Origin of the sequence: Ornithinimicrobium murale (assembly GCF_003352835.1) — a bacterium.
GTDB classification, from domain to species: Bacteria; Actinomycetota; Actinomycetes; order Actinomycetales; family Dermatophilaceae; genus Ornithinicoccus; species Ornithinicoccus muralis.
Genome location: NZ_QLVD01000019.1, coordinates 164,004 through 277,966, shown reverse-complemented (window position 1 = coordinate 277,966; position 113,963 = coordinate 164,004). Strand labels below are relative to the sequence as shown.

109 protein-coding genes, 4 tRNA genes and 2 pseudogenes (2 of these 115 cut by a window edge) are annotated in these 113,963 nt (G+C 67.6%); 62 read left to right on the top strand and 53 right to left on the bottom strand.

Features of this window, described 5'->3' with window-relative positions; translation table 11 throughout:
* From DPQ65_RS07910 to DPQ65_RS07860, 12 genes are all read right to left on the bottom strand, one after another.
* Nucleotides 1-250 carry the 5' end (the start) of a hypothetical protein gene (locus DPQ65_RS07910; RefSeq protein ID WP_114906781.1) on the bottom strand. It extends 263 nt beyond the left edge of the window, so 250 of the gene's 513 nt are visible here — the first part of the coding sequence; its start codon is at nt 248-250; the stop codon falls past the left edge of the window.
* Nucleotides 247-900, bottom strand: a complete 654-nt coding sequence (locus DPQ65_RS07905) for a 3'-5' exonuclease family protein (RefSeq protein WP_114906780.1) — start codon at nt 898-900, stop codon at nt 247-249. The genes DPQ65_RS07910 and DPQ65_RS07905 overlap by 4 nt, the downstream gene beginning before the upstream one ends.
* Nucleotides 897-1,469 carry a hypothetical protein gene (locus tag DPQ65_RS07900; RefSeq protein WP_114906779.1) on the bottom strand — a complete coding sequence of 191 codons (573 nt, stop codon included), beginning with the start codon at nt 1,467-1,469 and terminating at the stop codon, nt 897-899. The genes DPQ65_RS07905 and DPQ65_RS07900 overlap by 4 nt, the downstream gene beginning before the upstream one ends.
* Nucleotides 1,466-1,837: a hypothetical protein gene (locus tag DPQ65_RS07895; RefSeq protein ID WP_114906778.1), complete on the bottom strand. Its 372-nt coding sequence runs from the start codon at nt 1,835-1,837 to the stop codon at nt 1,466-1,468. The genes DPQ65_RS07900 and DPQ65_RS07895 overlap by 4 nt, the downstream gene beginning before the upstream one ends.
* A 39-nt stretch (nt 1,838-1,876) precedes the next feature.
* Nucleotides 1,877-2,668: a hypothetical protein gene (locus tag DPQ65_RS07890; protein WP_114906777.1), complete on the bottom strand. Its 792-nt coding sequence runs from the start codon at nt 2,666-2,668 to the stop codon at nt 1,877-1,879.
* Nucleotides 2,665-2,859, bottom strand: coding sequence for a hypothetical protein (locus DPQ65_RS07885; protein WP_114906776.1), 195 nt, complete (start codon nt 2,857-2,859; stop codon nt 2,665-2,667). The genes DPQ65_RS07890 and DPQ65_RS07885 overlap by 4 nt, the downstream gene beginning before the upstream one ends.
* A gap of 21 nt (nt 2,860-2,880) precedes the next feature.
* The gene (locus tag DPQ65_RS07880; protein WP_114906775.1) at nt 2,881-3,081 is read right to left on the bottom strand and encodes a hypothetical protein; all 201 of its coding nucleotides are present in this window, start codon (nt 3,079-3,081) and stop codon (nt 2,881-2,883) included.
* Between the two features lie 121 nt (nt 3,082-3,202).
* The gene (locus tag DPQ65_RS07875; RefSeq protein ID WP_114906774.1) at nt 3,203-3,556 is read right to left on the bottom strand and encodes a hypothetical protein; all 354 of its coding nucleotides are present in this window, start codon (nt 3,554-3,556) and stop codon (nt 3,203-3,205) included.
* Entirely contained in the window at nt 3,516-3,773 is a 258-nt protein-coding gene (locus DPQ65_RS07870) for a hypothetical protein (RefSeq protein ID WP_114906773.1), read from the bottom strand. Before DPQ65_RS07870 ends, DPQ65_RS07875 begins: the two co-directional genes overlap by 41 nt.
* Nucleotides 3,773-4,369 carry a nuclease-related domain-containing protein gene (locus DPQ65_RS07865; protein WP_114906772.1) on the bottom strand — a complete coding sequence of 199 codons (597 nt, stop codon included), beginning with the start codon at nt 4,367-4,369 and terminating at the stop codon, nt 3,773-3,775. The genes DPQ65_RS07870 and DPQ65_RS07865 overlap by 1 nt, the downstream gene beginning before the upstream one ends.
* Nucleotides 4,369-4,494, bottom strand: a complete 126-nt coding sequence (locus tag DPQ65_RS16315; RefSeq protein ID WP_272947644.1) for a hypothetical protein — start codon at nt 4,492-4,494, stop codon at nt 4,369-4,371. The genes DPQ65_RS07865 and DPQ65_RS16315 overlap by 1 nt, the downstream gene beginning before the upstream one ends.
* A 21-nt stretch (nt 4,495-4,515) precedes the next feature.
* Entirely contained in the window at nt 4,516-4,869 is a 354-nt protein-coding gene (locus DPQ65_RS07860) for a hypothetical protein (protein WP_114906771.1), read from the bottom strand.
* 922 nt (nt 4,870-5,791) lie between these two features.
* Between DPQ65_RS07860 and DPQ65_RS07855 the strand changes: the two genes are divergently transcribed.
* The 12 genes from DPQ65_RS07855 (at nt 5,792) to DPQ65_RS07800 (ending at nt 21,838) form a co-directional block, all read left to right on the top strand.
* Nucleotides 5,792-6,760, top strand: coding sequence for a CpaE/TadZ family protein (locus DPQ65_RS07855; protein ID WP_114906770.1), 969 nt, complete (start codon nt 5,792-5,794; stop codon nt 6,758-6,760).
* Between the two features lie 13 nt (nt 6,761-6,773).
* The gene (locus tag DPQ65_RS07850; RefSeq protein WP_162802086.1) at nt 6,774-7,784 is read left to right on the top strand and encodes a hypothetical protein; all 1,011 of its coding nucleotides are present in this window, start codon (nt 6,774-6,776) and stop codon (nt 7,782-7,784) included.
* Complete coding sequence (locus tag DPQ65_RS07845) at nt 7,781-8,233, top strand: hypothetical protein (protein ID WP_114906768.1); 453 nt, start codon at nt 7,781-7,783, stop codon at nt 8,231-8,233. Before DPQ65_RS07850 ends, DPQ65_RS07845 begins: the two co-directional genes overlap by 4 nt.
* On the top strand, nt 8,233-9,054 hold the full coding sequence (locus DPQ65_RS07840; RefSeq protein WP_114906767.1) for a hypothetical protein: 822 nt from the start codon (nt 8,233-8,235) through the stop codon (nt 9,052-9,054). Before DPQ65_RS07845 ends, DPQ65_RS07840 begins: the two co-directional genes overlap by 1 nt.
* Before the next feature lie 35 nt (nt 9,055-9,089).
* The gene (locus DPQ65_RS07835; RefSeq protein WP_114906766.1) at nt 9,090-11,144 is read left to right on the top strand and encodes a PD-(D/E)XK nuclease family protein; all 2,055 of its coding nucleotides are present in this window, start codon (nt 9,090-9,092) and stop codon (nt 11,142-11,144) included.
* Complete coding sequence (locus DPQ65_RS07830) at nt 11,141-11,650, top strand: hypothetical protein (protein ID WP_114906765.1); 510 nt, start codon at nt 11,141-11,143, stop codon at nt 11,648-11,650. Before DPQ65_RS07835 ends, DPQ65_RS07830 begins: the two co-directional genes overlap by 4 nt.
* 70 nt (nt 11,651-11,720) lie before the next feature.
* Nucleotides 11,721-12,302: a hypothetical protein gene (locus DPQ65_RS07825; protein ID WP_114906764.1), complete on the top strand. Its 582-nt coding sequence runs from the start codon at nt 11,721-11,723 to the stop codon at nt 12,300-12,302.
* 58 nt (nt 12,303-12,360) lie between these two features.
* Entirely contained in the window at nt 12,361-13,530 is a 1,170-nt protein-coding gene (locus tag DPQ65_RS07820; protein ID WP_162802085.1) for a hypothetical protein, read from the top strand.
* Nucleotides 13,527-16,226 (top strand): ATP-binding protein, encoded by a 2,700-nt coding sequence (locus DPQ65_RS07815; protein WP_114906762.1) that lies wholly within the window; start codon nt 13,527-13,529, stop codon nt 16,224-16,226. The genes DPQ65_RS07820 and DPQ65_RS07815 overlap by 4 nt, the downstream gene beginning before the upstream one ends.
* Nucleotides 16,227-16,338: 112 nt before the next feature.
* Nucleotides 16,339-17,709 carry a hypothetical protein gene (locus tag DPQ65_RS07810; protein WP_114906761.1) on the top strand — a complete coding sequence of 457 codons (1,371 nt, stop codon included), beginning with the start codon at nt 16,339-16,341 and terminating at the stop codon, nt 17,707-17,709.
* A gap of 198 nt (nt 17,710-17,907) precedes the next feature.
* Nucleotides 17,908-21,327, top strand: a complete 3,420-nt coding sequence (locus DPQ65_RS07805; RefSeq protein ID WP_114906760.1) for an LAGLIDADG family homing endonuclease — start codon at nt 17,908-17,910, stop codon at nt 21,325-21,327.
* Between the two features lie 103 nt (nt 21,328-21,430).
* Nucleotides 21,431-21,838 carry a hypothetical protein gene (locus DPQ65_RS07800; protein ID WP_114906759.1) on the top strand — a complete coding sequence of 136 codons (408 nt, stop codon included), beginning with the start codon at nt 21,431-21,433 and terminating at the stop codon, nt 21,836-21,838.
* Here DPQ65_RS07800 and DPQ65_RS07795 read toward each other — a convergent pair.
* Both DPQ65_RS07795 and DPQ65_RS07790 read right to left on the bottom strand, forming a co-directional pair.
* Entirely contained in the window at nt 21,835-22,296 is a 462-nt protein-coding gene (locus DPQ65_RS07795) for a hypothetical protein (RefSeq protein ID WP_114906758.1), read from the bottom strand. The genes DPQ65_RS07800 and DPQ65_RS07795 overlap by 4 nt on opposite strands.
* Before the next feature lie 317 nt (nt 22,297-22,613).
* Nucleotides 22,614-23,363, bottom strand: coding sequence for a class I SAM-dependent methyltransferase (locus DPQ65_RS07790; RefSeq protein ID WP_238146745.1), 750 nt, complete (start codon nt 23,361-23,363; stop codon nt 22,614-22,616).
* A gap of 51 nt (nt 23,364-23,414) precedes the next feature.
* Here DPQ65_RS07790 and DPQ65_RS07785 point away from each other — a divergent pair, with 51 nt between their 5' ends.
* The 12 genes and pseudogenes from DPQ65_RS07785 (at nt 23,415) to DPQ65_RS07730 (ending at nt 36,235) form a co-directional block, all read left to right on the top strand.
* On the top strand, nt 23,415-24,119 hold the full coding sequence (locus tag DPQ65_RS07785; protein ID WP_202863047.1) for an alpha/beta fold hydrolase: 705 nt from the start codon (nt 23,415-23,417) through the stop codon (nt 24,117-24,119).
* 53 nt (nt 24,120-24,172) lie between these two features.
* The gene (locus DPQ65_RS07780) at nt 24,173-24,763 is read left to right on the top strand and encodes a GrpB family protein (protein ID WP_162802084.1); all 591 of its coding nucleotides are present in this window, start codon (nt 24,173-24,175) and stop codon (nt 24,761-24,763) included.
* A gap of 55 nt (nt 24,764-24,818) precedes the next feature.
* A complete protein-coding gene (locus DPQ65_RS16495; RefSeq protein WP_114906754.1) occupies nt 24,819-25,151 on the top strand; it encodes a transglycosylase family protein in 333 nt (110 codons plus the stop codon).
* A 569-nt stretch (nt 25,152-25,720) separates the two neighbouring features.
* Nucleotides 25,721-25,875: pseudogene (locus DPQ65_RS07770) on the top strand (IS30 family transposase); the annotation flags it as partial.
* Nucleotides 25,876-26,210: 335 nt separating this feature from the next.
* Entirely contained in the window at nt 26,211-27,305 is a 1,095-nt protein-coding gene (locus DPQ65_RS15855; RefSeq protein WP_202863046.1) for a J domain-containing protein, read from the top strand.
* A 2-nt stretch (nt 27,306-27,307) separates the two neighbouring features.
* A complete protein-coding gene (locus DPQ65_RS07760; protein ID WP_114906753.1) occupies nt 27,308-29,728 on the top strand; it encodes an ATP-dependent DNA helicase in 2,421 nt (806 codons plus the stop codon).
* A 70-nt stretch (nt 29,729-29,798) separates the two neighbouring features.
* On the top strand, nt 29,799-30,347 hold the full coding sequence (locus DPQ65_RS07755; RefSeq protein ID WP_114906752.1) for a hypothetical protein: 549 nt from the start codon (nt 29,799-29,801) through the stop codon (nt 30,345-30,347).
* A gap of 74 nt (nt 30,348-30,421) precedes the next feature.
* Complete coding sequence (locus DPQ65_RS07750) at nt 30,422-31,093, top strand: helix-turn-helix domain-containing protein (protein ID WP_162802083.1); 672 nt, start codon at nt 30,422-30,424, stop codon at nt 31,091-31,093.
* Nucleotides 31,090-33,810 carry an ATP-dependent DNA helicase RecG gene (locus DPQ65_RS07745; RefSeq protein WP_114906750.1) on the top strand — a complete coding sequence of 907 codons (2,721 nt, stop codon included), beginning with the start codon at nt 31,090-31,092 and terminating at the stop codon, nt 33,808-33,810. Before DPQ65_RS07750 ends, DPQ65_RS07745 begins: the two co-directional genes overlap by 4 nt.
* 20 nt (nt 33,811-33,830) lie before the next feature.
* The gene (locus DPQ65_RS07740; RefSeq protein ID WP_162802082.1) at nt 33,831-34,085 is read left to right on the top strand and encodes a hypothetical protein; all 255 of its coding nucleotides are present in this window, start codon (nt 33,831-33,833) and stop codon (nt 34,083-34,085) included.
* A 7-nt stretch (nt 34,086-34,092) separates the two neighbouring features.
* Entirely contained in the window at nt 34,093-35,343 is a 1,251-nt protein-coding gene (locus tag DPQ65_RS07735) for a hypothetical protein (RefSeq protein ID WP_114906748.1), read from the top strand.
* Between the two features lie 7 nt (nt 35,344-35,350).
* On the top strand, nt 35,351-36,235 hold the full coding sequence (locus DPQ65_RS07730) for a hypothetical protein (protein ID WP_114906747.1): 885 nt from the start codon (nt 35,351-35,353) through the stop codon (nt 36,233-36,235).
* Nucleotides 36,236-36,436: 201 nt separating this feature from the next.
* Here DPQ65_RS07730 and DPQ65_RS07725 read toward each other — a convergent pair whose 3' ends face one another.
* Together DPQ65_RS07725 and DPQ65_RS07720 are read right to left on the bottom strand one after the other, a co-directional pair.
* Entirely contained in the window at nt 36,437-38,602 is a 2,166-nt protein-coding gene (locus DPQ65_RS07725; RefSeq protein WP_114906746.1) for an AAA family ATPase, read from the bottom strand.
* A complete protein-coding gene (locus DPQ65_RS07720; RefSeq protein ID WP_114906745.1) occupies nt 38,599-39,813 on the bottom strand; it encodes a metallophosphoesterase family protein in 1,215 nt (404 codons plus the stop codon). The genes DPQ65_RS07725 and DPQ65_RS07720 overlap by 4 nt, the downstream gene beginning before the upstream one ends.
* A 77-nt stretch (nt 39,814-39,890) precedes the next feature.
* Between DPQ65_RS07720 and DPQ65_RS07715 the strand changes: the two genes are divergently transcribed.
* The 12 genes from DPQ65_RS07715 to DPQ65_RS15850 all read left to right on the top strand — a co-directional run bounded on the left by DPQ65_RS07715 (nt 39,891) and on the right by DPQ65_RS15850 (nt 53,643).
* Nucleotides 39,891-40,385, top strand: coding sequence for a hypothetical protein (locus DPQ65_RS07715; protein WP_114906744.1), 495 nt, complete (start codon nt 39,891-39,893; stop codon nt 40,383-40,385).
* Between the two features lie 75 nt (nt 40,386-40,460).
* Nucleotides 40,461-40,643: a hypothetical protein gene (locus tag DPQ65_RS07710; protein WP_114906743.1), complete on the top strand. Its 183-nt coding sequence runs from the start codon at nt 40,461-40,463 to the stop codon at nt 40,641-40,643.
* Between the two features lie 27 nt (nt 40,644-40,670).
* Complete coding sequence (locus DPQ65_RS07705) at nt 40,671-41,825, top strand: DNA methyltransferase (RefSeq protein ID WP_114906742.1); 1,155 nt, start codon at nt 40,671-40,673, stop codon at nt 41,823-41,825.
* A 65-nt stretch (nt 41,826-41,890) separates the two neighbouring features.
* Complete coding sequence (locus tag DPQ65_RS07700; RefSeq protein WP_114906741.1) at nt 41,891-42,946, top strand: hypothetical protein; 1,056 nt, start codon at nt 41,891-41,893, stop codon at nt 42,944-42,946.
* The gene (locus tag DPQ65_RS07695) at nt 42,943-43,392 is read left to right on the top strand and encodes a hypothetical protein (RefSeq protein WP_114906740.1); all 450 of its coding nucleotides are present in this window, start codon (nt 42,943-42,945) and stop codon (nt 43,390-43,392) included. Before DPQ65_RS07700 ends, DPQ65_RS07695 begins: the two co-directional genes overlap by 4 nt.
* Before the next feature lie 117 nt (nt 43,393-43,509).
* On the top strand, nt 43,510-43,821 hold the full coding sequence (locus DPQ65_RS07690) for a DUF6750 family protein (protein WP_114906739.1): 312 nt from the start codon (nt 43,510-43,512) through the stop codon (nt 43,819-43,821).
* Nucleotides 43,822-43,894: 73 nt separating this feature from the next.
* Nucleotides 43,895-44,335, top strand: coding sequence for a hypothetical protein (locus tag DPQ65_RS07685; RefSeq protein WP_114906738.1), 441 nt, complete (start codon nt 43,895-43,897; stop codon nt 44,333-44,335).
* A 16-nt stretch (nt 44,336-44,351) separates the two neighbouring features.
* Nucleotides 44,352-48,527 carry a hypothetical protein gene (locus DPQ65_RS07680; protein WP_114906737.1) on the top strand — a complete coding sequence of 1,392 codons (4,176 nt, stop codon included), beginning with the start codon at nt 44,352-44,354 and terminating at the stop codon, nt 48,525-48,527.
* Between the two features lie 38 nt (nt 48,528-48,565).
* Entirely contained in the window at nt 48,566-49,225 is a 660-nt protein-coding gene (locus tag DPQ65_RS07675; RefSeq protein WP_114906736.1) for a hypothetical protein, read from the top strand.
* A 9-nt stretch (nt 49,226-49,234) separates the two neighbouring features.
* The gene (locus DPQ65_RS07670; protein WP_114906735.1) at nt 49,235-52,156 is read left to right on the top strand and encodes a M23 family metallopeptidase; all 2,922 of its coding nucleotides are present in this window, start codon (nt 49,235-49,237) and stop codon (nt 52,154-52,156) included.
* On the top strand, nt 52,153-52,866 hold the full coding sequence (locus DPQ65_RS07665; protein ID WP_114906734.1) for a hypothetical protein: 714 nt from the start codon (nt 52,153-52,155) through the stop codon (nt 52,864-52,866). Before DPQ65_RS07670 ends, DPQ65_RS07665 begins: the two co-directional genes overlap by 4 nt.
* 72 nt (nt 52,867-52,938) lie before the next feature.
* A complete protein-coding gene (locus DPQ65_RS15850; RefSeq protein ID WP_114906733.1) occupies nt 52,939-53,643 on the top strand; it encodes an excalibur calcium-binding domain-containing protein in 705 nt (234 codons plus the stop codon).
* Here DPQ65_RS15850 and DPQ65_RS07655 read toward each other — a convergent pair whose 3' ends face one another.
* The 5 genes from DPQ65_RS07655 to DPQ65_RS07635 form a co-directional block, all read right to left on the bottom strand.
* A complete protein-coding gene (locus tag DPQ65_RS07655; protein WP_114906732.1) occupies nt 53,644-54,561 on the bottom strand; it encodes a hypothetical protein in 918 nt (305 codons plus the stop codon).
* 97 nt (nt 54,562-54,658) lie between these two features.
* Entirely contained in the window at nt 54,659-55,114 is a 456-nt protein-coding gene (locus tag DPQ65_RS07650; protein WP_114906731.1) for an HNH endonuclease, read from the bottom strand.
* Nucleotides 55,115-55,183: 69 nt separating this feature from the next.
* Nucleotides 55,184-55,669: a single-stranded DNA-binding protein gene (ssb, locus tag DPQ65_RS07645; RefSeq protein WP_114906730.1), complete on the bottom strand. Its 486-nt coding sequence runs from the start codon at nt 55,667-55,669 to the stop codon at nt 55,184-55,186.
* A 185-nt stretch (nt 55,670-55,854) separates the two neighbouring features.
* A complete protein-coding gene (dnaE, locus tag DPQ65_RS07640) occupies nt 55,855-60,909 on the bottom strand; it encodes a DNA polymerase III subunit alpha (protein ID WP_114906729.1) in 5,055 nt (1,684 codons plus the stop codon).
* Nucleotides 60,910-60,968: 59 nt separating this feature from the next.
* A complete protein-coding gene (locus DPQ65_RS07635; RefSeq protein ID WP_114906728.1) occupies nt 60,969-62,018 on the bottom strand; it encodes a hypothetical protein in 1,050 nt (349 codons plus the stop codon).
* Nucleotides 62,019-62,120: 102 nt separating this feature from the next.
* Between DPQ65_RS07635 and DPQ65_RS07630 the strand changes: the two genes are divergently transcribed.
* Entirely contained in the window at nt 62,121-62,768 is a 648-nt protein-coding gene (locus tag DPQ65_RS07630) for a hypothetical protein (protein ID WP_114906727.1), read from the top strand.
* A gap of 77 nt (nt 62,769-62,845) precedes the next feature.
* Here the strand turns inward: DPQ65_RS07630 and DPQ65_RS07625 are convergent, their stop codons facing one another.
* On the bottom strand, nt 62,846-64,186 hold the full coding sequence (locus DPQ65_RS07625) for an AAA family ATPase (RefSeq protein ID WP_114906726.1): 1,341 nt from the start codon (nt 64,184-64,186) through the stop codon (nt 62,846-62,848).
* A gap of 34 nt (nt 64,187-64,220) precedes the next feature.
* Nucleotides 64,221-65,456 carry a hypothetical protein gene (locus tag DPQ65_RS07620; RefSeq protein ID WP_162802081.1) on the bottom strand — a complete coding sequence of 412 codons (1,236 nt, stop codon included), beginning with the start codon at nt 65,454-65,456 and terminating at the stop codon, nt 64,221-64,223.
* Nucleotides 65,457-65,518: 62 nt separating this feature from the next.
* On the opposite strand from DPQ65_RS07620, the gene DPQ65_RS07615 reads away from it, so the two are divergent.
* The 7 genes from DPQ65_RS07615 to DPQ65_RS07590 all read left to right on the top strand — a co-directional run bounded on the left by DPQ65_RS07615 (nt 65,519) and on the right by DPQ65_RS07590 (nt 71,236).
* Complete coding sequence (locus DPQ65_RS07615; protein WP_114906724.1) at nt 65,519-65,767, top strand: hypothetical protein; 249 nt, start codon at nt 65,519-65,521, stop codon at nt 65,765-65,767.
* Nucleotides 65,764-65,931, top strand: coding sequence for a hypothetical protein (locus DPQ65_RS15615; RefSeq protein ID WP_162802080.1), 168 nt, complete (start codon nt 65,764-65,766; stop codon nt 65,929-65,931). The genes DPQ65_RS07615 and DPQ65_RS15615 overlap by 4 nt, the downstream gene beginning before the upstream one ends.
* The gene (locus DPQ65_RS07610) at nt 65,915-66,520 is read left to right on the top strand and encodes a 5' nucleotidase, NT5C type (protein ID WP_114906723.1); all 606 of its coding nucleotides are present in this window, start codon (nt 65,915-65,917) and stop codon (nt 66,518-66,520) included. Before DPQ65_RS15615 ends, DPQ65_RS07610 begins: the two co-directional genes overlap by 17 nt.
* Nucleotides 66,517-67,380: a hypothetical protein gene (locus DPQ65_RS07605; RefSeq protein ID WP_114906722.1), complete on the top strand. Its 864-nt coding sequence runs from the start codon at nt 66,517-66,519 to the stop codon at nt 67,378-67,380. The genes DPQ65_RS07610 and DPQ65_RS07605 overlap by 4 nt, the downstream gene beginning before the upstream one ends.
* Nucleotides 67,377-68,915 carry a vWA domain-containing protein gene (locus DPQ65_RS07600; RefSeq protein ID WP_114906721.1) on the top strand — a complete coding sequence of 513 codons (1,539 nt, stop codon included), beginning with the start codon at nt 67,377-67,379 and terminating at the stop codon, nt 68,913-68,915. The genes DPQ65_RS07605 and DPQ65_RS07600 overlap by 4 nt, the downstream gene beginning before the upstream one ends.
* Nucleotides 68,916-69,013: 98 nt before the next feature.
* Nucleotides 69,014-70,201, top strand: a complete 1,188-nt coding sequence (locus DPQ65_RS07595) for a hypothetical protein (protein WP_162802079.1) — start codon at nt 69,014-69,016, stop codon at nt 70,199-70,201.
* Between the two features lie 39 nt (nt 70,202-70,240).
* On the top strand, nt 70,241-71,236 hold the full coding sequence (locus DPQ65_RS07590; RefSeq protein ID WP_114906719.1) for a KTSC domain-containing protein: 996 nt from the start codon (nt 70,241-70,243) through the stop codon (nt 71,234-71,236).
* Here DPQ65_RS07590 and DPQ65_RS07585 read toward each other — a convergent pair.
* Both DPQ65_RS07585 and DPQ65_RS07580 read right to left on the bottom strand, forming a co-directional pair.
* A complete protein-coding gene (locus DPQ65_RS07585; protein ID WP_114906718.1) occupies nt 71,211-71,711 on the bottom strand; it encodes a hypothetical protein in 501 nt (166 codons plus the stop codon). The two genes, DPQ65_RS07590 and DPQ65_RS07585, sit on opposite strands and share 26 nt — an antisense overlap.
* 35 nt (nt 71,712-71,746) lie before the next feature.
* Nucleotides 71,747-72,349, bottom strand: a complete 603-nt coding sequence (locus DPQ65_RS07580; RefSeq protein WP_114906717.1) for a hypothetical protein — start codon at nt 72,347-72,349, stop codon at nt 71,747-71,749.
* Between the two features lie 9 nt (nt 72,350-72,358).
* On the opposite strand from DPQ65_RS07580, the gene DPQ65_RS07575 reads away from it, so the two are divergent.
* Nucleotides 72,359-72,589: a hypothetical protein gene (locus DPQ65_RS07575; RefSeq protein WP_114906716.1), complete on the top strand. Its 231-nt coding sequence runs from the start codon at nt 72,359-72,361 to the stop codon at nt 72,587-72,589.
* On the opposite strand, the gene DPQ65_RS07570 is transcribed toward DPQ65_RS07575, so the two are convergent.
* Complete coding sequence (locus DPQ65_RS07570) at nt 72,586-73,563, bottom strand: tyrosine-type recombinase/integrase (RefSeq protein WP_114906715.1); 978 nt, start codon at nt 73,561-73,563, stop codon at nt 72,586-72,588. The genes DPQ65_RS07575 and DPQ65_RS07570 overlap by 4 nt on opposite strands.
* A 51-nt stretch (nt 73,564-73,614) precedes the next feature.
* Here DPQ65_RS07570 and DPQ65_RS07565 point away from each other — a divergent pair, with 51 nt between their 5' ends.
* The 7 genes from DPQ65_RS07565 to DPQ65_RS07540 all read left to right on the top strand — a co-directional run bounded on the left by DPQ65_RS07565 (nt 73,615) and on the right by DPQ65_RS07540 (nt 76,340).
* Nucleotides 73,615-74,244: an exonuclease domain-containing protein gene (locus DPQ65_RS07565; protein WP_114906714.1), complete on the top strand. Its 630-nt coding sequence runs from the start codon at nt 73,615-73,617 to the stop codon at nt 74,242-74,244.
* A 38-nt stretch (nt 74,245-74,282) separates the two neighbouring features.
* Nucleotides 74,283-75,152, top strand: a complete 870-nt coding sequence (locus DPQ65_RS07560; protein WP_114906713.1) for a restriction system modified-DNA reader domain-containing protein — start codon at nt 74,283-74,285, stop codon at nt 75,150-75,152.
* A 214-nt stretch (nt 75,153-75,366) separates the two neighbouring features.
* Entirely contained in the window at nt 75,367-75,495 is a 129-nt protein-coding gene (locus tag DPQ65_RS16305) for a hypothetical protein (protein ID WP_272947643.1), read from the top strand.
* 84 nt (nt 75,496-75,579) lie between these two features.
* Nucleotides 75,580-75,652 (top strand) — tRNA-Trp (locus DPQ65_RS07555).
* Nucleotides 75,653-75,902: 250 nt separating this feature from the next.
* Nucleotides 75,903-75,974: transfer RNA gene (locus DPQ65_RS07550), tRNA-Thr, on the top strand.
* A gap of 75 nt (nt 75,975-76,049) precedes the next feature.
* Nucleotides 76,050-76,123 (top strand) — tRNA-Pro (locus DPQ65_RS07545).
* Nucleotides 76,124-76,264: 141 nt separating this feature from the next.
* Nucleotides 76,265-76,340 (top strand) — tRNA-Ala (locus DPQ65_RS07540).
* A gap of 598 nt (nt 76,341-76,938) precedes the next feature.
* Here DPQ65_RS07540 and DPQ65_RS16490 read toward each other — a convergent pair.
* From DPQ65_RS16490 to DPQ65_RS07485, 11 genes and pseudogenes are all read right to left on the bottom strand, one after another.
* Nucleotides 76,939-77,991, bottom strand: a pseudogene (locus tag DPQ65_RS16490) (recombinase family protein); the annotation flags it as partial.
* Nucleotides 77,992-78,159: 168 nt separating this feature from the next.
* The gene (locus DPQ65_RS07530; RefSeq protein WP_114906712.1) at nt 78,160-78,417 is read right to left on the bottom strand and encodes a hypothetical protein; all 258 of its coding nucleotides are present in this window, start codon (nt 78,415-78,417) and stop codon (nt 78,160-78,162) included.
* Nucleotides 78,414-78,992, bottom strand: coding sequence for a hypothetical protein (locus DPQ65_RS07525; RefSeq protein WP_114907009.1), 579 nt, complete (start codon nt 78,990-78,992; stop codon nt 78,414-78,416). The genes DPQ65_RS07530 and DPQ65_RS07525 overlap by 4 nt, the downstream gene beginning before the upstream one ends.
* Before the next feature lie 19 nt (nt 78,993-79,011).
* On the bottom strand, nt 79,012-79,455 hold the full coding sequence (locus tag DPQ65_RS07520; protein WP_114906711.1) for a single-stranded DNA-binding protein: 444 nt from the start codon (nt 79,453-79,455) through the stop codon (nt 79,012-79,014).
* Between the two features lie 84 nt (nt 79,456-79,539).
* Nucleotides 79,540-81,324 (bottom strand): TraM recognition domain-containing protein, encoded by a 1,785-nt coding sequence (locus DPQ65_RS07515; protein ID WP_114906710.1) that lies wholly within the window; start codon nt 81,322-81,324, stop codon nt 79,540-79,542.
* The gene (locus DPQ65_RS07510; protein WP_114906709.1) at nt 81,321-81,884 is read right to left on the bottom strand and encodes a hypothetical protein; all 564 of its coding nucleotides are present in this window, start codon (nt 81,882-81,884) and stop codon (nt 81,321-81,323) included. The genes DPQ65_RS07515 and DPQ65_RS07510 overlap by 4 nt, the downstream gene beginning before the upstream one ends.
* Nucleotides 81,884-83,374, bottom strand: coding sequence for an ATP-binding protein (locus DPQ65_RS07505; RefSeq protein ID WP_114906708.1), 1,491 nt, complete (start codon nt 83,372-83,374; stop codon nt 81,884-81,886). Before DPQ65_RS07505 ends, DPQ65_RS07510 begins: the two co-directional genes overlap by 1 nt.
* Nucleotides 83,371-84,621, bottom strand: a complete 1,251-nt coding sequence (locus DPQ65_RS16485) for a hypothetical protein (protein ID WP_420330075.1) — start codon at nt 84,619-84,621, stop codon at nt 83,371-83,373. Before DPQ65_RS16485 ends, DPQ65_RS07505 begins: the two co-directional genes overlap by 4 nt.
* 76 nt (nt 84,622-84,697) lie before the next feature.
* Complete coding sequence (locus DPQ65_RS07495) at nt 84,698-86,170, bottom strand: SCO6880 family protein (protein ID WP_202863045.1); 1,473 nt, start codon at nt 86,168-86,170, stop codon at nt 84,698-84,700.
* A gap of 6 nt (nt 86,171-86,176) precedes the next feature.
* Nucleotides 86,177-87,637: a conjugal transfer protein TrbL gene (locus tag DPQ65_RS07490; RefSeq protein WP_114906707.1), complete on the bottom strand. Its 1,461-nt coding sequence runs from the start codon at nt 87,635-87,637 to the stop codon at nt 86,177-86,179.
* 43 nt (nt 87,638-87,680) lie between these two features.
* Nucleotides 87,681-87,953: a DUF6112 family protein gene (locus DPQ65_RS07485; protein ID WP_114907007.1), complete on the bottom strand. Its 273-nt coding sequence runs from the start codon at nt 87,951-87,953 to the stop codon at nt 87,681-87,683.
* 136 nt (nt 87,954-88,089) lie between these two features.
* On the opposite strand from DPQ65_RS07485, the gene DPQ65_RS07480 reads away from it, so the two are divergent.
* A complete protein-coding gene (locus DPQ65_RS07480) occupies nt 88,090-88,539 on the top strand; it encodes an NUDIX domain-containing protein (protein WP_114906706.1) in 450 nt (149 codons plus the stop codon).
* Here DPQ65_RS07480 and DPQ65_RS07475 read toward each other — a convergent pair.
* The 10 genes from DPQ65_RS07475 to DPQ65_RS07425 form a co-directional block, all read right to left on the bottom strand.
* Complete coding sequence (locus tag DPQ65_RS07475; RefSeq protein ID WP_114907006.1) at nt 88,513-88,779, bottom strand: DUF6112 family protein; 267 nt, start codon at nt 88,777-88,779, stop codon at nt 88,513-88,515. The two genes, DPQ65_RS07480 and DPQ65_RS07475, sit on opposite strands and share 27 nt — an antisense overlap.
* Before the next feature lie 5 nt (nt 88,780-88,784).
* Nucleotides 88,785-90,428 (bottom strand): M23 family metallopeptidase, encoded by a 1,644-nt coding sequence (locus DPQ65_RS07470; protein WP_420330074.1) that lies wholly within the window; start codon nt 90,426-90,428, stop codon nt 88,785-88,787.
* 22 nt (nt 90,429-90,450) lie between these two features.
* Entirely contained in the window at nt 90,451-91,146 is a 696-nt protein-coding gene (locus DPQ65_RS07465; RefSeq protein WP_114907004.1) for a hypothetical protein, read from the bottom strand.
* A 42-nt stretch (nt 91,147-91,188) separates the two neighbouring features.
* A complete protein-coding gene (locus DPQ65_RS07460; protein ID WP_114906705.1) occupies nt 91,189-92,202 on the bottom strand; it encodes a ParB N-terminal domain-containing protein in 1,014 nt (337 codons plus the stop codon).
* Nucleotides 92,199-93,122: a hypothetical protein gene (locus DPQ65_RS07455; RefSeq protein WP_114906704.1), complete on the bottom strand. Its 924-nt coding sequence runs from the start codon at nt 93,120-93,122 to the stop codon at nt 92,199-92,201. The genes DPQ65_RS07460 and DPQ65_RS07455 overlap by 4 nt, the downstream gene beginning before the upstream one ends.
* 89 nt (nt 93,123-93,211) lie before the next feature.
* Complete coding sequence (locus DPQ65_RS07450) at nt 93,212-93,679, bottom strand: hypothetical protein (protein WP_238146742.1); 468 nt, start codon at nt 93,677-93,679, stop codon at nt 93,212-93,214.
* Nucleotides 93,676-94,464 (bottom strand): DUF2637 domain-containing protein, encoded by a 789-nt coding sequence (locus DPQ65_RS07445; protein WP_114906703.1) that lies wholly within the window; start codon nt 94,462-94,464, stop codon nt 93,676-93,678. The genes DPQ65_RS07450 and DPQ65_RS07445 overlap by 4 nt, the downstream gene beginning before the upstream one ends.
* Nucleotides 94,461-95,372 carry a bifunctional DNA primase/polymerase gene (locus DPQ65_RS07440; protein ID WP_202863044.1) on the bottom strand — a complete coding sequence of 304 codons (912 nt, stop codon included), beginning with the start codon at nt 95,370-95,372 and terminating at the stop codon, nt 94,461-94,463. Before DPQ65_RS07440 ends, DPQ65_RS07445 begins: the two co-directional genes overlap by 4 nt.
* A complete protein-coding gene (locus tag DPQ65_RS07435) occupies nt 95,372-96,478 on the bottom strand; it encodes an ArdC-like ssDNA-binding domain-containing protein (RefSeq protein ID WP_114906701.1) in 1,107 nt (368 codons plus the stop codon). Before DPQ65_RS07435 ends, DPQ65_RS07440 begins: the two co-directional genes overlap by 1 nt.
* 441 nt (nt 96,479-96,919) lie before the next feature.
* A complete protein-coding gene (locus DPQ65_RS07425; RefSeq protein WP_420330079.1) occupies nt 96,920-97,774 on the bottom strand; it encodes a helix-turn-helix transcriptional regulator in 855 nt (284 codons plus the stop codon).
* 198 nt (nt 97,775-97,972) lie between these two features.
* On the opposite strand from DPQ65_RS07425, the gene DPQ65_RS07420 reads away from it, so the two are divergent.
* The 3 genes from DPQ65_RS07420 to DPQ65_RS16300 all read left to right on the top strand — a co-directional run bounded on the left by DPQ65_RS07420 (nt 97,973) and on the right by DPQ65_RS16300 (nt 100,774).
* Complete coding sequence (locus DPQ65_RS07420) at nt 97,973-99,502, top strand: MFS transporter (RefSeq protein WP_114906700.1); 1,530 nt, start codon at nt 97,973-97,975, stop codon at nt 99,500-99,502.
* 35 nt (nt 99,503-99,537) lie between these two features.
* Nucleotides 99,538-100,125, top strand: coding sequence for a TetR/AcrR family transcriptional regulator (locus tag DPQ65_RS07415; protein WP_114906699.1), 588 nt, complete (start codon nt 99,538-99,540; stop codon nt 100,123-100,125).
* A gap of 514 nt (nt 100,126-100,639) precedes the next feature.
* Nucleotides 100,640-100,774, top strand: a complete 135-nt coding sequence (locus DPQ65_RS16300) for a hypothetical protein (RefSeq protein ID WP_272947642.1) — start codon at nt 100,640-100,642, stop codon at nt 100,772-100,774.
* A 63-nt stretch (nt 100,775-100,837) separates the two neighbouring features.
* Here DPQ65_RS16300 and DPQ65_RS07405 read toward each other — a convergent pair whose 3' ends face one another.
* The gene (locus tag DPQ65_RS07405; RefSeq protein WP_114906697.1) at nt 100,838-101,380 is read right to left on the bottom strand and encodes a MarR family winged helix-turn-helix transcriptional regulator; all 543 of its coding nucleotides are present in this window, start codon (nt 101,378-101,380) and stop codon (nt 100,838-100,840) included.
* 45 nt (nt 101,381-101,425) lie between these two features.
* Here DPQ65_RS07405 and DPQ65_RS07400 point away from each other — a divergent pair, with 45 nt between their 5' ends.
* Both DPQ65_RS07400 and DPQ65_RS07395 read left to right on the top strand, forming a co-directional pair.
* Entirely contained in the window at nt 101,426-102,349 is a 924-nt protein-coding gene (locus DPQ65_RS07400) for an alpha/beta fold hydrolase (protein ID WP_114906696.1), read from the top strand.
* Nucleotides 102,346-102,900 carry a type 1 glutamine amidotransferase domain-containing protein gene (locus DPQ65_RS07395; RefSeq protein ID WP_114906695.1) on the top strand — a complete coding sequence of 185 codons (555 nt, stop codon included), beginning with the start codon at nt 102,346-102,348 and terminating at the stop codon, nt 102,898-102,900. Before DPQ65_RS07400 ends, DPQ65_RS07395 begins: the two co-directional genes overlap by 4 nt.
* Before the next feature lie 281 nt (nt 102,901-103,181).
* On the opposite strand, the gene DPQ65_RS07385 is transcribed toward DPQ65_RS07395, so the two are convergent.
* On the bottom strand, nt 103,182-103,574 hold the full coding sequence (locus tag DPQ65_RS07385; RefSeq protein WP_238146740.1) for a MerR family transcriptional regulator: 393 nt from the start codon (nt 103,572-103,574) through the stop codon (nt 103,182-103,184).
* 27 nt (nt 103,575-103,601) lie between these two features.
* Between DPQ65_RS07385 and DPQ65_RS07380 the strand changes: the two genes are divergently transcribed.
* On the top strand, nt 103,602-104,513 hold the full coding sequence (locus DPQ65_RS07380) for an NAD(P)-dependent oxidoreductase (RefSeq protein WP_114906693.1): 912 nt from the start codon (nt 103,602-103,604) through the stop codon (nt 104,511-104,513).
* Between the two features lie 22 nt (nt 104,514-104,535).
* Here DPQ65_RS07380 and DPQ65_RS07375 read toward each other — a convergent pair whose 3' ends face one another.
* The gene (locus tag DPQ65_RS07375) at nt 104,536-105,006 is read right to left on the bottom strand and encodes a DUF6506 family protein (RefSeq protein WP_114906692.1); all 471 of its coding nucleotides are present in this window, start codon (nt 105,004-105,006) and stop codon (nt 104,536-104,538) included.
* Nucleotides 105,007-105,111: 105 nt separating this feature from the next.
* Here DPQ65_RS07375 and DPQ65_RS16295 point away from each other — a divergent pair, with 105 nt between their 5' ends.
* The gene (locus DPQ65_RS16295; protein ID WP_272947642.1) at nt 105,112-105,246 is read left to right on the top strand and encodes a hypothetical protein; all 135 of its coding nucleotides are present in this window, start codon (nt 105,112-105,114) and stop codon (nt 105,244-105,246) included.
* 53 nt (nt 105,247-105,299) lie between these two features.
* Here the strand turns inward: DPQ65_RS16295 and proS are convergent, their stop codons facing one another.
* Nucleotides 105,300-106,715, bottom strand: a complete 1,416-nt coding sequence (gene proS / locus DPQ65_RS07370) for a proline--tRNA ligase (RefSeq protein WP_114906691.1) — start codon at nt 106,713-106,715, stop codon at nt 105,300-105,302.
* Between the two features lie 285 nt (nt 106,716-107,000).
* Nucleotides 107,001-108,011 (bottom strand): LacI family DNA-binding transcriptional regulator, encoded by a 1,011-nt coding sequence (locus tag DPQ65_RS07365; protein ID WP_114906690.1) that lies wholly within the window; start codon nt 108,009-108,011, stop codon nt 107,001-107,003.
* 52 nt (nt 108,012-108,063) lie between these two features.
* Between DPQ65_RS07365 and DPQ65_RS07360 the strand changes: the two genes are divergently transcribed.
* Both DPQ65_RS07360 and mobF read left to right on the top strand, forming a co-directional pair.
* Nucleotides 108,064-109,278, top strand: a complete 1,215-nt coding sequence (locus DPQ65_RS07360) for an MFS transporter (protein WP_162802078.1) — start codon at nt 108,064-108,066, stop codon at nt 109,276-109,278.
* Nucleotides 109,279-109,344: 66 nt separating this feature from the next.
* Entirely contained in the window at nt 109,345-112,881 is a 3,537-nt protein-coding gene (gene mobF / locus DPQ65_RS07355) for a MobF family relaxase (RefSeq protein ID WP_114906688.1), read from the top strand.
* A gap of 58 nt (nt 112,882-112,939) precedes the next feature.
* Here the strand turns inward: mobF and DPQ65_RS07350 are convergent, their stop codons facing one another.
* A protein-coding gene (locus tag DPQ65_RS07350) for a hypothetical protein (protein WP_114906687.1) crosses the window boundary here: on the bottom strand, nt 112,940-113,963 show its 3' portion. The gene runs 479 nt beyond the window's last position; only the last 1,024 of its 1,503 coding nucleotides appear in the window; its start codon lies off the right edge, out of view — the gene reads right to left on this strand; its stop codon occupies nt 112,940-112,942.

The following is a 113,963-nucleotide window of genomic DNA, read 5'->3' as shown; positions in this document are numbered from 1 at the left end:
GTGCGAGGCTGGCCTCCTCCCCGAAGGCCTTGTCGTCCAGGTCGTGCATCAGCAAGGTCAGCCGCTGGAGCAGCCGCTCGAGCTTCTTGGGCCCTGGTGCTTCGGTCAGTGCAGCCCAGCCGAGCATGGCACCGGCGGTGTTGCCGCACCGGCAGTCCGGGTTGTGCCGTGCCGCGGACTCGGCGCACTCGGCCAGCCGGGCCCGCGCGTGCTCCCGGAGTTTGCCGACAGCGGCCTTGGTGGCTGTCACAGCCCAGCTGCCGTGATGAGCCGGTCGCCGTGGCGCAGGGCCAGGTCACGGGTAATGACCGCGTCAGAGGTCACGTAGGCGTCCAGCTCCTCCTTCGTCAACTCGTGCATCTGGGTCCGGTCCACCTCCACCGGGTCCATGCCCAGGTGCTTTGCCCACGGCTTGAGCGACCAGGAAACGCCGGCTGCCAGGCACTCGTCCCGCTCGACGTAGGCCATGTCAATGTGGCGCAGACCGTTCCACGTGGCGGCGTAACCACCGTCGTGGCCGGGCAGCGGGTCGTACTTCGGAGCGAAACTCGCGTCCGGCGTCAGTTCCATGCCGGCGTACCAGTGCTCCGGCAGGCCGACGATCCGGGCACGGTCGGCCAGGAACGGCAGGTCGAACACTGATCCGTTCCAGGTGACCAGCAGTGCGTCCGGGTTGGACTCGGCGAAGCGCTTCACGATGTAGGCGATGACAGCCAGTAGCCTGCGTTCGTCACCCTGCGGGTTCAGGTGGTGAACGCTGGCGTGCGTCTCGAACGCGAACGCCACCGCCGTGATCGGGGTGATCTCCGGGACCAGGCCGCGGGCGGTGAACCCGGCAGTCTTCTCGGCCTCGGTCAGCGGGGAGGTGTCAGTCTCTATGTCAAGGGCGAAGATGTTCATAGGGCGGTCTCCTCGGTTGGCTCGCTCAGTACTGACTCCCAGTGGCCTCTCTCCATCCCGAAGGACGGGACGCGCAAGGTCAGTGGACGGACTACGTCGACCGGGGTCTCGGGTGGGTAGTGGTGCTCGACTGGTGTGGCGTCCGGGTCGTTGGTCCGGGCGACGGTGATCACCGTGGCGTCGGCCGTGCACTCAACAGCCAGCGCCTCGACGTAGCCGCCGAAGCCACTGACCCCAGGCAGCGGGTTGTTGGTGCGCAGGAAGTCGCCGGGGCGGACGTGTTCGGCTGGGAATGTGCCCGAGCTCGTCATCCAGTCGTCGATGTTGCCGGGCTCGGCGACCTGACGGGCACGGTCGATGCTCCGCCTGCGCCCGTCTGCCGCCCGGTGCCAGCAGCGGTCCCAGGACGGGCAGTGGTCACACTCGTCGTAGTCGGGGTCGAAGCCCGGCTCGTCAGTGACCTGGCCGAGCTGGTCGTAGGTCATGAGGGCAACATCTGCGACCAGCCGTTCGTACTCGGCACGCTCGGCGGCGTCCAGCTCGGCCCTCATCCTGTTGAGCTCGCTCATCGGACAGGCACCTCTCTATCTGTGGTGTAGCGGGGGAAGGTGTCGACTGTCGGTGTGTCGATGAACGTGGCGAGCACGAACAGCAGAGCCACGGTGATGACGAGTGCGAGGACAACACCCCGCTCGGTCCGTTCGCTGAACCCGTGCGCCGGGGTCAGTACGTCCCTGGGCCGGCACAGCGTGTCCATCTGGTCATCGTCCAGGTGCTCGGAGCGTTCAGCGGCGGTGGCGACCTCGAAGATCTCGCTCAGGTCCGCGGTGTGTTCTGGGTGCTCACGAGTCAGGCGGTCCAGGGCCAGGCGGTCCTCGCCGCTCACCGCAGGCTCACCGACCAGGTCGCGGTGCACCGGACCGAAGTGTGTCGTCACGGTTGGCCTCCCGGGCCCGTAGTGCGACACCCAGGCGGCTCATGACTCGGCCTCGACTGACTCAGGCTTGGCGGGCTTCTGGGCCAGCCACTCCTCGAAGTCGGCACGGGACTCGGGCTTGAGGGCTTCACGGCCTTCTAGTTCGTCGCAGACCGCCTGGGCGGTCAGCCACGCCTGCGACCACGTCGCGAACTCGAGCCGGTCGACGTCGGTCAGCTCCCAGTGCGGTGAGAACGCCGCGGGCGGGTCGAAGTCGGGCATGACCCGCTTCCAGGTCTCGCGGCGGTTCTCCCACTCGGTGCCCGTGACGTCCTCTGGCTGGTCGCTCTGGTCCTGGTAGTGGAAGTCGGTGGCCCCGGTGGCGGCTAGGAATGCCTCGATGTACTCCTGCCGTACCGTGAACAGCTTGGCGTAGTGGTCGTGGGCACCTGCGGAGTTTGGCTGCGGGTCGACCATCCAGGACACAGAGAACTGCAGGTCGACCGCGTCGATGACCCGGGTGGTCGTGGCACCGCCGTTGATGGCCTGCACGATCGCTGTGGCCAGTCGCAGGTTGGACACCCGGTGGTCCTCGACGTCGTAGGGGCGCAAGGCCAGGTTGACGTCGTCCAATGTGACGCTGGAGAAGCCGTTGAGGATGTCCACGACTGTGGTGACCCGCTCGGTGCGCGTCGCCACAGTGTCGTCACGCAGCAAGGCCGCAGTCAGGCCCACGGCACTCAGGGCGAGCTTGCGGTAGGTGGCCCGGACAGCCTCGGCGACAGCCAGGTTCGCCACCAGGGCGTCAGAGCCAGCGGGGAGAGTGTACGCGTTGTAAATCTTGGTGCTCATGGACTGGTGGTGTGGCGGACCGGGGTCCGGTCGTTCTCGTTATCGCTGTTCGGTGCCGTGGCTCGCCAGCCGGCCAACAGGTAGGTGGCGAACAGAAGCGCACCGCCTATCCCTACAACCATGACGGCAATGGGGCCGACCCAGGTGGGCAGGGCGTCGATCAGTACGCTGAGCATCTCGGACTCGTTCATGTCCTGCGGGTGTGGCGTGACCTAGGCAGGGAGGTCCAGTCCGGGGAGGGTCTCCTGGGCGGTGACGCTGCGTGCCTTGCCGGCCAGGCAGGCAGGGCAGGTGCCGAGGTGGACCCCGGAGGCGACCGCGACTGGGCCACGGACCGCCCAATCGCTGGCGTCGCCGGTCGTGTTCGGGCACCCGGTGCAGGCGGTCGTGACGATGGCGGTGGCCGTGCTCATCGTGGGCCCTGTCGAGGACCGAACCGTCGCGTGACGCCGCGCTCGATAAGCGCATCGGCGACTAGGACGATCGCTGCCACGATCAGCGGCAGCCTGGTCAGGAACCACACCGCCTCGAACATCAAGTGCTCACTGGGACCGGGACCGGGTTGCGCGCGTAGTTCAGGGCCAGTGCGACACCCTTGCTGATGCCGAGCTCGGTGGTGTCCAGGCTCTCGGTAATGGAACGGCTGCCCGGGTCCAGGTTGGCGAACAGGGACTCGACGTCGGGGAGGTCAGCAAGGAAGCCGAACTCTCGCTGGACGGCCTTGGCGCACCGCTGAATGCCCTCGATCTTGGAGGCCAGGTGGGTGCGCTCGGAGCCGAGCGCACCGTCTCTCATCTCGGTCAGGAACTCGGTGGCGATGGTGAGACGCGCGATGAGGTCGCTGACGTCAACGGTGGTGGTGGTCTGGCTGGTCGTTGCTGTGGTCATGTCCCCCTGGTGTGGCGCCAGCGGCAAGCAGGTCTTCCCGGGTCAACCGCCGGTGGGCCAGGCAGCACGTCGGGTGGTTCCGGCCGTCGACGATCAGGGCGAGCAGGAGGTGGTTGGCACCGTGCACGTCGCCCCGTTCGGATGCTCGCCGGGCCAGCCAACCGGTGAGTGCCCGGACGCCGCGGTGGGCCAGGACGTCGATCTTCGGGGGCGACATCAGTTGACCAGCTGGGCCAGGGCGGAGGTGATCGCCGGGTCGGCTGGCTTGCGGGGCAGGTACCGGCGCGGGTTGGCGGCCAGCTTCAACCCGGGGATGACTCGCGCACCGGGTGAGGCCAGCGCCCAGGTCGACACCTTGCCCTCGCGTCGGCTGCACCAGACAACAAGGGCGCAACGGATGTCGATGCCGGTGACGCCGTGACGTGCCAGATGCTCGGTGTAGGTGTCGAGGGCCATTGGCAGGGTGCGCTTGGCGGCAGACGGGAACGGCTTGAGCCCCCGGTAGCTGCTCTGGCCCAGGGACCACACGAAGCCTGGTGCCCACGACTTGGCGTCCAGGAGCATGACGGAATTTCCGGAGACGACGACATGATCAACATTGGCGGTGTAGCCCGCCCGGGGCACGTCCAGGTCGTGCAGGACGGCGACACCGGGGTTGTTGCGGGCCCACTCATCGAGCACCGCCGCGGTGGACAGCTCGGCCTGCTTACCGGCGCGCGCGTGGCCGGTTGACTTCGCCCAGGTGGCGTTGTCCAGCCCTCCTCCTGCTCGGCCGATGATGGTGACAGGGTGGGTGGTCTTGGGACCGGCCATCAGAAGATCTCCCCGAGGAAGCTGACCAGGAGGCCGATGGCGATGACCACGATGACGATGGCCGCGACCACTCCGCCGGGTCCGGCCATCCAGTCGCTGAGGTGGTCGCTGTCGTTGTTGTTCATACCGGTGAACATGCCCAGATCTCAGCGGCCAGTGGTCGGGTCGAGGCCGACGTCACTGAGCATCTGAGTGACCTCGGATACGACCCGGACGCGGTCGGCCTGCCGTGCCACGGACAGGACGTGGTCACGGGCAGCGACCATCCCGGCCTCGTACCCGCCGGCATAGGCGGGGTCGATGTCGCGCAGTCGTCGCTGGGCTGCCAGGGACATATCGCCGAGTGAGTCGGCCGCGGCGGTCAGGACCCGGAGCTGCCGCCGTGCCTCTTCGAGCTCGGCGTGCAGGACATCATTTCGGGTCCGCAGGTCCTCCTCGGCCAGCAGATCGTGGATGATTCGATGGGTGGGAAGCTGGTGGGAGTAGGGGGTCTGGGTCATGCCGCAGGGGTGTGGCGGGCACGGAGTCAGTGTCTAGGGTCAGTCCTAGACAGATCTCGAGGCGTCCTAATGACGGGTTCCCGACGCCCGTCGCGGCTTCCCGTCACGTCCACCATACTGATTGTTGCTACAACCTCCGACGGTACTGAACGCTACTGAACGCAAACGCATAGGTCCGGCGCAGGCGTTTTGCCCACGGCGCACCCCGGCTCGGATCGGCCGGATCGGGGCATCGACCCTCTGACCTGCGGGTTTGCAAAACGGCCTCGAAAAAAGTGACTGAATTGACTCGCGTTGACTCAGCGCTGAGTCACATGAACGTATGTTCGAACGTGCAGGTCAGAGGCCTAAAAACCCCCTACTACTACTACTAGTGACTGAATGACTCCAAAATATGTATACGTGTATAGGGCAGGGCATACATACTTCTCACCCTCGACATATATATACCTTCTCCCCCTGTAGGTAGTTACGTACACGAGTCAGTGAGTCAATTGGCCGTTATTCAGGGTGTTAGCACAGGTCAGAGGCTTGCGAGGCACTGCCTCAAGCTCGAGTCAACGCGAGTCAATTCAGTCACTTCTGACAAACCCGCAGGTCAGAGGCTTGTGCGACGACAGATCGGCCACGGCACCCAGATCGCTCCAGCTAGCAGAATGCTAACTGTTGCAAGCACTCTGAAGGCAGTGTCCGAGGACCTACCAGGGACCAGGGCGGGCGTGCCGTGACGCTTTCAGAAAGATCTTCGAGAGGTACGTCACGTTCGGCTCCGACCCCGCTCCAGGTAATTGAAGGGAGGGTACTGGCCAGTCGCATCCCGGGACTGGGTAGCCGCCGGAACCACCTGCGCGCACCTGGGACCAGATCAGGTGGCACAGGTCTAGTGCCAGTACTTTCCGCAACAGCCTGAGAGCGAGCACCGATGGACGAGACCAAGATGGACGACCTGTTCCTGGACAAGGACCCGACAACGTATGTGCCAGGAGCCTTGGCGCCCGTCGTCCTGGTTGCCGGGTCCAAGGGCGGCGCAGGGGCGACCACCGTGGCCATCACCATCGCCGAGCTCGCCCGGACTTCCGGTGGGGTTCCGCGGGTAACCCTGGTGGATGCCGACCCGACCAACAGCCACATCGCCACCTACCTGCGAGCCAAGACCTCCGGCCAGGGCGGCAGTGTCCCGACGATCCTGGACGGCGCCCTGCGCAAGGACTACCGCCGCGCGGTCGCCCAGCCGGGCATCGTCAACGCCGGGCACAGCGCCCGCGTCCCGGACATCTCGATGCACACCGTGCTGGCGCCGCCGACTGTGCAGTACGACCCGACCGCGGTCTCGGCCAGCTCCTACAGCCGCGCGCTCAAGCTGCTGCAGCCGCACTTCGACCTGGTCGTCGTGGACATCGGCACCCTGAACGCCCACACCCCCACTGCCCTGCAGGAGGCATTCGCCTACCCGGCGCTGCGGACCGGAGGCTGGCTGTTCCTGGTGTCCAACAGCTCCCGGCTCTCGGTGCAGAGCGCGATGGATACCGCCCGGCTGCTCGACAAGAACGACGTCGTGAACTCCCAGCGCATCTTCTCGATGATCAACGCCCGTCGCGGTGCGGTGGACGCCGCCTCGGTGAAGACGATCACCGAGCGCATGACCCAGTTCTCCACACCGCTGGGTGCCGTGGACTACGACGAGGAGGGCATCGGCAACCGCATGGAGTCCGGGCACATCCCCTCATCGCACCACCAGATGGTCGCGTCGCTGTCCGAGGCGCTGCACACCATCACCAACTACCAGTCCTTCGCAGACCTGGCCAGCGGCAAGCGCAAGCCGGGCGAGCGAGGAGCCACCGTGGTCGACAGCAGCAGGCGTCGGCGCCTGATCCCGAGCCTGGGCCGGTAAGGAGAACAACCCGATGAGCTGTCCGTCCCCGCAGCCCGTGACTGGAGTCCACTCTTCACCGGACTCCCAGAAGCACCCGTGGCTGGACTGGCTGTGCACGCAGCTGGCCCACAGTGCCGTCGGCCAGGCCGCCCGTGACCTACTGACCTCCGGCGACCTGCCGACGCGTGGATCCCTGGTGGTCCTTCCCGCCTGGTCCTGGGCCCAGTCGTGCATCGACGTAGGCCGCAAGTCGCGCAGCTATGCCGGCGACACCTTCCGCCTGCCCATCCGCCTGGCGTGGAGCTGTGGTCCGCTGCTGATCATTGGTGAGGGCCAGGAGGTGACCGTTGACTGGCACGGCACCGGCATGGGCCGCACCGACCAGGGACAGGTCACCTTCGGCGCCGCCGGGGTGCTGGCCCAGGACCTCAGGGGCTGGGATGACGAGCTGCCCGAGACGGCGATGGTCTCCCCCGAGTCGCAAACTGCTCTTCGCGTCGAGCTCACGCACCTGGCCCAGGAAGGCGAGCAGGCCCGCTGGGACCTCATCACCGAGCTCGAGCAGAAGTACATCGCCAAGGAGATCTACTCCTCGGCCGCGCGCATCGTCACCGAGATCACCGATGGGCAGTCCTCCGGCCTGGACGAGACGACCCTGGAGACCCTGACCACTCGCTTCGTCTACGGCGAGCCTGGACAGGAGACTCCCTCCCCGCTGTCCCGACTCATCGACCACGCCATGGTTCCCAGCAGTCAGTTCCACCGGGTCGACCCGGGTCGCTGGCTGACAGTGGCCCTCAAGCGCGACACCGAGCGTTTCATCCGGCAGTACCTGGGTGACGTCCCCAACGTCGGTCCCAAGATCCGTCGGATGGCCCGTGAGATGAGCCCGGAGTCCCTGGAGGCACTGGTGAGCGCCTACCGCGAGCAGCACCCGGCCGACCGCGTCGCGCAGGGCAGGGCGGTCCACGCACTGTCTACCACCGTGGAGATGCTCCTGGCCTGCCCGACCGTGGCCTACGAGCACGAGGAGGCTTCATGAGCAGCGTGGTGGACGAGGTGCGCCGGCGCACACCGGGTGAGCTGTCACGCTCCCGGCAGGAGGCCGGCCGGATGCGCGCCCAGTGGCTGATGGCACTCTCGGAGGGCAACGCCTCGCTGCACGAGCTGTTCACCGCGGCCACCAGGGACGGCGGCCAGCCACTGCGTGCCCTGAGGCTGCGCATGGCCATCGAGCACGTGCCGGGGATCACCCGTGCCCGCGCCGGTGCGGTCATCGCCGAGCTGCGCCACCTCGCCGGGGTGGCGCAGGACGTGCCGGACCGGGAGCTGAACGTCGCCTGGCTGTTGCTGGACCAGCGCACGCAGCCTGGCGCTCGGTTGACGGGTCTTTCCACGGCGCTGCTGCGTCAGACCGGGGGGCTCGAGCAGACCACTGTCGGTGGCTTCCCCTATCGTCACCTCGGGGGCATGGAGGAGGTGGTGATCTGATGAGCGAGGAGTCGGACACCCTGCAGGCAGTCTTCCAGGAGATTTTTGAGGAGACCAGCGACAGCGCGCGCGTGCGTCTCATCGAGCGCGTCCTGGTGGAGCACCACACGGTGTTCACCCACCTGGCACGCCAGATTGTCCACCGGTTCGGCATCAGCCCGGACTGGTACGACGAGGTTCAGCAGATCGTGCGCACCGAGGCGTGGCGCTACCTCAGCGAGCCTCTGAAGCCCGGCTTCGACGTCAAGGCCACCATGCCGTGCATCCGTGTCGCCGCCCGCGCCGAGGTGCAGCGGATGAGGCAGTCCTCGGCCTATACCGGCATCTCGGGTGCGGTCAGTGCCCGCCGGCGCGAGTCTGCCATCGCCAAACACCGCATGGACCTGATTCGCACCCTGGGTTGGGAGCCGGACGACCAGTTCATCATCGACTCCTACAACGAGAAGGTGACCGCCAGCAGGTCCGCGGAGCGTGCCCGGACCCAGGGAGCGCTGGTGACCAAGGCCGACCTGGAACTGCCGACCGTCGGTGAGCTCGAGGAGGGGACCGAGGGCACCGTGCCTTCCGGTGAGAACGAGGTGGAGGTCAAGGAGGTCCTGGCCGAGATCCTGCGCCGCTGCCAGGGCGACTCGGAGCACACCGGTCAGGTCGCTCAGGTCGTGCTCGGTGGCTCCCTCGGTGAGTCCGTCGGAGAGATGGAGTGGAGCGCCCGGCACGTCTCCAAGCATGTCGAGCTGTCCTCGGCGAAGGTGTCGCATCTGATGCACCGGGTGCGTGCCATCGCCGTCGAGGTCGTCGACGAGTGGGGCATCGCCCAGTAGGACCTGGCACCGAATCAGGTGGCACAGGTATATGTGTGACTGCAACTGTTGAGACCGACGCTGCCGCCGTCCCCGAGCTGCCCCCGAAGGGGTCGATGAGCTGGGACGGCGACACGTTGGTCGTGGACCCGAACGAGCCGATGTTCAAGGCTGTCACTCGCAAGGCCCTGTCTCCCTCGACGAGCAACGCCATGCAGGACTGCCCCTCGCGCTGGTTCGCCGAGAAGCTGACGCCACGCGAGGACGACCCGTTCGACCCGGCACCACTGGGCACGGCAGCCCACGCGGTCATGGAAGACCTGTACGACCGCCCCCATGACAAGCGGACCCCGACCGACGCCTACGAGCTGCTGCTGACCGTCGGGGAGCGACACCCGGACGTCGTCATCCCCACCGCGCCGCTGGAGCTGGCCAGGTGGCGGGACAAGGTCATGCTGGTCATGTCCGGCCTGTGGGACATCGAGGACCCTTCCACGGCGATGACTGGCCAGCGCGAGCAGAAGTTCGACCAGGTGAGCGTCCGCGGGGTCCCCCTGATGGGCTTCGTGGACCGTGTCGACCCGGTGGTCACCGACGACCAGCAGCTCGGCCTGCGGATCGTGGACTACAAGGGACTGGCCCTGGACACCCCTATCCCGACACCGGCCGGCTGGACCACCATGGGCGACCTGCACGTCGGTGACCAGGTGTACGGGGCGACCGGGCTGCCGGTGACCGTCACAGTGAAGTCCGACATCCACAACCGACCCTGCTACCGGATCGCGTTCTCTGACGGGACCTCGGTGGTGTGCGACAACGTGCACCTGTGGACCGTGGTTGACGAAACCGGGCAGGCCACCACGGTGGACGCCGACCGACTCTTCGACATAGTGACCGCCGGCAAGGACATCGCACTGCCGACGGTCACCCTTCCAGGTGGTGATGAGGTCAGCTTCACCGTCACCACCGTCGAGCAGGTCGAATCCGTGCCGACCCAGTGCATCCAGGTCGACGCGCAGGACTCGCTGTACCTGTGCGGCGAGGGCATGGTCCCGACCCACAACACCGGCAAGTGGTCGACCGCCGCGAAGCTCAAGATGTACGGCGACGACTATGCCGAGCAGATGCGGACCTACGCACTGGCGCTGCAGGAGCTGACGGGCGTCCTTCCGGTCCAGGCGTCGCTGTACTACACCGCTGTCGGTAAGTCCCGTGACATTCCGCTGGGTCCCCGGTTGCTGGAGAGGACCGCCGAACGGCTCGTCGACTCCTGGGACAAGCACAACGAGTACACGAGCACCGGGAGGTGGCCGACCAAGCCCTCCGGCCTGTGCAACTTCTGCCCGCTGGCCACCGTCTGCCCTGCGGCCGCAGCCAGGGACAAGCCGGTACAGCCGCGCAACGACTCCTACCTGTTCGGCGAGGCGGTGTTCGAGTCACTGGCTGACCTGCTCACTGAACCCGCCGAGCAGGAGGCGGACGACTACCCGCCGCCGGTCGAGCCACCGGACGAGATCGCCCTGGGTATACCTGGCCCGGACGACGAGCCGGGCGTGCACGAACCGCCCGCACGCCACACCAGCCAGGTGCACACCAACGAGCACGAGGAGAGCAGCGAGATGGCAGCAAACAAGGGGCCCTGGTCGGGCACCGAGGACAAGGCATGGGAGGAGACCGCCCAAGGTGATCTCCAGGCCGGTAGCTACGCGGCGACTGCGGCGTTCGGCCTGTCCGCCATGGCAATGGAGGAACTGCACGCGGCCGGTCAGCCGATCACCGGCGACACCGTCCCAGCGCTGGCTATGACCCTGTCGAGCCTGGTCCTTGAGGTCCAGACCGACCTGTCCGGGTCCGCGAACTTCCAGCGGTCCCTGAACACTCGTCTGCGCGGTGCCCTGCACGCCACGCTCCTGACGATGCCGATCCCGTTCGGCGCTGACGGTGAGACCTGGGACCAGTGGGCCCACGAGGTCAAGCGCCGCATGAAGTCCATCGCGATGGTGGCCCACAAGTTGTGGGACAACGGCGTCGTGGACCGCCCCTACGCGGTGTTGGTCGAGAAGACCACTCCGCGCCCTACCAACCAGACAAATAGTGAGGTGTCCGCGTGAGCGCACTGGACAGCAAGACCCGTACCGACCTGCTCCTGGCTGCGATGAACGCGGTCGGGGCGGTGGCCCAGCCGACGACCAACAGCAACGGTGCAGTGGTCGCCTCGGTGTCGGAGACCTGGCAGCACAAGGTCGAGCAGAAGGCTATGGAGATCCTGACGATGGGCTCCGAGGGCTCGCAGTTCGCCCGCGCCCTGGACGTCGTGGCCACCGCGCACGACAAGCAGATCGACACCAGCAAGGCGTTCTCGGCCGTCATCCAGAGCATCGAACTGCACGGCAACAGCAAGCGCGTCCTGGTCACCCTGCATGCCAAGGGCGCCGACGAGGACGAGACGGTCCGCACCGACCGCACGGACACCGGCCGCGGCGCCCTGATGGCCCGTGAGGTCAATGCGCTGGTCGGCCACCGCGTCATGGTCTACATCGAGATGGAGAGGATGAGCAACGGCAACAAGGTCCGCATCCTGCGCCATCTCACTGACCTGGGCCCGAACCAGGAGTAAGGCCCCGAGAGCCGAGAGGTCCGTCCGGAATCCGGACGGGCCTCTCGTGCGTCTTGGCATGTTCACCTGTATGAGCGAGTTCCCCACCCACAGCCAGCCCGAGAGCCACTACCGGGACAACGAGCAGGCACGTCCTGAGCCCAAACCCGAGCCCGAGCGCAAGACGGCCAAGGCTCCCGCCGCCAAGCCGCCTGCCGGGATGGACACCCGCAGCGCCCGCGCCTTCGCCCGTCGGGTGTTGAGCACCCGCGCGGTACTGGACACCGTCGAGTCGGGTGACGTGGCGATCCTCGAACGGGTCAGTGGTGAGCGCAAGGCCACCAAGGGGAATCTCGACGAGCTCGCCGTGGTGCTGGCAACCAGCACTGGTGGCTCGGGCAAGGACATCCTGACCGCCACCCGTGACCTGTTGAGCAAGGTGACCGACAGCCCGATGGAGGCGGTCGTCGAGGCCACCATGCTCGCCGCCGAGTCCCCCGAGGTCTTCCGCGAGGTCTTCTCCCTCACCCGTGAGCTCGGTGTCCACGACACGCCCCGGGCGCCCTCCGGTCACGAGGTGAAGGCGGCCAGTGCTCTCGTCCAGGCAGCCCAGAACAGCAACACCGCAGCGGCCATGACCCGGCTCGAGGCGCTGACCGACCTCCTGGGTTGACCTGGCCCGGAAGCAGCTGGCACAGGTACTACGACACACCTCGATTCCAAGGACAGATATGGCAAAGGGAATGAAGAAGGGCTCCGCCGCGACCAGCGAGAACTGGTTCGACGACGGGAACGCCACCGCACTGCCCGACAACTCAGTTCCCGAGCTGCAGGCGAAGGCCAACAAGAACAAACGGCTGAGCAAGGCCATCTGGGCTGCTGCTGTTGCTGGACCGGTCGCCGCAGCCCTGGCTTTCGGGGCCATCGTTGTCGCCGCGGACGCCAAGACGGCCGTCGAAGGTATCGAGGTCACCCCGACCGCTGCACCCATCCCCCAGCTGCAGGTCCAGGAAATCACCTCCCCGGGAAGGTTCGCTGCCACCCAGGCCCTTGAGTCCTGGCTGGCAACCGTCCCGAACCCGCTACCGGGTGGACGGCTCGTCTCCTGGGACGGAGCCACCGAGCAGGACCACCTCGACTCCGACGTCGCCGCGGGCGGGAACATCGCTGTCACCCTGGAGCAGTTCACCGTCGTGGACGGGGCCGGCACTGCCTACCGCGTCACCTACCAGGTGGGTTCTGACCCTGTTGGCGGTGGAGCGTCCGTCCTTGCCGGTCCTTCCCTCCAGGCCAGGCCGCAGCCCGTTGACGGAATCGAATCGGATGGTGATGCCTGGCCGGGCATCGAGTCGGCCGACGCACCGCCAGCCGTGGCTCAGGCCGTGCAGACGTGGGCTGACGCCTACATCTCCGGCTCCCCGGAGCGGCTGCACCTGGCTATCGGCGACACCAACACTGACCGGACCTACGTCCCGATCTCCGGTGCGAGCCACGTCGAGACTTCCGTGACAGCCGGTGCCGGAATCGAGGTCGATAAGGCCGCCCCGACCGATGGCGATGAGGCTGCCTCGGCCGAGATGATCGTCCGCGCCGAGATGCGGATCGGCTGGGAGGGCCGTGACTCCGACCCCTCCCCCGCAGCCATCCAGATGGATCTGTTGGTCCTGCGCGCTGACACCGGCGCCCCAGTAGTCGTCGCCTGGGGTGCGCCCGGCGCCGGACCCGATTTGACCCCGTACGAGAACGCAGTGCCGGTGCTGGACCGCGCGGCACCAACCACTGATGACGGCGAGACCGGGTACGACGACTCAGGCACCGCACCGGAGCCGGCTCCCACCGGGTCCCCTGACGACGCCGAGCAGACCGAGTCCCTCGAGAGCACTGAGGAGAGCAACCGATGAGCAAGAAGGACGCCCAGCCCTCCTGGTCGACGAAGCTGGCCAAGCGCTGGCCGAACGGCATGTGCCAGGGCGTCGACGGGTCCATGTGGCTCTACCGCAAGTTGCCGCTCGGCCCGGTCGACGACGCGGTGGACACCCGGCAGATGCTGGAGGTGGCCCGGCCTCTGAACAACGCCTTCTCCGAACTGGAGCGACTCACCCGTATCCGCTCCACCCGTCGACGCATGGTCAAGAGCCAGTACCGCGAGGTCCACGCCCTGCTCATCAACGTCCCGCAGCTGTACGTGCCCGACGAGAACCAGCCACTACGCGCGTTCCTGGCCCAGCAGCACCCGAAGCAGTGGGTGGACCGCCGGCTGCTGCTGTTCGGCGTCAAGATCAAGGACGACTTCGGCGGGCACGGCGGAATCAAGGGCCGCATCGAGTCGCTGGCCTACACCCTCAACGAGGGCGGCGGTGTCCCGATGGAGGACTACCTGGCCGACTACGACATGGTGGATCGCGGCATGAAGCGCTCCGGCCTGGAGTTGGCCACCGAGGAAGACTTCGCGCTGGCTGACGCCTGGTGGAACCTCGGCAAGGACTCTGCGACGCCGATCCTCCCCCACGACGACCACTTCCACGTGTGCGCCAACGCCTCAGCCATGTCGACCGCCCGCGGCCTGGAGGACGACGAGGTTCCGTGCGAGGACTGGCCGAAGATCCCCGGCCACCACAAGCTGGCGATGATGGCCTTCCGCAAGCTGGAGTTCACCGAGCGGACGGCCGACAACCCCGGCGCGCGCTGGGCCTCCCTCATCCGCCAGGAGGGTGCGGCCGCGGTCTCGGTTCGGGGACTGCTGGAGCCGTCCAAGGTCACCAAGGACGAACTGCGCCGCAACCGCAACCGCTTCCGCTCCGACATCCGTGAGCAGGCGGCCGCGGACAAGATGGAGCGCGCCGAGATGCTGGACACCTCCGAGGCCCTGCGCCGCCGGGAGGAGCAGTACTCCCAGGAGGATGCCTCCCCGTCCCTGATCGACACCTCGGTCATCGTCGCGATGAACGGTGCGGACTCCTCCGGGCGGTTCGACGCGACCGGTGTCACCTCCAACGTGGCGGCCTGGTCCAACATGCTCGAGGTCCAGGACCGGGCACTGGAGGAGACGATGCTCTGCTCCAAGGTGCGGGCCAACCCCCTGCTCAAGGACGTCCCGGTCTCGACGGTCTCCTACTCCGGCCTGCCCTCGCTCTCAGTGGTCGGCGACCGTGAAGGTGCCCTGCTGGGCTTCACCGAGCGGGACCACCGACCGGCCTACGTCAGTCACAAGGCCGCCTACGTTGCCGATTCTTACCCGATCTTGCTCGTCGCGGGGGCCGTCGGCAGCGGCAAGACCCAAGTCCTCCAGTATCTCGCCTGGCAGTGGGCGCAATTGGAGCCGTCCATCCCCCAGGTAGTGCTGGACCCAAAGACTGGCTCCGATCTCAGCGACATCGCTGAGTTGGTCGGTGGGGAGGTGTTCTCCCTCGATGACCTCGCTCAGGCTGACGGCGTGTTCGACCCGCTGCGCTTCGCGGGGAACTCCCAGTCCGGCATTGAGGTCGCGACCTCAATGCTGCTCCAGGTCGACCCGTGGCCGGACGACAGGAAGAAGTACGAATCGGCGCTCCAAGTTGCCCTCAAGTACGGCGTGGACAACGGCGCCACCTGTATCGGCCAGGCGCTGAATGTGGCGCAGGAGGCTGGCCTGACCACAGACGACTTGATCGACCCCATCATCAAGCTGCTCGAGTCCAGCGCCATGTTCCGGGCCTGTGTCGGCATGAGCCCGGATGGTGAGGGCTTGAGGGTGTCCAACGGCTTGACCTACATCAAGGTCGGCAACGCCCACCTGGACCTGCCGCCTCCTGGTCGCGACCCGGAGAACCTGAACCAGCGGCTGGCTGTTGCTCTCGTCCGGATGATGGTATTCGGCTCTGCGATGGCCATGACCGGACGTAACGGTGTCCTGCACTTTGATGAGGCGTGGGTGGCTATGGCCGGCGGTGCTACCGAGGTGGAGCGCCTGGGTCGGCTGGCTCGTTCCCAGACGGTCCTGCCGGTGCTGTACACCCAGCGTGTCTCGGACGCGGTGAACAACGGCCTGGCCGGCTACATCTCTCGCGGTCTCATCCTGCACATCGCCGACCCGGAGGAGGCCGAGGCGGCCTGTGCGCTGTTCAAGCTGGAGCCGGACCTGTTTGTACCGCGAATCACGATGGGCGACAAGAAGGGTGGTTCCACCGCTGACATCGACGGTGCCCCGGAGTGGTCCAGCCTCAAGCCGCTGAAGGAGAATGGAAAGGTCGTCCGTGGCTCAGTCGCAATCTACCGCGACCTGATCGGTCGTGCCGTTCCAGTGACGGTGACGCTGCCGTCGGACTTCCTGGAGCTTTCGTCAACCAACCCGGACGACATCAAGAGGAAGGCGGAGAAGAACCTCCGCGAGTCCTTCGACGCCAAGCAGCGTCAGCAGGAGGCCCAGCGTCGCTCCGATGAGCTGGGCAGCGCCGAGTACGAGCGGATGACCAGGCGCGCGCAGATCACCGACGAGACGGAGTTGTACGAGCCAGCGGAGACCGCCGCACAGTCTGAAGGTCAGACCGGTTCTGCGGCGGAGGTCACCGACACCACCAGCGAGACTGCGGGCGACTTCGACGACATCTTCGCTGGGTAGCACAAGCCCTGGAGTACCAAGCTTGGTACTCCAGGGCTTGTGCGCCACACCACCCGGTTGAGCGGGCACGACTGTGCCTGCTGCGGCATACACAACTGCGGGAGGCGGCCGGGTGGCGCACAAGCATGAGGACACCCCTGAGGAGCAGGAGCTCAACAACAGGGTGGACCGTGAGGCCATGGAGGTCGCACTGGAGTGGCGTGACGCCGGACTGCCCGAGGCCGTCGCGCGTCACCGTCTGCTGATACTGATCCTCCAGACGTCCATCCTCGACAGCTGCTCCCACCAGCAGGCCCTCAGGCCGACCAGTCCGTCGCGTGAGGACATGCGTGATTGGATGTTCGACCTGCTGCAGCGCAAGTGCCTCATCAACGAGAAGGGCTCCCAGTCCCTCGACCTGACCCGCATCGCCGACGGCAACTCCCTGTCCGGGTGGGCGCGGGTCATGCTGACCAGGGCCGGTGACTTTGGGCGCAAGCGACTGGTGAGGACCCGCGCGAATGACGTGCGCCGCGTTGCACGGGCGGCGGACGGCACCGAGATGGGACTCACCCACCCGGACAGCATCCAGAGCGAGGACGCCTCCGCCAAGCTCATCTGGGCACCGACGACCACCTCCACCGAAGACGACGCCATCGCCGCCCTGGAAGAGAAGTCGTCGGCGCTTGACCTCCCGGCCGCGATCGAGGTGCGGGAGAACGCCGTGACGGACTTCCCCGACCTGCTGGAGAGCGGGAACCGCAACGTCGCCCTGGCCGTCGCCTTCGACGCCAACCGCTCCCGCTACCGGGGGGCGACACGACTGCACACCCAGGTCGCACTCTTCACGCGGCTCATGGAGGTGACGCCACCACCCCGGATGCCGCTGTCCCGCCGTGAGGACCGCGCGCTGATCCGAGCGTGGTGCCTGGACAACCCTGGTGGCGGACGGCTGATGTTCCTGCTCTCAGAGCTCCTGGCAGGACGGGAACCGGGAGACGTCACCGAGGTCGAGCAGCTCCTGGTGTCCCTGTTCGAGGGGTACAGCATGAGCGAGGCGGCCGCCCTGATGTCCAGCCAGGGCTACGTGTTGGTCCACCTGGCGCAGTCGGCCGTGGAGCCCGTTCCTCCGCCGCAGCGCAAGATCGTCCGCAAGATGACGACACGGGTCACGGAGATGGTCGGCGCACCCCGTGCGTCCCGCCTGGTTCGTCAGTGGGCCGCCGCCCACGGTGAGCTCACGGTCAGCGAGTACGCCGGTCGTGGCGCCGAGCCGGTCATGAAGTCCGCGGAGCAGGCACAGGCCGATGAGGACCTGTTCAACGCCGAGGTCTCCAAGCTGTTCACTGACCGTGTCGCGGTCCTGGGCCAGTCGCTGACTGCGGTCCGGACCTACCTGGACCAGCTCCACGAACAGCTGATGCTCGACGAGCTGGGTGCCCAGGTCGATGAGTGGATCGCTTCCCCTGGGACCGAAACCGGCGACTTGCAGGAAGCCCGCTGAGCGTCGTGAGCTATCACGTTCAGTCCAGAAAGGGTAGTTCCGCTGTATTCCTGTGACGCCCGTTCAGTAAGCCGTTTACCCCAACGATTCGACCGGGGTGCCTGACCGGCAGACGAGAACCAGCCACGGACCCGTCTCACCGCTTCGTGCGGCCGCTCAGGGCACCTCGCGTCACGAGACAAGACAGAGGTTCACAGCATGACTCTAACGGCCAGCCCCGAGACGTTCGCACAGGAAGCGGCACCAGCACCAGCCCCGACCTTCACGATGACCGAAGCGGACATCTTCACGTCCTTCCTCAACGACGAGATCGGTTCCGAGTGGCTGCCCGAGCCCAACTGGGGCCCGGTCGGCGAAACGGTGTACGAACGCACGTACGCCCGCCCGATCTACAAGCGCGATCCGGTGACCGGCAAGCCCGTGACCGACGGGTTCGGGACCAAGGAACTCGAGGACTGGTGGACCTGGGAGCGACCCACTCACGACCGCGACAACGAGCACTTCGGTGAGATGTGCCGCCGTGTCGTGCAGGGCAACCTGTCCTACGCCCCGCGGAACACGCAGCGTCCCGGCGAGGAGCTGGAGATGTTCACCCTGATGTACCGCATGGGTGGGACCCCGGCTGGCCGGCACCTGTGGGTCACCGGGACCGGCTTGAGTTTCTCCAGGAACTGCTGGGCGGCGGGGTGGGCCCCGGACACCAGTGAGCACTTCCGCTTCGCCGCGATGCGACTGTTCGAGGGCGGCGGTGTCGGGTCCAACTATTCCAACGACCTGCTGGCCGTCACTGCGCCGCTGGACACCACGATCGGCTTCTTCTTCACCGCTGGCACCGACCACACCGACTTCGACCAGATCGCGGCGGCTGCTGGCGACGCCCTCGTGACTCGTCCTGACGGGACCGGCCAGGGCCTGGAGCAGGCCGTTGGCGAGTTCGTCTTCGACAATGTGGATGAGCACCTGGTGGTCGACGACTCCCGCGAGGGCTGGGTTGCCACCTGGTGCGCCCTGGTCGACCTGGCCACCAGCGGCCGCGGCCATGTCAGTGTGCTGATCGACGTCTCCGACATCCGCCCCTACGGTGCGCCGCTCAAGACGTTCGGCGGCCAGGCCTCCGGTCCGGCCCCTCTGGTTCAGGCCTGCGCCGGGATCGCGAACGTCCTGAACGCTCGTGTGCAGGCCGGCGAGAACGCGGCTGCCCCACAGCGGCTCACCTCCGACGACGCCATGGAGATCGACCACTTCCAGGCTGCTGCAGTCGTCGCCGGCGGAACCCGTCGCAGCGCCCGGATGAGCCTCAAGCACTGGGCCGACGAGGACATCTTCGAGTTCATCAACTGCAAGCAGGACCTCTCCGCGCACTGGACCACCAATATCTCCGTGGAGACGGACAGTGAGTTCAACCTGGCCGTCGAGGACCAGAGCCACCCGCTGCACACCCACGCCCGGGCGGTGCTGCGTGCGGTTGCCGAGGGGATGACCCGTGACGGCGAGCCGGGCATCGTGGACACCGAGCGTCACAGCATCGGTGAGCCGGTCCGGGTGCGGATCGTAAATCCCTGCGTGACGGGCGACGCCTGGGTCCAAACCGTTGACGGCCTTCGGCAGGTGCGTGACCTCGTTGGCAAGGGCAAGATTGACCTGCTTGTGGATGACAAGGTCTGGTCGACTTCTGATGAGGGCTTCTTCGCCACCGGACACCGCGAGGTGTTGTCCCTGAACGTAGACGGCACCGAGCTGAAGGTGACCCCGGAACACCTCATCTCCACGCCGGACGGCTGGCGCCCGGCCGGCGACCTGACGCCAGGGGACGTCGTCGATCTGACCGACTCGCTCGGCTCGCACTGGACTGGCGAGGGCACTGGGGACGAGGGCTACCTGCTCGGCCTCCTGGTCGGTGACGGCTACTTCGGGCCGGAGAACGCCAACGGCGTCCCAGGTTCGGCCATTCTTTGCGCCTGGCACACTGACGCAGGTTCAGAGTCCGTGAAGCAGAACGCCCTGGACTCGATCGAGCTGGCTGGACTGAACCACCGCACCGACTGGGTGGGGTGGCGCGATGTCCACGGCGGCAACAAGCAGGAGCTGCGCTCGACCGCGATCCGCGACCTTGCCGCTCGCTTCGGCATCGTCCGGGGCAACAAGACGATCACGCCAGAGGTGATGGCCGCTAGCTCAGACTTCCAGAAGGGGTTCCTGTCCGCTCTCTTCGACACTGACGGTCATGTGGAGGGCGACTCCCGGGGTGGTGGCACGTCTGTCCGACTGTCACAGTCCGACCCGGAGATGCTGGGCAAGGCACGCACCATGCTGCTCGGCCTGGGTGTCAAGTCAGTCGTGCGCGGTGGTCACCCCGAGCAGACTAAGACCATGCTTGGTGGTTCATACGTCTGTCGCGCGGCCTACCGCCTCATCATCTCCGGCGCACACGTGGAGCGGTTCGACAAGACCATTGGGTTCTCTGACGGAGTGAAGGCGCAGAAGCTCACCCAGCGGATCGACTCCATGACACGCGGGCACTACACCAAGCCGATGGTCGGCACCGTGCAGTCCATCACCGAGATGGCGGCCGAGGACGTGTTCGACGCCAAGGTCCCCGGACTGAACGCTTTCGTGGCGAACGGCACCATCATCCACAACTGTGGCGAGGCGAGCCTGACCTTCGACGTGGACGGCAACGGTTTCGGGTCGCTGGCCGGGGAGTCCTGCAACCTGGGCTCGGTCAACCTGGACGACTACGGCACTGACTTCGCGGGGGCCGAGCGTGCGATGGAACTGGTCTCCCGGTTCCTGCTGCGCGCCACGATGAAGCCCTACCCGGGTGAGGACGCCTCCCGCATCGAGGCCAGGAACCGTCGCATCGGCGCGGGCATCATGGGTCTGCACGGCTGGGTCCTGGCGCACGGGGTGAAGCTGTCCGACCTGCACCGCACGCCGCGACTGCTGGCCCGCCTGACCGACCTGCGCCTGGCCTCCCGCCGCGCGGCCGACGAGCTGGCTGACGCGATGGGGGTGCCGCGCCCGGTCAAGACGACCGCGATCGCCCCGACCGGCTCTATCTCCAAGATGTCCGGCACTGACCCTGCGACCAACCCGACGATGTTCAAGTACTTCATCCAGAACATCCGGTACGAGTCGAACAACGAGCAGCTGCCCGAGCTGGGTCGCCTGGGTTACGCCATCGAGCCGGACAAGTACGCCGCGAACACCGTGGTGGTCTCCTACCCGATGCGTGGCGCACTGGTGGACCGCTTCGGCGCCGACCTGGTGGAGGACTCGACGGACCTGGATTTCGCCGACTACCTGCGACTGAACGTGGCCGTCGAGGAGACGTTCTGTGGTGGCGAGGACGGCATGGCGGTCTCATCCACCTGCCAGCTCGCTGAGGGTGTCACGGCCGACTTCGTGGAGGCCGAGCTGCTGAACTTCCTGGGCAAGACCAAGGGTGTGACTGCTTTCCCATCCATGAGTGGACGTGAGCAGGCGCCGTTCATCCCGCTGACCGAGGATGAGTTTGACGCCGAGGTCGCCAAGCTGACCCCGGAAGCGCAGGCCCGTGTCGGCGGCGGGGACAGCAACGACGAGAACTGCTCCACGGGAGCCTGCCCGGTAAAGTGAGGCCGGTTCTCGTCCTGGGGTGATGCCCGCTTGAGGCGTCAAGGCCCGGTTGTCGTGTGGCTACGACAACCGGGCCTTTCCCATCCCGCCACACCGAAGGGATATGTCGGCCTACTACGTGACGCTGCCGGTGCTGCCCTGGTGGTACCTGCCGACGATGGTGGCTGTGCTCGCGGTCGGCGGCGGCATGGTTGCCGTGGTGGTGTCCACGCTCCTGGACAAGCACCGCCCCGAGCGCTACTGGAAGGTGGCTGGGGTCATCGTTGGTGGATCCACTGTCCTGGTCGGTGCGTTCGGGCTCTGGATGTACCTGGCCAGCAACCAGCCCAGTGACACAGTGAAGCAGTCGGTCATCGACGACGCCTGGCCGCACCTGGCACCGGCCACTGTCACCGGGGAGTCTGTCGCCACCGGTGGCGGACAGGACTGCGAGCTCGAGATGTGGAAGGGCCCCGGAGCCCACTATCTGATGGTCATCTGCGACGGTGGCCCGGTGAGCCGGCTCGGTTAGCGGGAGAAGTGTTCGCGTGCCCGGGTCAGGACCAGTGCGCTGAACCCTCCGGCGGCTCGTGACAGCCCAGTCTCGGTGCCGCTCAACGGCATACGCCCACCAGAGAGCACCAGCCTGGACGCAAGTTTCACCAAGGCGGCAGCCGGATTAGTTGACCGTCCGATCCGCCGCACCATCGCGGCCTCAGTCTCGTCACCTACCGGCTGGAGGGTCTGGACCAGGGTGACGATGTCGCGCGAGACTCCCAGCCGAAGCAGGTCGCGGCCGCTGATACGGGCGGCACTGGGCACGTACTGCAGCCACGCGGTGCACGGCAGTACGGGGTCCTCGAAGTCCTGCAGGAGACTCACGGTGATCGCCAGCCTGTCCAACACCGGTGTGCCATCACCATCCAACTGGCCCCGATGGACCACGGTGGCGATGGTCTTGGCGTGGGCGATCTCTCGGTCGATTGACACTGCACATCCTCTGTTTGCGGTGCGGACTACTGCTGACGCGCTGCTGGTGTGGCGCGGCGGGAACATGTGTCCGACTCGAGGCGTTGTTACCGATTTGTGACCTGGCCTGAGATCAGGTGGCACAGGTATTGGTGCGAGGTGCACGCAGCAGTGCGCCCACCAACCCCAATCCCCTGCAACAGGAGATCCCCATGTCCATGCGGACGAGCACTACCCGCGCCCTGGCAGTCACTAGACGCGCAGGCGCAGAGCAGGGGGATCAGGAGACACAGATTCGTCCGGTCGGCGAGGAGCGGCGGGCTGGTGAGGGTCGTGGGTCACCGGTCTCCAGTTGTGCTGCGGAGCAGGTGCAGCACGGTGACGTAGTGCTCGGTCACCGGGCCCGGTTGCGCCGCTGCGGCGGCCTGGATCGCATCGAGTTCTCCTGGGTCCTGCCAGTCGCTGAACGTTGCGAACAGCGCGCGCAAGTCGTGCGCGTCCAGGTCGATCTGCCACGGCCACTGCCAACTCCGGACCAGGCGGAAGTTTCCCATCGCTTCCAGTTCCTCCACGCTCGGTCGGGGGTCCAGCGGGTCGTGGGGTTGGTCGCTCGGGCTGCGACGGGCGACGATCTCGCGCACAGCCTGCCGGAACGGCGTCCACACCCGCGGGTCGCCGTAGACCGTGCGCCATACGGCCATCAGCCCACTTGGCACCAACGCCCGGTCGAGCCGGGGGAGCATCGTCGGAAGGTCGACCCAGTGCATCGACGTAGCTGCCACCACCGAGTCGAACGAGCGCGCCGGCAGGTCCACGTCCTCGATCCGGGAGACGACGACGCTCGACTCGGGGCACGTCCGCTGGAGCCGGGCGGCCAGGCCGGGGCCTGGCTCGACCGCGACCACCGCACTTCCGCGACGGACGAGCTCCTTGGTGGCCTCACCACTGCCGGCCCCGATCTCCAGGATCCGCCGACCCGCCCCGATCACGCCGTGCTGGGCAAGGGTGTCGTACAGAACGCTCGGGTAAGGCGGGCGTGCCGACCCGTACGACGCGGCCACCGACTCGAAATGGTTCCCATCCCTCACTCGCACCATCCTGCCCCCAGCGCACAGGCCGGTCGTGTCAGAATGCCCGTCGTGGACTCCGAGCACATCACAGCCGACGACGGCGTGTCCCTCCAGGTCCTGACGTGCGGTGCGGGGCCCGATGTCGTCGTCCTGTCGGGCGGCCCGGGAATGGTGCACTATCTCGCGGAGGAGTCGCTGGCACCTGAGGGCTTTCGCTGCTGGTTCCCTGTCCCACGAGGTGTTTCGCCCTCTGAAGGCGGTCCGCACGACATGGCTCGCGCGATCGAGGACCTGGAAGCGGTGCGCCAGGCCAACGGGATCGAGTCATGGATCGTGCTTGGCCACTCCTGGGGTTCAGATCTTGCCGTGCGCTACGCCCTCGACCACCCTCGTCGCGTCAGAGGCCTGGTCGGCATCGCCGGTCACGGGTTGCACCGCGACCGCGAGTGGTCCGCTGCCTACGAGGCGGGCAAGGCGGCAGCGCCCCGCATCGACGTCCCGTGGGTCCGCGAGGTGCACGCCGCGCTGTGGGGCTCCTTCAAGAAGTGGATCCACGAACCCACACTGTGGCGCGATCTCGCCGACAGCGCTGTCCCCATGCGCTTCATCGCAGCCGGCGGCGACATCCGGCCGAACTGGCCGCTGCAGCAGCTCGCAGTGCTGGTCCCCGGAGGGTCTTTCGAGGTGGTGGCCGACGTGTCCCACGACTTCTGGACCACCGATCCCGAGCTGTGGCAGACGACCTGCACCACCGCATGCGACCACCTGCTCTGACTGACCGGAGATCGGCGGCAGGCAGTGTCACCAGGCCGTGGGACGGTAAGGAGGTGGAGACCGACAGGCACTACCCCGCCGAGCGGGTGGTCTCGTATGACGCGCACTGGCCGAGCGCATATCGAGACTTCGCCGCCGGGCTGCTTCACGCCTTAGGCCTGGCATGGGAGGTCGAGCACGTTGGCTCGACCTCCGTGCCCGGACTCGTGGCCAAGCCAGTCATCGACCTGGCATTGCGCCTCCCAGCAGAGCAACCCCTGACACATGCTGCCAAGACCCTCGTGCGCGCGGGGTGGACAACACCGGTCAGCCTCGGCGACCACTGGGCCACATTCCACCTCCACGACCACGTGCGCACGGGGATCGGACACATCTTCACCGCTGACCAGTGGGACCAGGCCCACGTGCGGCTCTTCGCCCGTTGGCTCCGCGAGCATCCCGACGACCGCGACCGCTACGCACGGCTCAAGGTCGACCTCCTCGACCGCGGACTCTGGGGCGGCGACTACACGGCAGCCAAGACCCGATTCGTCCACGAGATCGTGAACCGCGCCCGCGCCGAGGACGGACTTCCACCCCTGACCCATCTCCGAGGGCGTGGCCGCTCGGAGTCGCGGTGCCCGGTGAGGATTCCGACAAGATAGTGACAACGCAAGTCGATCACCTTCTTGTCAACATGCAGGCCAGCGCCCTGCACGGATGACAGATCGTCGGGGAACCTACATCACTGCCCTGGGTGCCCTCGGTCTGTTCGCACTGGCTCCCGCGTCGTCGGCTGACTCGGTCTGGGACCGTGTCGCTGCCTGTGAGTCCGGTGGCAACTGGTCGATCAACACCGGCAACGGCTACTACGGCGGTCTGCAGTTCCACCCGCAGACCTGGACCGGCTTCGGCGGGCACCATCATCCGCAAGGAACTGCACCGCGCCGTCCGCGTCTGGCACGACGACCCACGCACGGTCACAACGGCCCAGCTCGACAACATCAGCACGGTCCGGACACGTCTCCAAGAGACCAGGCTCGCCGCATCTGAAGACAGGGCGACGAAATTCAGCCAGGTCGAATGTGTCGAGGGCGTCGATCTCCTGCCAGATTACGTTTACGCGGGCGAGCTACACCGGGGTTGGGTTGTTCTAGACGTCGGGATGGACCCCGAGCGGGTACTCGTGGCTCTAGAGCCCTGGGAGGAAGGCGGCTGGTACTGGTCAGTCGACTGATGACTCTGGGTAACCTATTCGGCGCCCTGGCGGTGGGCAGACATCGCCTCAAGACTGACGGTCACGATCCTAGCCAACAGGTCAACGATGTACCGGGGTCCTCGACCTTCCAGGACCAGTCGTTGGGGTCATTGCCGATGCTTTCGCTGGGGAGCAGCGGGCCGAACAACGTCTACACGCTGCGGTGGATCATGTTCTACACCGGAACGCATCTCCCTGGCCTTCGTCGACACGTTTGGTGACACCGGACTGAAGAAGCTGGGGTGGGGACTACACGCTCGCGGCACGCGTCAACGGAGTCGGCGGCACGTTCGGTGCGGACGGCGGGGCGGGGAAACGGATCGGGAGCCATCTCGGCACTGCGCCCCGGTCCGACCTCCACAGCATCGGGACAGGCCGGTCGGCGATCGGCACGCTCGTCGAGCGCAACAGCCGCTCCACGCTCCTGGTCCATCTGCCCGTTGAAGGGCGGGGCGAAACGGCTCCGTCGCTGTCGCGATGAACCCCGCGCTGGCGACCTCGATGACGAAACTGCCCGAGTAGCTCCGCAAGAAGGTTCATCCTCTTTGAGGGCGGGTCATAGGTTCAGCCGCCGCCGATGAGGAGCATTCTCAGGCGGTACTTCTCGCATTTGGTACCAACGGAAGAATCAACCCACCCAGAAGACCAAGGCGAGGTTTGATCACCAGGCTTCAAGCGGACATTAACGCAAAACACCTCACCTCCTGCGAAGACAACGGCCGCGCCTTCGAATCTTCGCGCCCCATGGTGCGCCGAGGAACGAAACGCCAGCCGCTGACGCGAAGATTCCCACCTGGTCGACCATCCGTGTCGGCCAGGTGGTTCTGCGTGCCCGGCCGCCACACCAACCTCGCATGAACACCACCACCGCAGACCCCTACGTCACTCTCGGCGTTTCGCGTGACGCCGAGCAGGACGCGATCACTGACGCTTACCGGTCCCTGATGCGCAAGCACCACCCCGACATGTCCGGTGGTGACGAGGCCAAGGCTGCCACCATCTCCGCCGCTTACGAGCTGCTGAGCGATGAGGGCCGCCGTGCCGGGTACGACCTTGACTCCCGCCGTGGCCCGGTCACGACGGACAGCACCACCCGCACCCGCACCGCCCCGGTGACCCACCCCGAGCCTGGGCCGATCAGCTTCCGGACCCTGAGGTGGCGCGAGTGGTTCCTGATGGTCCTCGCGCTGGCCGGTGTCGTCGTCTCGCTGTTGGTGAACGCGACCATCATCCCGGTCTCACTGGTCGCCTTCGGTGTCTTCTTCGTCGGCATCTACGCCGCGCGCGGCTGGGTGGGCCGGCGCTACATAACGGTCTTGCTCCCGGTGGTCGTCATGCTCGCCTCGGTGGACCCGGTGGGACGCTGGCTGGGTACGGGTACCTGGCCGCTGGTGGGTCTGGCCGTGCTGGCTGCCCTCGTCACGGTCGGCTCGGTGCTGGTGTCAGCCCGCCGGATGGCCAAGCTGGTCGGTGTCACCCAGGAGAAGCGGTGGATCTTCACCAGCGGCACGAGCGCCCACGACTTCCTGCTTTCTGCCGGCAACGCTACCGGCTGGATCGGCCTGACCGGCGACGGCCCGTTCGGGACCATGCTGATGAACGGCAAGAACATCATCCTGTTGGCCACCGCGGCGTCCACCTTCCCCGGTGAGACGCTGTCGGTGGAGCTGGGTCGCCTGATGCGCACCCGGCCGGGGTCGAACATGTCCCTTCCGGACCCCGCCGTGGACCTGCCGATCGGGATGCCGACGGTACCCGAGGGCTTCAAGGGCCGTGCGGCCGTGTTCGTTCCGGGTGTCCCCGCAGGCACCGGGCAACTCGGTGACCTTCCTGTCATCGGTGAGGCTGACCTGCTCGCGTGGATGGACGCCACCGACACCTCCGCCCTGGACCGGCGCGACGTTCTGCGCGTCGTCGACCTGGTCCGCAACCAGGTGGCACAGGTATAGGTGTGAAGCCGACGAACAAGCCTGACCCGCACGACATCCTCGACCAACTGCTGCCTGCCGCCGTGCGGGAAGCTACCGGCCGTCCCGATGTCGAGCCCCGACCTGGCCAGGTGGAGCTCTCCCACGAGGTGCTGGACCGGATGCTGGCTGTCGGTGAGCCGTCCCGGTCCGCCTCCGACGTCGCCACGCAGTCCCTGGCAGGAGCGCCAACCGGGTCTGGGAAGTCGCTGGCGTATTTGGCCCCGCTGTTCCTGGAGGCTGCAACGTCCGGGCGCCGCGGTGTCGTCTCGACCGAGTCGCTGAGTCTGCAAAGCCAGGTGGTCGACAAGGACGCACCTGCCGTTGCCCGGGCCGTCGAGAAGGTCCTGGGCAAGGACGCGCCGTCGTTCGCGATGCTTAAGGGGTGGAGCAACTACGGCTGCGCCTCTCGCGCGGCCGGCACGGCAGCCCAGCTACTGGGTCTGTCCGAGGAGGCACAGTCCCCCGGAACCATGAAGAACCTGGTCGCCGCCCTGGACGCTCAGATCGCCAAGGGTGATGAGGACCCGGTGGTGGTGGATGACCGCGAGTACGACTCGGCGACACTGCTTCCCCTGGCCCGGTGGGTACTGGACTCGGCCGAGGCGATGGATGCCACCGGCGACCGTGACAGCTACCCCGGCAACCGTGGGCCGACTGACTGGCAGCAGGTCTCGGTCACCCCCGATGACTGTGTGGGCGCCGACAAGTGCTCGTTCGCCGCGGTCTGTCTGCCGAAGAAGGCCCAGGATGAGGCGTCGGTTGCTGACGTGGTGGTCACCAACCACGCGATGCTGGCCGTTCAAGCGGCCAACAACGTGCCGGTCGTGCTGGGCAACAACAGGCTCGGCATCTTCGACCACCTGGTGATCGACGAGGCCCACGCCCTGCCGGCGATTGTTCGTGGCGCGGGTGCTCGCAGCATCTCGGCTTCGACCGTCATGCGGCTGGTGCGGGTCATCCACCGTCACTGCGCCACGAGTGAGTCCGCAGCACCCGGCGAGAAGGTCGACCGCGAGGCTGACCAGCTCGTGCAGTTGGGCGAGTCGCTGGCCCTGTCGGTCGACCAGGTGCTGGACCGCAAGATCGGTGAGCTGCGGCGCAAGTCCCGCCACGGTGCCGCCGTCATGGGTGTCGACCCCGATGATAAGGAGCCGCTGGGCCGCCTGGGTGACTCCCTGGCTGCGTGGGCCAAGCAGGTCGCCCGAGTGCTGCCTGCTGACAACCCGATTGCGCCCCTGCCGCCGACCCAGGCCATCGCGCTCAAGCGTGCCCGGGCCGACGTCACCCGCTTCGCCTCCGACCTGACCACGGTGCTGACCCACGAGGTCGGTCACGCCCGGTGGATCCAGGACGGAGACTCCAAGGGGCGCGGCCGGTGGATGGGCGCGAGCCTGCGGTCCTCCCCGGTCGACGTGGCCGGTGACATCTCCGCGAACCTGTTCACCGCTGACGTGGTGAAGGACAGGGACGACGACTCCAACCCCTGGAACCAGGTCCCCGAGCACCGGTGGGTCAGCGACGAGGACGCGGAGAACAAGCGTCCACCGCGCTACCGGCTCTCGGCCACCGCGGTCTCCGCAACGCTGCCCAAGTCGTTCGCCTTCGACACCGGCATGGCTGTGAAGGCCAAGCCGTACCCGAGCCCGTTCATGGACGCCTACGAGGGCTCTGCGCTGTACATCCCGATGGTGAAAGACCTGGACGACGCTGCTGGCTTCACCAGGACCTGGCCCGGCGCCCGCAAGCCGAGCTTCGACACCGGCGCCCACCCGGAGTGGGCGGTCGGGCAGATCGTGAAGTTGGTCTCTGCCAACGGTGGACGGGCGCTGCTCCTGGCTGCCACGGTCAGTGCCGGTCAGCGGTATGCCGAGACCCTGCGGGTGATGATGCCGGGCCTGACCGTGTTCTCCCAGTGGGACGGACGCCCGGTGCGCCATGTTCTGGCCGAGTGGCGCGCGGACGAGACGTCGGTGATGGTCGGCACCAAGTCGCTCATGACCGGCGTGGATGCTCCCGGCCAGACATGCTCCCTGGTGATCCTGGACAGGGTGCCGCGCGACGCGGGCAACCCGGTGGACGACGCGCGGGTCGAAGCGGTCATGGAGCGTGGCGGCATGGACCGCTGGGGCGCCGACCGGCACGTGTACGTCGCCGACGCTGCCCTGCGGATTGACCAGGCATCTGGCCGTCTCATCCGGGCGGGATCTGACCGCGGAATGTTCGCACTGCTGGACCCTCGGATGCTCAAGTTCGGGGTGGTCACCTACGCCGAGCCGTCCCGCAAGGCGCTGATGGAGCCACTGCAGGACTTCGGAACCAAGGTCGCCCGGCTCGACCAGGCACTCGACTGGCTGGGAGCTCACCGTAGGGCTAGCGACGGCAGTAGCCCGTTGGCCTCCTGAGCGCCACACCTACAGGCAGTACCGCGCTGCTGGCCTCGAGCCAGTTCCCCCAGCGACCAAGGAGTCCCCGATGGACGAGCAGGACCTGCTGTACCGCCAGGTTGCGGGCCACTGCATCAACTGCGGCCACCAGGACGGTGACGCCCTGTGGCTGCGCTTCTCCGGCGGCCACGGGCAGTTCATCGACCCGATGGGCGGGGCGTCTGGCCAGTGGGTCGCCCTGTGCGGTACCTGCCTGAGTGATGCACCCGGCTGGGTCCGTGCGCAATGGCCGTGGGTGCCTGCCGCTGCCGGTTGGATGCCGCTGGGTGAGTGTATCGACTGCCAACGAAACCTGCCGCTGGCGACAGTCACCACAGGGCCTGGCCTGCGACTCATCGAGTCCGACAACGTGCTGGAGGTCACCCGGGCACTGGGCATGTTGACGGTGCATCCGGAGCCTCACCGGCTGGAGCCCTCACAGGTCGCCCGGCTGTGCCACGACTGCGCCCACGACTTCTGCGAGCAGCACGATGCGTTCGACGCACTCCTGCTGCCCCACGAGTCGCACACGCACACCGCTGAGTTCTGGACCGCTAACCCGCATCATGTCGGGCAGGACGCGCCGGGGCAGCCTTGAACCAGGAGGAGCGAGACCAGTTGATCCTGGACATGAGGCTCCGGGGCGCCACCCTGAGTGCCATTGGTGTCAGGGTGGCGCTCTCCCCTGCCCGCGTGCGTCAGATCCTGGTCGCTGCCGGGGGACCGAGCCGCGACGAGCTGGCAGCGATCCGTCGAAAGCAGCAAGAAAGGGATGACGCCGCGTTGGCTGATGAGATCCGTCTCCTGGCGCACACTCACCCAGCGGCCTCCGTGGCAGGACTGGCGAACAAGGCGGGCGTTCCCCGTAGTCAGGTCATTGCCGTGCTCGGTCGACAGGAGGCGCTCCGCCGCAAGTCAGCCGTCCCGGCGATCGCCTCCACCGCGCTCTACACCCGGCCCATCCGTGAGGTCGCCACCCGTTTCGCGATGGACGAGCTTTCGGCCCGTACCTACGACCGGTTGCGCGCGGCCCGCCACCCGTCGAGCTCCCGGATTCGGCAGGTCGTCGGGACGTGGGTGGCCGCCTGTCAGGAGGCCGGTGTGGTCCCCGTCGGGCAGGGCAACGGGCCCGGCTCGGCGTGGAGCACCAGTGAGGTGGAGCGCTGGGTGGACGACTACCTGACCAGCGAGTCGCCGACGTTCAGCTACCGCGACTTCGACGTCTGGCTCCGGGCGCAGGATGGTGCCCCGTCGGCCCAGACCGTGCGCAACCGGACCGGCATGAACTGGACACAAATCCTGGCGGCCGGTAACCGCCGGACATCGAGGGAGGAACCTGCGTGAGCTGGCGACCGAGTGCCTACCTGACCACGGCGGCCGGCGACAGCCCACGCAAGGCACCTGCTGTCGCGCTGCGCTTCGCTCCCGGCCGGCCGCACCCATTCCGGGCCGGTGAGCGGATGGTGGAGTGGGTCAAAGACCTTGGCCAGGCGACCTGGGACCACGACGCCAAGCGCTGGTTGGTGACAGAGTTTGACGCAGACGACCCAGATAGCGACCTTACCCGCGCCGGCTTCGTCCACGTGTACGGCGATGATGGGCACCCGGTGCGACTAACTGGTCTGCGTTCGGTCCTGGTGGAGCCTGCCTGGGACACACCAGGAATGGTGGCGGTCTACCCGCGCCTGGTGCCCGAGCCCAGGGTGCGTTCCAGGCTCGGTGACGACGCGGTCTGGCAAGCCGGTCATCGCCGCTGGGTCGTGCCGGGCAGCAGGATCTCCCAGATCGGACAGCGAGCCCACTGGGGTGACCTTCCTGCTCAGATCGAGCCTCTTGACAACGTGGACGCGACCTTGGCGCCGGTCCCCGAGGATGCCCGCAGCGGGAACCTGGGCACCGACGGCACGTTCGAGGCGCTGCGCGGCATGGACATCGGCCTGCTGTCCTCCGTCGCTCCGCCCACCCTGGCATCTCTGCGCAAGGCCGGGGTCAACACCCTGGCTGACTTGCTGATGCGTAAGCCGCGCCGCTACATCGACCGGTCCAACCCGCTGCCAGTCACCTCGGCGGCCGACGGGGATGAGTTCGCCTTCCTGGGCACGGTGGTCTCCACGAAGGCGCCACCACCCTCGCGGCGCGGCAAGGGGCTGTCCCTGGTGGTCGTGGAGGACGCGGAGGGCACGAAGGTGACTCTGCGGTGGTTCAACGCGCCGCGGATCACCCGCCGCTTCCACGACGGCGCCAACGTCCTGGTGTTCGGCAAGCTCGAGGCGTCCGGGGCGAGGTACAGCATGACGAATCCGATGGCTGACGTGATCGCCAGCTCGGACGCGGCCGGTGGCGGAATCGGCCTGGTCGGGTCTACCGCGCTGATCCCCGTCTACCCCGCCTCCCCCAAGGCTGACCTGACCACGTGGCAGACCCGGGCCGCTGTGGCTGAGCTGCTGGACCGGATGGGGACGCTCTCGGACGTCGTTCCGGCGGACCTGGTGTCCCAGCACGACCTGACCGACCTGAACACCGCCTGGACCCACCTGCACGCCGCACCGTCCCCGGAGGCTGCCCGCGCGGCCCGGGAGCGACTTGCCTACAACGAGCTGCTGCGGCTGCACCTGGCCCTGCGCCTGGCCGGCAGTGACGGGACCACTCCGACCGGCTACCGACACGAGGTCACTGGCAACCTCACCAAGCAGATGCTGGGCGCGTTGCCGTTCCAGCCGACAGGTGCCCAGCGGCGTGCCCTGAACGCGTTCATCAACGACCTGCGCACAGACACTCCGATGCACCGGCTGTTGCAGGGAGAAGTCGGCGCGGGCAAGACGCTGTGCGCCGCTGCTGCTGCACTGATGGTCGTCGAGGCGGGGCAGCAGGCGGCCATCATGGCGCCCACCGAGGTGCTCGCCTCCCAGCACCACAAGGAGTTCATCGCGCGGTGCGAGGGGCTGACGAAGAGCAACGGCAAGCCGGTGCGCGTCGAGCTACTGACGACCAAGTCGGTCACTGGCAAGGCCCGAAAGACGCTGCTGGCTGACATCGCTGCCGGGGACGTGGACATCCTGGTCGGCACCCACGCACTGCTCTCGGCGGGGGTGGAGGTCCCGCACCTGTCTCTGGTGGTGGTCGATGAGCAGCACCGCTTCGGCGTCGAACAGCGTCACCGGCTGCGGACCCCACGGGCCAGTGACGGAACGACCCCGGGTCTACTGGTCATGACGGCCACCCCGGCACCCCGGACGGCGGCCATGATCTCGTTCGGTGACCTGGACGTCTCGATACTGGACGAGATCCCCGCCGGGCGCTCCCCGGTGGCCACCCAGATCAGCACGCAGGCAGACCTGGGCGAGACGAACGCACCTGCCTGGGCTGCGGTCCGTGAGGCACTGGGCCAGGAGCGGCAGGCGTTCGTCGTCTCACCCCTGGTCGGTGAGTCCGAGGCGAAGGCTGCTGCCGGTGCCGAGTCGATGGCCACTCAGCTGCGCGAGGGCGCCCTGCGGGGCCATACCGTCCAGGTGGTCCACGGCAAGCAGAAGGCAGATGAGCGTTCGGCCATCATGACCGCCTACGCCGCCGGGAAGGTCGACGTCCTGGTCGCCACCACGGTCATCGAGGTGGGCGTGAACGTCCCCAACGCCACCGTCATGGTCATCACCGGCGCCGAGCAGTTCGGGGTCACCCAGCTGCACCAGCTGCGGGGTCGGGTCGGTCGTGGCAAGCACCCTGGTCGCTGCTTCCTGGTGCCGTCCAAGGAGTGGGATGAGCTGGCCGAGACCTCACAGGCCCGGCTGCAGGCTGTGGAGTCCACCACCGACGGCTTCAAGCTGGCGGAGATGGACCTGGCGATCCGCGGACCTGGACGTGTCCTGTCCGGGGTGCAGGCTGGCCGGGCCTCGGACCTTGTCTTCGCGGACCTGCTGACCGACACCGAGCTCATCGCCAAGGCAGGGGCCGACGCCACCGAGCTACTGACGCAGGACCCGAAGCTGGCCCGGCGGCCGACGCTACGGGCCGACGTGGTTAGTGCGCTGGGTGAGGCCGCCGGCCAGTGGCTGCGTTCGAGCTGAGCACGCCACACCAGGGGGGCATGGCTACGAACCAAGAGACAGACGACATGACCGTCGGCATCACGATGCACCCCGACGACGCAGCGATCGTCCGGATGCTCGGTGCCCTCCCGTACATGCTGGTTGAGGTTGGCAGGGGTGAGGACGGTGGCTTCGAGCTGTCCATTGAGACCGGTGGCGGAGTGCCGCAGGAGGATGAGGCGCTCGACCACCTGCTGAACCTGATGCAGATCGCCCTGGAGCGCGGCGAGGAGACCGCACGGACCGCACAGTAAGCAGGGCATGAGCCAGCCATTCGATGAGTCCCAGCACCCGCGTGGCGACCAGGGGAAGTTCGCCACCAAGTCCGCGTCCGAGTCGAGCGTCGACCTGGGCGACCAGCAGAGTGGGCAACTCGCTGACATCCCGGACCCGCTGGATGGGCAGACCCTCGCGGACGGTCGTCCAGCCGAGGCGACGTTCGAGCAGTCCTACACCGAGTACTTCCGCCCGCTGAGCGAGTGGGAAGAGGAGCACGACCGGGAGTTCGCCGACGGTGACGAGCCGCAGCCGAAGGAAGTGATGGAGACGCTCGGGTTCACCGAGGCCGACCTGGGCCGGTTCCGCGGCGCCTACCTGGATGTCGATGATGACCTTGACCATGGCGAGGCCAGGCTGGTCGTGCATACCCGGAACGGTGCTGGCAACCGGGAGTGCTGGCAGGACGAGCCGTACGCCGATGGTTGTGACTGCACCGGCTGCACCATGGCCAACCGCATCCCAAAGCTGACTGGCTACCTGTACGACCGGGACGACGACGGAGACCCCACGTACGCCAGCATCTACTTCGAGCTGCCCGACGACCTGGCACAGCGCAAGCGACTGGCCGACATCGACAGCACCCGGACACTGATCGAGGACGGCAAGGCTCCGGTCTGGTCCGTACTGTCTGCTCGCGCCGACTGGTCGCCCGCCTACGTCTCAGCCCCCTACTCCCTGACCCGCGAACTGGTATCAGTCAGGGAGAAGGTCGCCAAGCTCGACCAGGTCATCGGAGACGCGCCTCGCCCGGCGAAGCGGCCCGAACCCCGGACCCGAACCGTCACCCGTGGCGCCAACGGCCGCAGGCTCCGCAAGCCGCGGGAGGTCCCGGTTCACATGGCCTTCCCCGACACCGAGTACCAGGTCGCCAGCAAGCTGCACGCCACGACCAAGGCCGAGATGAAGGCCGCGCAGGCAGAACTTGACGAACTGGACCAGGCAGACGTCTCCGGTCAGCCACCGGCAGTGCGTGCCCTGGTCGCCGGCGCCGCTGCCGATAAGACGGCTGAGCTCGAGAGTCTGCGGCAGTCCATGGACGACCGGGCATGGAAGCGGGACACGGCCCTGTGGCTGTTGCACGACCAGCGTGAGGAGGCCACCGCTCGACTGGCACAGATGCAGGCGGACGTGGACCGAGCAAGGGAGGAGAACCGACGAGCCCAGGAGCGGGACCACTGGACCCGTTCCTGGCCGGGCGACCCGAACGAGGCACCGGACCGCGCCGCACAGTAGGCCAGGTATGAGCACAGCAGTAGCGACATACGACGAGACCCAGCACCCGCGCGGTGACGGTGGACGTTTCACTATCAAGCCAGCCTCGGAATCGGACGCTGAGCTGGGCGCCGCGCTGGCCCCGGCGCCGATGAGCGACGAAGACCACCGCTTCCTGGTCGGTGAGTTCGGGCGGTTCGAGAACGGCTACGACGACCAGGACATCGACTCCGTCCTGTCCAGCATCGAGGGCGCCGAGATGGTGTGTGTCTGGGACAGCAACGAGGACGGTGACTTCACCGGCGACTCAGAAATCGTGGGCCGGGTCGGTGACGGTCCGTGGCGGCGCATCCGACCGGAGCTGTGGAACCACCTGAGCGGCGAAGACGGCACCCTGGGCGGCGGAACCTGCTCGGACTGCGGCGGTGAGTGTGTCGTGGCCGAGGACGGAACGAGCAACCACCTGAGCGTCAGTGGCGAGGTCGACCATGACGCGGACGCCGACCACGTGGCACTGGATGAGTCGCTGGTGGAGAACCCCCTCGACCCGGCTCCGTTGCTGAGCGAGGGCACGCCGCTGCTGTCCGACGAGCCGTATGAGGTGCAGGACCTGGACGACCGCTACCGCTCCGGGGCCAACATCGCCTTCGAGTCCGATGGTGACGACGAGGACGTCTGCTCGTGCGGTGCCAGCCTGGACGACGGCGAAGGCTACGACGGCATGTGCGGCAACTGCGCCGACCGGGCAGACAACGATCTGCAGTACAACGATGAGCCGCGCGACTACGACGAGGACCGGGCCTATGAGGCACTGGTGGACGCCGGGCACGACAGCGACCTGGCCGATGAGGTGACCCGGAAGGTGGCCACCTTCAAGGCCGCGTTCGAGACGGCTGAGGCCGGGGTTCGCTGATGGCCTTCGTCACCGTCTATCGAGCTGCGCCGCGGATGTCTGCGTGCAGACATCGCGGGCAGAAGCCGTTGAAGACCGGCCAGGTTCGCTGCGATCACTGTCGGGCGGGCGTGCGACTGCGCGAGGATGGTGTGATGCGTTCGCACTCCCCCAACGGTTACCAGTGCTTCGGCTCCCGGACGGAGCAGCGCATGAGAACGGCTAGGCCGTGTGAGCGGTCACCAGGGACGTGCCAGTCGAGGCGTCCACCTTCACCTGGTACGGGAAGGACGCCTTGACGTCGTCGACGTGGGAGACGGTCAGCACGCCGAACTGTCCTGTCAGAGAGGCGAGTACGCCGCTGACGGCCTGACGTGTCGGCTCATCCAGGGCACCCCACCCTTCGTCGAGCACGATGGTTCGCACGGGTGTCCCGGTCCGCCGGGCGATGCACCGTGCCAGCCCCAGACGGATCGACAGCGCCACCCGGAACTTCTCCGACCCGGACAGTGTGGCGAAGTCGGCCTCGCCACCTGAGGTGACCGCGTAGACCATGACGGCCTCGCTGGTGCCGCCCTTGGCGTTGGTCTTCTGGGTGGAGACGCGAACCCGTAGACCGTCGGTGCCGGTGGCGTCCATGATGGCGTTCGCCTCGGTGTTCAGCTCGGTGACGACCCCGGCCAGGACCATGGCCGGGATGCCGGAGGGCCGGAACGCCTCCACCAGGGTGGCCGCGGTGTCCAGGTGTCCGGCGGCGCGTGCGTGCTCTTCTACGGCCTTCTCCACGGCGGCCGCGACACTTTCACGCTCCGTGAGCAGCCGGGTGGCGGTGGCGACGGACGCCTCAAGATCACGGGCCCGCTGCTGGGCACCGGAGAGCGCCTGTTGTGCCGTGTCATCATCAAGGTCGCCTTCGACTGCCGCCCGTAACGTGCCGGCCCGGGTCTCGTCCAGGACCGGCGCGGTCAGGCCTTCGAGCTGCGCCTGCGCATCGGCTAGGTGGGCGGCCGCGTCGTCACGGGCCTGTGTCAGTGCCGGCACCCGCCGGGCGACGGTCTGTGCCACGGCGAGGTCGCGATCTGCCTGTGTCAGCGGTTCACGCAGCGCGGTGCACCTGGCCCGGGCCTTGTCCCTGTTCTGCTCGGCCACACCGATATCCGCGGCGGCCCAGGCCGCCCGGTCGGTGTGGGCGGCCAGGGCGTCGGTGGCCACGTCAAGCGCGCGCCGGGTCTCAGCCTCCAGGCGCGCAGCGTGCTCGGCGGTCAGCTCACTGGAACAGACGATGCACCGGCCACCCTCGGCGCCAGCAGCTAGGGCCTGGAGTCGCTTGGTCATCTCATCCTTGGTCGCCTCCGCAGCCTGGGCCTGAGCAGCCGCCTCCGCCTTGGTCTCTAACGCGAGAGTGATCGTCTCGGTGTGCTCGGTCTCGAGGGCGGTCAGCTGAGAAATCTCGGTCCGGGCCTCCTCGATCGCTGACTGCTGGCCGGACAGGGACTCACGGGTCTTCACCGCGTCGGCCAGCTCAAGCTCGGCCCGTTCGGCGCCGTGACGTGCAGCGGACAGTGCGGCCTCGGCACGGGTCTGCTCGGTCAGGTGTGCGGCCATCGCGCGGTCATGGTCACCCAGTAGCCGGGTCAGCTCCGCGCGTGCAGTACTCAGTCCGGTCTCACCGCTGGCACTGAGGGCGTCGGTCAGTGACCGCACCTCATCCCAGGCGCGAGCGGCCTCGGTGCGCAACGTCTCGGGTTCACCAAGCTCGGCCAGCGCGGTGTTGATGCCGGCAGCCCGTTCCTGTGCCTGCTCCAGAGCCCAGGTGGCCCGGTCCATCGCGGACGCAGCTTCCTTGCGGCGGACGTCTGCTTCGGCAGCCAGGTCCGAGTAGACACCGAGCCCGAAAGCCTTGGCAAGGGCGGTGCGCCGCTCGGTCGGCTTCATCTCGCAGAATGAGGACGCCTGCCCCTGTCCGACCAGCCAGGTCAGTGCCGACGTCTCGGCGTCCATCCCGATCTTCGCCACGATGTCAGCGTCGGTGACTGACGAGTGCTTCTCGGCCAGGTTCCGCCAGCCACTGGGCTCGCTCTGGTCAGCCACGGATAGCAACACCTCATGACGTCCTCGGCGGGTCCGGGTCCGGGCGATGCGGTAGGTCCCGTCGGCCAGGTTGAGGACCGCGGTGACTCGTGCGAGCTGGCTTCCGCGGTGGATGACGTCAGTGACTGCCGCGCCGCGGGTCACACCGAGGACACACCAGGTGAGCGCATCAACCACGCTGGTCTTGCCAGAGTGGTTCTCCCCGACGATCGCGACCAGGTCACGTCCGGTCAGGTCGATGGTCTGGGCGTCCCGGAACGACTGGAAGCCCTCGATCTCAAGGGTGCGGACCCTCACGCCGACACCGCCTCGACCAGCTCGCCGGCCAGTTGAGTGACCTTGGCCGCGTCAGTGTCCGGCCGGTGCGTGGACAGCCAGGTCGACAGCGCGGTCACGGGGTCAGTCCGCTCGGCCACGACCACCGTCTCGCTCTGCGTGACCTCCGCCGGTGCGATCTTCGTGTCGACCAGCCGAGCACCGGCGGAGGTCAGCGCCTCCAGGACGTCACCGGGCACCTGCGTCTGGCCGGCAGGAAGACGCAGGCCGACCAGGGCACCAAGGTTGAGCGAAGCCAGCCGGGCACCAGCGTCCTTGGCTGCCAGGTCGATGGAGTGCATGGCCCGGGCGTCGGTGGCCAGGTGCTCCACCGAGACCAGGGTGTTGCCCGGCCCGAGGGTCACCAGGTTCACCGACTTGGGGTCGTCGGCGTCAGTAAGGGTCAGCCGGTTCGGGGAGCCGGAGTAGTAGCACTTGCCGCCCAGGTGCTGACGGGCGTGGATATGCGACAGGGCGGCATAGGCCACCGGGGAGTCTTCAAGGGCGGCACGCGGCAGGATCGGCTCGGCGAAGACGTGGGTGATGTCCAGCTCGGAGCCGCGTCGGGCACCAGTGGCCAGCGAATCGATCTTCACGTCGTCGACCGTGACGTGGCTAGCCAGGATCAGCGGCATCGAGCCGTCAGCGGAGGCGCACATCTCATCGAGCCAGCGCAGCGACTCCGAGACCACGATCCTGTCGCCGGCCACCGGGTCGACGTCGGTCTTGCCCAACTCGGTCAGGACGGTGGCCTTCGAGAGCCACGGCAGGCCGGCGACCTGGACCCCGGTGGAGGTGGTGACCAGTGACGGCTCGCGCTCCACCACGTGCACCTCACCGTGCGGCGCAAGCAGGGCGGCCAGCACGGAGGTGGCCGTCCGCTGGTTGGTCGGCACGCGAAGCCGCTCATGGTTGCCGTCGATCAGGACCAGCGCGATGCCCTCGTTAACCAGGGGCAGCAGGGTCTCGGCCAGCAGCAGCACCGACTCCATGCTGGGCCGCCCGTGGGTGAAGGCGTCGCCGCAGTGGACATAGGCAGCCACCTGGTGCTCCAGGGCATGGGCTACACCGGAGGCCACCGCGGCAAGGTTCGCTTCCAGGGCACGATCCAACCCGGTGGCAGGGTTGACCCCGCCGTGGGTGACCGTGTCGATGTGGCTGTCGCCGGTGTGGATAATCTGCAAATCGGGCATACCTAACCTGTGCCAGCTGATCGAGCGCCAGGTCGTCGTCCAAGACCTGCCTCGAGGCCAGGTGGCACAGGTAGGACGTGGAAGAAATTACTGAGCCCGAGGCGACGGTTGCCCCCGTCCTCCCGTGGCCCGAGCCGGGTGACCCGCTGTGGGTCGTCGATGCCCTGGCCCGCCCCACCGACCCGGGCGTGCAGATGCTCTTGGCCGCAGACGTGGCCGAGCGGACGCTGGACATCGCCAGGCTGGCCAGCACGGGAATCGCTCTGCTCACGTTTCTGGGGGCACCATCATTTCAGGATGTGAGCGCCGCCGACCTCGAGAATCTGACCCTCACCCCAGACCAGGGTCGCGCCTGGCAGACGGTCCCTGGTGTCCTGTCCGTGCTGCGCATCACCGTCTCCGGCAAGTCCAGGGGTCTCAAGTTCGTCGTCTGCACCGGGTGCGGGCGGTGGATGGTTTCCAAGAAGGTTCCCACAGCGAAGTCCTGCCCGCTGACAATGGACTGCACCGGCCCACTGGTGGGTATCCCGGGCGGCACGCCGACCACTGCACCAGCCGTGCACTTCACGTAGGTCCATCTGGCACCGGGACGGCTGGCACAGGTAACGACAGGACGACAGTCCGAAACGGACAACCGAAGGAGCATCATGCAGGCCACGCAGGAGCGCCAGGAGGTCACTCACATCATCGAGGTGGAGGACCCGACCACGGGCATCTCACGCATGTTCACCGGCACCGATCTGGACGCCGTGGTCGATGAGGCCCGGGTCTGGCTGGACGGGGAGTTCGGCGGGGAGATCGACGAGGACGAGTTTATCTGGGAGTGCTGATTCGACGCCCCGCACAGTGAGCGGGGCATGACGACGGTGCACAGCTGGCGGGGCGACTGCCTCGACGTTCTCCCTACCCTGTCCACCCGCCCAGTCGACCTGGTGTACATCGACCCGCCCTACAACGTGGGCGTCTACGGGCACTACGCCGACCGGCGAGGTGACTGGCAGCAGTTCATCACCGACCGGCTGCGAGCCTGCCGGCCACTCCTGTCCCCCACCGCCGTCGTGGTCATCAGCATCGGAGACTCCGAGCTGCACCGGCTGCGAGTGGCCGCCGATACGGTGTTCGGGCCGCAGGGCTACCTGGGCACCGTCCACTGGGCGGGAAACGGGTCTCCGCGGGCACGCTTCGTCGCTGGTGGTGTCGACCACCTCGTCCTGTACGCCGCCGACCACGTTGCGCTGGAGTCCTCTGGTCGCTCCTTCCGCGTCCCCAAGCCGGGTGTCGGCGCCGTCCTGGCCGGTGCCGCGCAGTGCTGGGCACAACACCCGGGCGACCCGGTCGCCGCCTCGAAGGCGATGCGGTCCTGGTGGGCCAGCCTGCCGTCCGAGCACCCCGCCCAGAGCGCGCCGGGGCTGCGCAGGTACATGAAGATCTCCCCCGATGGTCGCCTGTACCGCACCACCCCGCTGAACAAGCCACTCCCGCGCCCCGGCCACGTCTACGACATCACCCACCCGGTCACTGACCAGCCGTGCCAGATGCCGACCAACGGGTGGCGGCACACCGAGGCGACCCTGAGGGAGTTGTTGGACGCCGGCGGTGTGCACTTCGGCCCGGACCACGGCGAGGTCCCTCAGGCCCGGGCCTACCTCGATGAGCTGGGCACGACGCCTTTGCCCTCGGTCATCAACCACCGTCGGGAGGGGACGAGGGTGCTGACCGAGCTGATCGGAGCGCACGACTTCCCCTACCCCAAGGACCCGCAGGTGCTGACCTGGCTGTTCTCCGCGCTGGCCGGGCCGGACGCGGTGGTGCTGGACTTCTTCGCCGGCACGGGCACCACCGCCCACGCCGTCGCCGACCTGGACGTAGAAGACGGTGGCGACCGAACGGTGCTGCTGATCACGAACGACGAGTCCTATGACCGCTACCTGGCGCGGCGCCTGGGTGCACTGTCTGCAGCCGGCCGACTGGACTGGGCCGACCACGCCGTCAGAGAGGCAGCCAGCGCCTGAGGGCTGTTTACGCAGGTCAGCGACCTGGAGCGGCCAAACTTTTCGCCCCGCACAGTAGGCGGGGCATGAGCACCCAGATCAGTGACCAGGCCAGGACCGCCAGGGAAGACGCACGCCGCAGCGACGGACGTTACGGCTTCCAGACAGCGGCCGAGTCCGGTGTTTCCCTAGATGACCCAGCAGCCAACGACTGGTCGTTCAACGGCACCCTGGATGACCGGTCTGTCCTGGACCTCTGCCGCAAGTACGCCTCCCGGACCGGGCACCGTTTCCAGGTGGATGACCGTGACGATCTGGAGGGGTTGGGCGCCGAGCACTTCGTCCGTTACGTGCGCAACCGCCAGGAGAAGGTGCTCGCCGGCGACGTCGAGCCACAGCCGGAGTTCAAGTACGAGCAGCACATCCGGTCGATCTTCCACGGCCTGGGGCAGCGCATCGCCAGCGGCCTGCCCAACGGTGGCCGCGACCTGACCGCCCTGACGAAGTGGCTGAAGACCCGCGAGACGTTCGAGACCAAGTACGGCCGCCCGATGACCCGTGCCGAGGAGGACGAGCTGGCCGACGGTATCCGGGCCAGCTTCCCTCCGGGCAAGCGCCCCATCGACGGCTTCCACCGTGCCCAGAGCAGCAAGAGCATCATCTCCCTGGACTCGGCTCGCGAGGACGGACAGTTCCTCGACCCCTCCACTGCCGACCAGGCCCCGGCCCCTCAGACGCAGGCATCGGATGACGCTGCCCACCAGGCACTGGACATTGTCGAGGCAGGTGGCCGCGGCTCCCAGGCACGTGCCAGCCGCGCCATCTGGGAGGTCGTCTCCGCCGAGTACTCCGCGCCCCAGGTGGCCCACGACTCGTTCACCGGCCCGAAGGCGAAGGCCCTGCGGACCGAGATGGAGTCCCTGGGCGGTGTCGAGGCCGTGCTCGACCGCTACAGCGAGGGCAGCGAGACCGACCAGGACATGGACACCCTCCTAGCCCCGTTCGGTGGCCGCGAGCAGGTTGACGCCACCGGTATCGAGCGGGTCGTCCAGACCTTGGAGCGCAACCCCGGAACTGAAGCCGGAGTCTGGGACGCCGCCGTCCTGACCGCCACCATCGACAGGAAGAAGGCCACCGCGTGAGCGACCCGTCAGCAGAGCAGCCCCGCGACGGCGGTGGTCGGTTCTCCCACAAGCCCGCCGGGGAGGTTGAGCTCGACCTGAGCCAGCCCAACCACGATGAGGGGCTGCCCAACTCGGCTGAGGTGATCACAGCCGGGCCTGATGAGCTGGACGAGTACGTCTACCACGATTCCTGGCAGGTGCGGGCCGACGCCACGGCGAACCCGCACCTGAACGACGAGCACGTGGAGTTCCTCACCGACCCCGACCAGCACATCGGTGTCCGCTCCGGTATGGCGCTGCACTGGCGACCGGGTGTGGCCGATCGGCTCAGGAACGACCCTTCCGAGACGGTCCGGGCGATGGCCGCGGGGTCCTGGGAGTACACCGCGGCCGACCGGGAACGACTGACCCGGGACCCGGCCGTCGCGAGGATCCACCGTCTCTTCTTCGCCCCCGCACAGTGACCCCGGTGTGAGCAGCGATAGCCCGGGCCGACCGTCTGGGCATGTTCATTCGTGGGAGGCCAACAGGGCCGCCCGTGTAACCAGCCAGGGACGTCCCTGGAAAGGAGAAGTACACGCATGATCACCAACCTCGCAACCGCGGTGGACTTCGTTGGTCCCTGGGACAAGTTCTGGGGTGCCATCGCAAGCTCCGCCGAGGGCATCGTCACACTCGCCGCGGTCGTCGGCGTCGTGCTCGTCGTCTCGTCCATCTTCATGTGGATCTTCAAGAAGGCTCGTGGCGGTGGCGCGAACACCTCGACCCTCGTCTGGATGATCATCGTCGGCGGCATCCTGTGTGCGCCAACCATCCTCATCCCCACGATCCTGCGCATCCTGCAGTTCGTCATCAACGGCATCGAGAAGGTCGCGGCTCTGGGCGCAAGCTGACCCTCAGTCCGGGGAGAGTCATTCGCTTTCCCCGGACTGAGGCTCCCCCACCAGCCATCAACCAGGAGCACTCATGGCAGGCGTCCCCACGCTGTTTGACCTCACACCGCTGACCCGCGAAGCGGCCGACAAACGTCGCGTTGTCGTTCAGGGGTGGGACGTTGACCGCCGCGTCTTCATCCTGTTCCTGATTGGGCTCGCCCCGGCCGCCATCCTGACTGGGGTTTCGTTCCCCTTCATCGGGCAGTACGCGCTGCTCGTCTTCTTCGCGACCTACGTCCCGATCTTCTGGCTGATTCTCGGTCGGTCCAGCAAGGGCATGGAGACAGCCAACTGGCGGAGCCTGCTGGACAAGAGGCAGTCGAACAAGGGCCACTTCATCCTGCGCGGCAACCGGCTTGAGAAGGACCGCCACCAACCGCGCCTCCTCGTCGGTGCCTCCAGGCCCGGGCCTGGCCTGGCCTCGGTCACCGACACCGACACGTCCACCACCACCGACGACATCTTCGCCTGACCCAGGAAGGCCCAGCGTGCACACTCAGGACGCCAGCCCAGACATCAGCCGGACGCAGAGCGCCAGGCTGATGCTGCGTGATGCCCGTGCGCGCGCATTGAACCTGCTGACGATGGGCCTGACCGCCCTCGTCCTGGCGATCGTCACTATCGGCGGCATCGCGGGTCCGGCCAACGCACAGGTCGTCGTCGAGGACAGCGCTGGCTCCGTCGTGGCCGCCTATGCGCCGTCGATGGCGGAGCGTGCTGCCTTCGGCTTCCAGGACCTGACCGGCCAGTCCATCGTGAACGTTGACAACTGCATTCCAGGCGTCGACCCCGATTGTGGCGAGGACAATCCTCCACCAGACTCCATCTGCAGCCAGATCAATCAGTGGGGCAACACCGACAAGGGAACGCTGCCGGTTCACCGCTGGACGGACGCGACGAGCAGCCTGCACTCACGCCTGGGCGCCAAGTTCACTGACGACATCTACCAGAAGCTCGCGCGTAACGGTATGGCGCAGTCCTACCTGAGCGTGGGCAATGCTGCCTGGTCGACGTCCGTCACGATGACCGAGTCGGCCAACCAGTTCTGTGTCGGCGACAGTATCGGCGCAACCGTCGACAAGGGTATGGGCGCGGTCGCCAGGGCCATCTTCTTCGACGCCTGGATTGGTGTCATCGTCCTCGTGGGCGCTGCCGTGGCCATCATCTACCGGGCAGCTCGCAGCGGGATGCCCAGCCTGGGCGCTGTCGGCCGTCTGCTGGGTGTCACCGGGCTCGTCGTCGTCATGATGAACGGCGCCGCCAACTCCGACGGTGCGACTGGCCATTACGGCACGATGTCGCCCGGCTGGATGATGAACAAGGTCAACTCGGTGATGGCCTCCACCAGTGGTGCTCTCAGCAAGGGCCTGCTCGACGGCATGGATGCGATCGACGCGGGTGGCACCCCTCCGGCCGGCGAGCAGTATGCCAACGAGTACAGCTCTCACTGTTACAACTACATGGACCAGCTGGTCGAGCATTACGAGGCACAGCACGTCATGGCAGACATCAAGGGGATGACCGCTGCCCCGCTGGCGCTGAACTCCGTCTGGACCGAGTCTGCCCTGCAGTCCTACATCGGCAGCCAGTTCGGATCCGGTAACGCATACGGCCAGGCATCGTTCTGTCACCAGCTCGAGTTCAACGCGCAGACCTCGTCGGCTGAGCACGCCTACTTCACCCTGGCGGCCATCCAGGACGCCGATGCACCGGCCTCGGCGGAGGAGCAGGCGGCAATGATCGCAGCCCTGGCCGCACCGGGCAGCCCGGCCTACAACGGCGTATTCAACCCGACCGACAACAACCGCGAGGACAACATCGGGGCGTTCTGGGCGTCCTGTGTGACAAACAACGGCACGTCCTGGTCTGTCGCCCTCGGCTGGGAGAATGTCGGCGAGGGCAAGATTGAGGACAGTGACTGCGCGGAGGCCTACGGGGCGAGCGGCGACTACGACTGGGGCGGCTCGCCGTTCAACTGGAAGAACCGCGACCACATCCTCGAAGACACCTCGGCCAGTGCTGCGACCGTTCCCGCCTTCTCGAACGCCGGGAATGCCTTCCACCCCCGCCAGTTCCTGGAGAACTACCAGGGCTGGGTCGCCAGTGACGGCATGGTCGCCGCGATCGTCCACGCCCTCACCGCGATCATCTTGTTCGTCCTGTTTGGGGCCATTTCACTGTTCATCCTGATCGCCAAGATGGCCCTGGTGGTCCTTGCCGCGACAGTGGTCCTGGTGGGTATCGCAGACATGTTGTTCGGTCGGACGTCCTCCCGCCTGGTCAAGTTCTTCAAGCTCCTGGTGGGCATGGCGATCATCACCTGGGGCTCGAGCTTCTTCCTGTCCTTCCTGGCCGTCATGACCAAGATCATCAACGACATGGGTAAGGCCATGGACCTGAACGTCATCGGGGCCATCGTCTGGGCCGGGCTGGCGCCGGTGCTGGCGGTTCTGCTGCTCAAGTTCGTGTTCTCCAAGGTCCTCAAGATGCCGGACCCGCTGTCCGTCAGTGGCGCCAAGAACTACATGGGCTCCGCGGGCATGATTGGTGGGACCGCAGTGGACCGGGCCATCAGTGCACCGACCCGGATGAGCCAGGGTGCTTGGGGCCGGCTCACCGGTAGCCCGGCGACTGCTGGTGCTGGCGCCAGTGCTATCGGCGGGAGCACGAGCCGCGGCAGTCTGGGTGCACACTCGGCCGGACGTGGTCGCGCAGACTCCATGACCCCCGAGACGGACCTTGGGACTGTTGGTCAGGGTGGCGCGCAGGCTGCCGCGCCTGCTGAGCGCCGCGCGGCCGGGTCTGTGGCGGGTCGCGACTCGGGCAGCCTGCAGGAGACCGCAGCGGAGAACGCCGCTGGTGCAGGTGCAGGTGCAGGTGCAGCGGTTGCCACAGCGAAGGCACGCAGGCCCCGCTACGGCAGGGACGGCGATGCCATGCCAGCCGAACTTGCCGGGGCCTGGAAGAAGACCGGCGCTGGTCGTGACGTCGAGCACGCCCGGATGGTGCGTGAGGGCCGGACCATGGAACGCGAGGCACTGGGCGGTCGCCACCAGGTGCGCAAGGTGGAGAAGCAGATGGAGCGTGCGGCTGTTGCTGGTCGGCGCAGCGAGATGGGCATGGTCGGACGCAACGCGGACCGGGTGTCTTCAGCGGCCGGTAAGACCCTGCGCGGCGTCACCTCTGGTCGCGCCACGGCTGCCACGGTGGGTGCCGCTGGTCTTGCCGCAGTCGCCGGTGCCAGCATCGCCCCGGCCCTGATGGTCGCCGGTATGGGCATGGGTGCAGTCGCCCTGGCCCGCCACCGCAACGCTCACAAGAGCGGTACCCACAGTGCTCGTCGGGCGGCTCGCAACCAGCGCGCGCTGCAGACCTTCATCAATGAGCGGAACCGCCAGCTCGGCGACGATATCCCGAAGGAGGAGGCAGAGGCCCGGGACCTGCCCATTGGCAACCAGACTGGCGCCGACCAGGACCTCGACGACCGCCAGCCGACCACCGACTCACACACTGGCACTGACGACACCGGGGCCCTTCAGGACGGTAGTGACGCCCCCCGTGACGCTCAGGGCCAGGAGTCCTCACAGGGCAGCAGCGCTGGTCCGGCCGGCGAGCAGGCCACCGGTCACACGGATCAGACCGACCCTGACGGCTCCCACGGGCAGGACGGAATGCGCGACGGTGACGACGAGGATGAGGAGGATGGTGGTGGCGCCGGTGACGGTGACCACCGCGGGCCGCAGGGCCCCGAGGATCCTCGTCCTGGTGGACCGGCCAACGACCAGGCCACCGGCCACACGGGACAGGCCGACCCTTCCGGCACCTACGGGCAGGACGGAATGCGTGACGGTGACGAGGACGACGAGGACGATGGTGGCACCGGTGGCGGTGACCACGACGACCCGAAGGGTCCCGGTGATCCTCGCACTGGCGGCTACACCGATGGCGAGACCGAGCCGCAGGGCGAAGGCGCTGTGCCGAACCAGGAGAACGCTGGGACCGACCAGGGCAAGCTGCCCAGTCAGGCAAGCACGACTGGGCAGGTGACCTCCGATAATCGCCCTAGTGACGACACCGGTCAGCCCACCGACGCGGGCAGCTATGAGGGTGGACACTCCGCTCCGGCGCCTCAGGGAGCCCCGCGTCCTGGCGGCTTCACGGACGAGGCTACTGCACAGGACGTCCCCGACGGCCGCCCCGAGCCCGAGCGGCAGCCGACCCCCGTGAGCCAGGAGTCTCCTCGCTCTGGTGGGTGCGCGGACGACAGCGCACCCAGTGGGGCAACGGTCTACACCCCGGATCCTGAGCCCGCCACTGAGCCTGAGGTTTCCCCGAGCCAGCAGCAGCCGGTGCAGGACGCTGGCCAGGGCGAGCCCGCGGCGCCTGCGAGTAGCGAGCAGCCTCCTGTCCAGCCGGACTCGCAGGTGGAGACACCGGCGACGGAGCGTGAATCCTCGCAGGGGGAGAAGACTTCCGGATTGGGTCGCGGCCAGGGGGGTGGGGACGCTCCTGCAGCCGCGCCCGGTCCGGAGGGTATTCGTGAGAGTGACCGCCAGGAGACCCCGCCTACTGAGTTCGAGGAGGTCACCCGCACCTATACGAACGCCCCGCCCGCGGCGCCGACTCGCACCCCCGAGATGTTCACCGACCGCGGCGAGAACTGAGCCCCGCACAGTGTCACCGGATAAGGAGGTTAAAGACGATGACAGACCAGGCCAGGATCCCAGCAGGGCACCCCAGCGGCAACGGCGGTGAGTTCGCCGCCCAGCCGCGCTCGGAGGCAGACGTCGTGCTCGAGGAGCTCTACCGGGAGGATGAAGGGACTTTTCACTACCCGCCCGTGTGCCGGACCTACGAGAACCTGGTTCGGTTCTGGTCCACCGTGGAGGTGCCCGACGAGTCCATGGTGCGGTTCCAGAACGGTTACGGCAAGTTCCGTCGGCGTCGTGTGGAGGCCGGACTGGCGCAGTGGGACGCGGCCAACCCGGCCCCGTCGACCAACCACCGCAAGTACCCCGCCTGGCAGGAGGCACGTGCGGCCGCCGAGCAGCAGCTGAGGCAGCGGGAGCCGACGATGTTCGCACCAGACGTCCGCCCCCTGGTGCGACTGAACCGGATGTACGTCTACCGAGCAGGGCTCCGGCCCGAGGAGCGCGAGAAGTTCCTGTCGCAGGTGTTCAGCCTGCCCTCCAGTGGGCACCGGGGCACCGTCGCCGAGCTCATGGCGAAGTACTCGGTGAGGGAGTACGAGGGCACGCTGATCGCCTCTCGCGTCGATGAGCACACCGAGTCACTGGAGGCGATCAAGCGCCTGGACGCAGGCATCCAGGCGCAGCTCCGGATTATCCGCGAAGGGGTCTGATCCGAAACCATGGCAGACAAGAAGCCCGGCAAGAACATCCCTGGAGGTCAGGTTCCTGGCCACGGGGATGCGGCTCGTGCTGCTCTGGAGCGACTGCGCGGCAAGCGTGCCCAGAAGTCGGCGGACGACCAGGAGACCAAGCCCAAGGGCACCGCTCGCCAGGCGGCCGGAGATGCTGTCAACGTCGGCTCCCGTGCCGCCAAGGGTGCGGTCGGTGGGACCCTCGCGAGCAAGGCTGTCGGCGGTGGCGTCCAGGGTGCCGTTCTTGAGGGCACTGTCGGGGCGGTCAAGTCGAAGTCGGCCAAAAACGCCTTCCTGGCTGGCGTCGCGTGTGCCGCCATGCTGGCTGCCCCGATGCTGACCTCCGGTGGCGGGGGTGGCGGGGGTGCCCGGGCAGGCCTGACTGACTCCGCCGTCAACTACGACCTGGCCACCACCGCAGCCGAGGCATCCGGCTACAACATGGAGAACCTCCAGACGGTCTACGAAGCGGCTGGCGGCGACATGCTGGACTGGGAGATGGTCGCCGCCATCGAGCACTGGCAGGCCAACCAGAACACGCAGACAGCTTGCCCGCCCGCTCCCCCTGTCGAGGACCCACCAGAGGATGGCGAACCGGAGGACCCACCGGAGGACGAGGACGAGCCAGAGGTTCAGCTCAACGAGGCGGGAGACACCGCCCACCCTGTCACCGGTTCCACCTACCGGGTGACTTCCGCCTACGGCACGCGCATCGTGACCGAGGGCCAGGAGGGGACCAACCAGGGCCTGGACTTCGGTGACGAGGTTGGCGTCGACCTGGTGGGTGTCGGCGCCGGTGAGGTCTCCTACTCCGGCTGGAACGACACCGGCGGCAACATGGTGTGGGTCAAGCTGTCCGGCACCGAGGTCGCTACTCAGGTCCGCTACATGCACATGGAGTCGGTCAACGTTGCCGTCGGTGACCAGATCGAGCCAGGTGACGTCATCGGCTGGATGGGCGACACCGGTTCCGCCGAGCAGGTCATCCTGCACCTCGAGATCCTGGAGGACGGCGAGTACGTGAACCCGGCCACCTGGCTGGAGGACCGTGGCATCGAGGTGAATCACGGCCTGCCTGTCGACCCGCGCTTCTCCGACCCGTGCTCAGCACGCGGTGGTGGTGGTGGTGGTGGTGGTGGTGGTGGTGGCGGTGGCGGTGCCCCGGTCTACGAGGGCAGCGAGTTCTTCCCCGGACCGCCCGCCGCCGCGTGCCCCACTATCCCTTCGGGCCAGGTGGTCGGCGCGATCCTGTCCCCAGCCACGCCCGACCAGAGCCGCGGCAGGGACTGTGTCGCACAGGCGTTCCCGCAGCTGCTGTTGACCTCTGCCTACCGCACCGTGTGGATGGGCTACCCCTCCGACCACCACCAGGGCAACGCGCTGGACTGGTCGATCAACCCCTACAACGAGGGCAGCGGTGGCTGGGCGCTGATGTACACCCTGGCCCACTGGGCGCAGGTGAACGCCGACAACCTGGGCGTCAAGTCGATCATCTTCGCCGACTGGCGCTGGGGCCGGCAGACCGGCTGGACGAAGTACACCTTCACCGACCACAACAATCACAACGCCCGACACATCAATCACGTCCACCTGTCGTTCTTCGGCACCTCCGCGATGCCGGACGCTCAGAACCTGGTGCCGGCCTTCGCTGACGGCTCCGGGATGCCCTACCAGCCGGGGTTCAACACCAAGTGGGCTGACGGCAAGCGGTTCTTCCCGATCGACGACCCGGCCCTGGACCTGTCCCAGTTCCCGAAGGACGGCTCGGGCGGCATCATCATCGGTGGTGGTGGCATCGGACCCGTCCAGGGAGACTTCCGCAGCCCCTACAAGATCGAGCGGGCGGCCTTCGGTCCCACCGACGAGGAGTCTGAGGTCGAGCTACTCAGCAAGTTGGAGACGGACGAGGACTTCGCCCGTGACTGGGAGTACCGCGAGGAGAAGGGCTGGGTGGCCCGGCACACCGAGGACGCCGAGGCCCTGGCGGTCAAGGCCGACGATGACTTCGAGTACGCCACCGGCTGGGTCTCCTTCGAGCTCTCTCGCACCATGCAGAATCAGGACACCATCGACTGGGCTGACCTGGACTCCGGGCGCATGGTTGACCCCGTGACAGAGACCGTGATCATCCCTGAGGACACCCCGATTATCGCGGAGAAGACCAAGGCCGCCTACGTGGACGCACTGGCCGAGCTCCCTGTCGCTGGGATGGACCCATCCGGCGCCGATGCGGTGCACGCCCTCGCCCAGGGCTGGCACTTCGGTGAGGTGGCTGCTGGTGGCGGCGGTAACATCCCCGGCGTCATCTGTGCTCCACCTGGTGATGCGGTGCTGAAGGTTGAGGCCGTCGGTGGCAGCCGGCACGGTGAGGTCGTCGTCATGGACTCCAAGAAGCTGGGCTACGCGGCCACGGCGGTGCACATTGCCGATGCGGCCGGGGCCAACGACAACGGCAAGGTCGCGATGCTCATGACCATCTTCCAGGAGTCGACGTTCCTGATGTACGCCAACTCCAAGTACCCCGAGACCCTGGCGCTGCCCCACGACGCGGTCGGCAGTGACAACAGCAGCGCCGGCCTCTACCAGCAGCTGGTGACGCTCAAGGCGTGGGGTCCGGTCGAGTCGATCATGGACGTCTCCCGGTCGACCAAGGCGTTCCTGGGGGTCAGCGACGAGTCGACCGCGCCGGGACTCATGGACATCGCCGGCTGGGAGACCATGCCGCCCGGAGCGCTGGCCCAGAAGGTGCAGGTCTCGGCGCATCCGACCCTCTACGGACAGTGGGAGCAGGCAGCCAACCAGGTGCTGGGAGCGGTCAAGGGCATCGAGTGCACCCCGGAGCGGGACCCGACCGACCCCGAGGAGCCGACCGAAGAAGCCGGACGTAGCAGGCAGGAGATCTCATCGTGAGCTCAGAAGGCAAGACCGGCACCCGGGAGATCCTCATCTTCCTGGCGGGCCTGGTGATCGCCGGAGTGGCAGTCTTCATGGTCCTGCGCGGGGGAGATGAACCAGCCCCGTCACCATCGGACCAGGAGACGGCGGCCCAGACCGATGAGTCCGAGCAGACCGCCGCCCCTGAGACCTCAGATGAGCCGGCACCCAGCCAGGAGGCGACCGAGGCTGCCCCTGAGCCAGCGCCGGTTGTCCCGGTCGAGAACGAGCCTGACGAGCCTGCCCCGACCAGCGACGGCGGACTCACCCCGGACGCCGAGCTGGTCGCTGTTCCCTCCGATGAGGGCGACCCCCGTGCCGTCGCGGCCGCCTACATCGCCGGGTCTCGGTCCATCGACTACCGCGTGGCTCCGGGTTCATGGCTGGAGGAGGCGGACTACCTGACCCCGGAGTTCGCCGCCCAGCTCCAGGACAGTCAGGACGTCACCGCTGACGAATGGGACCAGGACTTCATCGACCGCCAGTTCATCATGGGCGTCGAGGAGGTCCAGGTGAAGCTCGATGAGACCGACGATGTGGCCGGTGCCCTCGTTCTGGTCCAGTGGAAGAGCTACGTCATGGAGAAGGACAAGACGGACAGTCGCGGCGCCGAGCAGGCCGTGTGGGTGATCGTGGAAGACGTCGACGGCCAGTGGCTCGTTTCGGGCGAGGGCCACTCCCACTGATAAAACCGCAGGTCACAGCGTTTGGGCATGTTCACTATTAGGACCATCCAGAATCACAGGAAGCGACAAACCATGAGTCTCCCCCGCACCGCCTCCCTGGCGGCCACCACCGCACTCGGTCTGCTGCTGCTGGCGCCGGTTGGAGCCGCGAACGCCAGCGGGACTGCCCCAGTGACGCCCGCACCGCCCGTCTTCACGGACGCCTGCGGAACGGACAACGACCAGGTGCTCATTCCGTTCACTGAGGGTGTTGTCTACTACCTGGGCGGGGTGAAGGTCAACCCTGGTGTGCGCGAGATCAACCCCAGTTCACCGCGCGCCCAGGTGTTCACTCGCGCGGCCGACGGCTACGAGCTGACCAGCCCCGCCACATGGGGTCACACCTATGACGCTGAGCGCGGCTGCGACGGCGAGGCCTACGTGAAGACCGGCAACGAGGAGCCTGAGGCACCGGTCAAGGATGATGACGAGGTCTTCTACAAGGACTGCATCGCGGTGGAGGACGCCGGGATGAACCCGCTCAACGCCAACGACCCCGGCTACGGCGCGCACCTGGACCCCGACGGTGACGGGATCGCCTGCGACGAGGACTCCACCGTGATTATCGGCAACGACGGTGACGACGAAGACGAGACCGTGGTCATCAGCGACGACGATGAGCGGCTGCCCGACACCGGCTTCGCTTCGGACGCCATCACGCTCATCGGTGCGACTGCCCTGCTCGGAGTAGGCGGCCTGGCGCTGAACAGTCGCCGGCTGAACCGCATGGCCAGCTGATTACGGGACGAGCAGCTCGAACTCTCCGATGACCGCAAGCTCTGAGGCCATCGCCTGCGGTGAGTCTTCTCGCACGAGCAGGTACCCGGGCACACGACCTCCGGTGTCGGCCATCCACGGGTACTTCTCATAGATGTTGGGATCTGCGTTGAGGTAGTCGCCCCAGAACAGCCCGTAGTCACCGGCCTCAGCTTCCGCGACGGCATCGGCCTTAATCTGCTCGATGTCTTCCTCGGACAGGGCGGGGCTCAGGACGTAGAGCTTGCAGGTGTCCACGTCCAATGACTCCGAGCGGTTCTCCTCCCGCGTCACCAGCTCTGTGAGGTCTGTTTCCTCGTCGGTGACGCACCGTTCGGCGGGCTGGATGCCCTCCTGGATCCGCCTTAGCTGGGCCAGGGTGAAGTCTTCCGGCGCGTCAGCAGCCATCCAGGTGCTGATCTCGCCACCGATGGCCTCCTGAATGGCTCGCGGGTCGGTGGCCTCGTCGTTGGCCACAACCACCCATCCGGCCTCTGCATCCGCGATGGTGGCGTAGGACTCGAACGGCTGCTTGCCCTCATACTCGAGATCCCCCGCGCCCAGTGCCTCGCCAGCTGAGACAGCGGTCAGGTCAGAGGCCATGATCGTGCAGGAGCTCGCCCAGGCGGCGCTCACCTCCGGGTTGGAATCCTCGGGGTGAGTCACCGACTCATCGCCCGTGGTGCCGCACAGGGCAGGGTCAGCGGCGTGCAGCTTGTCGCGTAGCTCCTCAGCGGGGGTGGCAGGCTCTGAGCCCTCTGCTGGGTCCTGGGCACCCTCCTGACCGGCAGCAGCCTCCTGTGTGGACTCGGGCTGGTCATCGCCACCATCGTCGCCGCTGCAACCCACAAGGGTGACGGCCATGACCGTGGCGGCGCCGATCCACGCACGTGTCTTCATGACAGGCACGGTAATGGACAGCGGGTGTGGCGCGCGAACTTTGCCGGCGAGTCCCAATCCGGGATCAGGGGTGGATCAGGAGGCGGTCATCACCAGGTCAGTAAACGGTGGCCGCCGGGCGGCGCGGCTGCACCTTGCGGGGCACGCCGGGCGGGTAGTAGGCAACCCTGCGGCGGGCCAGCCGTGCCCTGTAGAGCCGACTGGGCACCCTGCCGCCCTTGGACAGGTTGTGGAACGCACAGAGGCCCTGGCCGTTCTCCATGGACGTAGAGCCGCCGCGTGAGTGCGGGTAGACATGGTCGGCGTGGCTGGCCTCCTGGCGACACCGGAACCAGAACATGGACTTTTGCTCACATCGCCCACCGCACAGCTCGAAGAGGAGCCGGCGCTGCTGAGCGGAGTACATGCGCTGAGGGTCGCGCAAGCCTTCCCGGCGACGTGCCAGGAACGCGCTGGTGGCCAGGAGCAGTATCCAGGCGGCAACGATGAGCGCGACCGTGTTGAGTGCGGCCGGCGTCAGCAGATAGTCGCCGAGGTTCTTGATGTCGAGCATGTCGCCTCCGGATAGGCCACAGGGCGGCAGTCGAGAAACTGCCGCCCTGTGGTGTTGCTGACCTTCGGATCAGAACGGGTTGTCCTCGCCGCTGCCCTGGGCGGCAGCCTTGCCACCACCGTTGGACTTGGGCTCGGACTTGGCAGCGGCCTTCTCGCCGTTGCCGTTGCCGCCACCGTTGCCGCCGTTGCCGGAGGTCTTGGTGACCTCGGCGGTGGCCATCAGCATCGACGGACCGATCTCGTCGATCTCCATCTCGACCACGGAGCGCTTCTCGCCCTCCGGGGTCTCCCACGTACGGGTGGTCACGCCACCGACGGCGATGACCCGCATACCCCGCTTGAGGGACTGGGCGGCGTTCTCGGCCTGCTTGCGCCACACGGAGCCGCGCATGAAGGTCGTCTCGCCGTCCTCCCACTCGTTGGTCTCGCGGTTGAACTTGCGCGGGGTGTGGGCGATGGTCACATTGGCCACGGCCGCACCGGAACCGGTGAAGCGAAGCTCGGGGTCGGCAGTCAGGTTGCCGGTGATGCTGAAGGGAAGGGAGTTCGCCATTGTCATACCAATCTGTTCGTCAGCCCATCAACAGGGCCTACTTTCAGCGAGCCACACGGAGCGGGAGCCCTGTGCGGTGACCTCCCCGTTTGGGTCGGTCTAAATACCTGTGCCACCTGATTTCGTGCCAGGTCACGTTCTGCCGAGTTGTCCACAGAAGCCGGGCCAGGTTGTCCACAGGAGGGTCAGGCCGGGGACCGCAGGAGCACCGGGACAGTCCCCCCACCAGCGGAAACGGGCAGGGTGACGGTCATCTCGAGCTCGTAGGCGTCCATGCCGCGACCGGGCAGTTGCTCCACCCGCTTGCGCATCTGGTCCAGCAGACGGTGAATCTCACTGGCCGACGCACCGGGGGCCAAGTCCACGATGTCGGCCACCCGGCGGTTCAGCCGGCCGTCCGGGACGCGGATGACGCGAGGGCGCACCACGACAGGCTCAGGCTCCGGCTCGGGGTCGTCCTCGGGCGCCGGGGCAACGCGCTCCAGGGTGGCCGTCGGTGCGCGGCCCTCGCCGTTGTAGATCCGCGGGAGCGGCAGGCTCGGTCCGCCGTCGAGACCGTCCACGGCCCCCACGTCACCCGGGAAGACCCACATCTGCTCACCGGAGAGCTCACGCACAGTGACCTGCTCGGTGACCTGCTCGAACTCCTCGCCGCTGACGGTGTCCACCAGGGCGTCCTCGGGAGTGACCGTGCGGGTGAAGGTCCGGTCCTGCGCCTTGGCAGACAACATGACGACGTCACCCTTGCGCGGGCTGATCCCGGCCTCGTCCAGTCCCTCCACCCCGGCCTGCCACAGGGCGCCGTCCATCGAACCCTTGGAGTCGGACATCGAGAAGTTGGCCATCTTCCTGCCCTTGCGGTCATAGCGAAAGGAGAACCGGTCCAGCACGCCGCCGACCAGGTACCAGCCGGGGCGGTTCACCCGGTGCACGCCGACCCTGGTGCCCTGGCGGTCCGGGTCCGGGTCCTCCCAGTCCAGGATCGCCCGGCCGAGCTCTGAGTAGCCGAACGGGCCCTTGCCGATGGTGACGCCGAGCTTGGCCGCCGCCACCCGCTCCTTCTCGATGATGCCGCTCTCGATCTGGGGCACCGGCAGGTCCGGGATGTCCCGTAGGGCGCGCACCACGGCCAGCTGACCCAGGCGTGTCCCGAAGTCGTCACACGCACCGGCCTTGATGAGGGACTCCACGATGCCCAGCGACAGGTTCGACTCGACCATGACTGGCTTGCCGTCCTCGTCGAGCACCGGGGTCCACTCGGTCCGTCGCAGCTTGTAGTTCTTCCCTGCCTTGATGGCCTTGACCTCCACGCGGGAGCCGGACGGCTCGTTCCACGTCCTGACGACCGCATCCTCATCAGGGTTCGGCGCGCGCAGTGCAGAACCACAGTCACAGGCCCCGAACATCGCGACGTCGTCCTCGGGGGTGCCGTCGTGGACGTCGAGACCCAGGCACCGGTGGCAGATCCGCGTGTCGGCGCTCTTGACCTCAGTCTTCTGCTCCGACTCCCGGGTCGTGGTGACCTTCACGCGGTTCACCAGGTCGGACAGGGAGGTGAACGGACCGCCCGCCTCACGCTCGGCGACGATCGCGGCCGCGTTCTCACCCACGCCGTCGACCTCACCCAGCCCCAGCACCACGGCACCGTCACTGGCGACCCACGTGCTGACCTTGCCATCGGTTACCGACGGCGGCCGCACCTCGATGCCCTGACGCCGCAGCGAACCAAGGATGTCGGCCCGCTTCGCGTCGTCGCTGGTGGTGGCCAGGGTGGCGGCGCCGAAGTGGGACGGCCAGTTCGCCTTCAGGTAGGCCGTGATGTAGCCGACGAAGCCATAGGCGGCGCTGTGACTGTTGTGGGAGACCAGTCCGTTGGCGACGAAGTTGTGCTCGGTGCCCTCGGCCATCTCCACGTCGTAGGTCATCTGCTTGCCAGCCGAGACGATGGAGACGATGGGGTCCGTCCCGGCCAGGTGGCCCTTGCCCCAGCGACGCCGGCGCTCGTTGGCCCGGTAGTCGTGCTCCTTGTGGTGGGAGACGCACATCCAGGCCAGGTTGGACGGGGTGTTGTTGGTGCGGTCACCGTCCTGGTGGGCACGCTCGAGCCGGCCGTCCGCGCGGGTCTTCCCACAGACCGTGCAGGCCGCAGTGTCGATCGTCTGCTCGGTCCACGTCTTGAGTGCAACGAAGCCACCATCGACGTATCCGACGTTCTGTTCGCCTCGTGACCAGGTCGTCCTGCCGCTCCCACCGCCCTGCCGCTCCCCCACAGTCGTGCGGCAGGATGGCTCGTACACCTGCGGCTCGTAGCCTTCGTGCGACACCAGCTCATCGCCAACGGTCAGCTCGTCACAGCGGCGGTAGCCGTCCGGGGTGAGCATCTGGTGGTTGCCGGTGATCTTGATGCTGCGACCCGATGCGGTGGTGACCTTGAAGACCTCACGGGTGCCGTTGCAGTGGACGTCGGCCACCCGGGCAGGGCGGATGCGGCCGTCAGTGCTGTCATGGGCCAGGAGGTGGAAGCCGCGGGAATCCCGGAACTTGGTCTGCCAGGACCGGCACCGCCTGCACATGGGGTTCTTCGGCCCGCGCGGTCGCTCCTCGCAGTAGGGGCACAGGTCCGGGTGCGCGTCGTCGTTGCCGTACAGCCGGAAGTACAGCTTCTCGATGGTCCAGGACTCTGCCTTCGGACCGATTCCGCGGCCTGTAGTGAGCACCGTATCGCCGGTCGTACAGCGATTGAAGAGGTAACTGGCCGAGGCGTCGAACGTCCTCCAGAGCTCGATGGCGGTTGACTCAGCGAACGCCATCGAGGCCGTCGAGTCCTCCCCGTCCTCGGTGACGGACGTAGCACCAGAGATGAACAGGTCCCGCAGGGCGTCCATCTCCTCCTTCTTCTTCTTGGAGAACGCCTTACGGAGCTTGTTCTTGAGACCGGGGCCGAACCCTGCGATGACACCGGAGAGAGCCATGATGCTCTCCTGGTAGATGATCAGGCCCAGGGTGTCGTCCAGAATGGAGGCGATCACAGCCTGCTCGGCGGGGTCGGTGGTCAGGTAGTCGTAGGACACCGGCTCACGCCCGTGCTTGCGGTCGCCATACTTCTCGTGCATCCCGGCACCCATCGGGCCGGGCCGGTACAGCGCGGCCAGGGCGGAGAGATCGTCCAGGGACTGCGGCTGGACCTGCTGTGCGAGCTTGCGCATCCCATCGCTGGCGAACTGGAAGATGCCCTCGGTGTTGCCGGCGCTCAGCAGGTCCCAGGTCGCCCTTGCGCGCGGCAGGCTCGGGTCCATCTCCATCCCGCGGTAGGTGATGTCTGGGGTCTCGATGCCCGACTCGCGCATCATGTCGAGCGTCATCGAGATGACGTCCAGCGTCCGCAGACCGAGGATGTCCAGCTTCAGGTAGCCCATCGACTCGAGCTCGGGCCCCTCCCACTCGGTGACCCACATGCCGGATGAGCTGTCGCGCCGCATCGGCACCTGGTCGAGCAGCGACTCGTCGCACACCAGGACACCGCAGGCGTGGATGCCGACACCGGCGCGGGTGCCTTCGATGGCGGCGGCCAACGGGAGCAGTGCCTGTGCGTCCGGGTGGGTGTTCAGCACCTGCCGGAAGCCCATCGACTCAGGGGCTGCTGGGTCGGTCAGCTGGGCAAGGGTGGCGTCCTTGCCTGCGGCCGACCAGACCTCGCTGGCCAGTGCGGCACCGGCGTCGGTCATCTGCGTGAGCCGGCCGACGTTGCGCAGGGCGCCCCTGGACTTGTACGTCCCGCGGGTGCCGATGAGGGCGACCCGGTCCGCGCCGTAGGTCCCCTCGATGTGCTTGAGGACCTCGGGCCGGCGGCGCTTCTCGAAGTCGGTGTCGATGTCCGGCATACCCACGCGGGTCGGGTCCAGGAAGCGCTCGAACAGCAGCCCGTTCTCCAATGGCTCGATGTCGGTGGAGCCGTTGGCGTAGGCGGCCGTCGAACCGCCGGCCGATCCGCGGGCCGGACCGACGCCGATGCCCTGCTCTCGCGCCCAGTCCGTGATGCCACCGTGGATCAGCATGTAGTCGACCATCCCCGCGCCGTCGATGACCTTGACCTCCCAGTTGAGGGCGTCACGGACCTCCTGGGGCAGCGGCCAGCCGTAGCGGCGCCTGGCACCCTCGGTGAGCTTCTTGACGTAGTGGAAGTGCGAGGGGCTGGTGTAGGTCCGGTTTCCCTGCGCCTTCAGCCGCTCGTACTCGGCGACGTCGTGCTCTGGTACCGGGAAGGTCGGCAGGTGGTAGCGAGACTCGGGCAGCACGTTCGCCTCGACCATCTCGGCGATATCCAGGGAGTTGCTCACGGCGTCCTGCGCACCGGGCAGCTGGGAGAAGATCGCGTCCATCTCGGCAGCGGTCCGCAGGTGGTAACCGTGGCCGTTGAACCGGTAGCGCCCAGGCTCGTCACGGTCGGCGTTGGTGCCCAGTGCCAGCAGCAGGTCGTGCGCCTCCGGGTCGCAACCGTGGCCGATGTGCGTCTCAGGCGGTCCGTCGTGCTCGCAGCCGCTGGTGTAGTGCGCGTCGTTGGAGGCCACCAGGCGCAGACCGAAGTGGTGGGCCGCCTCGATGAGCTTGGGGGTGACGAGAGTGTCTTCCTTGGGGAGGCCGTGGGACATGATCTCCACGAACAGCCGGTCCTTGTCCCCCTCGACGACAGCCAGCAGGTCCTCCAGCGCCGCGTAGGCACCCTTGTCGTCGCCGGACAGGAACCGGGAGGCGACAGGGCCACCCAGGCAGCCGGAGCCCAGGATGAGGCCCTTGTTGTACTGGGTCAGGGCCTCGAAGTCAGTGCGCGGCTTGTGCCAGAAATGGTCGGCCGCGTCGTTGTTGACTCGGACCAGGTTCTTCCAGCCCTCGGCGCTGGCGGCCAGCAGCGTCAAGTGGTGATACTTGCGCTCCTTCTTGCCGTCCTTGGCGTCCTCGTCGGCCTCAGACCCGTCGTCGGAGTCGCCCTTGAGGCTGTCCTTGTCCTTGCGGGAGCCGATGGCCAGGTAGGCCTCCATGCCGAAGATCGGCTTGATGTTCGTGTCGGCCGTTGCACTGACCAGGGCAGGCACACCGGGCAGGCCACCGTGGTCGGTGATGGCGATGGCTCGCTGACCGTCTGCTTCGGCGGCGGCGACCATCGGCCCCATCCGCTGCAGACCGTCCTGGCGCGAGTACTCGGTGTGGTTGTGAAGGTGGACGTACTCCGGCTTTGCTCCCATGCCTTACCTGTGCCAGCTGATTTCGGCACAGGTGCGCAGGACCAGCGACTACGGCCGCTTCATGCCGTGGCCGAGTCGGCAGCGAGCTCGGTCAGGGCATGACCTTCCTCGCGGGCCGAGCCCTGGCCGTACAGCTCATCCAGGGATCCCTGGTACAGGTGTCGGACCAGTTCCAGGACCTCACGGAAGGCGGAGATCGGGCCATTCAGGAACTGGTCGTCGGTGCCGTCGAAGGCCTGGACCTGCGACTCGAGCGCCTCCAGGGCACCAGTGTGCTCGGCGCCGTTCAGGAAGTCGCGGGTCAGCCGAATGAACGTCACCGTCAGCGACTTGCGTGATCCGGGCTTCCAGACGTACTCCGGGGAGTTGATCGGTGCGTACGGGTCTGGCTCGCCGACCTCGCCGAGGGCCAGGTCGTCCAGTGCGTCCAGCATCGCCTCGGCGGCCATCGCGTAGCCACACTCGGACAGGAACTGCAGGGAGTCGCGGGCAGAGCGGTGGGCGTACAGCGGGTCGTACTCATCACGGGCGGTCTGCAGCTCGTCCAGGGTCATCTCGAGGTGGTCGGCCAGCTCCGGGGATACCTCCGGCCGCATGTCCAGGAGGTTCCCCACCGTCTCGGAGAGTCCGTCCAGCAGGGCGTCGGGGCCGCCAGAGAGCCACAGACGGACCCGCTCGACGTCAGCGGGGTCATCCACGTCGAGCCCACCCACTGCCAGGACGTCCAGCCAGGTGCCGCTGGCCGGGTCATAGAGGCTGGACTCGGTCACCTGGATCGCCACCCGGAGAGCGAACTCGTCCAGGGTCTCGGTGCGCCCGTCGAACTCTGCCCGCGAGGCGACATCGTGCGGCAGCCACATCAACGGGTGCCACATCAGTTCGGGGCGGGCCGTGGGCCACCGGGGCGTCTCCCCGAAGCCATCCTCGGGGCGAACCGGGATCGGGACGGCGACCATGGTGGAGCTCGCCAGGTGCTCATGGGGCACGCCGGTGGCCCGCTGGTAGTGGGCGTAGGTGAACCCAGCTTCGATCGGGTTGCCCGGCAGCAGCAGGGAATCGCCCGGCTCGCTCTGGTATGGCCGGCGAAAGCTGCTGACCTGCTTGTCCATGGTGAAAATCCTTAGTGTCTGGGCGGTTTGTAGGTCTCCTACCCGTGAACATGCCAAGGCAACGGCATCACCTGGCACGCCAGCAGCTGGCACAGGTACTTCATGGCCAATGCAGCGAAGAACAAGGGCGACAAGGGCGAGCGGGACGCCGTGGTCGCACTCATCCAACGAACCCCGCACCTGTTGGTCCAGGACCGCAGGCCGATGCGTGCCCTCGGCGCCGGACGCAAGGACGACGAAGGGGACCTGCGCGTGCTTCCCGGAACGTCCATCCAGGTGAAGTTCTGGAACAACCTGACGCGGGCGTGCAGGGAGGCCGCCGACGGTGCGGTCCGCCAGGCCAAGAACGCGCAGAACCCCTACGCGATGGGTCTGGTGCCGATCCCCCGCGCCAACACCGCGGTCGGCTCGCTGCGCTGGCTGGCGGCCGGTTACTCCTGGCCGGGAGGTATCGACCAGTGGGAGCCGGTGCCGACGTTCGGGGGCGCCCAGATCGCTGTGAAGCACCTGCAGTCGGGGTTCGGTGGTCGGGTGCCACTGTCACTGCGGATGACGCGGGTGAAGGCGAAGGGGTCCAAGACGTTGTACATCGCGCCCGTCGAGGCGTGGCTCGAGTCCTACGCCGTCGACACCGGCCAGCCCTTCCACGCCCCGGCCGACTACGTCACGCCGGCCATCTGGGAGGACGACCCCGAGCTGGCGGTCGAGCTGGGTGGTGACGTGAGCCAGTTGCTGGCCCCGGTCAGCTAATCCCGAAAGAGCTGTGCCCCGGTTAGGAGATGAACACCACTTCTTCTCTAACCGGGGCACAGCCGTCTTTGGGCCCTTTAGAGGGCGTTGCGGGTCAGTGCCTTGCGCACCTTCCGGGACGTACGAACGGTGGCTGACTGCTGCGGTGCCTCATCGAGGGCGCGAGCCCACTGACCGTCGTGCACCCATGACAGGTGAGTGGTGTGCCGTGAGGCCATGACGCAGAGCCGACCCGGTGCCATGTGGTGCTCGGAGGCGGACCCGCCGGCCATGGGGTCCAGCGCGACGACCGCACGCCACTCACCGCCCTGGATCTTGTCGGCAGTCCCGACCAGCACATCGTCGAGCCCAGCGGCAGCGAGCATCCCCGAGAGCATGGTGACCTGGGTGTTGAGAGCGACCACCACGGTCACGTCAGTCTGGGTCAGGACGCTGCTGGTCCGCTGTCCGGTGCTGTCGGTGTCCACGGCGGTGCTGCCCACCAGGGCGGCGACCCGCTCGACGATGACGCTGAGCAGCCGGGGGTCCATCGAGTGCTTGCCGTCCGACACGGTGACGTGACCCAACTCGGGCAGCACCTGGCCGTTCAGACCGATGAGCCCACGCTGCGGGCGGGCCGAGGCGAAGTCGAAGGGGTAGAGCGGGGCGATGGCAGCGACGGTGTCGGGGCCGAGCCGGTAGGACTGGCCCATCGACATTCGCGTGGCGAAGTCCATCGTGGCGAACGCCTCGGGAGCACGACGGTGCGGAGCGCGGCGCAGGGACTCCCACGCGCCGGTGTCCACGGTCACCACCGGACCAATCTGGCCGGGGTCACCCACCATGACCACCTGGTCGAAGCCGGACGCAGCAGCAGCAGCCTCAGCGAACGTGACCTGGTAGCCCTCGTCGATGAGCAGCAGCTTGCGTCCGGCTGTCTGCTGCTTGCTCGTGCGGGACCGCTTCAACGATGCCACGGTGCGGATGGACACCCTTCCCCGTCCCAGCTCCTTCACCTGCGAGGCGGTTAGTGCGCCTTCCTCTGCCTTGGGCGCCTCCATGTTGCGCACGGCCAGCGAAATCTGGGCCGGGTGCATCACGTCGGTGAGGCGCTGGTAGAGGTTCATGGCCTGCTCGCGGCGGGGCGTGGCCACGGTGATCTCCGGAAGGTCCTGGCCGAAACGGTTGGCCAGGTGGGAGATCACCGTGGTCAGCGTGCTCGTCTTACCACCGCCGGGAGGGGAGTCGATGAGGATGACCCGCTGACCGCTGATGATCTGGTAGAGCGTCTGGGCAGCAATCGAGTCGCGGACCAAGGGGCGGTGCGTGTGCGGCTCGTGACCCTTCTCGGTGGGCTCCTGTGGAACCGGGAGTTCAGCTTCGTTACGACGGGAGTCGAACCCGAAGCCGTCAAGGATGGAGGGTGAAGTGGTGTTCATGGTGGTTGGGTGTGGCGTGGCGAGCCGTTGGGCCTCAGTCGCCGACCGGGGCACCGGCAACGGCGACGTCCAACGGCATCGAGATCGGCGCCAGCGGGTCCATCGACGTCTCGTCCGCCCGCGACCACTTGACCGTGGAGGCCGTGCCGAAGCTACCGAAGGGGCTGATGGTTATGTATACGGGACCGGAGTGCTCGACCACGTCGGACAGGACCGCCAGGGCAGCAGCCGAAGGCCCACGGCCCTTCTCCTGCGTGCGGATCGTCCGACCGAACACGCCGAGCAGCGTCTCGCTCTGCTCGTCGTAGCCCAGGTCAGCCAGACGCAGGTCCACCACCCGTCGCCCCAGGATGGCCAGCACGTCACCCGTACGCACCTTCGACGGCGTGGACAGCGCGCCCACGACGCTGCCGCCCTCCCAGCGCCGGCCACTGACCTCCACGACCTCGCCACTGAGCAGGTAGAACGGGATCAGCAGTTCGTCGGTGCGGCAGATCGCGCCAAAGTGCTCCTCGACCGAGGTGGCCATTTCGAAGCCGGTCGCTGCCGAGGTGGCACTGCGGCGGCGCAGGACGTCAGAGGCGATGCGGTCCTCGGTGTCCCGGATGATCTTGCCGTACTCGCGCACCGAGGCCATGCCGCTCTCGTCGGTGTGCTTGGCCTGGTAGTCGTGAGCGGGGGTCATCGCGTGACCTGCCAGCTCGCGCCAACCGTCGGGGTCATCGCTCGTGCCCAGCGCAGCGGCCCAGGCAGTCACGTCGTCGTTCTCCTGCTCGACCGGCGTCCAGAAGGTCCGTGACAGGGCGGCGGACAGGACCAGCATCTTGGAGCTGGCCGTCATGCGCCGGAGCACACCGACGTGCTGGGCGACCTTGCGAAGCTCCGGGTCGCCGTCCCGCTCGATGGCCGACTCGAGCGCCGAGGCAGCCCGCGGGGTCAGCGGCATCAGCAGGTACTGCGCACTGTCCAGGATGGTGCGCACCTGGCTGGCTGTGGCCCGGACCGGCGGCAGACCCTCGCCCGGCATGGACAGCATGGTGCCTTCCTTGCCGATCCAGACCGGAACCGTGTTGCGACCGTCCGGCTCGGTGCCACTGCGGTGCAGCCCGCCCGGCCCGGCCATCCGGCGCAGGGGACGGCCCCTGTTCACCAGGTGACTGGCGGAGGCGGCACGCATATGAGCGGTGAAATGCCGGGTCGATGGGTCGTGACCGGCGCCGCGGTAGGCGGCCAGGACGTCACGGGTGGGCTGTGCAGAAGTGGTGTTCATGGTGGTTGGGTGTGGCGTCCGCAGACTTGTGCGCAACGACTCGGACGCCACACCAGGGGGCCATGACCACCTATCGCGTTGCCCCGGCCGTCTCGGGCGCCGACCGCTTCACCCACGTGTGGAAGGTCACCCCGATGGGCAGGTACGGCGCGCACGAGCTGGTGACCATCTGCCCGCCCAGCCCATACGGCGTGCTGTTCGCCAACCGGCCCGGTGAGCACACCGGCCTGGCCGACGCCATTAGGGCCCTGTCCACCTCGGAGGCACCGTGCGGTGAGTGCGCGGACCTGGCGGAAGAAGGTGCGAAGTGAGCGTCAGTGTCTCCCTGAACAGTGGCTTCCTGGTCGCCGCGGTGGTCCTGATCATCGCGTCCGCCGTCGTGGGCTACCTAGCCCGGTCCGTGTCAGACGAGGACGACCAGACCGAGACCAACGACAAGAACAACGAGGAGCAAAACAATGACCACGACGACTGACCGCCCCATCCTGCTGGTCGACATGGACGGTGTCCTGTTCGACTGGTCATCGGGTTTCTACCGCATCCTGGACGAGCTCGCGCAGGCCCGAGGCGTCGAGCACGGTCTGCCGCCGGCCACCGAGTTGCGAGCCTTCGACTTCGCCAAGGCTGTGCCGCAGGGCGACGAGCACACCCTCGACATGGTGTGGGAGGCCATGCGTCACCCTGAGCTGTACACCAGGCTGGCGCCGATGCCCGGAGCCGTGGAAGCACTGAACGAGGCCGCCGAGTCCTACGAGACGTTCATCTGCTCCACGCCGGAGAAGAACAACCCGACGTGCGCCTCGGACAAGATCGCCGCGATGACCGAGCACTTCGGCGACCCGTGGCGCAAGCGCATCATCCTGACCCACGACAAGACCATCGTGCACGGCGACGTCCTGGTCGACGACAAGGACTTCATCACCGGACAGATGGCGGGCCGCACGTCGTGGCAGCAGGTGTTTTTCACCCAGCCGTACAACGCCGCCCTGCCCGGCCCCCGCCTGGACACCTGGGCTGAGTGGCGCGAGGTCGTTGAGCCCCTGATGGGACGCCGCGCAGCATGAGTACCCCCACGCTGTTCCACGCCATCACCGACCACGGCAACGGCTGGTGGTTCACCGGCACGCGCATCGTCAAGGTCACCGAGCTGCTGGTCGAGGGCGGCTGCCGTGGCCTGGTTGTCGCGGACATTCCGGCCATCGACGACGAGGCCGCGCGTGCCTACGACCCGGACCACATCAGCAACCGGGTCGACTTCGTACCCACCGTCGGGCTGAGTCCCGCTTACCCGATCGAGCTGCCCCAGGGCACGATGATGCACACCTGGGATCAGGAGACTGCCAGCCGGTTCCGTAGCTTCCGGGACACCTACCGACGAGCAGAGGGCATCCCCCGCGCCATCCTGCACACCGGCGAAGTCCAGGCCAACGACTGGCCGAACGGTGCCTACGTGCAGGGTGGAACGTCCGGGGTGGTGTTCAAACGCAGCTGGGGCAGTTACAGGACGGCGTTCGTCGAGGCGATGCTGCCCGACAGCGACAGCGGCGAACGTGGCCCGTTCATCCGCGGCGAGGGCGAGACCGTCGCTGTGGCCGAAGACGCCGCCTGGGCCAAGTGGCAAGAGGTCGACGCCTGCCCGGGCCACGAATGGGAGCAGCGCGGCTACCGCAACGGTGGCGGCATCTGCAAGCACTGTTCCCGGTTCGGCATGAACGTCTTCGACGTCAAGGTGGTCGGCCACCCTTGCACCGACTGCGGCGTCGGCACCAACCACTTCTGCGACGATGACGACAACTGGTTCTGCGAGGAGCACTTCGGTCCGCACCAGCCGCACTGCGCACACGGCCAGCCGCAGCCGTCCAAGACCTGGGCCAAGTACTGCGACTGCGACGAGGAGGCTGCCCGCCACACCACCAGTCCATGAGCACAACAATCACAGGGGCCCGCCCCCACAAGCCGTCACCGGAGCAGCTGGAGCACCTCGCCCACTGGCTCGCGCTGGCCCTGGACAAGATGCCGTACTTCGCGAACATCCTCTACGGCCTGCGGCCCCTGCACGCCCCCGGTCTGCGCACCTTCGCGGTCGATGAAGGGCTGCGGCTCTACATCGACTTCGACGCGGTCATCAACGAGATGGGCTGGACCGCCGACCAGTGCTCCCAGGCGCTGCTGCACGAGGCTTCCCACGTCTGGCGCCAGCACCTGCTCCGTGGGCGCGAGGCTGGCATCACGCGGACCGAGGGAAAACTCAGCAATATCGCTGCCGATTGTGAGATCAACGACGACCTGGTGGCATCCGGCTGCGCGTGGCTCGGTGAGTTCGGCGTCGTCCCGTCAAAGATCGGCCAGCCCGACAACGAGACCTTCGAGTTCTACCTGGCGAGCCTGCGCGACCAGGTCCGCAAGCATCAGCAGAACATGTGTGGCACCTGCGGCTCCCCCAAGCAGCAGCAGCCCGACAGCCAGAACGAGGACCAGCAGCCAGGTGACGAGGACGGCGACCAGGATGGTGGGGATCAGGACGGTGACGCCTCTGGCAGCCAGCCGGGCGACCAGCAGGACGGCGACCGGGACGGCGACCAGTCCGGTGGTTCGGGCGGTCAGCCCTCGACTGCCTGCCCCGAGTGCGGTGACGACAGCGACTACTCCGGCTGCGGTTCTATCGGTGGCGGCACCCCTGCCCCCTTCGAACTGCCGGTGGGCGACGACGCGGACGGGTCGGCCCCGGCGGTCAACCCCAGCGAGGTGGACGGCATCCTGGAGCGCACCGCGAACAGCATCATCGAGACCGCCAAGAACCGTGGCAACGTTCCCGGTGGCCTGATTGAGGAAGCCCGCCAGATTCTCGCTCCCCCGCAGGTGCCCTGGTACCGCACCCTGAACCGGGTCGTGAACCGGGCCGTCGCCAAGGCGATGGGGCGAAAGAAGGCCACCTATGACAAGCGGTCCCGTCGTCGGCACAACATCCGCATGGGCGGGGCCGGTAACAAGGTCATCTATCCCGGCCAGTACAGCCCCAAACTGCGCCTGCTGTTCGCCCGTGACACCTCAGGGTCGATGAGCGTGGCCGACCTGAACGCCCTGGGTAACGAGATCGTCGGTATCGCCAAGGTCATGGGCATCAAGGACGAGTACCTGCGGGTCATGGACGTGGACGCACAGGTTCATGCCATCACCTCCTACCGCGCCGCGTCTACCCTGACCGACGTCCACGGGCGCGGCGGGACCGATATGTGCGAGGCGATCCGGGTCGCGGTCGAGCTTCCCAACCCGCCGGACGTCCTGGTCGTCGGCACGGACGGCTTCACGCCCTGGCCAGAGGCCCCGGTTTCGTTCCCGGTCATCGCGTGCATCGTCGACCAGAACGGCTCAGCCGAGCAGGTCGTCGCCAACGTCCCCGACTGGATTACCACCGTGGTGGTCGACCCCAGCAAGGGACGCGACCAGGCAGCCGCCTGAGCAATAGCATCACAAGCGCACCGGACCTGCCAGTGAGGTCCGGTGCGCTTGTGTCTGGCAGCGTGCACGAACGCCTGGGCACGCCACACCACCTGGTCATGAACACCACGACACAGACCCTCCCCGGTACCCCGATGATGCGCGCGATCGCTGCCTGCGTCTCCGCGCGAGTCCCCGCCCTCCTGATCGGTGCGCCCGGTCAGGGCAAGACGGCCAAGCTGGAAGCCATGTCCCGCTCGTGGGGCTACTACTTCGAGTCGCTGACCGGCTCCAACCGTGAGGCCACCGACTTCCTCGGCCTGCCTTTCGAGGGCCAGTTCACCAGCCCCCACGACGGCTCGGAGTACAAGGTCCAGTCCAGCCTCTCCCTCGATTGGGCGATCCGGCTGAACGAGCAGGCGAAGGTCCGCCCGAACGCCGGCTCCGTCGTGCTGCTCGATGAGTGCAACCTGCAAGAGGACGTCATGAAGGCTTTCCTGCGGGTCACTGAGGAGCGCATCGCCGGTCCCGACCGTTTCGAGGACAACGTGGCGGTGCTGCTGGCGATGAACCCGACGCACCTGTCCACCGGCGGCTACGACCTGCCTGCCCCGTTCGCCAACCGCATGATCCACTTGACGTGGGAGCACGACCACGACGCCTGGACCGACGCCTTCCTGAGCGGCTTCGCGGACGTGGCCTACCCGTCCATGGACAGCCTGCTCGGTCCGCGGGACACCGAGACCTCGACCCGTGTCCGGTCCGCCATTGCGCAGTTCCTGAACGTCCACCCGCAGCACCGCAACGACTGCCCCGAGAACGACATTGACGCCGCCTCCGGCCCCTGGCAGTCCATCCGCATGTGGACCAAGGCAGCGCAGGCGTTGGAGCAGCTGCACCACGGTGACGACGCCGCCACCCGGCTGCTGCTGCGCGGTGCGGTGGGCAAGAAGGCTGCGACTGACTACATGACCTGGCGTGACCAGCAGGACCTTTACGACCCGGCCGCAGTGCTCCGTGGTGACGTCGACGTCAACTGGAACGACGGGCGGCTCGACCGGCTGTACGTCCTGACCCTGTCGTTGAGGGCGCTGGTTCAGGCCACGGGCGACGCCGACCAGTGGGCCACCGCGATGAAACTCATGGCTCAGGGTCAGGCAGTCCGGCCCGACGTGGCCTGGCAGGGCGCCCACGGACTGTTGCAGGTCCGGCCCAGCGACGCCACCCTCCCGCGTGCGTTCAAGGATGCCTTCTCCGAGCAGATGGACCGGGTTGGCCTGACCACCTCACAGTCTGCCGCTGCCTAAGACCAGGGTCTCGCTCTCTCGCCGCACAGTAAGCAGGGCATGAGCACCCAGCCCTACGACGAGACCAAGCACCCTCGTGGCCCCGGAGGCAAGTGGGCGACCAAGCCGGCGTCCGAGTCCGATGTGGTGCTGGACGCCGGCGTGCGGGCGAGCGAGATCGATGATGCGGCAAGCACCGGTGTCTACGTCGAGCCCGCCACAGCAACCTTCGACCTCACCGGCCGGAACCGTGAGGTCGAAGGTTTCCGGGATGCGGCTGCTCTGGCCGGTGAGTACAACCACCCCGGCGGCGACTACCCGAAGCTGTCCGGTCAGACCCCACGCCGCACCTACACCGGTGCCACGGGCAGGCTCAAGATGCCGAGCCGGGCCGCGATCACCCGGTTCGGCCAGGCGCAGCACGAGACGTTCGACGTCCCGGTCAGCATGAACGGTGACGTCTCATGGATGCGTGTGACCCCAGGCAAGCGAGGAGTCTGGGAGGTCGAGCCGGTCGCCGGTCATGACCCGGAGCAGGTGGCGACAGCCGAGGCGGTGTGTGCCGTCCTGGAGGCGCGTCGCCCGACCACGGCGCTGTCCCGGCACAGCGCGGCGACCCTGATGCGCAGGCGCCGGGAGCGTCTCGAGGCCCGCGGCGCCCGACAGCACGACATCGCCAGCAGCTGGATCCGCTCAACCGGCTACCAGGAGCAGGGCCGCATGATGGTGATGCGGACCAAGGACACCTGGACCAAGGGCGGAGAGCACCGGCCGGGACGGGTCTACGGGTTCCGAGACGTGCCGTCCAACCACTACAGCGCCATGGCCAAGGCTGACCGTCCCGGTGCCGTCTTCAACGACCTGATCAAGGGCCAGCACCAGCGGGTCGCCGTCGACCAGTGCGGGTCCTGCGGCGCCTACTACTCCACCGACGCCGCGACCGGACACACCTGCACGACCGGTGTCAGCACCACCGCACGCCGAGGCGGCAGCGACAGTCGTGGCACCGCACAGGAGGCCAGCAACCGGCTCAGGCGTCTGCTGACTCGGGCGTGAACCACCCGATCAGTCCGAGCTGACTCATCGAGTTCAGCAGCGACAGCTCGTCACGGACCTCCACCCACGCAACGTTGCCGGTCGGTGCCGGGGTGTCGGTGAACGGTTCGTAGGCCATGTCGAGGCACACCAGCGGGACGTCCCGGGACCACTGCCCCACGTCGACCCCGGAATCCTTCGCTCGGAACCAGGCGTCCACGTCGCGCGGGTCTGCCTGGCCCAGTTCTAGGGCGCCCTCGGTCACCGCGGAGGCCAGCCACGACTCCTGGATGCCCTGGGCCAGACGGATGCCGTAGTCGATACGGGCCGCGTCCAGTTCCACCAGGTCCTCAACCGAAGCATCCCTGGTCGGATAGTCGTCGATCACCAGCGCCAGGAGCTCGCCTGCAGTGTCAGCCACCGCCATCTGCATCTGTCCGTCCTGGGAGAACACCATGGCGTGGTTCCAGGACGCTCCGTCAGGCTTGGTCGGCATGTTGCCTCCAGGGTCGGGGAGGTTAGTTATCGCGATCACAGCAATGCGTCCTTCCGTGCGCGGGCAGGCAGGTCCAGCAGCGTGCTCAGCTGGCGGTCCAGGCGATCGGGGTCCCCGCCGGCGGTTGCCGAACCGTGGACCAGGTCGTCAGGTAGCTCGTCCCTCAGGTCGTGCGGGAGCGGGCGGACGGCGGGCTGCACGACACTGATGACGCGCCCGCCCAGACTGGTGATGAAACGCGCCTCGTCGGCGAGCCGGACATCGCGGACAACGACCCGCGCGCCGGTCAGCTCAGGCCCGTAGTCGTCCAGCAGCTGCTCGTGCAGTCGCCGGACAAGCAGGTCAGGCCCAAACTGAGACCGCAGCGCAGCACCCAGGGCCACCATGTAGCGCCGGATGGTCGAGCCGTACCGCTGGTGGGCGGTGGCCGACTTCCAGCCCATCTCATCGACCACCGAACGCAGCCTGACCCTGTTGTCGACGAACGGGTCCATCTTGAGCAGACTGTCCTGCAGCGGGGTCGAGAAGGCGTAGGCGGTGAAGTCGTGACGGCTCACCAGGAGACTGGCGGCGGTGTCCTTGTCGCTACCAGCCCTCCCGCTGAGCCCCACGAGCACGGGCGTCGGTTCGGTGTCCACGTCTTACCTGTGCCAGCTGCCGTACAGCCAGGTGTCCCAGCACGCCGCTTCTCCTTCGACCTGGCCTTCGGTGAACTCGTCTTCGAGGGCGACATGCAGGGGTTCCCGATCGAGCAGGTGCGGTTCACCGACGCCGAGGACCAGAACATCTGGGACTCCTCCCGGCTGTATATCGACGGCGCGTCTTGGGTCTGGAGGTACGCGGTGGGGGTCTGCCGGGCCTACACCGAGCAGACCTAGAGGCCCAGGGCGCTGCTGGTCGTGTCCCGCAGGGTTTCGGCCGGCCGGGTGTAGGTCGCCAGGGTTGCCAGGTTCTGGTGCCGGGTCGTCCGTGCCAGCTTCTCGGCCGGGACACCCGCCTCAGCCGCCGTGGTCGCATGGCCTGCCCGCAGCGAGTGGCCCGTGATGTTCAGGTGCCCCAGCCCTGCCGCGTCAGCGCGGTCGCTGATGACCTGGCCGATCGCCGCACCGGACATCGGGTCCACCCCGGGGCGACGGTCCGACCAGGAGATCGGGACGAACAGCGGGTCGGACCCCTTGGCACCGGTCATCGCCACCCAGCGGTCCACAGAACCGACCGGGTCAGTCAGAGGGTGCTCGCCCCTGGTGACGCCGACGTACTGACCCGCCCCTTCCTGGTCCCCCTTGGAGCGGCGCACCACCAGGACCAGCCCGGCCGCCCGGTGCAGGACGTCCTTGACAGCCAGGCCGGCCAGCTCCGAGCGACGCAGTGCCGCGGCATACCCGAGCAGGATGATGGCCGCGTCCCTGGCCCCGCGCAGTGACGCCGGGTCGAGCGTCGTGACTATCTGGCGGACCTGGTCAGTGGTCAGGGGGTGGGCCTGCCGACGTGGCGCGGTCCCCAGTCGCCGTCGCAGGCCCGACCGGACCCTGGCCAGTCCCCTGTTGGTCGTCGGGTCCTCCAGGTGGGCGTCGAGGTGGGCGTTTCGGATAGCCGCCAGTGCCCGGTCCAGCGAGCTGGGCGTCAGTCCGCGGTCGGCCAGGTGTACCAGGTAGGCGGCGACCGTCGCCGGGTCGGCCCCCAGTGCGATGTGGCCGCTCTCTGAGCACCAGGACAGCCAGGACCGCCAGGCCGAGTCGTAGGAGCGGCGGGTCGAGGCCGACAGGGACTCCGAGGCCGCCGCGGTGATCGCCAGGCGAGTTGCCGGGTCCAGGACGGCACCGGCCGGAGTCAGGTCGGTGATGGTGGACATGCCTCCATCTTGGCACTCACCTGGGACGAACCCGGCTGGCACAGGTTATGTATGCCAGGAATCAATGCCGCGGTAGTCGACTTCGAGACCGCCAACCCGCACCACGCCAGCCTGCTGAGCGTCGGGGCGGCCAGGGTGGTCGACGGCACGATCATCAGGAAGTACCACCAGCTGGTTCGTCCTACCGCGCCCTACGACGCCTTCTACCGCCGCAACGTCGACATCCACGGCATCCGCCCCGAGCACGTCATCGACGCCCCGGACTGGGCCGACGTGGCTCCCGGGGTGCTCCGGTCCCTGCTCTCGGGAGGCCCGATTGTTGCCCACGGTGCCATGTCCGCGGACCTCAGTATGCTCAACCAAGCACTGACTGCGGCCGGGCTGGCCATGCCGACCGTCCCCTACGTCTGCACGCAGGCGATGGCCCGACAGTTGCTGCCCGGCCTGCCCTCCTACCGGCTGCCCGACCTGGTCCAGCACACCCTGGGCCGGACCATGGTGGGTCACCATGACGCCGGTGAGGACGCCGCAGCGACAGCCGAGGTGCTCATCGCGATGTGCACAATGGCCGGGGTCGATGACCTGACGCCGTTCGTGAAGTACCGCCGCCCCAAGAACACTCCCCTGGCCCCGCCGAAGACCAACCGCTGGGCCATGCTCGCGCCGGTGCCGATCGGCTGATGAGGACCTGCCACGGAAACAGCTGGCACAGGTAGATCATGAGCACGCTGCCAGTCGACATCCTGCCGTTCACCGTCCTGCTCCCAGCCGACGGTGAGACCATCGACGTCATCGACCACACCACCAACCTGCGGATCGGTCTGATGAGCACCACGTCGTGCGCCGAGCTCTCCGAGGACTGGAATGTGCCCGGTGTGTACGTGCTACTCAAGCGACCCCGGGCCAACGGCACCTACTTCTGCTACGTGGGCCGCACCGGCTCGCTGATGAAGCGCCTGGCCGACCACGCCGAGTCCCGACACTTCTACCGTGCCCTACTGGTCCGCCGGGAGTCCCACAACAGCCTGCACTCCACCCAGGTCAACTGGCTGGAGGGCGACCTGTACGAGATGTTCCGGTTTGCGCGATTCGCCCGGCTCGAAAACAAGCAGGTGCCCCGCGAAGACTCCGTCCCGGACTACGAGCTGCCGGTGCTTGCTCGGTTGCGGGACCCCGTCAAGCGCGTCCTGGCACTGGTCGGTCATGACGTCACCGTCGGGCCCAAGCCGGTGAACATGGCCGACCCTTCCGAGACCACCCTGTTGGACCTGGTGCTCGGCGGCCAGCTTCACCCGGGCTGCCCGCTGCGTCCCGCCGACGAGGGCCCCGGTCTGGATGCCGTGGAGGCCGAGATCACTGACGACGGGCGGATCGCCTGGGGTGGCCGCACCTGGAACTACCCGTCCCAGGCAGCTCGTGCTGTCCTGACTGAGCTCAGTCAGGACAGCACGGACGTCTCCGGCTGGCGCTTCTGGGCGGTCCCGACCAAACATGACGGTCTCGTTCCGCTCGCCACCTTCCGAGACCGCTACGTCCGAGGCGACATCCAGTCGGAGGTCAACGACGCAGTGGAGCCGGCCGCGTCCTGAGGTGCGAAACCGCAGGTCAGGACCGAAAACCAGTGGCTGTCACAGTGTCGTGGCATGTTCAATGGTGAGGCCCCGGCGAAAGTCGTGGCATGTTCAAGGGTGAGCCGGTGTTGCACGAACAAGGAAGACGCCACACCGGCACAACAGCAGGGTCGACGTAGGCCCCGCACAGTAAGACCGATAGGTCACCGCAACTAGGTAGGAAGGACGAGCCATGGAACGCAAGCCCATGCTCAGCGCGACGTCGTATGACGCCGCCATCTTCTCCTGCCCGAAGCACGTCGTGAACAACGATGAGCAGCTGCGCTGGGGGAACCCCGTCGAGAGGCCTCACGTGACCTGACAACAACCAGGACCACGTAGAGGCCACCGGAGGGGAACACCCCGACCAGGTGGCCTTTTTCGTTGCCACACAACACAACTCCATAGGCGCGTAGCTCAACTGGAAGAGCAACGGTCTCCAAAACCGTCGGTTGGGGGTTCGAGTCCCTCCGCGTCTGCTCGGCCGACACCGGCCAGGCCAGCACCACCGGCCGCACATTGATATCTGAACAGAGGAACCGCACACCGCACCAGGCCACCACGGTCACCGGCGCGGCCACGGGAGAAACCAGCATGGCCTGGTAACGCTCTCGTCCCGCCACGACCGCCAGGTCCGGAGCATCAGGTGTGCGACGACGACACGGAAGCCAACCCGCCGATCCTGGCGGTGCCGTGTCGTGACCGGTCCACGCAGTACGGATCGGTCAGGCCCGAGTAGCTCAGTGGTAGAGCGCGCCCATGGTACGGGCGAAGTCGCCGGTTCGACCCCGGCCTTGGGCTCCCCACCGACCCGGTTCGGCCTGTCCCGGGTGCACACGTCGGTGCCCGCCCAGGGGAGGCGGGAAGACAGGCCAGCCGGGTATAGCTCAGCTTGGCAGAGCGCCCCGTTCGGGACGGGGAGGCCGCAGGTTCAACTCCTGCTATCCGGACCGACCGTGGTTGGCACACCGCGGACGAGGGCACCCCTGCCCTGCTGGACACCACGATCGAGGAAGGTCGGCGAACGGGGCGTGGGCACGGACACGCGGACACCGTGCACCACCGGGCCAGGGTGCCACCTGGTCCGGCTCGGGCTTGTAGCTCAGCTGGGAGAGCGCCTGCCTTGCAAGCAGGAAGTCGCCGGTTCGAGACCGGCCAGGTCCACCAGAAGGTCGTTGTTCAAACCAACGACATCACCGGTTTGAGTTCCAGACTCAGCCGTCCGTCCTTGCCGGCGGACGGCGAGGGTCTGGACGTCGGGGTTGAAGAAGACGTTGAACGGTACGCCGGGGTCGCCGTCGATGGTGTCGTCGTCGTGGACGATGAGTTTGTCGAAGAAGGCTTGGTTGGCGGTCCGGCGCAGTGAGTCATCGATGCTCATGTAGATGGCGTGCATGTCGCCTGCGAGGGCGAGGCAGTCGTCCAGGTGCGCTTTGGCTCGTTCGTACTCGATGTCTCCGGCGCTGATCTGCGCGTCGAGAAACGCGAGCCGTCGAGCGATGCGGTCCTGCTCGCTTCCCAGGAGGTCGAGGGGCACGGCGCCGGCGTAGTGAGCCTGCATGAGCTTCTGGCGTTCATCGCGGAGCGCGTCGCGTTCGATCTTGTACGCCTGGGCTTCCTGTCTGGCGACGTCGTGGAGTCGGTCGAACTCACTGGTGACCAGCTCGCGCAGCGCGGGCAGGATGTGTTCGGGTATCTGTACGCGCCGGTAGTAGTCCTCGACCGCGGCTTCGATGTCGGGCACGAACATGGACTTGCGTTCGCAGTTGGTGCGCTTGGCGTGCCGTCCGGTGCACATGAAGTAGGGGTAGACGACCCCGCGGCGGCTCTTGGCGTTGGTCAGCGTCAAGCGCGACCCGCACTGCCCGCAGTACAGGGTGCCTTTGAGGTAGTGGTCGTGGCTCTGGGTCTTCTCTCCGGAGGTCTGGTGGGCGGTGAGCACGGCCTGGACCCGGTACCAGACCTCGGGCGCGACGAGCGGTTCGTGTAGGCCGTCGTAGCTGGCGCCGCGGAACCGGACGCTGCCCTTGTAGTAGGGGTTGGTCAGCATCTTGTGGATCGTGGACAGCACCGGCGGCTTAGATGGCCGCTTCGGGGTCGGCACGGTGTTCAGGCCACGATCGATGAGTTCCTCGCGCAGGCTGATCGTGGAGTAGTTGCCGGTGGCGTAGGCCTCGAATGCCCACTTGACCAAGGGAGCACGCTCGGGGTCGACCTCGACGGTGCGGACTTCCCGGCCGAGTTCGTCACGGCGGGTGACGTTGAGGTAGCCCATCGGGGCTTTGCCGTTGGTGCCGCCGCCCTGGGCTTTCTGGTTCATGCCCTTGGCGACTTCACCGGCCAGGTTGCGGGAGTAGAACTCCGCGATGGTGGACATGATGCCGTGCAGCAGCATCCCCGAGGGGGTCTCGTCGATGTTCTCGGTCGCGGAGACGAGCATGACCCCGGCCTCTTTGAGGGCCAGGTGGATGGTCACGTCGTCGGCGCGGTTGCGGGCGAGCCGGTCGACCTTGTGGACGATGCAGTAGGCGACCTGGTGGGTCTTGACGTACTCAATCATCCGCATCAGCTCGGGCCGGTCGGCCTTGCGTGCGGACTCGCCGGCGTCAACGAATTCGTCGGTGATGATCGCGTTCAGCTCGCGGGCCTTGCGTAGGTTCGCCTCCCGCTGCGCGGGGATCGAGAAGCCCTCGTCCCGTCCGCCCTTGGAAGCCTGCTCCTTGGTGGACACGCGCAGGTAAGAGACCGCGAGGGTGGTGGTCTCACCGACGCGATCCAAAGCCTCGGTGGCAGATGGCCGTTGTGTCGTGGTGGTCATGGGTCGTGTTTCCTTCCCCAGTGAGTTGGGGCCAGCACGAGCGGCCGCATGAACCGCGGGTGCGGTGCGACTCGTAAAGGGGAAACACGACCCGGCGGCTCCGAGGGAGCTGGCCGGGTAAGCCACGAAGGCCAAACAGGACTGCGCACCACGACCGAACCCGCGGGTTCAGCCGTTGGCTTCTTGCTGCTCTGATTCTACCTCGTCGCCTCCGACAGGCCCATGACCGTGACGGTGGGGCGGGGATGCATGCCCGGTGCTGCCTGGTTCAGGGTGGTGTTGTTCGGTGCGGGCGAGGGCCATGCCGATGAAGAGCTGGGCGAGCTGATGCAGGTCCGGGCTCTGTCGCGGCTCGGCGGCGATGCGGTAGTCGCGCATCCTGGCGGGCAACCGATCGTCCCTGCCGTGTATCTCTCGGCGGGTCATGTGACTTCTCCTGTCTGCTCATCGAGGGTGCGGAAGAACGCCTCCTCGGCTTCGTGGCGGGCTTCGACCTGCTCGAACACGAACTGCACGAAGTCCTCGCCGCGGTCGGCGATGATGAGGTCCTCCACGGGTGGGGCAGGTTCTTCACCGGGCCATACGCTCTGGCGGGTGCTCCGGTCGCGATCCAGGCGGGTGCCAGAAGCGGCGACCCACTCGCGCAGCCGGTTGCGGGCGTCGGCGAAGTCGCGGTGCCACCCGGCCGGCGCGGACCCGTTCTGCTCGGGGTCGTAGGCGCACAGCCAGTGGATGTGCAGCGCGGACAGTTCCCACACCAGCTCGGGGTGCCGGTGCCAGAACGGCGGCAGCACACTAGCGGGAAGTCCGTAGGTGCGGCGCAGCCACGCCACCCAGTCGTTCAGCGCCAGCCACTCGGCTTCTAGGTCGTCGGCGTTCAGCAGGTTCCAGTTCACCGGGTGCGGCGGCTCCGCCACATCATCGACGGAACCATCGGTCTTGGCGTCGGACTCGTGGTCAAGGTAGTCGGGTTCGTCCGGCTCGGGGCTGTACTCATCCATCGTCAGCATCCCCTTCCGGTCACATGCTCACGGCCGCGGGCGACTGTGAGACCGGGCGGTGCTCGGGCGAGGTAAACGCGGCCGCGTCTCGATCGGCGGCGCGGCGGGGGGTGCGGTCGACGTCGTAGCGAGTGCGGGCCATGTCGTGCCCGAGCCGGCGGGCGACGAACTCCTCACCATCCACGGCCTGCCCGCCGCGCTGGTAGGTGTACTCGCGGACGTACCCCTCGGCGACGAACTTGTCGCCCTTGGCCAACCTGGCGTGACCCTGCTCGGCGGCGGCCTTGAACGCGACCAGGTTGTGGAAGGTGGTCTCCAACTGCGTAAACGACCCGTCTTCCTCCTGCCGGTAGTGCTCCTTGCCGACCTTCATGAACAGCCGGGCATCACCGTTCTCGGTGCGAGTCAGCTGCGGGTCCGACGCCACGAACCCCGAGAACGACTCCTGAGTGCGGATAGCCATCAGACTCTCCTCCTGACACATCACGCGGCCCCACGTTCAGGACCGCTCGTGCCAGACAGGTGCGCCCACCCGACCACGCGCGGGTCAGGAGCCCGGCCGGCGCAGCAGCGCTTCGATCTCGGCACGGTCACCCTTGAGCTGGGCGGCATCAGGACGCGAGGGCCAAGGACGTAGATCGGTGACGATCGGTGGCGCAGAGCGCAGCAGGGTGACACCGGTACCGAACGGCAGCGTCCTGATCCGGTCGGGCGGCAGGATCGGCAACCGGCGTATGGAGCGCTGGTTGGAGCGGGTGCCGTGATCGCCCAGGGTCACTGAATCGGTGTACTCGTCCCTCTCGCCGATGAGCGTGCTCAGGTCTTGAAGGTCACGGGAGTTGGAAGCGCCGCCGAGGATGATCTTGACGATACTCGCGTCCCAGATCGCCCCGGCGGCGTTGTCCGACCACTTCTCCCGCGCCTGGGCGAGGGACTGTAAGACCGGGAGTGTGGTGATGCCGGTGCCGCCACCCTCGGCCATCAGCGTCGGCAGGGATGGCAGCGGTGCGAGGTTGCCGATCTCATCGAGTGCCAGCAGCAGCGGTGGGTCCAGACGTGCGCCGGGTGAGCGTGCGGCGATCCGGCGGGCGGTCTCGATCAGGTCTTCCACGAACGCCGCCACCAGGGCCGCGGAGGCGCCTGCCCCCGCACCCGTGGCAAGCAGATAGAGGGTTCCGCGCTGGCGGATAAAGGTCTCGGGGTCGAAGCCCTCACCCGGCCGTGGTGAGACGGCATCGAGCACGCGGGGGTCGGCGAGGGCACCCAAGGCGAGTGCGACGCCTTGCCAGATGGAGTCGCGGGTCTTGGGGTCGGAGTCGATCATCGCCCCCAGCGAGTCGGCCCACCCGGTGGCGGCCTGCGTGGTGTTGGTGAGGATGGCCACTGCCTCGGCTGCCGCGGTGGGGTCCAGGGTCCAGCGGAACAGCTCGGCCGGTGGCCGGTGGTCCAGTGCTGCGGCGTGCAGCAGGGATTGGAGGGCGGTGCGGGTTTTGCCCTCCCAGAAGCCCCCGGACTCCACCCCGCCAGCGGACAGTCCGGTGGCGGCGGCCAAGCCGGTGGCGCGGATCATCGCCGTCAGCGGGTCCTCGCAGCCCCGGATGGGTGACCAGCGCATCCCGGCGGGGATGCCCTCGGCGAGGTGCTGGGGGTCGAACACCGCCACCGGCCGGCCATCACGCTCACGGGCACGCAACGTCGCAGTGAGATTGTCCGGCCGCGTGGAGGTGGTGACCACCGCGCCGGGGGCGTCCAGGATGGCGTTGATGACCACGTGCAGGCCCTTGCCGGAGCGGGGCGGGCCGATGAGCAGGATCGAATCCTCCACCGACGCCCACACCTGCTTACCCCGTGAACGGCCGAGCAGATAGCCGACATCCGCTGGCTCGGGGGCATCCAGTGAGGGTCGCAGTGTCCCGGCCCGGCGTAGCAGCGCTTTGCCGGAGGCGGTCTGAGTGACCTCGGGACCGGTGGCGGTGCCGGCCAGGCGACGCGGGTCAGTCTCGACCTTGCGCGAATGGCGACGCAGCCGCGCCCACACCCACGCCCCGGCGAAACCGAGCCCGGAGAGGAGGACGGCGGTGGTGATCCAGTACGCGACCGGGTTCAGCCCTTCGGCGTCCAGCGCTGTCGCGGGGTCGGCGGGGTTGAACAGCACGCCGAGCCCTGATGCTGGGCCAGCGGCGGGTTGGGGTGTGCGGGTGAGGAACGCCGCCACACTACCTGCGGTGCGCAGGATCAGCGCGACCCCGAACACCCCGATCAGTGCGATGAGGGCCGCGTTGGTCAACTCATCGCCCATGCTCCCGCTCTGCCGCTGTCCGGGGGTGCTCATGGCAGCTGCCGAACCACGGTGGTGCCGGAGACGCGGCCGAACAGGATGACCTCGCCGGTGCCGTCACGCAGCGCCGACTTGAACTGGGCGGTGTCGAGCAGCGCACGGGCGTGACCTGTGCCGGTGGCGTCGGTGTGGGAGGCGACGACCGCTACCGCGGTGTCTTCGCCGGGCACGAACCCCTCTGCGGTGACCTCTATCAGCGGCGGCAGCTGCCTGTCCTTGTTCTTGGTGTGCTTACCCGGCTGGGCCTCGGGGTCGTTCTTGGCAGGCGTGGGTCGGGTGGGTCGACGGGCGTGGATGATGTCGGTGAACACGGACCCGTCGGTCTCGTGGACCTCGATCCGCACGGTGATGGTGCGGTCGGCGGTGATGGCGTCCAGCAGCGGGCCGAAGGTGCTCCGTGTCCACGCTCCGCTCTCCGGTGGCGGGAACGCCGTACCGTCAACAGTGACGTCTAAGGCGCCGGCCTCGGTGACGGTGATGATCACATGCGGCAGCACGACCGGGGTCTCTGAGAGTTCTCGCCGGGACGGGTGGCGTGGCTTCTTCGAGGGCATCACTTCACCCCCTGCGTGAGCCGAGAACTGGTATCGAACAACTCCAACTCAGCCGGATGGAGCTGGTGCTGGGTCACGAAGGAGCGATCCTTGATCCGCCACAACCCCTGCCCGACTCCCAATGACGGCAGCAGCTTCTGTTCGGTGCCGGTCAGCCCGAGGGCCTTCGCGGTGGGACCGAGCTGGTCGGACTCCTGCCGGTAGACGATCCTGGTCTCCGCGTTCGCGAGGAGGCTGTTGGCGAGGGAGCGCATGGCCGAACCGGCATCGCCCACGTTGTCCAAGTCGGAGAGCTTGTGGAAGATCAGCATGTTCGCGATCCCGTAATGCCTGGCCAGCCGCCAGTGCGCATCCATCCGCTTCAACAGCGCCGGATGGGACATCAGGCGCCAGGCCTCGTCGTAGATCACCCACCGCTGCCCACCGGCCGGGTCCAACAGCGCCGACTCCATCCACGCCGACGAGCACGTCATCAGCACCGAAATCAGCGTGGAGTTCTCGGTGACGCGGGAGAGGTCGAGGCTGATCATCGGCAGCGACGGATCGAAGGCGACGGTCGATGGGCCATCGAAGAGCCCCTGGAGGTCACCTGCCACGAGCCTGCGCAGGGCGTGACCGACGAGCCGGCCGTCCTCAGCCAGACGCCCGCTGTCATCGTCGTGGGTGGGGTTGAGGATGTGGTCGACGACCATTGGCAGGATCGGCACGTCGTTCTCCTGCACGGTCTGGGTGAGGGCGAGGTCGATCGCCGTGTGCTCCAACGGCGTCAACCCGCGCGCCAGCACCGTCTCGGCCAGGGCGCCGATCAGGTCCCGGCGACGCGAGGCCACGGTCGTCATCCACTGCTCATCGGTCAGCCCGCCGGGTCGGTGGCCTTCATCGAGGGGATTGAGTCGAGTGTTCAGCCCGTGACCGAGGACGATCGCCCGCCCGCCGACTGCCTCGGCGACCGCGGTGTGCTCGCCCTTGGGGTCACCGGGGACGTAGACCCGGCGTCCGAACGGCAGCGAGCGGGTGTAGAGGCTCTTGGCGAGGGAGGACTTGCCGGAGCCCACGATTCCGGCGAGCACCACGTTGGGTGCGGTGATGATGCCGCGGGCATACAAGACCCAAGGGTCGTAGACGAACGAGCCGCCCGAGTAGAGGTCTTGGCCCACGAACACGCCATCACTACCGAGGCCGCCTTCGGCGACGAACGGATACGCCCCCGCCAACGTGGCACTGGTGTCTTGGTGGCGCGGGAGGCGGAATCGGCCCGGCGTACGTAGCGCTGCTGGGCCGGCTTCACCGGCCGCGGGCAGGTAGGTGGTGGCGCGGCGTTCGGCCCGATCCGCCTCCGCCTTCGCCTTCGCTGTGGCTTTCTCGGCGGCGCGTTGCTCCGCCTGGAGCCTCGCAGCGGCCTGGCGACGCTGCTTGCGCAGCCGTCGGCGTTCCTTGGCCGGGGCGACCAGGACCGAGGTGTGCAGCCGTTCCCGCTCGATGCCGGTCACAGCGACAATCCATGCGATGGACTGGTTGAGGTGCGGGTCGGTTGGACGAACCAGTCGCGGTCCGCGCCCAATGCCGCACGCCGCGCCTCACGACCCCCGTGAACCGGTGCTGCCTGCTGCGCATGAGGCGACGGCCCCGTACTGATGCTGGCCGACACGGGCGGGTCGTTCAGGAGTACCGGGTCGGACGGGGTGTCGAATTGCCGATAGAGGCCGACGTGGCCCAGGGCGTGGTTGTAGGTCACCGCGTACTCGCTGCTGGTGAGGGTCCGGTCGGTGCCACTCGCCGGCGGCTGATCGTCGTAGACATAGCCGTTCTCCAACGCCGCATCGGTGGTCTCATCGCCGTAGTCCCAGCCCTTGAGGTGTTCGATGGCTGCGTCGGCGCCGCTGCGGTCGATCAGGTCGAGCACCGCATCGGCTTCGTCGCCTTGGAGGAAGACCACGTTGAGCCACCGCCGCCCCACCCGCGCAGGCCCGGGGTCGGAGGAATCGGTGGGGCCGTGCTCGCTCAGCTCGACCAGGACGTCGGTGTTGGTGCGGGCGGCCTCAGCCACCCAGGCCGGGAACAGACCCTCGTGCTCCGGGCCGCTGCCGGGATGATCGAGCGCGTACTGGTGAGCTTCGCCCGCCGCGCTCAGGAAGGTGGCAAGGTCGCGGAGGGCGCGGTCGGGCTCGACAGGGGTGCCGGCGCCGGTGAACAGGTCGCGCCCTTCCAGCTCTTGGCCGGTGGTGGTGTCGGTGATCCGGTAGGCGTAGCGCTGATGCTCACCCACCGGCGTATCGGGCCACACCGCCAACGTGAGCGTCCCCGCCTGAACGGTCGTGATCGCGGTGGCGGGGTCGCCGTCGAGGCGTGCAGCCAACCGCTCACGCACCGCCGCCTGTTCTGGCGTGGGTTGGGCGTGCCAGGCGATGCGCCCGGAGTGAGAGAACGCTGCGCTGAGCCGGTCATGCGCCTGATCCAGCAGGGTGCCGGCTTCGTGCAGCTCGTCTGCTGCCGCCAGTGCGTCGGCCGCACCGGTGGCGGGGTTGCCATCGTCGTCGAACGCCCGGCCCTGGTGACTCAGGTGGGCGTTGGCGAGCTGATCGAGTACCTGGCGCAGGGACCGGAGGCTGGCGGTCAGGTCGCCGAACACGGTGTAGGTGTCGGCCGGGTCATCGAACACTCGGGAGGCGTGGGCGAGGCCGCGCAGCGCCTCGGAGGCTTCAGCCGCATCGGCGAGCGGGTCGTGGAACGTGGGCATCGTGGTCTCCCGTGAACGCGAGCGAGTGTGGGGTCACGGGTCAGGTGCGCCGCCCGCACCCTTTTCACTGCGGTGATCAGACACGGCGGCACAGCGGCAACGCGGCGGCGGTGAACGCCGCGGCCTGCTGACCGACCAGGAGTCGGGTCTCGCAGGAGGCTTGGATGGCGGCCTGTTCGATCGCCGCGACCCCAGCTTCCAGCTCCTCGACCGTGGGGGCGGAGACGGAGATGAGGCCGGTGTAGCGCAGCACGCCGTGTCCGGCGGTGAGGTCGGCCTCCTGTTGGAGGACGTCTTGGTACTCGGCGGTCTGGGCGGCGTCTTCGATCTGCCCGATCTTCGCCCGCTGCGCCTGATCGGAGATGTGCTCGACCTTCTTCTTGCGGATATCCCTCGCGGCCTGGTCTGAGCGCATCGGCGTGCAGATCAACGAGAACGACCGCTGAATCCCGGTCGACAAGAGCACCGGCGACAGGAAACCGGGGTAGACCATCGAACGCGGCCACTCAGAGACCCACAGCACCGCATGATGCGCCGAATCGGTGCGCAGCCGGGTCCAGGACTCGTTCACCGCGACCGGCCCAGCCGTCGCGAGGCTCTGGCCGAGTTCGCCGTGGCGCTCCAAGGTGGCGGCGATCGCCGGGTCATATGCCGAGCGCAGGATCACGGCGATCTCGCCCGGGCTCAGCCAGCCCGAGGGCGTCAGGTCGGCCGACCGCAGAGCAGCCACGAGAGTCGACATCTCTTGACGCAGGACGGCGGCGCCGCCGCGGATACCACCACCAGCGGTTCTGATCTGCCGCGCCGCATTTCTCATGTCCAACGACAGCGACAGCGTGGTCGCATGGCGTTCGCCGGCCGGACCGGCGCGATCGATCAACTCGGCATACGTGGTCGCGGCCCAGGTGTCGTCGGCGGTGCCGTGGCTGGCCCACCATTCGGCGAGCCCGGTGCCCGAGTCCGGCAGGGTCCGTTCCAGCACCTGCAAGGTGGCGATGCGGCCGGAGCGGCACACCGTGGCCAGGACGCGCCCCCACGAGGTGACGCGGCGCTCCTGCTCACCGGGATCGAGGAGCACGAACGCCGGGTGCGAGACCTCGCAGACGACCGTCAACGTCTGCTGGTGGGGGTCGTGGATCATCCCGGCGCCGGTTTCGGGGTCGGTGTACTCGCGCAGCCGCGCCATGTCACCCGGCAGGGCGAGGGTGCCGACCGGTCTCGGTGTGACGACTCGGCGGCGGTAGAGGAGTTGTCCGCCGGTGGTGCGCCAGAGCCACCAGAAGGCCACCGGCAGCCACTCCACGGCCGGCCGTCCGGCGATGGGTATCCACGTCAAGGCCGCGGCGAGCACCCAGACCGGTGCGGTGTACGCGAGGAGGATGCCACCCCCGGCGTACAGCGCACCCACGACCGAGAGGACACCGACCGCGAGGGTGATGAGCTGAGACAGCGACAGCCCCAGGAGGACGCCTCGGCGGGTGAGACGGGAGAACTTCACCGGCACCAACTCCGCCGACACTGCGGCGCGCTCGTTCTGCTTCGTGGGCACGGCGGCTCACTCCTTCCCGCTCGGCTTCGGCGCTGGCGGCGGGGGCTGCTTCGGCGGACGCGCCTCCGCCCTCGACGGCCCGCCACTGGGTGTCTTCGGTGCCGGAGTCGACGGCGGGGGCGCTTGCCCCGCCGGCGGCGGCGTGTTGCCGGTCTGGGAGGCCGAGTCCGCGGCGGACTCGCCCTGGGCGCCGAGAGCCTTGCCCGCTTTCGGTCCGGCGGTGGCGGAGTCTTTGGCGACCTTCGCCCCGATCACCGCCGCAGCAGCCGGACCAGCCGCCGCACCAGCGCCCGCGCCGGCACTTTCTCCTGCTCCGCCGCTCGCACCAGCCCCTGCGCCGGCTCCGGCAGAGCCACCAGCGGCGGCTTTACTCCCGCCAGCGCCGGTCGAGCCAGCAGTGCCGCTGGATGCTTGCGGTGCAGCGTTTTTCGGCTCCGGCGGCTTCTTCCCACCACCACCGCCGTCACCGTTGCCCCCGCCGCCGGAGTTGCCGCCACCTTCATCGAGGACCTTCTTCGGTCCGTCCCCGGCCGGCTTGCTCGGTGTCGGGACGGGCCGGTTCAGGGCGTTCTTGGTGTCTTGTTCGGAGCCGATGGCGTGGTACATGTCCAGGCCGACGAAGTTGAGGAACTTGTAGGTCATGTAGGGCGCGAAGGCGGCCATCGCCATCAGCACGATCCCGGCCAGAGGGTCGGCGACTGAGGAGAGGTCACCGTCGATTGGCGCCGACACCTGGGTGATGGCCACGAGGAACATCACGACCAGGACGAGTTTGGAGACGATAAGAGCGATGACGAACATCGCCCACTTGCCGACCCACCCCCGCGTCGCATCCCACGACGCCCCGGAGAACGCAAGCGGGGCCAGCACGATCGCCACTAGCAACAGTGCCTTCCTGACCAGCAGGCTCAGCCAGACGATGGCGGCGGCGCTGATGGCGAGTCCGGCGAGGAAGATGGTGATGATCGCCCCCACCCCGGGGGCGGCGATGTTGATCGCGGTCAGTCCTGCGGCCAGGAGGGTGATCTTGTCGCCCATGGATTCGGTGGTCTCGCCGGCGGCTTGGATGATCCCGATGCAGAGCTGATCGACTACCTCCAAGAGGAGTGCGGTCAGGGTGATGACGACGAAGGACCCGAGCACGCTCTTGGCGAGCCCGAGTGCGGCTCGACTGAGTGCGGTGGGGTCGCGTCTGATCATGCCGGTGATGAGTTGGAGGCAGAAGAACAGCAGCATCACGAAGACCGCGATGCCGAAGAGGATGTTGTAGACCGCCACGTACTCGTCGCGGGTGACGTCGACCAGGGTGGTGGTGTCGAAGACCGACCAGACGGCCTCGAAGAGCCACCCGGCGGCGGCGCCCATCGCACTGGCAAGCCAGTCGAAGGGTGCGGAGACGAGGGTGGCGGCGGCTTCGCCGGCCACGTCGCATACGGACGAGATGATGGGAACATCGCAGACACCCACCGCAGATCACTCCTTCACGCAGAGTCGAAGTTGGTGAGTGGGGTCAGACCTGCTGGCCGACGTTCCAGAAGAAGTTGATCAAGGTGACGCTGGCGCCGCAGATGATCGCGGCGCCGCAGGACACGAGGACGCCGATCTTGCCCCGGCCCGCCAGGTGCGGGTTGGAGGAGTTCGCGCCGAAGCCCCACACGATCGCCGAGACGATCAACGCCAGGACGGACAGGATCAGGCCGATGGTCATGATCGCCCCGACGATGGTGCGCAACTGGCTGATGCCCGGCAGGCCCGAGTCGTTGGGATTGATGTCGATCTGCATCGGCAACGCCGGCCCGAGGGCGGTGGCAGTTTCAAGGGCGAGGGTCAGGGTGTTCACGGCGGGTGCTCCTTCACGAGAGACGAGGGTGGTTCTCGCCCATCAGGTGCACCCCGTGCTCCGGGATAGCGTGGGAAACATGAGTGGACAGGTGGTATTGGCGGCCAGCGCGGTGATCACCGACGCGGCCGGGCGCGTGCTCCTGATCAGACGCGGCACCGAACCGGGCCGAGGATTGTGGTCTGTGCCCGGCGGCAGCCTCGATCCCGGCGAGACGTTCGAAGAGGCCGCAGCCCGCGAGGCGTTCGAGGAGACTGGCCTGATCGTGGAGGTCGGCCGTGAGCTGTGGAGACTCCGGGTGCCTGTCGGGGATGGGCGGGTCTATGAGATCCATGACTTCGCCGCCACCGTCACCGGTGGCACCCTGGTCCCTGGCGATGACGCCGAGGACGCCCGATGGGTGAGCCCCGAAGAGATCGACACCCTGGCGGTGACCGACGACCTGGCCGGCTATCTGCGCCGCGCCGGCATCATCCCGCCTGCGCCCTTGGAGCGCTGCGGGTTAAAGAGTGGAGCCGAGGTCGAGTAGCCAGTTCATCCAGGCCACTCCACCGCCGGCCAACACCGCGGCACCGAGGGCGGTCCAGGCTCCGATGCGTGCTTTAGTCGCCGCGCTGTGGTGGCCGTTCGCGGTGGCCAGCGCCCAGATCATGGCGCACACGATCAACATCAACACCGCGATGATGAGCACGAACGTCAGCAGGGCGCCGATGACCTCGCGGAGCTCGCCGATGCCGTCGAGGCCACCGAAATCGGGGAACACACCCATGGTCATCACCGCCCCTCGACGGCCGAAAGATGGGTGTGGTCGTAATGTCCGCCCGTGACGTTGCCGGGATCGTGCATGCCGCCGCCGTCGTAGTCGCGCCATCCTTCGTCGGCGCGACCGGCTGACCAGATTTGTCCCTGCCAGATCAGATAGTCGATCCCGAGGGTCTCGGCGTGTTCTTGGAGCCAGTTCGTCACGGCCCAACCGAGTTCGAGGGCCTGACCGGTGGCCGCTTCGCCGATGGCGTTGCCGAACGTGCCATCACACGCCCTGCCGAGGGGGTGGTCGGAGGCTTGACCCGGCCGTGGTGAGTAGCAGACCCATGAGCTGTCGGGGAACGCTGTCTGGACTTGGTCGAGGATGTGCGCGGTGCGGGCGGTGATCTGCCCGTCCGAAGTTGGATCATCGACCATCGCGTCCGGATTGTCTCCGTCGAAGGGTTCCGGAGCACCGGCCTGACCGGGGCCTGACGTGCAGCCGGGCTCAGGCGGGATTGTCGTGTCGCCGCCGGTGATGCCTTCAGCATCCTGGTCGAGCAGCCATTGCTCGGCGTCCACGGTCTCGGCGTCCTGACCCCCGGGGCGGATCTCCAGATGCAGGTGCGGGCCGGTGGAGCGGCCCGAGGAGCCGACGTCACCGATGTGCTGCCCGGCGCGGACTTCTTGGCCGTCGGTGACGTGGATGCCGTGAGACCACATGTGCACATACGTGCTCGTCACCGCCTGGCCTCGGACGTTGTGTTCCAGGACCATGACTCCGCCACGGGCCTCGGTGTAGGACGCGGAGAGGACACGGCCGTCAGCCAGAGCGAACAACGCTGTGCCGTCGGGTGCGGCCCAGTCCGTGCCGGCGTGGAAGGACTGTTCGCCGGTGAAGGGGTCGGTGCGCCATCCCCAGTCGGAGGTCTTGACCCAGGTGCCCTCCGGCAACGGGAACGCGACTCGGGAGGTCTCCGGCACCGTCGTGTCGCTGCTGCCGGTGCCGGTGTTGGCCGTGCGGGTGAGGGTGGTCAGGATGGTCTCGGCGACGGGCTGATAGTTGCGGTACCGGTCCGGATACGCGGAGACTTCGACGGCTTGGGCGGCTTCGCCGGGGTCCATGTCCTGCCACCCCGGAATGTCCAGCAGGCCCCGAGGTGAGGGGGAGTTGGGTCCATCGGGTCCGCCGTAGAACGCTTGGGCTTGATACTCGGCGCGCATCAACTCAGAGACCGATCCCCATCCCATCGAGGGGCGCATCTGGAACAAGCCGAGTGAGTCGTGGTCGGAGCCGTCGCCGTCGTTGGGATAGATGATCGACTCCGGATAGGCAGAGCTGTTGGACAGCATGCGCAGGTGCGACTCGGTCAGTGCCGCCATCAGCGCGATGATCACGCCCCGGTCGGTGATGTCCTCGGTCTCGGCCCCGACGGTGATGATCGTGGCGGCGTGCTCCAACTGGGTGCGGGTCAGCACGATGGTCTCGCCGTTGCGGGTGGTCGCGGTCAACGAGTCCGGTATCTCATCGACGTGCAGGTGCGCATCACCGGGTGCGCAGACGGTGGCATCGGCCCGGGCGGCGGGGTTCAGCAGCACGCCCACGCCGAGGAATGCCACGGCGGGGCCGAACATGACCGCTGCGGCCAGTAGAACGATCAGTGCCTTCTTCACTGTCAGATCACCTCCGGCGGCCTTATCGGAGGGGGTTGTCGAGCTGGGAGAGCCGCAGCAGGTGACAGGTCTCGTACGTCGGGCCACAGACCACAAAAACGGTGAAGGAGACCGGGTGTTCGCTGGTGACGTGTTCGTCGTTCCACAGGCCCTCGCGGTGGCGGGTGCCCTCGATCGTGTACGCGACCGTGCCCTCAGCGAGCTGCCCCGGCCGTGCCTGCTCCAAAGCCGTACTCCACGCCTCGGGGACGAATGCGTCCTCGATGGTCAGATGCTGGGTGGTCGCGTACTGGCGCAGCTCGATCCATGCCTCGCGGGTCGGGAGGTAGGCCGCGATGTCGGAGGCCAGCCCGGCCTGCTCGGCTCCGGAGGGGTCGCCGACTTCGAGGACCACCGAGGTGTAGTCCAGGGGCATGAACCCCGACCCGGTGTCCCACTCGAACAGTGCGGTGGCGACGTTGCGGGCAAAGGTCTCTGGATCGGCCGAGGCACGCACGACCGGTAGCCGCGGTGTCGTCGTGGGCGTCGGGTCGCCGGGTGCCGTGATGACTGGCCCGGGTCCGTTTTCGTTGGTGCGGTTGGTGTCGCTGGTGGTGGGTGGTCCGGTGATCAGGCCGTAGATGCCGACGCCGGCCAGCAGCAATATGAGGAGCACTGCGGCTAGGGCGGCGATCACCCGGCGACGAGTGCGGGGCTCGGAAAGATCAGGAGTCTTCATGCCCACCAGGTGCACCACCGCCACCAGAAACGGGTGGAGTGGCTAGAGGGCGCGCAAGTGTCCGCGTGCGGGCACGGATTCGCCGTCGGCTTCGCGATCGCAGACGGCGCGCAGCTCCTCGGCGAACCGGGTGGTGCCCTCAGCGGTGGTCAGGAAGGACTCGATCTGCTCATCGGACAGCTCAGCAGCGAGCTGGTCGGCGTCGTAGTGCATCCACCAGTCGGCCAGCTCGGTCCAGGTCAGGACGAACGCGCGCACCGGGTAACGCGCCGGCTCGCCGTCGTCATCGGTCACCGGCCTGGGCCGGGGCGCGCGCTTGCGGGTCTTCGTTGCTCTTGCGCGGGCGAGGGCGTCGGCGGCGAGCTGATGCAGGTCCGCCTCGCGATGTTCCTGGGCGGTTTCGGCCAGGTCGCGAATGTGGCGGTAGACCGGATCGACCGGGCCACCCGCGTCGATGCGCTCCAGTTCCGCGTTGACTTGTTCGCGCAACTCGGCGGGCTGAGCCGGATTGGAAGCGATCTGTTCTAGATAGCCGATCTTGTCCAGGGTCTTGTAGGAGGCGCCACTGGGAATCATTGCGGCGGCTTGTTCACGCGCTTTTCCGCGTGGCCCGGCGGACGGGGGTGGAAAATTTCCACCCCCGTCAGCTCCGGGCTGGTAGTCGCTGCTGAAACGGGTCGCCTGCTCGCGCCTTGTGGCGTCTTCGGCCATCAGTGTCTTCAGTTCGCGGTAGAGGGCGGCGGCCTCGGTCTGAGTGAGTGGCTTGTGGAGCACGTTGTCGTCCTGCTCGGCCAGGAGGTGGCCGAGGCGGTCGGAGATCCCGCTCCGGACCCAGACGTTGACCTTGCGCCAGCCGAGCTGCTTGATCGCCGCCAACCGCCGCGCACCGCACACCAGCACCCCGTCCGGGGTGATCGTGATGGGCTGCAACAGCCCGTCGCGCTCGATGGAGGCGGCGAGCTCGTCGAGGTCGCCCAGCTCGGTGCGATGACGACGCCCCACGTGGATGGATTCGACGGTGCGCTCCAGCTCGATGTAACCCGCCGGCGCGCTCACGACCCCTCCTCACCATCACGCTGGCGACCGTTGGGGGCGGCGAGCGAGACGGTCAGGATGAGGTCGTCATCGCGCAGCAGCACCGGCAGCGACTCGCCGATCAGCAACCGCAACAGCACACCCCGCCCCGCGCTCGTAGCGGCATAGGCGGGGTGCGGGTTGCCCAACAAGGCACGCAGCAACGCAGTCCACGAGCGGCGCGGGATGTCCAGCAGCGCGCGGGCATGCTTGTCCCGCCGCAACGCCTCGTAGGCGCCCTGGCGGGTGCCGGTCTTGGTCAGCGCCCCGCAGACATGCTCAACCCCGGCCCGGGCAGTCGCTGGCGGCCAGCCCAGCAGCGTGAACAGCGCGATCGCGTCCTCGGCCGCCGACCCGGCCGACATGCACGCCTGATCCGAACCGCGCCCACCACCGTCGGAGCCCTCACCGGCAGCGTCCGTCTCCGCGTCCGTGTCGTTGTCGTGGCTGTGGGCGTCGGTGACGTGGAAGGCGGGGTGGTAGTCGGTCAGGGGGTTCTCGCGGTCGGAGAACCGCTCCGGGTTGTGGAACGCCGAGACGTGCGGGCGCCTGGCTTGGTGGACCGAGCAGAGCAGGCCTTGGGCGCGTGCTTCGAAGATGCAGGTGATCCGCACCGCGTGCGTGATCACCGCCCACGGGTCGCGTGCCTCGCGGGCGGCGCGGGTGATCATCACCTTGAACGCCGCGCTGGCGGCCTCCCACGGGTCCAGGTCGTGCTTGCGCGCCAGCGGTTCGTACTTGTCCGCGGTGTAGGCCATCAGCTCCGCGGCCGTCGGATCATGGCTCCACGCTCCTGGCCCCGCGGCGTGGAGCCGGTACAGCAGGGCGCGCAGGCCGTCGCTGGTGGTGAAATCCTCACTGGTCGTGCCGCCGGGAGCCTGTCGGTTGATGGTTGTGGTCATGGTCGGGCACCTCCTGGCAGGTAGGTGCACGCGCGTCCCCACACCACCGGCTCCGCCAGCGCAGTGATGGTGGGGGTGCGCATGACGGGTCACCCCAGCCCGATCCCCGAGCGCGTCACCCACGAGGGGTGCTGGCCCCCGCGGCCGAACTCCGAGACATCCGGCAGGCGCCGCGCCCGTTCGCTGATCGCCTTCCCGGCCTTGCCGATACCGCGGCCGCTGGCCCGGGTGACATGGCTGGTGAGTTTGCGGGTGCGGCGGGCGAGTTCGACCTCGAAGTCGATACCCCGCCCCGCGACCGTCGCCGACTGCCGGGCGAGCAGGTCGGTGGGTCGCACCCACTCCACACCTCGCGCACGCTGCGCACTGTCCGCTGTCAGCTTGCCGGCTCGGTTGCGGTGGGCGGTCTTGGCGGCCTGTACCGCTTCCGGCGTCGACGGCTCCTCCGGTGCCTTGGCAACCCTGCGGCCGGTGTCCTGATCGGTCACCCGGCGCTCACGGTCGCGCGGATACTCGCGGGCGTGCCGGTCGTGGGTGTGGTCGGTGGTGGTGCTCATGGTGTTCTCGCCTCCCTGGCGGTCTCCTTGACGAGCGTGTCGTCGGGAAGGTGCGCGGCGGTGAACCAGCGGCCCACCGTGGAGGGATGGACCCCGAGGTGGCGGGCGATGCGCTTGTTAGACCACCCCTGCCCCCGCAGCTCGGTGGCGACCTCGCGCCGACCCCCACCCGCGTCACCCGCCCGAGTGCTCAGCGCGGGGTCGCTCCGTCGCGGCAGCTCCTGCGGTGCCTCATCCGGTGTCGGCGTCGGCGGGAGCCGACTCGGCTCCGCGAGCGGAGGCACGATGACTTCGCCTGACTGATTCGGCGCGGGCGTGGTTTCCTCGCGCGCCGCGCTGGTCGTGGTGGGTTCGGTTGCCGGGAGTGGGCGGGTGAGGATGACGGTCAGGTGGGTGATCGCCAGCAGCACCAGCGGCGGCACCGCCGCCACACTCGCGGCCAGCACACCGGGCACATCGGCATCAGCTGCCACCACCGCGTGCAGGGCATTCGCCGTCACCGAGACGATCGCCCCAGCCGCCAGCAGCGCCCAGGGGTACCAGGCGGATCGCTGGCCTGCGAGGGCGACGACGGAGACGGTGGCCACGACGATGATCCCGTCCACGATCAGCGGCCACGCCCACGCCTGCCCCTCATCGAGACCCGAGCGCCGGGCCAGGTCGGCCAACGCGGTGAAGGAGAGCCAGAACGCACCGAGGGCGATCAGCACCGTCCCGGCAACAGCGGTGATGACGGCGAGGCGTCCGCCACGACGCCGCACCACCGGACTGCTCAGCGGACTCATGACAGCACTCGCCCCGCTGCATGCTCTGGCACCCTGCGCGGTCCCGCCGCCGACCGGTCGGCGGATGGTCGCGGTGCTGGGTGGGTGGTGCGGTAGGCCGAACGGATCGTCGCCGAGACCTCCCGCGCCGTGAGTCCCGCATGCTCGGCCGCCGGGGCGAGAGCGGCGTAGGTGTCGGCTTGCGGGGTGTTGTTCTCTGCCAGGCGGCACGCCGCCCAGAACAGGCCACGATTCCGCTCACCCTCAGCCCGTCCGGCGACCCAGGCCGCCAGCCGCTCGGCACTCACTTCGTGGACCTGCCCGGCCGGTCGGGGTGCCGGTGTGGGGCGGGGGTCGAGGAAGTCCCGCAACCGTTCCGCATCCAACGACGCGGCCCGGCCGGAGCCGATCCGCCGCACCCGATAGGACGCGCGGCCTCGCTCACCGGTCACGGCTGAGGGTGGGACGATGATGTAGCCGCCGTCGCCGCGGAAGTCGATCCCCGCGCGGGCCGCCTGCCACGACCGCTGCTCACCACCGGGCATCGCTGGGTAGTAGGCGTGCATCCCACCCGAGGGCGTGGACACCAGGAGTTGCCAGCCGTCCACCAGCCCGGCCTCGTGCGCGCGACCGAAGGCGTCGAACCCGTTGACCGGGCTGTGGACATCGACATCGACCACCACGACCCCCGAAGTAGCTCCCGTGGGCACACCGATGTTCGCCTGCGGGTGCTGACGCCACCACGCCGCGACGACTTCCGTGTCGGTGGTGGCGTCGTGGAAGCCGTGTTCAGTCAACGGGCGCTTGCCACCGGGCATGCACGGGAACACCGGCACCCCGACGGCAGCGTATTCCCGTGCCGCTGCCGAGAGCGGCCATGCATCCGAGACCTGCGCCAGCACGCCGGTCAGGACATCCGGGGCGACCATCACAGCTCCCGTCCTGCCGGCGCCACCGAGGCGGGGGCGGGACGCGCCGCCGGCTCAGGCAACGACGCCGCCGACCGCCTTGACGCGGTTCGTTCGTTTGCCAGCTCGCTGCGCTGAGGGGCTTCTCGATCCAGCCCGGGCGGGGTGCCGTCGGCGACCTGGGTCGTGTCGAGCCGATCGAGGATCGTCAGGGCGGTCTTGCGGACCCGCTCACCGGTGGCCTTGACCACCTCGACCGGTTCCTTGCCATCGACCCGCGCGGCCCAGGTCGACACGTACGGGATCGTGTAGCCGCTGGTGTCCATCCCGTGCGCGGCGCCGACCATCAGCGCCACGGACTCTGCTTCGACCTCACCGATCCCGCGATGTTGACGGGCCTCCTCGGCATCGGGGCCGTGGAGGAGGACGTGGCCGAGTTCGTGGGCGAGGGTCTTGACCTGCGCGGCCGGGTCCATGCTCTCCCGCACCGCCACGGTGTTCCCGGTGTAGTCGGTCATTCCGTTCGCGCCGTGGATCATCTCCTCATGCGGCACCCGCACCACCGAGAAACCCGCCGCCTCGACCTGCGCAGCGAGCCCATCCCACAGCCCAGCCGGGGCCTGGCCCTCCAACAGCTTCGGCGCGGGTGGTTCAGGGATCGGGTCGCCGGCGGTCTGGGAGACGTCCCACACGTAGGCTGGACGGACCCCGACCATCTTGGTGCGCACGACCTCACCGGGCCGCGGCTTCTCGCCCTTGCTCAGGCGCCGCCAGGACTCCGCATCGGCCGGTGTGGCGGTGGCGAAGCGGCCGGTAACCGGGGCGAGAATCTGATACCCCGGTTGGCCCTTCTGCACCTGCCTACCAAGGCCCTGCCACTGCCGGTAGCCGGCCACATAGGACGGGAAGGGTTCTGGCACGAGGCCGGCCTCGTAGGCGCCCTGGTGCTGCTCCCAGATCAGCAGCGTGTTGGAGAACGATCTAGTCCTGAACCGTGCCGCGAACGCGACCGCGCGAGCCCAGTCCTCACCGGAGACGAGCTGTTCGACCGCGCCGGTGAGGCGCTCATGCAGCTCGTCGAGCTTGGCTTCCCGCCTGGCTTGGGTCTGCTCCCGTGTCGTGGCCATCGTCGTGTCCTCCCGATACCCTGAGCACCGGGCCGATCGGGCTCGGTGACCATCAGGTGCGCCGGGATCACCAGCAAGACGCGACGGACAACGGACGATGTGACCGTCAGGTGTGTGGTGAACCCGACGAGTCTGTACCGGACTATCAGCCCGTCAGCGGTCCCGGGCGCCGAGGCGGGCGATGATGCGGATACCTGTATCGGCGTTGCGGCGATCCGTATCGGACTTTCTCTCAGGCGGAAACCCTTTGCCGCACCAGTTGTCGATAGCGGGTCGGCGTCACGCTCACGGCCTGACGGAACAGCCGCGCGGTATGCCCACGGCTATGCCAACCGACTTCACGCATCGCCTCCTCGATCGGTAGGTCGGTCGGTCTCCCGCACCTAACGGACCGCTCGCTGCCCAGCAGCCATTCCTACGGTCCACCGCGCGTTCCAGACCTCACTTCCCTCCACGGAGCTGCCGATAACGGGTCGGAGTCACCCCAACCGCCTGGCGGAACATCCGGGCCGCGTGGCCACGGCTGTGCCAGCCGACCCGACGCATCGCCTCTTCGATCGGCAGGTCCGTCTCGCGCAGCAGGCGCGCCAACCGCTCAGCCCGCAGCGTCGACAGGTACGTCATCGGCGTCTTCCCATACGCATCGACAAACAGCCGTCCGAGCTGCGACGGCGACAGATGCACGGCGGAGGCCAGCTGTTGGAGAGTCCACCGTTGTTCGGGCGCACTGCGGAGAAGCTCGACTGATGTGCGGGCTTCGGCCCGCAGGGGTGAGAAGTGACGGCAGAGTGGTGGCCCCTCTCGCGTGGCCCTGCGCTGCGTCGGCGTCCGCCTCGCCTCGGTAGTCCTGACGTATGGCGTGACCACGTCGAGGACAGCAAACAGCAATGCCTGGAGACGATAGAACTTCTTCGGCGACGGTCCGTCGAGGCTGAGCGCGACCATCTCGTCCAGCCACGGCATCAACATCCCGACACGGCGCTCGCCGAGGTGCAGGATCTGGGCCGGTTCGGAGTACAACTCGTCGGCGAAGTCCTGGGCATCGAGCCGGTCGGCCAACAGGGCTGCGTGCTGCCAGAACACCTGGTCCACGACGTAGTCCCGGTCCAGGTACAACGTGGTGACCGTGATCGAGCCCTCGGGCTCGCTCCCGCACAGCGTGTTCGACCCGAGCGCGACGACGTCACCAACCGTGACGGGTTTCTCGCCGAACTCACTCAGCAGGATCGCCGAGCCGTGCCGGATGAAGATCAACTTCACACAGTCGTACGCGACAGGATCGATCGGGCGATGAATCGTGCCTGAGCGGGCGAGGATCGGCGAGAAGCTCTCGGCCGGATGCTCAGATGATCGGGCTACGCGCCGCACACCCACCGGCTCACTCCTGCACGGGCGGGGGTGCGTCGGCGCTCTCGGCACTGCCCTCGCCCCACATGTTTGAACGATAGTTCTAGTTGTACTATAGTTCAAATATCTATCTCGGAGGAGGGTGTCATGTCAGAGGTTGCAACCCGACGGGCGGGAGCGCGCGAGTGGGCGGGCCTGGCCCTGTTGGCGCTACCAACGGTGCTGCTGGGCCTGGATGTCACCGCGCTGTATTTGGTGCTGCCGAGCATGTCCGCAGCACTCGACCCATCGGCGACGCAGACGCTGTGGATCATGGACGCCTACGGGTTCTTCATCGCCGGGCTTCTCATCACCATGGGGACCTTGGGCGACCGCATCGGCCGGCGCCGCCTGCTCCTGATCGGCATGACGGCATTCGCGATCGCGTCGGTGTTCGCGGCCTTTGCACCTAGCGCCGAGCTGCTGATCCTGGCTCGCGCAATGCTCGGGATCGCGGGCGCCACGCTGATGCCCTCGACTCTGTCGCTGATCTCCAACATGTTCGCCGAAGTGCGTCAACGCGCGGTCGCGATCGGGGTGTGGGCCACGATGTTCGCCCTGGGTATGGCAGCCGGCCCCGTGGTCGGTGGTGCGCTGGTCGACACGTTCTGGTGGGGTGCGGCGTTCCTGATCGCGGTCCCCATCGCGATCATCGTCCTGATCGGCGCGAAGTCCGTGCTGCCCGAATACGCCGACCCCCAAGCCGGGCGGCTGGACCTGGTCAGTGTCGCCCTGTCCCTTGCCGCGATCCTGCCGGGCATCTACGCCGTCAAGCACGCCGCCTCCTACGGCGTGGATGCGAGCACGGCGATCCTCCTCGTCGTCGGTGCGGCCGCGGGTGTGCTGTTCGTGCGCCGGCAACGGCGTCTGGCCTCGCCGTTGTTGGACGTCACGTTGTTCACCAACCGGGCCTTCTCCGCGGCACTGGCCGTGCTGCTGATCGGGCTCGTCGGGGTGGGCGGCACCATGTATCTGGTCACCCAGTATCTCCAGCTCGTCGAGGGCCTCAGCCCGTTCACCGCGGGTCTGTGGATGGGGCCGCCGGCGTTGGCAATGTTCGCCGCCGCTATCGGTGCGCCCTTGGTCGCCCGGCGTGTGCGACCGGGCCTGGTGATGTCCGTCACCCTGGGTCTGTCGGTTCTCGGCTATGCGCTGCTGGCAACGGCCGGTACCGGCGACACCGTGGCCGTCGTGGTCGGATTCGCGTTCGTCTACCTCGGCCTCGGTGCGATCGCCGCGCTGGGCACCGACATCGTGGTCGGCGCCGCACCGGCCTCGAAGTCTGGATCGGCTGCCGCGATGTCCGAGACTGTCCAAGAGCTTGGCATCGCTGTCGGAGTGGCGCTACTCGGCAGCCTCAGCACCGCTCTCTACACCGCCCGCATGACCGCTCCCGCAGACACCTCCCCCGAGATCGCCGAGCGACTCACTGGCAGCCTGTCGGGTGCCCTCTCGGTCGCCGACCAGGTCCCCGTCGAAGTCGTGCGTGCAGCGCAGGGAGCATTCACCACCGGTGTGAACATCGCCTCGGCAGTGGCCGGTGGCGCCATCGTCGTGGCGACTGTGCTGTGTCTGGTGGCCCTGCGGCATGTCCGTCCGCTCGGTGAGGAGCAGGATGTCGAAGCCGAGCGTCGGTGAAGGACTCGATTACCCTGGAAACCATGGGAGGGAGCATGAGCGACGGCGAGGATCACCACATCGATGGGCGGCGTGCCCGGGGCAACAAGCGCCGCGCCGAAATCATCGATGCCACCCTGGCTGTCGTCACCCGTGACGGTGCGGCAGGCGTCACTCACCGGACCGTCGCCAAACAGGCCGGTATCACCACCAGTCTGAGCACGTACTACTTCGCCACCCTCGACGATCTCCTCGTCGCTGCCTTGTCGAGCGTGGCCGATGCCTACACAGCCCACATCCGCCAGATCATCGACGCCCCCGGTGACAAGCTGCACGGCCTGGCTGAGCTGATCGTGAACTCTGGTGGGCCTGGTCGCGAACGAGCCTTGGCCGAACGCGAACTGTCGACGCTGGCCGCCCGCAGGCCTGCCCTAGCACCGGTGGCCCGGCACTGGCGCGAGAACGTCGCTGAACTCGCCTCGACCCTCACCGACGATCCACAGGCCATCGCCACGCTTGTCGCCGCCTCCGATGGCCTGTGCACCGCTATCCTCATCGACAACATTCCCGCCGACACCGACTACGTGCACCGCGTGCTCTGCCAAGCCCTCGGAGCGCACCACGACGCATCCACATCACGCTGAAACGCAATCCGAGCCCGAAGTTGCGCCACGTTGCGGTTGCGTCACTTCTGGTTGCATCTCTTCTGGTTGCGGCGACGGGAGTGGTCGGGCATGGCCTTTCAGTTCAAGGCGTTGGCGGGGTGGCGGCGAAGCCACCGGCGATGGGCTCGTTGATCTCGGAGAACCAGACGGTCTCCGTATTGAAGGCATGTTCGAGGGTGAGTCGAACGGGTCGATGTCGTTCAAAGGGGCTCCGGCTCTTCGGTGACACCCGATCGATCCGGGCCGACCCCGTTCCGGAGTCTCCGACCAGGCTGTTCACCTAACCAAGTCGCGATCCAGGACAGTCGCCACACGAGCCGATCCGCAGACACTTGGCAGTCCACGCAACACCTACCGGAGCCGAGCCCGATCCGACCCTGCTGACGCGCTCCTCGAATGGCCACGCGTCTTGCAGGTCGAGGTTGAGCGGGCTTTATCGCATCGGATGCAGCAGGCGGTGACTGCTCACCTGACTGTCGCGAAGGAGGCAGCGGTGACGGTTTCGATGCGGGTCATGTCGGCCGGGGACGGCTACAAGTACCTGCTGCGCACGGTCGCCGCCGCGGACGGCGATCGTTCACTGTCGACGCCCCTGACCCGCTACTACGCGGAGGCGGGAACCCCGTAGGGGAGCAAAGGTAGTCCGGTCTTGATCGGCTTGTTTCTGCGGTTCTGAGTCTACTGCGGCAGATCAGGCTCCCGTGGCCGTCTCGACTCCGCAGGTCACCGGGCAGCGTCCCTGGTGGTGTCCGCATGCTGTGGGGTTGCAGAGGCGGCAGATGTGGTAGGCGTCGAGGAGCGATGTGGGGGTGGGTTGGAGCAGCTTCTCCAGCAGTCTGGTGAGGGCGTCGCGTTCATCGCCGTCGAGGGCGTCCAGGAGGTCCGCGCACACGCGGGTGCGTTCTTCGAGTCCGGCTTGTGCGGCCGCTCGACCGCGTGGGGTGGTGGTGATGGAGACCTGGCGTCTGCTTGGTCCGGGTTCGCGTTTGAGCAGTCCTTCGTCGACCAGCCTCTCCACCAGTCGCGTCGCGCCGGAACCGGTAAGTCCAAGGGCTCGGGCGAGCGTGTCCTGGGTGGTTCCGTCGAGGGTGGTCGTCAGAAGAAGGAGTGCGGCGGTGTCGGTCGCGGGGCGCTGGGTCGCGGTGCTGCTGGCGGCGAGCACACGGTCGGCCGTAAGCAGGGCGAAGGCTCCCAACAGATTACTTGTGCGCGGATCAACTGTTGCGTCAGTCATGCGTTGATTCTACGGTGGTGGGACCGACAACCCAGGGAGGAACACATGTCCTGGCCCCACGTACGTGATGACCACCCCGCGGTCGTCTCGACGCGCCACCGATGGGTCGACGTCGAGGGGGTGCGTGTCTTCTACCGCGAGAGCGGCCCCGCCCAGGCGCCCGCGCTGCTCCTGCCGCACGGCTACCCGTCCTCGTCCTTCGCATTCCGTCGCCTCATGCCGGCGTTGGCAGATCAGTGGCGCACGATCGCGCCCGACCTTCCCGGGTTCGGCTACAGCGACACCCCGGATGCGTCGGGGTTCTCCTACACCTTCGACGGGTACGCCGCGTTCCTGGAACGGTTCGTCCAGACGCTCGGGCTGGAGCACTACGCGATCTGGCTCCATGACTACGGCTCGCAGTTCGGGCTGCGCCTGGCTATCGCGGCTCCCGAGAAGGTCACGGCGTTGATCATCGCCAACGGAGACATCTACGAAGACCAGCTCGGCCCCAAGTACGAGCCGCTCAAAAAGCTATGGAACAGGCCCGTCGAGGACAGCCGGGACACCCTTGAAGAGCACGTGAGCAAGGAGGGGTTCCGCGACGAGTTCATCGGCGAGGTGGACGAGCACCTGACCGAACGGATCACCCCTGACCTATGGACGCTCGCCTGGGAGCAGCTCGGAACCCCCCAGCGCCGTGAGAACCTCATCCATCTCCTCGCCGACCAACGGCACACGCTTGCCTGGTTCGCCCACGAGCAGGCCTACCTGCGTGAGTATCGACCCCCGACGCTGATCGTGTGGGGACCGCAAGACGGATACATGCCCGCCGGCGCCGCCCACGCCTACCACCGTGATCACCCCGACGCCGAACTCCACCTCCTCGACGGCGGCCACTGGCTCCTGGAGACAAACTTCGACGAGGTCGTCCCGCTCGTCCGAGGCTTCCTCGACCGCGTGCTGCCAGGGACGGGACACACGACATGACCTCCCACAACCGTGTCGCCTTCCTCGCCGCCGATGGCGTCGAACAGATCGAGCACGATGTGCCCTGGCGCGCCCTGACGGCGGCATCCTTCCGTCCCGAACTGGTCTCGATGTCCAGCGGCCAGATCACCGCGTTCACCTTTCCCGAGCCCACGGGGACCTACCAGGTCCACCGCACCTTCGATCACGTCTCCGCCGACGAGTACGTTGCCGTCGTCATCCCGGGCGGGACCGCCAGCCCCGACCTCCTACGCAATGACGCCGAGGCCGTGGCGTTCGTGCGATCGGCATCCGCGCTGAACCTGCCCATCGCCGCGATCTGCCATGCACCGTGGCTGCTTATCGAAGCCGGGCTCGCCCCCGGTCGGCGCTTCACCTCCTGGCCGAGCCTCGCGACCGACATCCGAAACGCCGGCGGCGACTGGGAGGACCAGCCCGTCGTCATCGACCACAACATCATCACCAGTCGCGGACCAGAAGACCTGGAGGCATTCTGCCGCGCGATCACCACCGCACTCCTTGACCGACGCTGGCGCCGAGCACAGGGCTGAATGCGCCGGCCGCCAACGGGGCGTGCACCTCAACGGCATGACGGTCTCGATACGAGTCATGAGCGCTGGCGACGGATACAAGTACCTCCTGCGCTCCATCGCCGCCGCTGACGGCGATCGCTCGCTGTCGACTCCCCTCACGCGCTACTACGCCGAGGAAGGTACCCCGCGGGGCGGCAAAGGTAGCTGCGTTCGAGCGTGCACAGCCGACTCGACGCTACTCCGACTCGTCATGAGTTTGAGCGTGGCGCGGATCGGTGGGCGGAGCATGGTCGCCGTGGTTACGCGGTTGCGGTGTGGGCGGCGGTAATGATGCCGGCCAGCGCAGTGCGAGCGGATTCGAGTTCAGCGATGCGCCCAGCGATGCGGGTCTCCTCCCGCTCGAACTCGGCGATGAGGTCCTCGCATGCCGGGATGAGGAATCTGCCATCGTCGACCATGCATGGCAGCACTTCGCGGGCCATGTCGGTGTTGATGCCTGCGGCCAGGAGGAACCTGATCCGGCGGACCTGTTCGACATCCTGGTCGTCGTAGGAGCGGTATCCGTTGGGCAGCCGGGTCGGTTCGAGGAGTCCTTGTTCCTCGTAGTAGCGCAGGGTTCTGGTGCTCACGCCGGCGCGACGACCCAGTTCACCGATCTTCATGACCACACCGCCCCAGGGCTTGACGTTCACGTCAACGTCAACCTTTAGCGTAACAGCATGACCTCCGAACCAGCCCCGCGGAATGCGTCCAATCCGACCGCCACGGCGGTGACGGTCATCGGGCTCGGACCGATGGGACGCGCCCTCGCCGGCGCACTTATGACAACAGGACAACGGGTGACGGTCTGGAACCGCACCCCGGGGAAGGCGGACGACCTGGCTGCCCGCGGGGCTGTCCTCGCGGGTTCACCGGCCGAAGCGCTGGGCCAGGCTCAGATGGCGGTGCTCTGCGTGGTCGATGACGATGCGGTTGCCTCCGTCGTGGAACAAGCTGCTGGGAGCGCGAACCTGAAGGGGTTGACGCTGGTCAATCTCACTGCCGACAGTCCCGCTCGCACTCGCACCCTGGCAGACCAGCTCGGCACGCACGGCATCACCCTCCTCGATGGGGCGATCATGACGCCCGCAGCCGCGATCGGAACCGAGGCGACCCGCATCCTCTACTCCGGACCACGACAGGCCTACGACGAGCACCGCGACCTGCTGGCGGCGTTCGGAGGCAGCGCGTACTACCTCGGCGACGGCGTGGCGGCAGCCGCGATCTACGACGTCGCGCTGCTGTCGCTGTTCTGGACCTCCATCGCAGGCCTGACCCAGGCACTCGCGCTCACCCGCGCCGAAGGACTCCAGCCTGAGGAGTTCACCCCACACGCGGCCGCGATGAGCCAACTCGTCACCGACCTGCTGCCCGGGCTCGCCGCCGACTTCGCCGCAGAACGCTACTCCGGCTCCAACAGCGCCACCATCGACTCCCTCGCCGCGAGCCTGAACCACCTGCGATCCGCATTCACCCACTCCGGAGTCACCACCGATGTGCTCGACGCGATCAGCTCGGTGGTGGAGAACGCCGTGCACGCCGGATACGGCGCGGACGCACCGATCAGGCTCGCCGACACCCTCCAAAGATGAGCGTTGAGCAAGGGGTGAAGCGTCAATCGATGAATCCCACAGGAAGCTGGTGAGCGCTCGCCTCTCGGGCGATCGCCGCAGCCGAGATGCCCAGCCCTGCGTAGAGTTCGACGATCCCCGCGCCTCGTGACTGCGCTTCACGGACCCGTTGTACAAGATCGTCATCGTCAGCGACGCCGGCGAGGAGAACGCCGTCATGCTGGGAAAGTGGGGTCGCCTCGGCGGCCGAGTAGAAGAACGCCGCATCGCCCGGCTCGCCGGACTCAAAGGCGGCCTTATAGGCCGCGACTTGTTCGAGCGACTCGAAGCCGTAGCGGTTCACTCGCACCTCGACAGTGTCGCTGACGGCCTCGCGCACTCTCGCGGCAACGTCGGTCGGCATGCCGCCGCACAACTCGACCCGATCGGCCGACTCGGCAGCCTGAACCGCCGCGCGCACGACCTCATCGAGACCGACGCCCTCGATGGCGACCTCGCCGTCCCGGGCGATCACCCCTGGCGCTCCTTCGAACAACACGTGTATCGCCATGCCCGATACAACGCCACCGGCGCGCGAGTCCTTCCCGTGGCCAACAGGTGACGGGCGCACCTTCTCGTCATGACGGTCTCGATGCGGGTGATGAGCGCCGGTGACGGTTACAAGTACTTGCTGCGCACGGTCGCGGCCGCGGATGGCGATCGCTCGCTCTCGACACCCCTGACGCGGTACTACGCGGAGGCGGGAACCCCGTAGGGCCGCAAACATCACTGCGCCTTCTCCGGTGTTCGTTTGTGTTGTGGAGTGTGTCAGTAGGCGCGGGCGACGATGGCGAGGGTGTCTGGCTCGCTGTCGGAGTCGGGGACGTCACCGTCGGGACGGGTGAGGCACCGCACCGTGATCGCGGACTCTGCGAGGGTGCGTTCGCCGTCCTCTCCGAGCGCGGCCCAGGGGATGCGGGCGAATCCGGCGGAAGCGGCCTCGCGTGCCTCGTCGATGGTCTCGACATCGGCGGTCCGATCGTCGCGGAACCGTACAGCGCGCTCGAACAATGCCTGCTGATCGGCGCCGAGCGCCTCGGTGACGTACCGGGCCACGCCGTCGACGGGCAGTGTCTCCTTGCTGCCGTCGATCCGCCGCACGACTGTCGCCTGGCCGGCGGCCAGGTCGCGGGGGCCGATCTCGACGCGGACCGGGATGCCCTTCAGTTCGGCGTCCACGACGCGGCGTCCGAAGCTGGTGTCGAGGTCGGCATCCAGCTCTGCCCGCACACCTGCGTCGGTGAGTTCCGCGACCACGCGTGTCGCGGCGTCGCGGACACCGTCACCGTCCTTGACGACTAGCACCAGAACCTGGATGGGGGCGAGCCTGGGCGGCAGGAGCAGACCGGCGTCGTCGCCGTGGGTCATGATCAGTCCGCCGACCATCCGTGTCGAGGTGCCCCAGGAGGTGGTCCAGCACAGCTCCTGCTGGCCGGACTGCGCCGAGGCGTAGCGGATGCCGAAGGCGCGGGCGAAGTTCTGGCCCAGCTCGTGCGAGGTGCCCATCTGCAACGCCTTGCCGTCACGCATCATCCCTTCCAGGGTCAGCGTGTTGATCGCGCCGGCGAACCGCTCCTGGCGGGTCTTGCGTCCCCGGAACACCGGGATCGCCAGCAGATCGGTCATGAACTCCTCGTACACGCCGCGGTGGATACGAGAGGCGTAGGCGGCGGCGTCCTCACGGCTGGCGTGGGCGGTGTGGCCCTCCTGCCACAGGAACTCGCTGGTACGCAGGAACAGTCGGGGACGCAGCTCCCAGCGCACCACGTTGGACCACTGGTTCAGCAGCAACGGCAAGTCACGGTAGGAGCTCACCCATTTCGCCAGGTACTCACCGATCACCGTCTCCGATGTCGGGCGCACCACGATCGGCTCTTCCAGCTCCTTGCCACCGGCGTGGGTGACCACGGCCAGCTCCGGGCTGAAGCCCTCGACGTGCTCGGCCTCACGGCTGAGGTAGCTTTCGGGGATGAACAGCGGGAAGTAGGCGTTCTGTGCTCCGGCGGCCTTGATCCGCCGGTTCATGTCCTCCTGCATCCGCTCCCAGATCGCGTACCCGTACGGGCGGATGACCATGGTCCCGCGCACTGGCCCGTTCTCGGCAAGCTCCGCCTTGGACACCACGTCCTGGTACCACCGTGGGAAATCGCTCGACTGCGAAGCGAGCACGCTCTGCCTGACCATGCCTTCAGATTCTACCGTTCAGAGGCCGAAGGCCCTCGTCCACCGATGGCGCGGCCAAAGCCGTCGATCCCCAGGCTCATCAGCACCGAGACATGTCGCCCATTGCGTACCTCCACAACGTGACAGTCTCGATGCGTGTCATGTCGGCCGGGGACGGATACAAATACCTCCTGCGCAAAGTCGTCGCCGCTGACGGAGATCGCTCCCTATCGACACCCTTGACGCGCTATTACGCGGAGGAAGGTACCCCGTAGGACGGCAAAGGTAGCTGCGTCTGTGTCTGCATCATGTGGTCTCGCGGTGGACGAGGTGCGGTCTCAGGGCGGTGGATGAGAGCGCGTCGCTCGGGGTTCGCATTTGCTCACGCAGGAGACGCAGGCCTTCGTTTCCGCTGTGGGCCAGAGGCTGGCTGATAGTGGTGAGGGAGAGAGCGCGGGCGGTCTCGGTGTCGTCGTAGCCAACGACGGCGAGGTCTTCGGGGATGGCGATCGCGAGGTCGTGTGCGGCGCGGACGATGGCGGCGGCGAGGAGATCGTCGGCGGCGAAGATCGCATCGGGTCGGTGCGGGGCGTCGAGGAGGTCGCGCGCGGTGGCCTGCGCGGTGTCGAGGTCGCGGGTGGTCCAGCGGGTGAGGGCGGGGTCGAGGGCGCGTCCGTGTTCGATCAGCGCCCGGCGGTAGCCGTCGAGCCGGCGGCGGGCGGGCGTGGTGTAGGCGTCGTTGTGCTGGGCTTCGCCGAGGAACGCGAAGCGGTGGCGCCCGCCGTCGAGCAGGTGGGCACCCGCGAGGGCGCCACCGGCGTCGTCGTCGATACGGACCGAGCTGAGACCCGGGTGGTCGGTGTCGACCAGGACGGTGGGCAGGTCGAGGGAGTGGAGGCGATCGACGAGGGGTTCGTCGAGGGGAAGGCTCACGATCAGTAGTCCGTCAAGGCGTCCGGTGCGGGGCAGGCTCGCCAACAGGGGTGCGGGACTGGTCGCAGCGGAGGGTTCGTCGAACACCACGACATCCACCGGTTCCCCTCGGGCGGCGGCGAGGACGCCGGCGAGGCGGATCATCGCCGCAGGGTAGCTAGAGAACGGTCCGATCACCCCGATGCGCTTGGCGGTGCGCCGGGCGCGAGCGATGGCCTGCTCCTTTGGGACGAACGACAGTGCGTCGGCTGCGGAGAGCACCCGCTCCCGTGTCGCGGGACTGACCCGGTCAGGATGATTCAAGGCCAGGGAGACCGTGGACACGCTGACCTCGGCGCGCGCGGCGACATCGCGGATTGTGACGCCTTTCCCGGGCTCGCGCATACGGTTATGCTAGTCGTCGAACTGTTTCGATCAAAGCGCGCAGGAGGGTGTGATGAGGACGCATGGCGTGGCCAGCGCGTGGCCGGTTGCGGTGGCGTTCGCGGTCAACGGCGGCCTGTACGGAGGGATGCTGAGTCGCTACGCGGAGATTGCCGCAGACGCGTACGCGAGTGCTGCGGCTTTCGGTGTCGCGCTGACCGCCGGTGCGCTCGGTGGTCTGACCGGTTCCGTCCTCGCACCTGTTCTGATGCGCGTGCGCACCGAGCGGTCCGCCATGCTCGTCGCGGGCGTGGCGTATGCCGTGCTCAGCGTGGCGCTCCCGCTGGCGCCATCCGCCGTCCTTCTCGGTGCGGTGTTTTTCGTGGTCGGGGTCGTCGACGGCGGCCACGACGTGGCGATGAACGCCCTCACCGTGCGCTACCAACAGCGCTTGCGCATCCCCCTGATGGGACGGATGCACGCCCTGTGGTCCCTCTCCCTCGCCGCCGGCGCGGCCCTCGGCGCGGCAGCGGCAGCCCTGGATGTCTCACCGATCGTGCACCTGGGAGTCATGGCAGGTGTGCTCGGTGCGGCGCAACTGGTGGCCGGCCGCGCAGCGTCCCTGCCCATCGGCGGCGATGACCCCACAGCCCGCGACACCGCGCACCCCGTTGACGGTGGCGGGCAGGCCACGGGCCGCTCCGAATCCTCGTCCATGCCCGGAGCGCGTGGACTGCTCGCTGTGATCGTGCTCGCCGCGATCGCCGCCAGCTACATCGAAGGACCTGGACAGGACTGGAGTGCCCTTCTCCTCACCGACACCTTCCACGCTGACGCCGGCACCGCAGCGGCCGCGCCGTTTGCGTTCTCTCTCGGACTGTTGATCGCACGACTTCTCCTCGACCCCTGCCGCACCCGACTCACCGCAGCACAGATCGCCACCGCTGCCACCGCTCTCGTCGTCTGCGGTGCCGTCGGCGGCCTCCTCGCCGCGCAGCTCCAGGGACCACCGCTCGCGGCGCTCGCGTCCCTCGCGCTGGTCGGCTTCGGCGCCGGACCCATCTACCCGATGCTCTTCGACACTGCCGACACCCTCGGCACCCGATACCGCATCACCCCGGCAACCACCGCGGGAATCATCTCCACCTGCTCCCGCATCGGAGCGATCACCGCTCCCATCCTTGTGGGAGCCCTCGCGCACTCAGCCGGTCTGGGCATAGTCCTCGCCGTGATCGCCGCGGCAGGAGCACTCGCACTCCTCGCGCTCCCACGCGCCCTACGTCACTGACCGGCCACCTCACAACCGTGACCGGCGGAGAGGCTACCGACGCACCTATTCACCGTGACAGTTTCGATGCGGGTCATGAGCGCTGGAGACGGCTACAAATACCTCCTGCGCACCGTGGCCGCCGCAGATGGGGATCGCTCGCTGTCGACGCCCCTGACGCGCTATTACGTGGAGGAAGGTACGCCTCCTGGTCAGTGGCTCGGGGCGGGTGTCGCCTCGCTCGGCAATGGCGAGGTCGCGGTGGGTGATCGGGTGTCGGAGGCTCAGCTCCAACTCTTGATGGGGATGGGTCGTGACCCGATCACGGGCGACCCCCTGGGCCTCGCGTTCCCCGCCTACAAGTCCGTCTCGGAACGGATCGAGGCGAGGATCGCCGATCTGGACTCCTCCATGTCACCGGGTGCGAAGGGTGAGGCGGTCGCCCAGATCGAGGCCGAGGAAGCCGAGCGTGGGACACGGCGGGCGGTGGCGGGGTTCGACTTCACCTTCTCGGTTCCGAAGTCCGCTTCCGCGCTCTGGGCGGTCGCCGACGCCGGAACCCAGGCGTTGATCGGTGAGGCCCATCATGCCGCGGTTGCGGAGGTGGTTGCGTTCATGGAGCGCGAGGTTGCAGCCACCCGTACCGGTGCAACCGCCGGCGACGGTGCCGTTGCGCAGGTCGATGTGACCGGGTTGGTGGCGACGGCGTTCGATCACTTCGATTCACGCGCTGGCGACCCGCACCTGCACACTCACGTCGTCATCTCGAACAAGGTCCAGACCGCGTTGGATGGGAAGTGGCGGTCGTTGGATGGTCGGCCGATGCACGCTGCCGTGGTTGCGCTGTCGGAGCTGCATGAGGCGGTGTTCGCCGATCACATGACCCGCACCTTCGGCGTCGAATGGGAGGCCCGGGACATGGGCCGGGACCGCAACCCGGCATGGGCCATCGCCAGCGTCCCGGAGGAACTAGTGGCCGAGTTCTCGACCCGTGCCCGGCACATCGAGACCGAGAAGGATCGGTTGATCGCCGAGTACGTCGACAAGCACGGACGTCAGCCCTCCGCCGCCACGATCATCAAGCTCCGTGCCCAAGCCACGCTCAGCACCCGGCCGGACAAGGAGGTCCATTCGCTGGCCGACCTCACCCACGAGTGGCGTACCCGCGCGACCGGCGTGCTCGGTCAGGACGCCACTGCCTGGGCGCGCACCGTCACCGATAACGACAAAGCGTTGCTGTTGCGGGCCGACGACGTGCCGCTGGAGGTGATCGCCGAACTCGGTATCTCGGTGGTCGAGGTGGTCGGTGAGAAGCGTTCGACCTGGCGCAGGTGGAACCTGATGGCCGAGGCGTCGCGGCAGACGATGCGCTGGCGCTTCGCCACCATGAGCGACCGCGAGGCGGTCGTGGGGATGATCGCTGACGCCGCCGAGAACGCTTCACTGCGGCTGACCCCTCCCGACCTCGCCACCAGCCCAGCCGCGTTCCGGCGCATCGACGGCACGAGTGTGTTCCGGCCCAAGCACTCCACCGTGTTCTCCTCCGAGCAACTCCTCGCGGCTGAGGACCGTCTGCTCGACCGCGCCCGCACCCTGACCGCACCAACTGTCCCGGTGCGCACGGTCGAGAAGATCACGAGCCGTCCCGACGTCGAGGGGCGGATGCTCGGTGAGGATCAGGCCGAGGCGCTGATGAAGGTCGCGGTCTCCGGCCGGATGCTCGATGTGCTGGTCGGCCCGGCCGGTGCGGGCAAGACCACCGCCATGAATGCCCTGCGCCGCGCGTGGGAGACCGAGCACGGCGACGGTTCCGTGGTCGGGCTGGCACCGTCCGCGGTGGCCGCGCAGGTGCTCGCTGACGATCTCGGTATTGCGACGGAGAACACGGCGAAGTGGTGGCAGAACCACCTCGTCCACGGCGAGGACTTTCGGGCGGGTCAGCTCGTCATCATCGACGAAGCCTCCCTCGCTGGAACCCTCTCGTTGGACCGCATCACCCACTTGGCCGAACGCGCTGGAGCGAAGGTGCTCTTGGTGGGCGACTACGCCCAACTCCAATCCGTCGACGCCGGAGGCGCCTTCGGTCTCCTCGTCGGTGACCGGGTCGATGCGCCCGAGCTGGTCGACGTGCACCGGTTCATCCACGAGTGGGAGAAGACCGCCTCCCTCGCGCTGCGCCACGGTCGCACGCAGGTGATCGACACCTACCTCGACCACGACCGCATCCACGACGGCGACGCTGAGGCGATGACCGACGTCGCATACGCCGCGTGGCGCGCGGACCGGGAGCGAGGGCTGATGTCGGTGCTGGTCGCTGAGACCCGCGACCACGTGAGCGCCCTCAACCAGCGTGCTCGTGCCGATCTGATCCTCGACGGCACGTTGAAGCCGGGTCGGGAGGTCGAGCTGAACGACGGCACCGCGGCAGGTGTCGGGGACACGATCATCACCCGCCGCAACGACCGCCGCCTACGCAACGGGAAGACGTGGGTGCGCAACGGCGATGCCTGGACTATCACCGGCGTCCGGGACGACGGCTCGGTCACGATCCGCAAGGTCGGCCGCCGGTTCGGCGGGTCGATCGTCCTCCCCGCCTCCTATGTGACCGACCATGTTGATCTGGGCTACGCGGTCACGGCGCATAGGGCGCAGGGCGTCACTGTCGATACCGCGCATGTGCTGGTGGAGCCGACCACGACGAGGGAGAACTTCTATGTCGCGATGACCCGCGGCAAGCACGCCAACCGCGCCTACGTGATCCTCGACCGGCCCGACGAGCACGCCCACCCGCATCCAGGCGACAACCCCGACGCCACCGGCTGGTCGGTGCTGTTCGGTGTGCTCCAGCACGTGGGTGCCGAACTGTCCGCGCACGAGACCATCACCGCCGAACAGGAGCAGTGGGGCTCGATCGCCCAGCTCGCCGCCGAGTACGAGACCATCGCCGCCGCAGCACAACGAGACCGCTGGGCCACCCTCATCCGTGCCTCTGGTCTGACTGCCCAGCAAGCCGAGGCCGCGATCGAGTCCGAGGCGTTCGGGGCGCTCACCGCCGAACTGCGCCGCGCCGAGGCCAACCACCACAACCTCGATACCCTGCTCCCGCGCTTGGTCGCCGCGCGCGGGTTCACCGATGCCGACGACATCGCCTCCGTCCTGCACTACCGGGTCGCCCGTGCCACCGCACGCCCAGCCGGCTCGGGCCGCACCCGCAAGGCGCCACGGCTGATCGCCGGACTGATTCCGTCCGCCGACGGCCCAATGATTCGCGACATGCGCCACGCCCTCGATGAGCGGCGCGAGATGATCGAGGCCCGTGCCGACGCCGTGCTCGACACCGCACGCGAGACCGGCGAGTCGTGGGCGCAGCATCTTGGCGAGCCACCCCGCGATCAACGCCAGGCCGCTGCGTGGCGACGTTATGGGCGCACCGTCGCGGCCTACCGCGACAGATACAGCGTCACGGATGACCGACCGCTGGGGCCGCCGCCGCAGTCCACGGCGCAGAGCATCGACGCCGCCCGTGCACGAACTGCCCTCGATCGAGTACATGGCTTCATCACCCAAGCGAGCGATGTACCGCAGCATTCACCGGGACGCGAGGACGTCGAGCGCTCGTTGTAAGTGTGGCGCGATTTCGGCACTTCCGAAGCTTGCAGTCGACTTGGTCGGACTGTGAGGATCAGCCATTGCCGGACGGCGTCGATGATGATCCTCCATCGCCATGTCCTTTGCCGGTCGGCCAAGGATACGCATTCCAAGCGTTCAACAGAATCGGATTCTCGGTATCAACCTTCTTACCGATGTCACGCAGGCTGACGACACCTCCTGCACTCTTCGCCATCTCTGCGAGGAGCAGCGGCTCAACCTCTTTGCCGTGCGTCACGAGCCACTCGACTTCACGCGCGCTCGCCGCGGCTACAGGAACATCTGGGAGCCTCCCGCCAGGGATGACTGCAACGTCATGGTCGAGAAGGTACGCGGCTCCGGTATAGAACGGCTCCGCCGTGACGATCAACCCCAACATGGGGCGGTCGGTTGGGATGTTCGTGAACGCCGGGTGATTGTCAGCAAGATGGCTGACCGTACGGGTCAACTGCTTCCGTGCGCCGCCTAGGGTCTCGCTGAGCGAGTTCGTCAGCGTCGCATCGCCGGCCCGTGCTGCCGGGCCGAGGCGGCGAGACTTGACCTCAACCAAGATGACCAAATTGGGCAGGATCACAAACCAGTCAACGCTCTTGTGACCGCCACCCTTGCCGAAGACAATCTCGGGTTCGACCTCCGCGTCTTCGATCAGCTTGAATTGTCGACCAATGTAGTGCTCGAACAGGCCTCCGAGGTCATCCGCGAAAGTCTTGCCGTGCTTGGTCATCCCGGCGTAGTACAAGCCTCCCGGCGTGACCGTCCGCATGATCAGACGCGTCGCTGGAGCAACAGGCTCCCCGTCGCCCATGTCCACGAACGGCGTCGCCATCAACGGGTTGTAATCGAATCGGCCCGCTGTGGCTGTTCCGACCGAGTGGTCGTTGAAAGCAGTCCGAAAGGCTGCGGGTGTCGTGGTGAGTCGAGAGGCGATCTTCTCTATGTTCGTCCGCGGATAGAGCTTCAGCACTTCAGTGAAGTTTGGCTGATCCAGCCAGCCGGGCTTGTAAGCTCCACCGTTCTGGAAGGCACCCACTTGGAGGAAGAACGTCGCGCCGATCGCC

Bases quoted from the DNA above. Each gene is read 5' to 3' on its own strand.
- DPQ65_RS07905 (WP_114906780.1), bottom strand. From the start codon at position 900: ATGAACATCTTCGCCCTTGACATAGAGACTGACACCTCCCCGCTGACC.
- DPQ65_RS07900 (WP_114906779.1), bottom strand. From the start codon at position 1,469: ATGAGCGAGCTCAACAGGATGAGGGCCGAGCTGGACGCCGCCGAGCGT.
- DPQ65_RS07890 (WP_114906777.1), bottom strand. From the start codon at position 2,668: ATGAGCACCAAGATTTACAACGCGTACACTCTCCCCGCTGGCTCTGAC.
- DPQ65_RS07885 (WP_114906776.1), bottom strand. From the start codon at position 2,859: ATGAACGAGTCCGAGATGCTCAGCGTACTGATCGACGCCCTGCCCACC.
- DPQ65_RS07880 (WP_114906775.1), bottom strand. From the start codon at position 3,081: ATGAGCACGGCCACCGCCATCGTCACGACCGCCTGCACCGGGTGCCCG.
- DPQ65_RS07875 (WP_114906774.1), bottom strand. From the start codon at position 3,556: ATGACCACAGCAACGACCAGCCAGACCACCACCACCGTTGACGTCAGC.
- DPQ65_RS07870 (WP_114906773.1), bottom strand. From the start codon at position 3,773: ATGTCGCCCCCGAAGATCGACGTCCTGGCCCACCGCGGCGTCCGGGCA.
- DPQ65_RS07865 (WP_114906772.1), bottom strand. From the start codon at position 4,369: ATGGCCGGTCCCAAGACCACCCACCCTGTCACCATCATCGGCCGAGCA.
- DPQ65_RS16315 (WP_272947644.1), bottom strand. From the start codon at position 4,494: ATGAACAACAACGACAGCGACCACCTCAGCGACTGGATGGCCGGACCC.
- DPQ65_RS07860 (WP_114906771.1), bottom strand. From the start codon at position 4,869: ATGACCCAGACCCCCTACTCCCACCAGCTTCCCACCCATCGAATCATC.
- DPQ65_RS07855 (WP_114906770.1), top strand. From the start codon at position 5,792: ATGGACGAGACCAAGATGGACGACCTGTTCCTGGACAAGGACCCGACA.
- DPQ65_RS07850 (WP_162802086.1), top strand. From the start codon at position 6,774: ATGAGCTGTCCGTCCCCGCAGCCCGTGACTGGAGTCCACTCTTCACCG.
- DPQ65_RS07845 (WP_114906768.1), top strand. From the start codon at position 7,781: ATGAGCAGCGTGGTGGACGAGGTGCGCCGGCGCACACCGGGTGAGCTG.
- DPQ65_RS07840 (WP_114906767.1), top strand. From the start codon at position 8,233: ATGAGCGAGGAGTCGGACACCCTGCAGGCAGTCTTCCAGGAGATTTTT.
- DPQ65_RS07825 (WP_114906764.1), top strand. From the start codon at position 11,721: ATGAGCGAGTTCCCCACCCACAGCCAGCCCGAGAGCCACTACCGGGAC.
- DPQ65_RS07820 (WP_162802085.1), top strand. From the start codon at position 12,361: ATGGCAAAGGGAATGAAGAAGGGCTCCGCCGCGACCAGCGAGAACTGG.
- DPQ65_RS07815 (WP_114906762.1), top strand. From the start codon at position 13,527: ATGAGCAAGAAGGACGCCCAGCCCTCCTGGTCGACGAAGCTGGCCAAG.
- DPQ65_RS07805 (WP_114906760.1), top strand. From the start codon at position 17,908: ATGACTCTAACGGCCAGCCCCGAGACGTTCGCACAGGAAGCGGCACCA.
- DPQ65_RS07800 (WP_114906759.1), top strand. From the start codon at position 21,431: ATGTCGGCCTACTACGTGACGCTGCCGGTGCTGCCCTGGTGGTACCTG.
- DPQ65_RS16495 (WP_114906754.1), top strand. From the start codon at position 24,819: ATGACAGATCGTCGGGGAACCTACATCACTGCCCTGGGTGCCCTCGGT.
- DPQ65_RS15855 (WP_202863046.1), top strand. From the start codon at position 26,211: ATGAACACCACCACCGCAGACCCCTACGTCACTCTCGGCGTTTCGCGT.
- DPQ65_RS07755 (WP_114906752.1), top strand. From the start codon at position 29,799: ATGGACGAGCAGGACCTGCTGTACCGCCAGGTTGCGGGCCACTGCATC.
- DPQ65_RS07740 (WP_162802082.1), top strand. From the start codon at position 33,831: ATGGCTACGAACCAAGAGACAGACGACATGACCGTCGGCATCACGATG.
- DPQ65_RS07735 (WP_114906748.1), top strand. From the start codon at position 34,093: ATGAGCCAGCCATTCGATGAGTCCCAGCACCCGCGTGGCGACCAGGGG.
- DPQ65_RS07730 (WP_114906747.1), top strand. From the start codon at position 35,351: ATGAGCACAGCAGTAGCGACATACGACGAGACCCAGCACCCGCGCGGT.
- DPQ65_RS07720 (WP_114906745.1), bottom strand. From the start codon at position 39,813: ATGCCCGATTTGCAGATTATCCACACCGGCGACAGCCACATCGACACG.
- DPQ65_RS07710 (WP_114906743.1), top strand. From the start codon at position 40,461: ATGCAGGCCACGCAGGAGCGCCAGGAGGTCACTCACATCATCGAGGTG.
- DPQ65_RS07705 (WP_114906742.1), top strand. From the start codon at position 40,671: ATGACGACGGTGCACAGCTGGCGGGGCGACTGCCTCGACGTTCTCCCT.
- DPQ65_RS07700 (WP_114906741.1), top strand. From the start codon at position 41,891: ATGAGCACCCAGATCAGTGACCAGGCCAGGACCGCCAGGGAAGACGCA.
- DPQ65_RS07690 (WP_114906739.1), top strand. From the start codon at position 43,510: ATGATCACCAACCTCGCAACCGCGGTGGACTTCGTTGGTCCCTGGGAC.
- DPQ65_RS07685 (WP_114906738.1), top strand. From the start codon at position 43,895: ATGGCAGGCGTCCCCACGCTGTTTGACCTCACACCGCTGACCCGCGAA.
- DPQ65_RS07675 (WP_114906736.1), top strand. From the start codon at position 48,566: ATGACAGACCAGGCCAGGATCCCAGCAGGGCACCCCAGCGGCAACGGC.
- DPQ65_RS07670 (WP_114906735.1), top strand. From the start codon at position 49,235: ATGGCAGACAAGAAGCCCGGCAAGAACATCCCTGGAGGTCAGGTTCCT.
- DPQ65_RS15850 (WP_114906733.1), top strand. From the start codon at position 52,939: ATGAGTCTCCCCCGCACCGCCTCCCTGGCGGCCACCACCGCACTCGGT.
- DPQ65_RS07655 (WP_114906732.1), bottom strand. From the start codon at position 54,561: ATGAAGACACGTGCGTGGATCGGCGCCGCCACGGTCATGGCCGTCACC.
- DPQ65_RS07650 (WP_114906731.1), bottom strand. From the start codon at position 55,114: ATGCTCGACATCAAGAACCTCGGCGACTATCTGCTGACGCCGGCCGCA.
- ssb (WP_114906730.1), bottom strand. From the start codon at position 55,669: ATGGCGAACTCCCTTCCCTTCAGCATCACCGGCAACCTGACTGCCGAC.
- dnaE (WP_114906729.1), bottom strand. From the start codon at position 60,909: ATGGGAGCAAAGCCGGAGTACGTCCACCTTCACAACCACACCGAGTAC.
- DPQ65_RS07635 (WP_114906728.1), bottom strand. From the start codon at position 62,018: ATGGACAAGCAGGTCAGCAGCTTTCGCCGGCCATACCAGAGCGAGCCG.
- DPQ65_RS07630 (WP_114906727.1), top strand. From the start codon at position 62,121: ATGGCCAATGCAGCGAAGAACAAGGGCGACAAGGGCGAGCGGGACGCC.
- DPQ65_RS07625 (WP_114906726.1), bottom strand. From the start codon at position 64,186: ATGAACACCACTTCACCCTCCATCCTTGACGGCTTCGGGTTCGACTCC.
- DPQ65_RS07620 (WP_162802081.1), bottom strand. From the start codon at position 65,456: ATGAACACCACTTCTGCACAGCCCACCCGTGACGTCCTGGCCGCCTAC.
- DPQ65_RS07615 (WP_114906724.1), top strand. From the start codon at position 65,519: ATGACCACCTATCGCGTTGCCCCGGCCGTCTCGGGCGCCGACCGCTTC.
- DPQ65_RS07610 (WP_114906723.1), top strand. From the start codon at position 65,915: ATGACCACGACGACTGACCGCCCCATCCTGCTGGTCGACATGGACGGT.
- DPQ65_RS07605 (WP_114906722.1), top strand. From the start codon at position 66,517: ATGAGTACCCCCACGCTGTTCCACGCCATCACCGACCACGGCAACGGC.
- DPQ65_RS07600 (WP_114906721.1), top strand. From the start codon at position 67,377: ATGAGCACAACAATCACAGGGGCCCGCCCCCACAAGCCGTCACCGGAG.
- DPQ65_RS07595 (WP_162802079.1), top strand. From the start codon at position 69,014: ATGAACACCACGACACAGACCCTCCCCGGTACCCCGATGATGCGCGCG.
- DPQ65_RS07590 (WP_114906719.1), top strand. From the start codon at position 70,241: ATGAGCACCCAGCCCTACGACGAGACCAAGCACCCTCGTGGCCCCGGA.
- DPQ65_RS07585 (WP_114906718.1), bottom strand. From the start codon at position 71,711: ATGCCGACCAAGCCTGACGGAGCGTCCTGGAACCACGCCATGGTGTTC.
- DPQ65_RS07570 (WP_114906715.1), bottom strand. From the start codon at position 73,563: ATGTCCACCATCACCGACCTGACTCCGGCCGGTGCCGTCCTGGACCCG.
- DPQ65_RS07565 (WP_114906714.1), top strand. From the start codon at position 73,615: ATGCCAGGAATCAATGCCGCGGTAGTCGACTTCGAGACCGCCAACCCG.
- DPQ65_RS07560 (WP_114906713.1), top strand. From the start codon at position 74,283: ATGAGCACGCTGCCAGTCGACATCCTGCCGTTCACCGTCCTGCTCCCA.
- DPQ65_RS16305 (WP_272947643.1), top strand. From the start codon at position 75,367: ATGGAACGCAAGCCCATGCTCAGCGCGACGTCGTATGACGCCGCCATC.
- DPQ65_RS07530 (WP_114906712.1), bottom strand. From the start codon at position 78,417: ATGACCCGCCGAGAGATACACGGCAGGGACGATCGGTTGCCCGCCAGG.
- DPQ65_RS07525 (WP_114907009.1), bottom strand. From the start codon at position 78,992: ATGGATGAGTACAGCCCCGAGCCGGACGAACCCGACTACCTTGACCAC.
- DPQ65_RS07520 (WP_114906711.1), bottom strand. From the start codon at position 79,455: ATGGCTATCCGCACTCAGGAGTCGTTCTCGGGGTTCGTGGCGTCGGAC.
- DPQ65_RS07515 (WP_114906710.1), bottom strand. From the start codon at position 81,324: ATGAGCACCCCCGGACAGCGGCAGAGCGGGAGCATGGGCGATGAGTTG.
- DPQ65_RS07510 (WP_114906709.1), bottom strand. From the start codon at position 81,884: ATGCCCTCGAAGAAGCCACGCCACCCGTCCCGGCGAGAACTCTCAGAG.
- DPQ65_RS16485 (WP_420330075.1), bottom strand. From the start codon at position 84,621: ATGCCCACGTTCCACGACCCGCTCGCCGATGCGGCTGAAGCCTCCGAG.
- DPQ65_RS07485 (WP_114907007.1), bottom strand. From the start codon at position 87,953: ATGCAGATCGACATCAATCCCAACGACTCGGGCCTGCCGGGCATCAGC.
- DPQ65_RS07480 (WP_114906706.1), top strand. From the start codon at position 88,090: ATGAGTGGACAGGTGGTATTGGCGGCCAGCGCGGTGATCACCGACGCG.
- DPQ65_RS07475 (WP_114907006.1), bottom strand. From the start codon at position 88,779: ATGGGTGTGTTCCCCGATTTCGGTGGCCTCGACGGCATCGGCGAGCTC.
- DPQ65_RS07465 (WP_114907004.1), bottom strand. From the start codon at position 91,146: ATGAAGACTCCTGATCTTTCCGAGCCCCGCACTCGTCGCCGGGTGATC.
- DPQ65_RS07455 (WP_114906704.1), bottom strand. From the start codon at position 93,122: ATGACCACAACCATCAACCGACAGGCTCCCGGCGGCACGACCAGTGAG.
- DPQ65_RS07450 (WP_238146742.1), bottom strand. From the start codon at position 93,679: ATGAGCACCACCACCGACCACACCCACGACCGGCACGCCCGCGAGTAT.
- DPQ65_RS07445 (WP_114906703.1), bottom strand. From the start codon at position 94,464: ATGAGTCCGCTGAGCAGTCCGGTGGTGCGGCGTCGTGGCGGACGCCTC.
- DPQ65_RS07440 (WP_202863044.1), bottom strand. From the start codon at position 95,372: ATGGTCGCCCCGGATGTCCTGACCGGCGTGCTGGCGCAGGTCTCGGAT.
- DPQ65_RS07435 (WP_114906701.1), bottom strand. From the start codon at position 96,478: ATGGCCACGACACGGGAGCAGACCCAAGCCAGGCGGGAAGCCAAGCTC.
- DPQ65_RS07420 (WP_114906700.1), top strand. From the start codon at position 97,973: ATGTCAGAGGTTGCAACCCGACGGGCGGGAGCGCGCGAGTGGGCGGGC.
- DPQ65_RS07415 (WP_114906699.1), top strand. From the start codon at position 99,538: ATGAGCGACGGCGAGGATCACCACATCGATGGGCGGCGTGCCCGGGGC.
- DPQ65_RS07405 (WP_114906697.1), bottom strand. From the start codon at position 101,380: ATGACTGACGCAACAGTTGATCCGCGCACAAGTAATCTGTTGGGAGCC.
- DPQ65_RS07400 (WP_114906696.1), top strand. From the start codon at position 101,426: ATGTCCTGGCCCCACGTACGTGATGACCACCCCGCGGTCGTCTCGACG.
- DPQ65_RS07395 (WP_114906695.1), top strand. From the start codon at position 102,346: ATGACCTCCCACAACCGTGTCGCCTTCCTCGCCGCCGATGGCGTCGAA.
- DPQ65_RS07380 (WP_114906693.1), top strand. From the start codon at position 103,602: ATGACCTCCGAACCAGCCCCGCGGAATGCGTCCAATCCGACCGCCACG.
- DPQ65_RS16295 (WP_272947642.1), top strand. From the start codon at position 105,112: ATGACGGTCTCGATGCGGGTGATGAGCGCCGGTGACGGTTACAAGTAC.
- proS (WP_114906691.1), bottom strand. From the start codon at position 106,715: ATGGTCAGGCAGAGCGTGCTCGCTTCGCAGTCGAGCGATTTCCCACGG.
- DPQ65_RS07365 (WP_114906690.1), bottom strand. From the start codon at position 108,011: ATGCGCGAGCCCGGGAAAGGCGTCACAATCCGCGATGTCGCCGCGCGC.
- DPQ65_RS07360 (WP_162802078.1), top strand. From the start codon at position 108,064: ATGAGGACGCATGGCGTGGCCAGCGCGTGGCCGGTTGCGGTGGCGTTC.
- mobF (WP_114906688.1), top strand. From the start codon at position 109,345: ATGCGGGTCATGAGCGCTGGAGACGGCTACAAATACCTCCTGCGCACC.